The organism is Klebsiella sp. AqSCr, from assembly GCF_008452795.1.
GTDB classification, from domain to species: domain Bacteria; phylum Pseudomonadota; class Gammaproteobacteria; order Enterobacterales; family Enterobacteriaceae; genus Klebsiella; species Klebsiella pneumoniae.
The window spans coordinates 114,335-229,677 of the sequence record NZ_MJDM01000001.1 but is presented as its reverse complement, the minus strand read 5'-3'; the positions used below and the strand labels follow the sequence as shown (position 1 = coordinate 229,677).

Sequence of the window (115,343 nt, the reverse complement as noted above, 5' to 3'; positions counted from 1 at the left end):
CGGGCATGTACGCCCGCCGCTTTTACCAGTCCGCCGTTGACGAAGGTCGGATCCAGCCCGGCCTCGGCGTAAATGCTGGATACCATCGCGGTGGTGGTGGTTTTGCCGTGGGTCCCGGCAATGGCGATCCCGTGGCGAAAGCGCATCAGCTCCGCCAGCATTTCGGCACGACGGATCACCGGGATACGCGCCTCATGCGCGGCAACGATTTCCGGGTTATCTGCCGAAATCGCGCTGGAAACGACAACCACGCTGGCATCACGCACGTTTTCCGGGCGATGGTTGAAATAAATGGTGGCGCCAAGCTGCGACAGCTGCTGGGTCACCGGATTCGGCGCCAGGTCGGAGCCGCTGATCTGGTAACCTTCGTTAGCCAACACTTCGGCAATACCGCCCATACCGGCACCGCCGATGCCGACAAAGTGAATGTGCCGAACGCGACGCATCTCGGGCACTATGGAACGCAGTTTTGCCAAATCTTGTGTATTCATTCTTTACGCCATCAACTTCTGTATTCGGGCGGTGAAAATCACCGCAATTAGCGCGCCAAAGCTACGGCGCTGACCTCTTCTGCTACCCGCTCGGTAGCGTCCGGAATCGAAGCGCCACGCGCTCGTTCCGCCATATCCAGCAAGGTTTCCCGATCCCAGCTCGCCAGGGTAGAGGCAACCGCCTCTACCGTGAACTCAGGCTGTTCAAGAATTTTCGCCGCGCCGGCTTTCTCCAGCGGCAGCGCATTCCAGTACTGCTGACGATCTTTGTGCTGGAACGGGACAAACAGCGCTGGTAAACCTGCGGCCGCGATTTCGCTAACCGTCAGCGCGCCGGAACGGCAAACCACAACATCTGCCCAGGCATACGCCGCGGCCATGTCATCAATAAATTCCGTCACTTTATGCTGCGGCTGTCCGGCGGCGGCATAGGCCTGCTGCACGGTTTGCTGGCCGCCTTTGCCGCTTTGATGCCAGATGGTCACCGTAGCGCCGAGCTTCGCCGCCACCTGCGGCATCGTCTGGTTCAGGACGCGCGCGCCCTGAGAGCCACCGACCACCAGCACGCGAATCGGCCCCTGACGGCCAACCAGACGCTGACCTGGCAGCGGCAACGCCAGTACATCGGTGCGCACCGGGTTCCCAACGACGTCCGCATGCGGGAACGCGCCGGGAAACGCCTGCATCACTTTCTTCGCAATCTTCGCCAGCCACTTGTTAGTCAGGCCGGCAATGCCGTTTTGCTCGTGGAGGACCACCGGGATCCCCAGCGACCACGCCGCCAGACCGCCAGGCCCGGAAACATAGCCGCCCATACCCAGCACCACGTCCGGCTGGAAACGCTTCATGATCGCCCGCGCCTGACGCCAGGCGTTAAAGATACGCACCGGCGCCAGTAGCTGCGCTTTGATACCTTTGCCACGCAGGCCGGAGATGCGGATAAAATCAATTTCGATGCCGTTTTTCGGCACTAAATCCGCTTCCATACGATCGGCGGTACCCAGCCAGCGAACCTGCCAGCCCTGGTCCATTAAATGGTGCGCGACCGCCAGTCCCGGGAACACATGCCCGCCGGTACCGCCCGCCATCACCATCAACCGCTTTTCCTGACCGCTCATCGCACACCCCGTGTAAACGCCTGGGCTTTTTCCAGACGCGTTTCATAATCAATTCGCAACAACAACATAATGGCCGTCGACATAATCAACAGACTGGAACCACCATAACTGATCAGCGGCAGCGTCAGACCTTTCGTCGGCAGCATCCCCGCCGCCGCGCCGACGTTAACTAACGCCTGGAAGCTAAACCAGATACCAATCGCACAGGCGAGGAAGCCGGAAAAGCGATGATCGATCTCCAGCGCTTTACGGCCAATCGACATGGCGCGGAAAGCGACGAAGAATACCATTAAAAGCGCCAGTACCACACCGATATAACCGAGTTCTTCGCCGATAATGGCGAAGATAAAGTCAGTGTGCGCTTCCGGTAAATACTCCAGTTTTTGCACCGAGTTGCCGAGGCCCTGCCCCCACATCTCGCCGCGGCCGAAAGCCATCAGCGACTGGGTCAGCTGGTAGCCGCTGCCGAACGGGTCTTCCCACGGGTTCCAGAAGGAGGTCACGCGGCGAATACGGTATGGTTCGGCGAGGATCAGCAGGACCACCGCCGAAATACCCATGCCGATAATGGCGATGAACTGCCACAGCTTCGCGCCAGCGAGAAACAGCATCGCCAGCGTGGTGACGAACAGGACCACCACGGTACCGAGGTCAGGCTGCGCCAGCAGCAGGATGGCCAGTACGAAAATCACGCCCATCGGTTTTAAGAAGCCGCGCAGGTTGTTACGCACTTCGTCGGCTTTACGCACCAGATAGTTGGCGATGTAGCAGAACAGCGACAGCTTGGTGAACTCCGCCGGCTGAATACGCAGCGGACCAAGGGCTATCCAGCGCGATGCGCCGTTTACCGAGCTGCCTACTACCAGTACGATCAGCAGCATGACGATCGAGGCGATCAGCATCGCGGTACTGTGGCGCTGCCAGAAATCCATCGGCAGACGTAGCGTAATCATCGCCAGCGCGAAGGCCAGCACAATGTACAGGCCGTCACGCTTGGCGAAGAGGAAAGGATCGTTCGCCAGGCGCTGTCCGACCGGCATCGACGCCGAGGTCACCATAATAAAGCCGATCGCCGCCAGGCCGAAGGTCAGCCATAGCAGCATCCGGTCATACATCACCAGACTGTCGTTATCTTTCGGGCGCGAGCCCATCACCCAGCCTTTCAGCGCAGCGAATAGCCAGGCGAAAATAAACATCCCCGGCAGTCGCGGCAGTCTCAGCCGAGGCAGGCTCAGCTGCGGCATTCTCAGGCGTGGGAGAGAGAAACGCATCAACCTAACTCCTTCGCCAGACGGGCAAACATCTCGCCCCGTTGTTCAAAGTTCTTAAACTGATCCAGGCTAGCGCAGGCCGGCGACAGGAGCACCATGTCCCCCGCTTTCACCAGGGGAGCAATCTGACGCATCGCCTGTTCCATAGTCTCAGTTTGTACCGCCACCTCAGGACGCAGCTCAGCGAGCTCGGCGCCATCGCGACCAAAGCAGTACAGGCGAATACGATCGCCGCCAAGGTAGCGCTTCAGCGGGGTAAAATCAGCGGACTTGCCGTCGCCGCCCAGCAGCAGATAGAGCGTGCCGTCCAGCTGCAGGCCGTTCAGCGCCGCCTCGGTGCTGCCGACGTTGGTCGCCTTCGAGTCGTTAATCCAGCGTACGCCGTTGTGATCCAGCACCAGCTGGAAACGGTGCGCCAGACCGGTAAAGGTGGTCAGCGCCTTCAGGCTGCTGGCCCGCGGCAGACCCGCGGCATCGGCCAGCGCCAGCGCCGCCAGGGCGTTGCTGTAGTTATGCTGACCGGTGAGAGGCATCTCTTTCACATTGAGGACTTTCTCACCTTTAACGCGCAGCCAGGTTTCGCCCTGCTGGCGGTTAAGGTGGTAGTCACCGACATCGACGCCAAAGCTAATGCAGCGTTCGTCCGCCCCGCGTACCGGCATGGTGAGCGCATCGTCCGCGTTCACCACGCAGGTCTTCGCATTCTCGTAAATCCGCAGCTTCGCCGCGCGATACTGCTGCAGCCCCAGCGGGTAGCGGTCCATATGGTCCTCAGTCACGTTGAGGATGGTTGCCGCCACCGCCTGCAGGCTGGAGGTGGTTTCCAGCTGGAAGCTGGAGAGCTCCAGCACATACAGCTCTCGATCGGTGTCCAGCAGCATCAGCGCCGGCAGGCCGATATTGCCGCCCACGCCGACGTTAACTCCAGCGGCTTTCGCCATCTCGCCCACCAGGGTAGTAACAGTGCTTTTGCCGTTAGAACCGGTAATGGCGATAATCGGCGCCTGCGCTTCGCGGCAGAACAGTTCGATATCGCCAACGATCTCTACGCCAGCGTCGGCCGCTGCGCTGAGCGAAGGATGGGCCAGCGCAATTCCCGGACTGGCGACAATCAGGTCCGCCGCCAGCAGCCAGGTATCATTGAGTCCGCCCACATGGCATTCGACCGCTTCGGGTAATTTATCCAGCCCCGGAGGCGCGACGCGGGTGTCCATCACGCGCGGGGTTACGCCGCGCGCCATGAAAAAGTCCACGCATGACAGGCCGGTCATACCCAGCCCAATAATGACGACTTTTTTACCCTGATAATCTGCCATGATTAACGTACCTTCAGCGTCGCCAGGCCAATCAGCACCAGCATCAGCGAAATAATCCAGAAGCGCACGATAACGCGCGGCTCCGGCCAGCCTTTCAGTTCATAGTGGTGGTGGATCGGCGCCATGCGGAAGATGCGCTGACCGCGCAGCTTAAAGGAGCCGACCTGCAGAATAACCGACAGCGTTTCCACCACGAAAACCCCGCCCATGATCACCAGCAGGAACTCCTGACGCAGCAGCACGGCGATAATGCCCAACGCGCCGCCGAGCGCCAGTGAACCGACGTCGCCCATAAAGACTTGCGCCGGGTAGGTGTTGAACCACAGGAAGCCCAGCCCCGCCCCGACAATCGCCGTACAGACGATCACCAGCTCGCCGGCGTGGCGCAGATACGGGATATGCAGGTAGTTGGCAAAATTCATGTTGCCGGTGGCCCATGCCACCAGCGCAAAGCCTGCCGCGACGAAAACGGTCGGCATAATCGCCAGGCCGTCGAGGCCGTCGGTCAGGTTGACGGCGTTGCCGGTACCGACGATAACGAAGTAGGCCAGCAAGATATAGAACAGCCCCAGCTGCGGCATTACGTCTTTAAAGAACGGCACCACCAGCTCGGTTGCCGGGGTATCTTTCCCCGCCAGATACAGCGCGAAGGCCACGCCCAGGGCGATCACCGACATCCAGAAATACTTCCAGCGGGCGATCAGGCCTTTGGTATCTTTGCGCACGACTTTACGGTAATCATCAACGAAACCGATGATGCCGTAGCCGATTAATACCGTCAGTACGCACCAGACGTACGGGTTAGATGGATAGGCCCACAGCAGAACGGAAACGGTGATCGCGGTGAGGATCATGATCCCGCCCATGGTCGGAGTACCGCGTTTACTGAAATGAGACTCCGGGCCGTCGTTACGTACGACCTGGCCAAAGGCGAGTTTTTGCAGACGGGCGATCATGCGCGGGCCCATCCACAACGAGATGAACAGCGCGGTCAGCAGGCTGACGATGGCGCGAAACGTCAGATATGAAAAGACGTTAAAGCCGGAATAATATTTGACCAAGTGTTCGGCCAGCCATACTAACATGTCCCAGTCTCCTGTAATGCGCGTACTACCTCTTCCATGGCGGCACTACGTGAACCCTTCACTAAAATGGTCATTATTTTGTGCTCCGCCAGCAGCTCGCGCAGGCGAGCCACCACGGCGGCTTTATCGTTAAAATGTTCGCCCACGCCGCTGGCGCGGCTGATATCCGCGCTCAAGGCGCCGACGCTGAGGACGCAATCCAGACCCGCCGCTTTCGCCGCTTCGCCGACTTCGCGATGGCAGGCCGCGCTCTCCGCGCCAAGCTCTGCCATATCGCCGACCACCATCGTGCGAAAGCCGGGCATCTCTGACAGCACCTGCACCGCCGCGGTCATCGAACCAACGTTAGCGTTATAGGAATCATCCAGCAGCAGCTGGCTCTCGGTCAGCCGGATCGGGAACAGACGTCCCGGAACGGCCTGCAGCTGCGCCAGTCCGGCTTTCACCGCCGCCAAATCGGCGCCTACCGCCATCGCCAGCGAAGTGGCGGCCAGCGCATTAGCGATGTTGTGGCGTCCCGGCAGCGGCAGCAGTACGTCAACGTTGCCGGTTGGGGTCTGCAGCGTAAATTCGGTGCCGTGGCTGGTGATCTGCACGTTGGTCGCCGTGAAATCGCTGTTCGCCGCGTTCGGCGAGAAGCGCCACACTTTGCGATCGCCAATCACCGCCTGCCAGTTCAGCCAGTCGTTATTGTCGGCATTGAGGATGGCGATGCCATTTTCCGGCAGACCGGTATAGATTTCGCCCTTCGCCTTCGCCACGCCCGCCAGCGAACCGAAACCTTCCAGGTGCGCCGCAGCAAGGTTGTTGACCAGCGCCGCTTCCGGACGCGTCAGGCTGACGGTCCAGGCGATTTCGCCCTGGTGGTTGGCGCCGAGTTCGATCACCGCGTACTGATGCTCTTTGGTCAGCCGCAGCAGCGTCATCGGGACGCCGATATCGTTGTTCAGGTTGCCGGCGGTATACAGCGTGTTGCCGCACTGGCTGAGGATCGCCGCGGTCATCTCTTTAACCGAGGTTTTACCGGACGAGCCGGTCAAGGCGACGACGCGAGTCGGCACCTGCTGACGCACCCAGGCGGCTAACTCACCGAAAGCCTGCCGGGTATCGTTCACAATCACCTGCGGGAGATCGCAGGCCAGCGGACGACTCACCAGCAGCGCGCCGGCGCCCGCCGCTTTCGCCTGTTCGGCAAAATCATGGGCGTCGAAACGCTCCCCTTTCAGCGCCACAAACAGGCAGCCCGCCGTCACTTTACGGGTATCGGTGGTCACCTCGTCGATAGCGACATCGCTACCCTGCCGTTCGCCATGGGCGATCGCGGCAAGTTGACTTAACGTAAAGCGAATCATGCTACCGCTCCCAGCAGACGCGCGACGGTCACGCGGTCGGAATAATCCAGACGGCGGTTGCCGACGATCTGGTAATCTTCATGGCCTTTACCCGCCACCAGCACCACGTCGTTCTCTTTCGCCTGCATCACGGCGTTGGTCACCGCTTCCGCGCGGCCTTCCATCACCTTCGCCTGACCTGCATCGAGCATGCCGGCCAGAATATCGTTGATAATCGCCCGCGGCTCTTCGGTGCGCGGGTTATCGTCAGTAACGACCACGATGTCGGCAAATTCTTCCGCGATAGCGCCCATCAACGGACGTTTACCTTTGTCGCGGTCGCCGCCGCAGCCGAAGACGCACCACAGCTTGCCGCTGCAGTGCAGGCGTGCCGCCTGCAGCGCTTTTTCCAGCGCGTCAGGCGTATGGGCATAATCTACCACCACGGCAGGTTTACCCGGCGCGCTGAACACTTCCATACGGCCGCACACCGGCTGTAAACGCGCTGCGGTCTTCAGCAGATCGGCCAGCGGATAGCCCAGCGCCAGCAGCGTGGCCAGCGCCAGCAGCAGGTTGCTGACGTTAAATGCGCCCATCAGGCGGCTTTCGATTTCGCCCTTGCCCCAGCTGGAGTCAAACTGGATGGTCGCCCCGCTGTCGTGATAGTTCACCGCGGTGGCCTTTAGCCAGCGGCCGTGGCAATTCGGGTTGATATGATCTTCCATCGATACCGCCACCGCGTCCGGCAGTTTTGCCAGCCAGCGACGACCGACTTCATCGTCAGCATTGACGATGGCCTGACCGCAATGATGGGTGGAGTACAGCAGCCATTTCGCCGCTTCGTAGTGCTCCATGTCGCCATGGTAGTCGAGATGATCGCGGCTGAGATTGGTAAACACCGAGGCGGCAAACTGCAGGGCCGCTACGCGGTGCTGTACCAGACCGTGGGAGGAGACTTCCATCGCGCCGAAGGTAGCCCCCTGCCCGACCAGACTGGAGAGCACATGTTGAACGTCCACCGCGGAACCGGTGGTGTTTTCAGTTGGAACGACTTTATCCAGCAGACCGTTACCGACGGTCCCCATCACCGCGCTGGTTTCGCCGAGCAGCTTTGCCCACTGCGCCAGCAGCTGAGTGGTGGTGGTTTTCCCGTTGGTGCCGGTGACGCCCACCAGACGCAGCTGCTGCGACGGCTGATGATAAAAACGCCCGGCCAGCGCCGATAGGCGTTCGTTAAGCTGGCTCAGGTAGATAACCGGCACGCCGTGCATTTCACGGATCTCACCGTCTTTAGCTTCGCCCTGCGCTTCAGCAATAATGGCAGCCACACCTTGCGCTATCGCCTGCGGGATATAACGACGCCCGTCCGCCTGATGACCCTGTACCGCGATAAAGAGATCGCCGGAAGCAGCCACCCGGCTGTCCAGCGTCATCTCTCGCAGAATGCGCTCCGGTGCGTTTGGCACCCATGGAGCGAGTAGGTCGCGCAAATTACGATCTGCCACCTGTTCCCTCGCCTTGATTAATTACAAATTCACTTTTTTCGCCCGTTGCCAGCGCATCCGGCTCGATGTTCATGGTGCGCAATACGCCGCCCATGATGGCACCGAAGACCGGCGCGGAAACGGCGCCACCGTAGTATTTACCTGCCTGCGGGTCGTTGATCACCACCACCAGCGCGAAGCGCGGATGGCTGGCGGGCGCAACGCCTGCGGTGTAAGCAATATATTTGTTGATATAGCGGCCATCCGGCCCCACTTTTTTCGCCGTACCGGTTTTAATCGCGATGCGATAGCCTTTGATCGCCGCTTTCACACCGCCGCCGCCGGGCAGCGCCACGCTTTCCATCATATGAACGACGGTACGAACGAGTGATTCCGGGAAGACGCGCTCGCCCGGAACCGGAGGATCAACCTTGGTAATCGACAACGGGCGATAGATGCCATAGCTGCCAATCGTTGCGTAGACTCGCGCTAACTGTAACGGGGTTACCATTAGCCCATAGCCGAAAGAAAAGGTGGCCCTCTCTATGTCAGACCACCGTTGTTTTTGAGGATATAAGCCACTGCGTTCTCCGACCAACCCCAAATTGGTCGCCTTTCCAAGCCCAAAACGTGAGTAAGTATCTACTAACGCTGAGGACGGCATCGCTAACGCCAGCTTAGAAACACCGACGTTACTCGACTTCTGTAGCACCCCGGTCAGGGTCAATTCGCTGTAGCGCGCCACGTCTTTGATTTCGTGGCCGTTAATTCGATAAGGCACGGTATTGAGCACGGTATTTTCGTTGACGATACCGCGCTGCAGCGCCGTCATGACCACCATCGGTTTCACCGTCGAACCCGGCTCAAACACGTCGGTAATCGCACGGTTACGCATGGTGTCTTTTGCCGTACCGGCGAAGTTGTTCGGGTTATAGGATGGGCTGTTGGCCATCGCCAGCACTTCACCGGTGTTAACATCCACTAACACGGCGCTGCCCGACTCGGCTTTGTTAAAGGCCACGGCGTTGTTTAGCTCGCGATAGACCAGGGCCTGCAGGCGTTCGTCGATACTCAGCGCCAGGTTGTGCGCTGCCTGGCTATCGGTAGAAGAGATGTCTTCAATTACCCGGCCATAGCGGTCTTTACGTACGATACGCTCGCCCGGCTGGCCGGTAAGCCATTTATCAAAGCTTTTCTCAACCCCTTCAATCCCCTGGCTATCGACGTTGGTAAAGCCGATGAGGTGAGCGGTTACTTCCCCGGAAGGGTAGTACCGACGGGATTCTTCGCGCAGATGAATGCCCGGCAGCTTCAGCTTCTTGATGTAATCGGCCATGTCAGGGTTAACCTGACGCGCCAGATAGATAAACCGCATCCGCGGATTGGTATTGATGCGCGTCGCCAGCTGATCCAGCGGCATATTGAGGGCATCCGCCAGCGCCTTCCAGCGTGTATCCAGGGTAACCCCGCCGGCGTCATGGAGCTCTTTCGGGTCGGCCCAGATAGCCTTCACCGGCACGCTGACCGCCAGCGGACGTCCGGAGCGATCGGTTATCATCCCGCGCGCGGTGGACACTTCCTGTACGCGCAGAGAACGCATATCGCCCTGGCGCACCAGCATATCGGGGCTGATCACCTGTAGCCAGGCGACGCGACCCAGCAGAAAAGCCAGCGCCAGCAGAATACAGCCGCACAGCAACGCAAAACGCCAACTGATAAAGTTGGCCTGTTCTTCCTGACGTTTTGCTTTAGGCGTTTTTGGCGCTGCTTTCATCCGTCGCAATAATCCTTATTTCTGTACAACGATATTTTCTTGTGATGGATCGACGTGTTGCATCTGTAACTTCTCGGTCGCGATCCGCTCAACCCGACTGTGATCGCCGAGCGCGTTCTCTTCGAGGATCAGGTTGCGCCACTCAATATCCAGGGCGTCGCGCTCCAGAACCAGCTGTTCACGCTGCGCGGTCAACAGGCGCGTGTGATGCGCAGTGGTGACCACGGTAATCGCCGTAATAATGATGCAAATGAACAGGCAGAGTGGCAGTTTCCCAAACCGCAGAAGGTCGTCCCCGATCACGCCAGGCAAAGCATGGCGCTCGTTGCTTCCAATCGACCCTTTAACCTTGCTTAAGGCCTCTGTCACTCTGCCGATCATGCGTTCGTCCTCTCTGCGATACGCAGCACTGAACTACGGGCGCGTGGATTCTCTGCCACCTCTTCTTCGCCCGGCATCAACTTGCCTAGTGCTCGCAACTCACGGCCGCCCAGTTTTTTGAGCTGCGCTTCGGTCATCGGTATTCCCGCCGGAACCTGCGGACCGCGGCTTTGCTCACGCATAAAGCGCTTCACAATGCGATCTTCCAGCGAATGAAAACTAATGATCGACAGCCGCCCGCCCGGGGCCAGCACGCTGAGCGAGCTTTTTAGCGCCTGCTCTATCTCCTCCAGTTCACTGTTTACCCATATGCGCACCGCCTGGAAGGTACGGGTCGCGGGATGTTTGTGCTTATCTTTTACCGGCATCGCCGCGGCGATGACTTCCGCCAGCTCTTTGGTGCGGGTCATCGGCTGAATGCGATTACGTTCGACGATCGCGCGGGCGATACGTTTGCCGAAACGCTCTTCGCCAAAGGTTTTAATCACCCAGGCGATATCGTCTTCTTCAGCCGTCTGCAGCCATTCGGCCGCGGACTGACCGCGCGTCGGATCCATGCGCATATCCAGCGGCCCGTCACGCATAAAGGAAAAGCCGCGTTCCGCATCGTCAAGCTGCGGGGAAGAGACGCCGAGATCGAGCAGAATGCCGTCGATCTTACCGGTAAGATTGCGCTCGCCGACGTACTCAGCGAGTTGTGAAAAGGGACCATGTACGATGGAAAAGCGGGGGTCATCGATGGTTTGCGCGACGGCAATCGCCTGCGGGTCGCGATCGATGGCCAGCAAGCGTCCTTCCGCACCCAGCCGGGAGAGGATCAGGCGCGAGTGACCGCCGCGGCCAAAAGTACCATCAATATAGATACCGTCTGGACGAATATTGAGGCCGTTGACGGCTTCATCCAGAAGTACCGTAGTATGTTTATAATTTTCCATCATTTTTATAAGGACAAATCCTGCAGGCGCTCCGACAGTTCACCGGTCGCGGACTGCTCAGCGTCGATATCTTCCTTGACCCGTTGATACCAGGTCGTTTCATCCCACAGTTCAAATTTATTAAACTGCCCGACCAGCATCACTTCTTTTGTCAGCCCGGCATGCTGCCGTAACACCGGCGCAATCAGCAAGCGGCCGGCATTATCCATCTGACATTCGCTGGCATGACCCAAAAGCAAACGCTGTACGCGCCGCTCAACGGGATTCATGCTCGATAAACGCGACAATTTCTGCTCGATGACTTCCCATTCAGGCAATGGATAAAGCAGCAGGCACGGGTGATGAATGTCAATGGTGCATACCAATTGACCGGCAGCGTCCTCGATCAGCCCTTCGCGATAGCGCGTTGGCACGGCCAGGCGGCCTTTGCTGTCGAGATTGACTAACGTTGCTCCACGGAACATGCCAGCCTCACCCCTTTTCGCCACTTTACCCCACAAATTCCCACCAGAAGGAGTTTACGGAGCGGAGGAAAAGCTTGTCAAGCCAGCACGGATGCCAACGGAGCTCAAAAACCCATTATTTACAGCCGACATTAGCCCTGATGAAAAAGTCATCAACAGGCGAGGCAAATTAACGTTATGAATACGAGTAAGAAAATAACCAACAAACTCGTAACAGTTATAAACAACAGAATATCTTCGGCGGGAAAATATAAAGTGTCAGTTTGCGACGCGAGCGGCATTTTAGGCCATTATGCCGGCCGTTAACAGTACCTGTTGCTGGCAGAGGGACTGGCCAGGCGCGGGATATGACGGGGAAGAAAGCGTGGCGCGTACAAAATGAGTGTTAATTCAGCAATTAACCTGATGAATGTAACAAAATAATACAATTAAAGTCCGCGCAGTCATTTTTTGTACCCCATTTGGAGTCACAAAACGATGGTCAGTGAATAAAATAAAATAACGCGTAAAGAAGTTTAGGGATTTGTCTGAAATATATTCAGTTTTGCATTTTGCACGTCAATTGCCTGATTTATCGCCAGCGGCCTGCTTACGGTCAGGCCTGCCAGGTTTATACCTGGGCGCTGGCGATATGGCGCCCTTAGCGGCGATTCAGGCTACCGCGACGATAGAGATTACGGCGAATGCGGCTAAGACCCGGCTTCGGCTTGCGAGGTTCGTCGAGGCTGGCGAGGACGATCTCCAGCACCCGCTCAGCGACATCGCGATGACGCTGGGCCACGGCCAGTACCGGACACTGCAGAAAATCGAGCAGCTCATTATCACCGAAGGTGGCGATCGCCAGCTCGGAGGGCAGTTTACCCTCGCGACGCAAGGTCACATCCATTACGCCCTGCAGCAGCGGGAAAGAGGTGGTAAACAGCGCCTGTGGCATCGGATGGGTTTCAAGCCATTTCTCAAACAGCTGGGCCGCCGCTTCGCGCTCATAGCTGTTGGCATAGAGATAATGCACCTCACGCGGATCGTCCTGCCAGGCTTTACGGAAGCCCTGTTCACGCAGGAAGCTCACCGACAGCTCCGGCAGCGCGCCGAGATAGAGCACCGTTTCGCCAGGAAACGTCCGCAGCTCAGCTGCGAGCATCTCGGCGTCATCCTGGTCAGCGCCAACCACGCTGGTGAAGTGCTCGCGATCGAGGGCGCGGTCGAGGGCGACAATCGGAAACGGGTCGTTAGCCCAGCGCTGATAAAATGGATGCTCCGGCGGCAGCGAAGTAGAGACAATGATAGCGTCCACCTGGCGCTGCAGCAGATGCTCGATGCAGCGCATCTCGTTATCGGGCTGATCCTCCGAGCAGGCAATCAGCAGCTGATAGCCGCGCTGACGCGCCTGACGTTCGAGATAATTTGCAATCCGGGTATAGCTGGTGTTTTCCAGATCCGGGATCACCAGACCGATAGAGCGTGTGCGTCCTGCACGCAGGCCAGCAGCGACCGCATTTGGGTGATAGTTGTGCTCTCGCACCACAGCCATCACTTTTTCGACCGTTTTATCGCTTACGCGGTACTGCTTCGCTTTGCCATTAATCACATAGCTCGCGGTGGTTCTTGAAACACCGGCCAGCCGGGCGATTTCATCCAGTTTCACAATTGCCCCTTGGGTAAGAAGTGCCAAACATAACCATTATTCAGGTATGGAATCCTTTTTATAACATCTAAGCGCAGAATAGTTAGCGCAGCAACCGCTTTCGCTTACAGTTCCTACTGATTTCGCAAAAAAAAAGCCCGACAGTCTCTGCCGGGCTATTTTTACAGCAGTTCCCGATCCTTAGCGCATGATTTTATCACCGCGAGACAGGCCGACCACGCCGGAGCGAGCCACTTCCACAATCCGAGCGACATCGCGCAGCGAGGCCAGAAATGCATCCAGCTTATCGCTGGTGCCGGCGAGCTGGACGGTATAGATAGAAGGCGTCACGTCGATAATCTGTCCGCGGAAGATTTCGGTGTTGCGCTTCACTTCTTCACGGCCATAGCCGCTGGCCTGAACCTTCACCAGCATAATTTCGCGTTCAACATGAGCCCCCTGCCCCAGCTCGCTGACCCGCAGGACATCCACCAGCTTGTGCAGTTGCTTTTCAATCTGCTCAATCGCTTTTTCATCGCCCACGGTCTGAATGGTCATTCTGGAGAGAGTGGGATCGTCCGTCGGCGCGACAGTCAGGCTTTCTATATTATAGCCACGCTGGGAGAAGAGGCCGATAACGCGGGACAATGCACCCGATTCGTTTTCCAGTAATACCGATAATATCCGGCGCATAATCAGGTCCTCTCCGTTTTGCTCAACCACATTTCATCCATGCCGCCGCCGCGGATCTGCATGGGGTACACATGCTCACTGCCGTCGACGGTCACATCGACAAACACCAGCCGACGCTGGCGCACCTGCTCCAGAGCTTCAGCAAGCTTCGTCTCCAGCTCCTGCGGCTCGCTGATGCGGATCCCGACGTGGCCATAGGCTTCCGCCAGACGGACAAAGTCCGGTAGCGATTCCATATAGGACTGCGAGTGACGCCCGGAATAGAGCATATCCTGCCACTGCTTCACCATCCCGAGATAGCGGTTGTTGAGGTTAAGCACCAGGACCGGCAGCTCATACTGCAGCGCAGTGGAGAGTTCCTGAATGTTCATCTGGATACTGCCGTCACCGGTCACGCAGACCACCATTTCGTCCGGCAGAGCCATTTTGACCCCCAGCGCAGCCGGTAGGCCAAAGCCCATGGTGCCGAGACCACCGGAGTTAATCCAGCGCCGCGGTTTATCGAAGGGGTAATACAGGGCGGCGAACATCTGATGCTGACCCACATCGGAAGTGACGTAGGCATCGCCCTGGGTCAGCCGCCAGATAGTTTCAATTACCGCCTGCGGTTTGATTTTATCGCTCTGGTCGTCGTAGCGCAGACAATGACGGGCACGCCACTGCTCGATCTGTTGCCACCAGTCGCGAATGTCGTCCAGCGGCTGCTGCGCTTCCTCCTGCTCCAGCAGCTCCAGCATCTGCTCCAGCACCAGCCGGGCATCGCCGACGATCGGCACATCTGCCGGCACGGTTTTCGAGATTGAAGTCGGATCGATATCAATATGCAGTACCGTCGCGTTAGGACAATACTTGGCCAGGTTATTGGTGGTCCGGTCGTCAAAGCGAACGCCGACGGCAAAAATCACGTCCGAGTGGTGCATGGTCATGTTGGCTTCATAGGTGCCGTGCATCCCCAGCATCCCCAGCGCCTGCGAGTGTGTCGCCGGGAAAGCGCCAAGTCCCATCAAGGATGAGGCCACCGGCAGCTTCAGTTTTTCCACCAGCTCGCGCAGCTGAGGTTCGCAATGCGCATTGATCGCCCCGCCGCCGACGTAGACGACCGGCTTACTTGCGGCCACCAGAGTCTGTAGCGCGCGTTTAATCTGCCCTTTATGGCCACTGGTGGTTGGGTTATACGAGCGCATGCTCACCGCGTCCGGCCAGACGTAAGGCAGCTTCTTCGCCGGATTGAGAATATCCTTCGGCAGATCGACCACTACCGGACCGGGGCGACCGCTGGCCGCCAGCCAGAAGGCTTTCTTCAGCACGCCGGGAATATCTTCGGTCTGCTTCACCAGGAAACTGTGCTTCACCACCGGACGGGAAATCCCCACCATGTCGCACTCCTGGAAGGCATCGTAGCCGATAAGCGAGGTGGCTACCTGCCCCGAGAGGATCACCAACGGAATAGAGTCCATATAGGCTGTCGCAATGCCAGTGATGGCGTTCGTCGCCCCAGGCCCAGAGGTCACCAGCACCACGCCGACCTCCCCGGTCGCCCGCGCCAGGCCATCCGCCATATGCACCGCCGCCTGCTCGTGACGAACCAGCACATGATCGATACCGCCAAGGGTATGTAACGCATCATAGATATCGAGGACTGCGCCTCCGGGATAGCCGAATACTTGCTTGACGCCCTGATCGACAAGCGATTGGACGACCATCTCGGCTCCTGACAACATCTCCATGGTTTGCCTCCAGGCTTATTGTTTTACGACAGCGGAACTCAATTTCCGCGCGCTCGCACGATGCGAAGGAGTGGTCCTCCGCATTGAGGTGAATGTACTGCATGCCACTACCATAACTGCTCGCCAGCAGGCAGGCAATTCGCCGCAGCTGAGGCCTTATTTCTTGAATAAGAAGAAAAGAAAGCGGTGAGGGGAAAATATGGTGAATTGCTTCAGAGATAAGAAAAGAGAATGGTAAATACTCGGCGAAAAAGGGTGATAACAGGAATAGATCCATTTTTCACGAACACAACGAACCCCTCGCGCAAGGTAAACAGAATAAAATTCTGCTTTATTTGATTTATGTCATATAAAAAAAGGAGCCGAAGCTCCTTTGCTATCTATCGTCGTTGGGTCAGCGCTTGCAAATGTCCACCAACAGCTCTTCCATCCACTGGTGGCCTTTATCACGACCAGCGGCTTCGTGCCAGGAGAGATAGCAGGTCCGACTGTTGACCTTCAACGGCAAAGGTAATATTTGCAGGGCAAGCTTGTCAGCAAATTCATCTGCCAGCCAGCGCGGGGCAATGGCCACCATCTGGGTTTGCGATACTACGTTTAATACGCTGACCATCGCATTACCCTGATAGGCGATACGCGCTTGTTTATCGGCCGTGTCATACCACGGCAAACTAAATGAGGCATACCGGTCGAGAGCAACGGCGGCATGCTCCTCGCGATAAATATCCGCCTCCATCATCGGCCCGGAAATACGCGGATGGTTGCGACTGGCGACCAGGACCATTTCGTCTTTAAATAACGGAACGCAGGCAAACTCAGGGCGACGGAACTCTTCATAACCGATTACGAATTCTGTTTCCTGATAACGTAGCTGATGTTCCGTATTTTGATTCAGCGCAGACTTAAAGACTAAATGAATATTGGGTGCTATCTCTGCAACTTTATTAAAAATAACCGACGTCAGGATGTTATCCAGCGGGCTGCAGACGCACAGATGGAACACGCGCTCACTGCTCAGCGGTTCAAAACCGGAGCCTGGCAATTCGTTTTGGACCAGCTGCAGCGCCTGGCGTACCGAGCCAAACAGCTGATAGGCGCGCGCCGTCGGCTGAATACCGCGGCCATAGCGCACAAAAAGCTCGTCATTAAACATCACTTTCAGTCGTGAAACCGCATTGCTCACCGCGGGTTGTGACATGCCGAGCGTATGGGCGGCACGAGTAATATTCTGCTCTTGCATAACCGCATCAAAAACGGTAAGCAGATTGAGATCAACCATCCGTAGTTGAGGTTTAACGACTTCCTGTCCGGGGGCTGATTTATATTCTGGAGTTTCAATTAACATATCTAATTCCGCCGTCACGATGAATTCCCTTCACTAAACCGCTATAATTAGCGCCGAAAATATCATTTACCATGCAAATGACATTTACAAAATAGCAAAAGAAATTTTTAGGAATATATCAAGGCTATGAGTGGCAGTGAAGAAACGGTCCTGATCAAAAAATTGAGCCGCTCAAACCATACTGATTACTTAATGATGATAAGTGTAACCATAATCCATAAAAATAAAAACAGCACCACGAGTTAACTGTAACTTAAGCAATAATAAAGTATTTTATTTTTCCCTCCATAAAATTAACAAATCCTTATCATTGAAAAATAATCCGCTAGCGTTCGAATACATTCACAGGAAAAATAAATTTAATATTTTCATCCAGATACCGTTTTTTGTCCCTTCATTGGCGACACCTGTTCGACGATGCCTTGAATGCAAAGCACTTTTTCAAATGAAACAAATGGGGATAAACCGCCTTCGGTCCAAAATAGGATCTTCGGCAAAATGGGGCTTACATCAGCACATTTTGCTAATTCATTTAGTCAGCCCAAAACGCTTTTTCCATGCCAGGGGTTGACTTTAAAACAGCTATCCAGTAACTCTAAAAGCATAACGATTTCATCTGGAGTTTGACGCAATGATTCGCACCGCTCGTATCACCAGCCTACTACTACTAAACGCATGCCATTTGCGCGGTAGGCTGTTGGGCGACGTTCAGCGTTAAGTCATCTTCCAGCAAGACTATAAAACCCGCGCCTTGGCGCGGGTTTTTTTATGCTCGTCAACAAGGCGCCAGGACACAGACTAAGGATCCAAACCATGAGCCAGCAAGTCATTATTTTCGATACGACCTTACGTGATGGCGAACAAGCGTTACAGGCAAGCCTGAGTGTCAAAGAGAAGCTGCAGATCGCACTGGCCCTTGAGCGAATGGGGGTCGACGTAATGGAAGTCGGTTTCCCGGTATCCTCGCCGGGCGATTTTGAATCGGTGCAAACCATCGCGCGCACCATTAAAAACAGCCGCGTGTGCGCCCTGGCGCGCTGTGTTGAGAAAGATATCGACGTGGCGGCGGAATCGTTAAAAGTGGCCGAGGCTTTCCGTATTCATACCTTTATTGCCACCTCGCCGATGCATATCGCCACCAAACTGCGCAGTACGCTGGATGAGGTTATTGAGCGCGCGATCTATATGGTGAAGCGGGCACGCAACTACACTGACGACGTTGAGTTCTCCTGTGAAGATGCCGGCCGTACGCCGATTGCCGATCTGGCTCGCGTCGTGGAAGCGGCGATCAACGCCGGCGCCACCACCATTAATATCCCGGATACCGTCGGCTATACCATGCCGTTCGAATATGCCAACATCATCAGCGGCCTGTATGATCGCGTGCCGAATATCGACAAAGCAATTATTTCCGTCCACACCCATGATGATCTGGGCATCGCTGTCGGTAACGCCCTCGCCGCGGTCCACGCCGGTGCGCGCCAGGTAGAAGGTGCGATGAACGGTATCGGCGAACGCGCCGGCAACTGCGCGCTGGAAGAAGTGATCATGGCGATCAAAGTGCGCAAAGACATCATGAACGTGCACACCAACATTAATCATCATGAAATCTGGCGCACCAGCCAGACCGTCAGCCAGATCTGCAATATGCCGATCCCGGCGAACAAGGCCATCGTCGGCACCGGCGCCTTCGCCCACTCCTCCGGCATTCACCAGGACGGCGTGCTGAAGAACCGCGAAAACTACGAGATCATGACCCCGGAATCTATCGGCCTGAACCAGGTGCAACTGAACCTGACTTCCCGCTCCGGCCGCGCGGCGGTGAAACACCGGATGGAAGAGATGGGCTACCAGGAGAGCGATTACAACCTGGATCATCTGTACGACGCATTCCTGAAGCTGGCGGACAAAAAAGGCCAGGTCTTCGATTACGATCTGGAAGCGCTGGCCTTTATCAACAAGCAGCAGGAAGAGCCAGAGCATTTCCGCCTGGATTACTTCAACGTCCAATCCGGATCCAGCGATATCGCCACCGCCTCGATCAAACTGGTCTGCGGGGATGAGATCAAAACCGAAGCCGCCAACGGCAACGGTCCGGTCGATGCTATCTACCAGGCGATTAATCGCGTCACCGACTACAACATTGAATTAGTGAAGTATGGCTTAAGCGCGAAAGGCCACGGCAAAGACGCCCTGGGCCAGGTGGATATCGTCGTTGACTACAATTGCCGCCGCTTCCATGGCGTTGGTCTGGCAACGGATATCGTAGAGTCGTCAGCCAAAGCGATGGTTCACGTGCTGAACAACATCTGGCGCGCCGCCGAAGTCGAAAAAGAATTGCAACGCAAAGCTCAGAATAAAGAGAACAATAAGGAAACCGTGTAATGTCGAAGAATTACCATATTGCCGTTTTGCCGGGTGATGGCATTGGCCCGGAAGTGATGAACCAGGCGATGAAAGTACTGGAAGCCGTGCGCCAACGTTTTGCCATGCACATTACCACCAGCCAGTATGACGTTGGCGGGGCGGCCATCGACCGTCAGGGAACTCCCCTGCCGCAGGCGACCGTCGCCGGATGCGAGCAGGCGGATGCGATCCTGTTCGGCTCCGTCGGCGGTCCGAAATGGGAGCACCTGCCGCCGGCGGAACAACCAGAGCGTGGCGCGCTGCTGCCGCTGCGTAAACACTTTAAACTGTTCAGCAACCTGCGCCCGGCCAAACTGTATCAGGGGCTGGAAGAGTTCTGCCCGCTGCGCGCCGACATCGCTGCTAACGGCTTCGACATTCTCTGTGTACGCGAACTGACCGGCGGCATCTACTTCGGCCAGCCGAAAGGCCGCGAAGGCAGCGGTCAGCATGAGAAAGCCTTTGATACCGAGGTGTATCACCGCTTTGAGATCGAGCGTATCGCGCGCATCGCTTTTGAATCCGCCCGCAAGCGTCGTCACAAAGTGACTTCCATCGATAAGGCCAACGTTCTGCAGTCCTCCATCCTGTGGCGCGAAATCGTCAGCGAGATCGGCAAGGAGTATCCGGACGTTGAGCTGGCGCATATGTATATCGATAACGCCACCATGCAGCTGATTAAAGATCCGTCCCAGTTCGACGTGCTGCTGTGCTCCAACCTGTTTGGCGACATCCTCTCCGACGAGTGCGCGATGATCACCGGCTCGATGGGTATGCTGCCGTCCGCCAGCCTCAATGAACAAGGTTTTGGCCTGTACGAGCCGGCGGGCGGTTCCGCACCGGATATCGCCGGCAAAAATATCGCCAACCCGATCGCGCAGATCCTCTCTCTGGCTCTGCTGCTGCGCTACAGCCTCGACGCTGACGAAGCGGCGACCGCCATTGAAAACGCGATCAACCGCGCCTTAGAAGAAGGGGTTCGAACCGGCGACTTAGCGCGCGGCACGGCGGCGGTCAGCACTGATGAAATGGGCGATATTATTGCCCGCTATGTCGCAGAAGGGGTGTAATCATGGCGAAGACGTTATACGAAAAATTATTTGATGCGCACGTAGTGTATGAGGCGCAGAACGAAACCCCGCTGCTGTATATCGACCGCCATCTGGTGCACGAAGTCACCTCTCCGCAGGCGTTTGACGGCCTGCGCGCCCATGGCCGCCAGGTGCGCCAGCCGGGTAAAACCTTCGCTACCATGGATCATAACGTCTCGACGCAGACCAAAGACATTAACGCGTCCGGTGAGATGGCCCGCATTCAGATGCAGGAGCTGATTAAGAACTGTAAAGAGTTCGGCGTTGAACTGTACGACCTGAACCACCCGTATCAGGGCATCGTCCACGTCATGGGCCCGGAACAAGGGGTTACCCTGCCGGGGATGACGATCGTGTGCGGTGACTCCCATACCGCCACCCACGGCGCGTTCGGTGCGCTGGCGTTCGGTATCGGCACCTCCGAAGTGGAGCATGTGCTGGCGACCCAGACCCTGAAACAGGGCCGCGCGAAGACCATGAAAATCGAAGTCCAGGGCAAAGCGGCGCCGGGCATTACCGCCAAAGATATCGTGCTGGCCATCATTGGTAAAACCGGTAGCGCCGGCGGCACCGGCCATGTGGTTGAGTTCTGCGGCGAAGCGATCCGCGATCTGAGCATGGAAGGGCGTATGACCCTGTGCAACATGGCGATCGAGATGGGCGCCAAAGCGGGCCTGGTCGCGCCGGACGAAACCACCTTCAATTACGTACGCGGCCGTCTGCATGCGCCGAAAGGCAAAGATTTTGACGATGCCGTAGCGTACTGGAAAACCCTGAAAACCGACGACGGCGCGACGTTTGATACCGTGGTGACGCTGCAGGCGGCGGAAATTGCCCCGCAGGTGACCTGGGGCACCAACCCGGGCCAGGTGATCTCGGTGACGGATAACATCCCCGATCCAGCGTCGTTCAGCGATCCGGTGGAACGCGCCAGCGCCGAAAAAGCGCTGGCCTATATGGGGCTGAAATCCGGGATCCCGCTGACGGAAGTCGCTATCGATAAAGTGTTTATCGGCTCCTGCACCAACTCGCGCATCGAAGATTTACGCGCCGCGGCGGAAATCGCTAAAGGGCGTAAAGTGGCGCCGGGCGTCCAGGCGCTGGTGGTGCCGGGTTCTGGTCCGGTGAAAGCGCAGGCGGAAGCGGAAGGTCTGGATAAGATCTTTATCGAAGCCGGCTTTGAGTGGCGCTTACCTGGTTGCTCTATGTGTCTGGCAATGAATAATGACCGCCTGAATCCGGGCGAACGCTGTGCCTCAACCAGCAACCGTAACTTTGAAGGCCGTCAGGGCCGCGGCGGACGCACGCACCTGGTGAGCCCGGCAATGGCCGCGGCGGCAGCCGTTACCGGCCATTTCGCCGATATCCGTAATCTGAAGTAAGGAGACCATCATGGCAGAGAAATTTACCCAACATACCGGCCTGGTGGTTCCGCTGGATGCTGCAAACGTCGATACCGACGCGATCATCCCTAAGCAATTTTTGCAGAAGGTCACCCGCACCGGCTTTGGCGCGCACCTGTTTAACGACTGGCGCTTTCTCGACGATAAAGGTCAACAGCCGAACCCGGAGTTCGTGCTGAATTTTCCTGAGTACCAGGGGGCATCGATACTGCTGGCGCGGGAAAACTTCGGCTGCGGCTCCTCGCGCGAGCACGCGCCGTGGGCGCTGACCGATTACGGCTTTAAGGTCGTTATCGCCCCGAGCTTTGCCGATATCTTTTACGGCAACAGCTTCAATAACCAGCTGCTGCCGGTGACCCTGAGCGACGAGCAGGTCGACGAGCTGTTCAAGCTGGTGCAGGCCAACCCGGGCATTACGTTTGAAGTGGATCTGGAAGCGCAAGTGGTTAAAGCCGGGGATAAAACCTACAGCTTTAAGATCGACGATTTCCGCCGCCACTGCATGCTCAACGGCCTGGATAGCATCGGCCTGACGCTGCAGCATGAAGCGGCGATCTCCGACTATGAACGCAAGCTGCCGGCATTTATGAATTAACCTTTGGGCCCGGTCATTTGATCGGGCTTTTTATTTTATTGCGGAGAAAATTGCGATCTCACGCACAAAAACCAATTTTAATGTGCTGATTGTCAGACCTTACCGCCACCCTGCCCTACCGCCTAAAGAAGAATTATTCCGCTTTCCTCCCCTTCTCCAGCACTGTTTATGTATTTTCCCTGCACTGCAAGTAAAAATAAGGCACGAGTGTTTAATATAAAAATATAAGAATGTGAAGAAAGCGTTAATCTCATAGAGAACCCCTATGGCTATGCACAAAAAAAAGCATTATTTTTCGATTTTTCCCCTCGTTATCTTTTGCCACAGAGAAATATTAACTAAGGACACGCCTGGGCCCCGCATATCGGCCTCCCGGCCTCCTGTGGAGAGAAGAGATGAGCCACTATCCGCACCTTTTCAGTCCGTTGACCATCAACGGTATGACGTTAAAAAACCGCATTATTATGCCCCCTATGGGCACCAATATGGCCACGCTCAATGGCGAGGTGTCGCAGGAACAGCTGGAATACTACGAACTGCGGGCCAAAGGCGGCACCGGGCTTATCACCATCGAAAATATTTGTATTGATTTCTCCTTCGCCTCCAACGGCACCACCCAACTGCGCATCGATAACGATCAATATATTCCACGGCTGTTTAAATTAACCGAGACCCTGCATAAACATGGCGCCTGCGTATCCATTCAGTTAAATCATGCCGGCGCTTCCGCTTATGCCTACCGACTGGAAGGCCAGACGCCGCTCTCCTCTTCTACAACGCCGTCGAAGAAGCACGGTAATATTCCGCGTCCGATGACCCATGAGGAAATTTATCATGCGGTAGAGAAATTTGGTGACGCCGCGGAGCGCGTTCGGCGCGCAGGTTTTGACTGCGTCGAAATTCATGCCGGTCACTCCTATTTAATTAGCCAGTTTTTATCGCCGCTGTTTAATAAGCGCACTGATGAATTTGGCGGCAGCGTCGAAAATCGCACTCGGATACTGAGTCTGATTGTCGATAAGGTTCGCGCCTGCGTGGGGCCGCGTTTTCCGGTCAGTCTGCGCATCAGCGCCGACGACTTCCTCAAGGGCGGCAATACCCTCGAAGATTCCCTGCGTATTCTTGAGCTCTGCCAGGAGAAGGTCGATATCATCAACGTCTCTGCGGCGCAGAACGACAACCTGAATCTGCAAATCGATCAGATGTCGCTGGAGGATGGCTGGAAGCGCTATCTCTCCCGCGCGGTGCGCGATAAATTCCATAAACCCACGGTCATCGCCGGCAATATTCGCACTCCACAGGTAGCCGAAGATATCCTCGCCAGCGGCGATGCCGATCTTATCGCCATTGGCCGCGGTCTGATTGCCGAGCCGGAGTGGGTGCAGAAAGTGCAAGGCGGAAAAGAGCGACTGATGCGCAAATGTATCTCCTGCAACATCGGCTGCGCCGACCATCGCATCGCCCGCTCGCGCCCGCTGCGCTGTTCGATTAACCCGGATATTATTCACGGTGACGCCTATAAAATGCGGCGCGTGAATCGCGACACTAACGTGGTGGTCATCGGCGCCGGCACCGCCGGGATGGAAGCCGCCTGCACCGCGGCGGAAGTTGGTTGCCATACCTGGCTGCTGGAAGCGAAAAACCACGTCGGCGGCCTCGCCAGCGAAATCTCCCGCCTGCCGGAGAAAAAACGCATCGCTGATTTCCCGCAGTTTATGAAAAATCGTATCGCCTCGCTGGACAACCTGATGCTGCAGATCGGCAAGCGGGCCGACGTGGCTTCAGTTTCCGCCCTGCGTCCGCATCTGATTGTCAACGCCACCGGCTCAACGCCGCTGCTGCCGCCCATTGAAGGCTTGCGGGAAAACATTGACGTCGAGAACGGCAAGATCTTTTCCATTACCGGCATGATCGACAATCTGGCGAAATTTACCGATATCAAGGGCAAACGCATCGCCGTAGTCGGCGCCGGCGCCGTTGGCCTTGACGTTATCGAATACTTTACCGCTCGCGGCGCACAGGCGGTGCTAATCGAGATGCAGGACGCCGCCGGTCGCGATCTCGACATCATTACCAAAAATGCCATGTTGACCATGCTCGACGAGCACCAGGTCGAACAGCACATGAATACCCAACTGATGGCGGTCGCTGCCGACCATTTCCAGGTGAAAAATACACAGCAAACCTTCGATATTCCCTTCGACTACGGCTTTGTCTGTCTGGGGATGCGCGCCAACCGGACGGGTCTCGACGAGATCGAGCGCTGGGCCAATGCCAATAACGTCAAAATCATGAACATCGGCGACAGCGTGATGGCGCGACGCATTATCGATGGCGTCCGCGAAGGCCGCAACGTACTGGATGCACTGGAAGACATGGGTGCGCTGGGCAGCCGCGAAGCACAACGAATTCCCTTTCTAACTTATTGAGGATTTTTGTCATGGCAGAACGTATTACTGGACACACTGAGCTGATTGGCCTGATCGCCACCCCGATTCGTCACAGCATGTCGCCCACCATGCACAACGAGGCTTTCGCCCATCTCGGGCTGGACTACGTCTATCTCGCTTTTGAAGTCGGTAACCAGGAGCTAAAAGACGTGGTGCAGGGCTTCCGGGCGATGAAGCTGCGCGGCTTTAACGTCTCTATGCCGAACAAAACCGAGATTTGCCAGTATCTCGATAAACTGTCGCCGGCGGCACAGCTGGTCGGGGCGGTCAATACCGTGGTCAACGACGACGGCGTACTGACCGGACATATCACCGATGGCACCGGCTACATGCGCGCCCTTAGCGAAGCCGGTATCGATATCATCGGCAAGAAGATGACCGTACTCGGCGCCGGCGGCGCGGCAACGGCGCTCTGCGTCCAGGCAGCACTGGATGGTGTGAAGGCGATCTCCATCTTTAACCGTCGCGATAAATTCTTCGCTAACGCAGAAGAAACCGTGGCCAAGATCCGCCACAACACCGACTGCGAGATCCATCTGTTCGATCTCGACGATCATGACAAACTGCGCGCCGAAATTGACAGCAGCGTGATCCTGACCAATGCCACCGGGGTCGGCATGAAGCCGTTCGAAGGCCAGATGCTGCTACCTGACGACAGCTTCCTGCGTCCGGACCTGATCGTCTCCGACGTCGTCTACAACCCGCGCAAAACCCACCTGCTGGAAGTGGCCGAGAAAAAAGGCTGCCGCACGCTGAACGGCCTGGGGATGATGCTGTGGCAAGGCGCGCGCGCGTTCGAAATCTGGACGGGCAAACAGATGCCGGTTGATTACATCAAGAGCATTCTGTTCTAAGAGGCGAATGATGAAAAATAAATACATCCCTACTGCGGCAGGGCTGTATCTCAACTACCTGATCCACGGTATGGGGGTGCTGTTAATCACCCTCAACATGGCCCATCTTCAGGAACAGTGGGGAACAGACAAAGCCGGCGTATCGATCGTTATATCTTCGTTAGGTATTGGTAAGTTAGCGACCATCGTGACCGGATTTCTCTCGGATCGCTTCGGTCGCAAGCCCTTTATCTATCTTGGGATCCTGAGTTACCTGATCTTTTTCGTCGGCATCCTGCTGACCAAAAATATCTATCTGGCTTACGTGTTCGGCATTATGGCGGGCCTGGCGAACAGCTTCCTCGACTCCGGTACCTATCCGGCGCTGATGGAATCTTTCCCGCACTCTGCCAGCCGGGCCAACGTGCTGATCAAAGCCTTCGTCTCTGCAGGGCAGTTCCTGTTGCCGTTCATTATCAGCTTCCTGATATGGGCAAATCTGTGGTTCGGCTGGTCGTTCGTGATTGCGGCAGCGCTCTTTGTACTGAGCGGGATTTATCTGCTTAAAATGCCGTTCCCTGACAGCCAGGCGGCGAAAAAAGAGGAAGCCCCTACGGCACAGGCGGAAACAGCCGTCCAGCCACAGGCTAATAAGCTGGATATGGTGATCTTCACCCTGTACGGTTATATCGGCATGGCGACCTTCTATCTGGTCAGCCAATGGCTGGCGCAGTACGGCCAGTTCGTCGTCGGCCTGCCCTATGCCTCGGCGATTAAACTGCTTAGCATCTATACCGTCGGCTCGCTGGTCTGCGTCTTTGTAACTGCCGCCTTCGTCAAAGAGGTGTTTAGCTCGGCCATTGCGATGATTATTTATACTGGCCTGTCGATGATTTCGCTGCTGTTGGTGTGCCTGTTCCCGACGCCGATGATGGTGACCGGCTTTGCTTTTGTCATCGGCTTTGCCGCCGCTGGCGGAGTGCTGCAGCTGGGTGCGACAATCATGGCGATGAGCTTCCCGAACGGAAAAGGCAAAGCAACCGGCATCTTCTACACTGCCGGCAGTATCGCCAGCTTCACGATCCCGTTAATCACCGCAAAGCTTTCGCAGATCAGTATTGCCAGCATTATGTGGTTTGATTTTCTGATCGCCGTTATCGGCTTTGTGATCGCCCTGTACATCGGCTATCGTCAACTGCAGGCTCGGGCGGCGCAAAAAGTGTCACGCACCGCAGTCATCGCCTGAAGTACAACGCGAAAAATAATGGATACCTACATGACAAATGCAGTAACCGTAAAGAACATCACCTTTCAGGAAGGGGAAACCCTCATTTGTGTACCGCTGATCGGTAAAACCCTGGATGAGATACTGGGTAACGCCCACGGCCTGGTCGATGCCGGCGCTGATATTATCGAATGGCGCGTTGACCACTTTGCCCAGGTCAGAGAGATGGCCCAGGTGATGGCCGCGCTGGCGGAAATCCGTGGCGCGCTGAAAGCGCTTCCGCTGCTGTTTACCTTCCGCAGTAAGAAAGAAGGTGGCGAAACCGAGCTCAGCGACGAAGCCTATTTTGCGCTCAACCGCGAGGCCGCACGCAGTGGACTGGTTGATGTTATCGATATCGAACTGTTCAATGATGAAGCGCAGATCCGCGCGCTGGTTGACGATGCGCATGCCGCGGGCGTCAAGGTGATCATGAGTAATCATGATTTCCATAAGACTCCCGCTCAGGAAGATATTATCTATCGCCTGCGCCGCATGCAGGATCTGGGGGCCGATCTGCCGAAGATCGCGGTGATGCCGCAGTCGCCGCAGGACGTACTCACCTTGCTCGCCGCCACGCTGACCATGAAAGAGAAGTATGCGACGCGTCCGCTGATCACCATGTCGATGGGCAAATCCGGTGGCGTTAGCCGGGTCACCGGGCGCTTGTTCGGTTCGGCGATGACCTTCGGTACCGTTGGTCAGGCCTCCGCGCCTGGGCAGATCGCCATCGCTAAGCTGCGTGAAGTGATGGATATTCTCTCCTGATATCCGGATGGCCCGGAGGTCACATCCGGGCCATCCGTTAACAGATCTTCTGGCTATCGTGGATAACCACATTTTTAAATGACTCCAGCGCCGGAGAGAGCCCCTTGTCTTTCATGGTCGCCAGATAGATATAGCGGGGGGGGATGGTGTTTTTAATCTTCAGGATATGGACGTTGTAATAGGAGAGCGCGGTAATGCGCGGCATAATCGCGATCCCGTAGTCAATACTCACCAGCCCGGCCATCGCCGTATCCTCATCCACATAGCAGGCGATCTCCGGCACCAGCTTTTGCTGCATAAATACATTATCGATAAACGGACGTAAGCCGCTATTTTCTGAAAAATAGATATACGGATAATGAATCGTCTCCACCAGATCGACTTCATGTTCATATAGCCGGGCCAGCGGATGATCCTTTGCCGTGACCACCACCAGTTCCTGCTGGATCACCGGAATAAAATCGATATCGGGTTCATCGGCAATATAAGAGCAGATCGCCAGATCGACTTTTCCGGCCTTCAGCTCCTGCAACAGCGTCAGCGATGTCCCTTGAGTAAAAGAAAAAGTCACATTGTGACATTCAGGTGAAAGAGAATATTTATTAATTAACTGTGGAACAACATACTCCCCCATCGTGTAAATAAAGGCGATGCGAATATTCTCTTTATTCTCAGCGCCATTTTTTTGCAATATCATGCGTCCGTTCTCCAGCGAGGCCAGCGCATCTTCAACATACGGCAAAAAACGCTTGCCGTTTTGGGTAATTTTTACGTTCCGCCCCTGTCTGGCGAATAGCGCGACCCCTAACTCCTTCTCCAGCTCCGATATCGCGTGGCTTAGCGAGGGCTGGGTGATGCACAGACTGGAGGCGGCTTCGGTGTAATGCTCAGTTTCAGACAGACGTTTAAAATAATAAAGTTGCTTTAGGTTCATTATTTTTACCCGTATAATATAAGAATAAATGCACTGACGCTAATATACCATGCAAGCCACCAATAATGCGCATGAACGGGTAAATATCGGCGTTACATCAAATATTATTTGACGAAGGGCCTGAATGTGCCACAAGGCATTGCCATTCATAGATACTACCTATAGCTCCTTGAGATATTTTTGCATATTAGAATATATGCAAAAATATTTTAAACTTTAAAGGAACTCGCTATGAGTATGTCAAACTCTCAGGAAGTCCTCACTTCCACATCGGGGGCGAAAAAAAGAAGCCGCGTACGGATAGTTATTCTGCTGCTACTCTCCGTCGGAACGATGATCAATTATCTCGACCGTACCATCCTGGGTATTGTAGCGCCACAGTTAAGCAAAGAAATCCATATCGATCCGGCGATGATGGGCATCATCTTCTCCGCCTTCGCCTGGACTTATGCGCTGGCGCAGATCCCCGGCGGGATGTTTTTAGACCGCTTTGGCAACAAACTGACCTATGCCCTGTCAATTTTCTTCTGGTCGCTGTTTACCCTGCTGCAAAGTTTCACCCTCGGCCTAAAATCCCTGCTGCTTCTGCGCCTGGGACTCGGCGTCAGCGAAGCGCCCTGCTTTCCGGCCAACAGCCGCATCGTCAGCACCTGGTTCCCTCAGCATGAGCGCGCGCGGGCAACGGCAACATATACAGTTGGTGAATATATAGGGCTGGCCGCTTTCTCGCCGCTGTTATTTTTAATTCTCGAACATCATGGCTGGAGAACGCTTTTTTTCCTCACCGGCGGATTAGGTATTTTATTTACTTTAGTGTGGTGGCGTTTTTATCATGAACCGCATGAATCGCACACGGCTAATCAAGCGGAGCTGGAGTATATCGGCGCAAACAGCATTAACAATAAAATCCAGAACGTTCCATTTAACTGGCGTGACGCCAGACGCCTGCTGGGCTGTCGCCAGATCCTCGGCGCCAGCCTGGGTCAGTTCGCCGGCAACACCACACTGGTCTTTTTCCTGACGTGGTTTCCCAGCTACCTCGCCAACGAGCGCCATCTTCCATGGCTGCACGTCGGCTTCTTCGCCACCTGGCCCTTCCTTGCCGCCGCGATTGGCATCCTCTTCGGCGGCTGGATCTCCGACCGGTTGTTGAAGCGAACCGGCTCCGTCAACATCAGTCGAAAGTTACCAATAATTTCCGGTTTATTGCTGTCCAGCTGTATTATCGCGGCGAATTGGGTAAGCGCCAATAGCACCGTAATTATTATCATGTCGGTGGCTTTTTTTGGCCAGGGGATGGTCGGTCTGGGCTGGACCTTAATTTCGGATATTGCCCCGGAAAATATGGCAGGCCTCACCGGCGGCATATTTAATTTCTGTGCCAATATGGCCTCGATTATCGCACCACTGATAATTGGTGTGATTATTTCCGCCACGGGTAATTTCTTTTACGCGCTGATCTACGTCGGCCTGACGGCGCTGATTGGGGTGATTGCCTACATTTTTATCATCGGCGACATTAAGCGTATCGAACTCAAGTAGGCCTGGTCGCCCCGGCGATGCCGGGGCGAGTAGTCAGATATCCTTCACCTTGCTGGTCAAAAACAGCGTCACCAGCGAAATGGCCGCGATCGTCCAGTAGACGCTGGCGTGACCATAGCTCTGGGACAGCGCCCCCTGCATAACGCCGGCAAGGATCACGCCGGTGGAAATACTGTTGGTGAACAGGGTGGTCGCCGCTCCCGCCCGTCCCGGCATTAAATCCTGGAACCACAGCATGCCTATCCCGGCGATAATGCCGATAAAGATGGCATTGAACAGCTGCAGAGCCAGCAGCGCCGTGCGACCATGAAACAGGATCAGTCCGGCATAAAACAGCACGCCGGCGGCCACCGCCGCCACCATCATTTTACGTTTGCCAAAGCGCTTTACGTAGTAGCCGGCGAGGATCATCGCCGGTATCTCCAGCCCGGCGGCAGTGCCCATCAGGATCCCGGCCAGGCTGTCGGGAAGCCCGAGATCGCTGCTGATCCACAGCGGCATATCAATGATGTACATGGTGTTGCAGGTCCACATCAGGGTTGAGGCTATAAACAGCATACGCACGTTCTTGTCCTGCCAGCCGCCGGCCTGCGCTAGCGCCGCCGCCTCCTCCGAGGGCTGTTCCACACGCGGAACCGAAGGCAGTTTGATGGCAATCAGAGCGAGGCTAATGACAAAAATGCCCGCCGCAATGAAGAACATGGTGGTGAAGCCATAGTTGAGCGCCAGCATAAAGGCCAGCGGCGGGCCAATCACCCAAGCCAGCGACAGCTGGGCGCGCATGACCGAGCTGAACATCACCACTTCCCGCGCCGAGCTGTCGGCGTACTCCCGCGCCAGCGCGAAGAGCTGCGGCATGGCGGCGTTGGCAATGGATGCCAGCATCACGCCGCAGGTGATCAGCGTCAGATAGTGGCGGTTGAAGGCAAACAGCAGCGCATTACCCACCGCCATCAGACAGCAGAACATAATCAACCGCCGCCGGTCGCCGCGGCTATCGGAGCGCTTGGCCAGCCACAGGCTAACCAGGATCCCGGCGATGGCGTTTACGGTATAGAACAGGCCCACCCAGAACGGTTGCGCCCCCACTTCGCGGCTGAGAAACAAACTCAACGTCGGCGCCTGCAACGCGCCCGCCACGCCCATCATAAAAGCAACCAGCATAAAGGCGGCATAGACGCCGTTAAGCCGTCGTCCCAACGTCATCAACCACAGCATGGAATGTCCTTAACACACGCGAAGAAAACGAAAAAAGCCAGCAGAGGCTTTCTGCTGGCGGGTGATTCTATACTCTATGGATTTCATGCTGCAGGACAAAACGGTTAACCATTTTGCGCCGCGCTCGCGCTGGCCCTGAAAAGGTGAGTCCCGTAGAGGCGAATCACGCAGCCCGAACATACGGCCCAGGAAGCATCGACAGCGCACCTGCAGTTTGAAAAACGACGAGTATAACACCAATACTCAGTCACACATGATGTCTGCAAGTCAATGATCAGAGGTCGTTGACGTCACTCCCCACTGCATCAGTTCCCCCAGAATTTCCTGCTGTCGTCCTGCCATCAGGCGGGCCAGCCAGGACGCTTCCTGCGTCGCAGAAAAGTAGCGTTGGTAGAACGATTTTGCGGTAGACCTCATCATATTCACCTCCTCGCTTCATCGGGATTCATTATTGGCTTAATATAGGAAGTAATAAATTGCTGAGTTTTGCGCAGGAGTTCCCCTTTTATGTCTTCCGGCCGTCTGCAACAACAGTTCATTCGCCTATGGCAGTGCTGCGACGGCAAGTCGCAGGAGACCACCCTTAACGAGCTGGCGGAAATGCTGAGCTGCTCGCGCCGCCATATGCGCACCCTGCTCAATATGATGGAGTCCCGCGGCTGGCTGACCTGGGAAGCGGAGGCAGGCCGCGGCAAGCGTTCGCGGCTAACCTTTCTCTATACCGGCCTCGCCCTGCAGCAGCAACGTGCCGAAGATCTCCTTGAGCAGGATCGCATCGATCAGCTGGTGCAGTTGGTCGGCGATAAGGCTGCCGTCCGCCAGATGCTGGTCTCGCATCTCGGCCGCAGCTTCCGCCAGGGGCGGCACATCCTGCGCGTGCTCTACTATCGTCCGATGAAGAATTTGCTGCCCGGTAGCGCGCTGCGGCGTTCGGAAACGCATATTGCCCGGCAAATATTCAGCGCCTTGACGCGGGTAAATGAGGAAAATGGGGAACTGGAAGCCGATATTGCCCACCACTGGCAGCAGCTGACCCCCACCCACTGGCGCTTTTTCCTCCGTCCCGGCATCCATTTTCACCATGGCCGTGAGCTGGAGATGGCGGATGTGATCGCCTCTCTGCAGCGCAGCAATGCCCTGCCGCTCTATTCACATATCGAACGCATCGAATCGCCCACCGCCTGGACCCTGGATATTCATCTGCGCCAGCCCGACCGCTGGCTGCCCTGGCTGCTGGGGCAGGTGCCGGCGATGGTGCTGCCTCAGGAGTGGCAGACCATGAACCACTTTTCCTCCATGCCGGTCGGCACCGGCCCCTATGCCGTGGTGCGTAACAACCAGAATCAGCTCAAGATCCATGCCTTTGAGGACTATTTTGGCTACCGGGCGCTGATCGATGAGGTGAACGTCTGGGTGCTGCCGGAGATTAGCGAAGAGCCCAACGGCGGCCTGACGCTGCAGGGCAATACCGAAAGCGAAAAAGCGGTAGAGAGTCGCCTGGAAGAGGGCTGCTATTACCTGCTGTTCGACTCGCGAAGCCCGCTGGGGGCCAACGACGCGGTGCGCCGCTGGCTAAGTTATCTGTTTCAGCCCGCCAACCTGCTCTACCATGCGGGCGAACACTACCAGGGCAACTGGTTTCCCGCCTACGGCCTGCTGCCGCGCTGGCATCACGCCAGCAACCACGCCTGCGAGAAGCCGGCGGGGTTGGAGACAGTCACCCTTACCTACTACCGCGATCACGTCGAACATCGGGTGATCGGCGGGATCATGCGCGACCTGCTGGCGGCGCATCAGGTAAAGCTGGAGATCCAGGAGCTGGAGTACGATGCCTGGCATCGCGGCGAGGTGGTCAGCGATATCTGGCTCAACAGCGTGAACTTCACCTTACCGATCGAATTTTCGCTCTTCGCCTATCTGTACGAAGTCCCGCTGATTCAGCGCTGCATTCCCATTGACTGGCAGGCAGACGCCTGCCGCTGGCGAGCAGGAGAGTTTAATCCGGCCACCTGGAGCCAGCGGCTGCTGGCCGGGCAACATATCGTGCCGCTGATCCACCACTGGCTGATGATTCAGGGTCAGCGCAGTATGCGCGGCGTGAGGATGAATACCCTCGGCTGGTTCGATTTTAAATCCGCATGGTTTGCGCCGCCGGAGCCGTAAGCGCTTTCCGTCATCTGACAAAATCATTACACTAAGGCCGTTCTCAACGGGGTGCTAATAAACATACGCAATATCATTCAAGTTGCATCAAGGCAGCAAGCGGGTGAATCCCCTGGAGCATAGATAACTATGTGACTGGGGTGAACGCGCGAAGCTAACGCAGATGCGGCTTGAAGGATGAAGCGTATGGGCTGAGAAAATACCCGTCGAACCTGATCCGGATAACGCCGGCGAAGGGATTTGAGGCTCACTCAAAATCCTTTGCCACCCCTTTTTTCTGAGGTGCAAAGTGTTGAAAAAATTACTCCCGCTGCTGGCGCTGGTCGCCATGCCCGCTTTGGCTAAGCCTGTTCTTACCGTCTATACCTATGACTCCTTCTCTGCCGACTGGGGCCCCGGCCCGGCGGTCAAAAAAGCCTTTGAAGCGGAGTGCGGCTGCGAGCTGAAGTTCGTCGCGCTGGAAGATGGCGTTTCGCTACTGAATCGCCTGCGCATGGAAGGCAAAAACAGCAAGGCCGACGTCGTGCTTGGCCTTGATAACAACCTGCTGGAAGCCGCGGCGCAGAGTAAACTGTTTGCCAAAAGCAACGTACCCGCCAGCGCGGTCAGCGTGCCGGGCGGCTGGGATAATGACACCTTTGTTCCCTACGACTATGGCTATTTCGCCTTCGTCTATGACAAAAACAAACTGGCTAATCCACCGAAGAGCCTGAAAGAGCTGGTCGAGGGGCCGCAAAAATGGCGGGTCATCTATGAAGATCCGCGTACCAGCACCCCGGGACTGGGCCTGCTGCTGTGGATGCAAAAGGTCTATGGCGATCAAGCGCCCGAGGCCTGGCAGAAGCTGGCCGCGAAAACCGTTACCGTCACCAAAGGCTGGAGCGAAGCCTATGGCCTGTTCCTGAAAGGGGAAAGCGACCTGGTGTTGAGCTATACCACCTCGCCGGCCTACCACATGATTGAAGAGAAGAAAGACAACTATGCGGCGGCGAACTTCGCCGAGGGCCACTATCTGCAGGTCGAAGTTGCCGCGCGTACCGCCGCCAGCAAGCAGCCGGAACTGGCGGAAAAATTCCTCAAATTTATGGTATCTCCTGGCTTCCAGAACGCCATCCCTACCGGCAACTGGATGTATCCGGTGACCCAGGTCACCCTGCCGGCCGGGTTTGATACCTTGGTGAAGCCGCAGACCACCCTGTCCTTCACCCCGCAGCAAGTCGCCAGCGAGCGTCAAACCTGGATTAGCGCATGGCAACGCGCCGTCAGCCGCTAAATCTTCGCGGGCTGATGCCGGGCCTGTTCGCCGCTACGCTGCTGTGCGCTGTCGCGCTGGCGGCGTTTCTGGCGCTGTGGTTTAGCGCCCCCGGCGCGGGCTGGCAATCGGTCTTCAGCGATAGCTACCTGTGGCATGTGGTCCGCTTCTCCTTCTGGCAGGCGTCGCTGTCAGCGCTGATCTCGGTGGGACCAGCCATCTTTCTCGCCCGCGCGCTTTATCGGCGTCGCTTCCCGGGCCGTACGCTGCTGCTGCGCCTGTGCGCGATGACCCTGATCCTGCCGGTGCTGGTGGCGGTGTTCGGTATCCTCAGCGTCTATGGCCGCCAGGGCTGGCTGGCCTCACTATTTCACGCGCTCGGCTGGCAATGGGAGTTCTCGCCCTACGGTCTGCAGGGCATCCTGCTGGCGCACGTCTTTTTCAATATGCCGATGGCGACCCGCCTGCTGCTGCAGGCGCTGGAGAACATTCCCGGCGAGCAGCGGCAAATTGCCGCCCAGCTTGGCATGCGCGGCTATGCCTTCTTCCGCCTCGTCGAATGGCCGTGGCTGCGCCGGCACATTCCCGCCGTCGCCGCGCTGATTTTTATGCTCTGCTTCGCCAGCTTCGCCACCGTGCTCTCGCTGGGCGGCGGCCCGAAAGCCACCACGATCGAGCTGGCTATCTACCAGGCGCTGAGCTTTGACTACGATCCGGCGCGAGCGGCAATGCTGGCGCTGATCCAGATGCTCTGCTGCCTTGGGCTGGTGCTGCTTAGCCAGCGTCTGAGTAAAGCCGTCGCCATCGGCGTCAGCCATGTGCGCGGCTGGCGCGACCCTGACGATCGCCTGCATAGCCGCCTGAGCGACGGGTTGCTGATCGGCGCCGCCCTGCTGCTGCTGCTCCCGCCGCTGCTGGCGGTCATCGTCGACGGGATCAACCGTAATATGCTGGACGTGCTGGCGCAGCCAGCGCTCTGGCAGGCATTGAGCACCTCTCTACGCATCGCCATCGCCGCCGGGCTATTGAGCGTGACCCTGACGATGATGCTGTTATGGAGCAGCCGGGAGCTGCGCGCTCGCCAGCGGCCGTTGGCCGGGCAGGCAATGGAGCTGAGCGGCATGCTGATCCTTGCGATGCCGGGAATTGTGCTGGCGACCGGCTTCTTCCTGCTGCTCAATAACACTATCGGCCTGCCGGAGTCCGCCGACGGCATCGTCATCTTCACTAATGCCCTGATGGCGATCCCCTATGCGCTGAAAGTACTGGAAAACCCGATGCGCGACATTGCCGCCCGCTACAGCATGCTGTGCCAGTCGCTGGGTATTGAAGGCTTTGCCCGGCTGCGGGTGGTCGAGCTTCGCGCTCTCCGGCGCCCGCTGGCCCAGGCGCTCGCCTTCGCCTGCGTACTGTCGATTGGCGATTTCGGCGTGGTGGCGCTGTTCGGCAACGAGGCGTTCCGCACCCTGCCTTTCTATCTGTACCAGCAGATAGGCGCCTACCGCAGCCAGGACGGGGCCGTCACCGCCCTGCTCCTGCTGCTGCTCTGTTTCTTGTTGTTTACGCTGATTGAAAAACTTCCGGGGCGTGATGCTAAAACTCAATGATGTGACCTGGCTATACCAGCATCTGCCGATGCGCTTCACCCTCGACGTCGCGCGCGGGGAGCGCATCGCGGTGCTCGGTCCCAGCGGCGCCGGAAAGAGCACCCTGCTGAATCTAATCGCCGGGTTTCTGCCGCCCGCCAGCGGCAGCCTGCTGATTAACGGCGAGGCGCATAACGCGACGCCGCCGGCGCAGCGTCCGGTCTCGATGTTGTTTCAGGAGAATAACCTGTTTAACCATCTGACCATTCGACAAAATATCAGCCTCGGGATCCATCCAGGCCTTAAACTGAGCCGCGAGCAGCAGGCGCAGGTCACGGCGATAGCTGGACAGATGGGAATTGATGCGCTGCTGGAACGTCTGCCCGGCGAGCTCTCCGGCGGTCAGCGGCAGCGCGCGGCGCTGGCCCGCTGTCTGGTGCGCCAGCAGCCGGTGCTGCTGCTGGATGAACCCTTCTCGGCGCTCGATCCGGCGCTGCGCCAGGAGATGCTGTCCCTGGTCGCCGATGTCTGCGAGCAGCAGCAGCTCACCCTGCTGATGGTCTCCCACAGCGTAGAGGACGCCTCGCGCATCGCGCCGCGCTCGATGGTGGTCGCCGAAGGGCGCATTGTCTGGGATGGCGCCACCGCCGAGCTGTTAAGCGGCCACAGCAGCGCCTCGCATTTGATGGGGATCAGCGCGCGATGACTTTGTGCAGGATCGCCAGATAGACCGGCATCAGCGGATGGCGGAAGACAAATGTTAACGCTGTAGCCGCCAGCGCGACCATCAGCGGCGACAGCCACAGCAGTCGGCCGCGCGGCAGCCAGCGGGTCAGCCGATCGCCTGAGGTTTTCGCGCTCCGCCACAGCCGCCAGCACAGCCATCCCGCCAGCCAGGCCAGCAGCGCCGCCCCCAATAGCAGCCATTTAAAGCTGGCGCTGTTTTCATCAGCCGGAATATCAATCGCCGCCCCGGCGAGGATGCCCGGAAGGAAATAGAGCGGCGGCCAGAGCAGGCAGCCGATAATATTCGGTAGCACGAACTTGGCCACCGGCAGGTCGAGCATCCCGGCGACCATTGGCACCAGCGGACGCGTCGGTCCGACAAAGCGGCCAATCAGAATGGTGATCATGCTGTGCTGATGCAGCGCATGCTCGGTTTTCTCCAGCAGGGCGCGGTTTTTCTTCATAAACGACCAGCGGTGCAACGGCTTCTTAAAGCGCCAGCCGAGCCAGAATGAGATCCAGTCGCCCAGCAGGCAGCCGACAATCCCCGCCAGCCACGCCTGCCAGAAGTTAACTTCGCCGCCGCCGATGAGCGCCCCAAGGCCAGCCATCATCACCGTGCCGGGTAAGATAAGCCCCACCAGCGCCAGCGACTCGAGAAAGGCCACCAGCATCACGGCTAACAATGAGTAGACCGTGGATTGGGTAATAAAGTGTTCGAGCAATGCTTGCATAATGTACCCGGTTAAAAAACGAAGCCCGGATTCTCCGAAGCCATCGCGCCGTCGTCAAGCCATCAATTGTCTTAATAGTTTACTGGCTGTGACATTTAAGCGGGTCATCATTTCACTTTCTTTACTTTTTATTCACAACCCGCGCGGAATTCGCTCGGGCTGGCCCCGGTGCATTTTTTAAACACGCGGGAAAAATAGAGCTGATCTTCGAAGCCGACGTTGCGCCCAACGGTGGCGATCGGCATCCGCGTGGTGCTGAGCAACAGTTTGGCCTGGCTGATGCGCTGATCCTCCCGCCAGCCGAGGACGCTGACCCCCAGCTGCTGGCGGAACAGGTGCGACAGACGCGAGGGCGACAGGCAAACGTGTTGGGCGACGCTGGCGATATCAAAATGGCTGTCCGCCAGATGGTCGCTGATGTACTGGCAGGCGTCGCGCACCCGGTTGTCCAGCGGGGGATGCAGCGATTCGTTGATCGCCTCCATCCGCCGCAGCAGCAGCTGTTCCAGCAGGTTTATCGCCAACAGTTCGGAATAGCGCCCCGCCCCCTGCCCGGCATCAACGATCTGGCCGAACAGCTCGCCAAAGCGCGCCTGCCACTGTTCATCCGGACGGAAAAAGCCGGTCTGGGCAAAAATCGTTGGCCAGTTGAGCCACTCGTGCCAGTAGGCGCGCGGGCGGAAGTAGACCCACTGGTGATACCACTCGCTGGCGTCGGGATGGCGGCCATAGTGATGAATTTCCCCGGGCGGGAACAGCAGCATATCGCCCGGCCGGCAGACAAACTGTTCGCCGTGGTTGTTGATCACCCCCTCGCCGCGAATCGTCAGATTGAGAATATAGCCTTTCATACCCAGCGGGCGGTCGATAAAGAAATCCAGGTATCCCTGCGCCTCAATCGGCGTCAGGCCGGTAACCAGATGAGCGTTAAAAGAGTAGCCCGGCAGCAGCGGATCGTTTTGCGTTTCGGCCATACGCGTGGTTCTCCCCGAAGGTATCAGTGGCACCAATTGTCCATATTCATCATTTTATCGCTCTCGGCCCTGTCGCGACTGCGACGGCGGTGGGAATTTGGCGAAAAACCCGCACAGCAAGCGAAAAAAGCGCCAGTAGCGTGCATTCCACCGTGATATGCCGGGTAACAAAAGTGTCTATAAATACGGCAAAAAAGTCCACATCGAATATTTGCACGGCGTCACACTTTGCAAGGTAACAGCAAAATAATCCATAAGATTAGCGAATCCGGCCTGACGGATTTTGCCGGGGATATCTACTGTTGCTGCATGAATGATTTCTGCATGGAGTAACAAGATGGCAATTGCGATTGGCCTCGACTTTGGTAGTGACTCAGTCCGCGCTCTGGCGGTGGAATGCGCGTCCGGCGCAGAGCTGGCGACCAGCGTGGAGTGGTATCCGCGCTGGCGGGAAGGACAGTATTGCGATGGCGCTAACAACCGCTTCCGCCATCACCCGCGAGATTACATCGAGTCCATGGAAGCGGCGCTGAAAAGCGTGCTCGCTTCGCTGAGCGCCGAACAACGCGCCGACGTCGTGGGTATTGGCGTCGACAGCACCGGCTCAACTCCGGCTCCCGTCGATGCCGAGGGCAACGTGCTGGCGCTGCGCGAAGAATTCGCTGACAACCCTAACGCCATGTTTGTCCTGTGGAAGGATCACACCGCGGTCGAGGAAGCCGAGGCGATCACCCGCCTGTGTCATCAGCCGGGCAAAGAGGATTACTCGCGCTATATCGGCGGGATCTACTCCAGCGAATGGTTCTGGGCCAAAATCCTTCACGTCACCCGCGAAGATAGCGCCGTCGCCCAGGCAGCCGCCTCGTGGGTAGAGCTTTGCGACTGGGTGCCCGCCCTGCTCTCCGGTACTACGCGTCCGCAGGATCTGCGCCGCGGCCGCTGCAGCGCCGGACATAAATCGCTGTGGCATGAGAGCTGGGGCGGTCTGCCGCCGGCCAGCTTCTTCGATGAGCTTGATCCCATCATCAACCAGCATCTGGCCTGGCCGCTGTTCACCGATACCTGGACGGCCGATGTGCCGGTCGGCACGCTGAGCGCAGAGTGGGCCCAGCGCCTGGGTCTGTCGCAGAGTGTGGCCATCTCCGGCGGCGCCTTCGACTGCCACATGGGCGCCGTTGGCGCCGGCGCGCAGCCTAACGCGCTGGTGAAAGTCATCGGCACCTCCACCTGCGACATTCTGATCGCCGATAAAGAGAACGTCGGCGAGCGCACGGTCAAAGGCATCTGCGGCCAGGTCGACGGCAGCGTGGTTCCACACTTTATCGGCATGGAGGCAGGCCAGTCCGCCTTCGGCGATATTTACGCCTGGTTTGGCCGCATTCTCGGCTGGCCGCTGGAACAACTGGCTCAGCAGCAGCCGGCGTTGCGCGAGCAAATCAAAGCCAGTCAAAAACAGTTACTGCCGGCGCTCACCGAAGCCTGGGCCAACAATCCATCGCTGGAGCATCTGCCGGTGGTGCTCGACTGGTTCAACGGCCGCCGCACGCCGAATGCCAACCAGCGCCTGAAAGGGGTGATCACCGACCTTAACCTGGCCACCGACGCGCCGGCGCTGTTCGGCGGTCTGATCGCCGCCACCGCCTTCGGCGCTCGCGCCATTATGGAGTGCTTCACCGAGCAGGGGATCCCGGTTAACAACGTCATGGCGCTTGGCGGTATCGCGCGGAAAAACCAGGTCATCATGCAGGCCTGCTGCGACGTGCTGAACCGTCCGCTGCAGATTGTCGCCTCCGATCAGTGCTGCGCGCTGGGGGCGGCTATCTTCGCCGCCGTCGCCGCCGGCGTCTATGAGGATATTCCAGCCGCCCAACAGCGGATGGCAAGCCAGGTGGAAACTACCCTGCAGCCGCGTCCGGCGCAGGCACAGCGTTTCGAACAACTCTATCAGCGCTACCAGCAGTGGTCGGTCAGCGCGGAACAACACTATCTCCCTTCGGCTGCAAAGGCGGAAAAAGCCCCGCAATCTCAGGCAGCGCTCACCCATTAAGGATACGAAAATGACGATTTTTGATAACTATGAAGTATGGTTCGTTATTGGCAGCCAACATCTGTACGGCCCGGAAGCCCTGCGCCAGGTGACGAAGCATGCCGAACATGTGGTGAACAGCCTGAATGCGGAAGCCAAACTGCCGTGCAAACTGGTCCTTAAGCCGCTGGGCACCACCCCGGACGAGATCACCCATATCTGCCGCGACGCCAACTACGATGACAAATGCGCCGGGTTAGTGGTCTGGCTGCATACCTTCTCGCCGGCAAAAATGTGGATCAACGGCCTGACCATCCTCAATAAGCCGCTGCTGCAGTTCCATACTCAGTACAACGCCGCGCTGCCGTGGGACAGCATCGATATGGACTTTATGAACCTGAACCAGACCGCGCACGGCGGCCGCGAGTTCGGCTTCATCGGCGCCCGCATGCGCCAGCAACACAGCGTGGTCACCGGCCACTGGCAGGATAAAGAGGCCCACCAGCGTATCGGCGGCTGGATGCGTCAGGCGGTCTCCAAACAGGATACCCGTCATCTGAAAGTGTGCCGTTTCGGCGATAACATGCGCGAAGTGGCGGTGACCGACGGCGATAAAGTCGCGGCGCAGATTAAGTTTGGCTTCTCGGTGAACACCTGGGCGGTCGGCGATCTGGTGCAGGTGGTGAACAGCATCAGCGACGGCGATATCAGCGCCCTGGTCGATGAATATGAGAGCAGCTACCGTCTGACCCCGGCAGCGCAGGTTCACGGCGAGAAGCGCCAGAACGTGCTGGACGCCGCGCGCATTGAGCTGGGGATGAAACGCTTCCTCGAACAGGGCGGTTTCCACGCCTTTACCACCACCTTTGAAGATCTCCACGGCCTGAAACAGCTCCCGGGTCTCGCCGTACAGCGCCTGATGCAGCAGGGCTACGGCTTTGCCGGCGAGGGCGACTGGAAAACCGCCGCTCTGCTTCGCATCATGAAGGTGATGTCAACTGGTCTGCAGGGCGGCACCTCCTTTATGGAGGATTACACCTACCACTTCGACAATGGTAACGATCTGGTGCTCGGCTCGCACATGCTGGAAGTGTGCCCGACGATCGCCACCGCCGAGAAACCGATCCTCGACGTTCAGCCGCTGGGCATCGGCGGCAAAGCGGATCCAGCGCGCCTGATCTTCAATACTCAAACCGGCCCGGCGATCGTCGCCAGCCTGATCGACCTGGGAGACCGCTTCCGTCTGCTGGTCAATACCATCGAAACCGTCCCAACGCCGCACGATCTGCCGAAGCTGCCGGTGGCCAACGCCCTGTGGAAAGCGCAGCCGGATCTGCGTACCGCGTCGGAAGCCTGGATCATCGCCGGCGGCGCGCACCATACCGTCTTCAGCCATGCGCTGAACCTCGACGATATGCGCCAGTTCGCCGAGCTGCATGATATCGAGCTGACCGTCATCGACAACGATACCCGTCTGCCGTCCTTCAAGGACGCGCTGCGCTGGAATGAAGTGTATTACGGTTCAAAACGCTAAGAGGCCGTCCCCTCACCCTTCCCCTCCCCCCGTTGGGGAGAGGGGACCGACCGGGCGCCATGCCGCCTTTCTCCCTCTCCCGCCGGGAGAGGGTCGGGGTGAGGGATACCCGACTCGCCTGCTATTCGGAGCACACTATGTTAGAAGATCTTAAACGCCAGGTGCTGGAAGCTAACCTGGCTCTGCCAAAGCATAATCTGGTGACCTTAACCTGGGGCAACGTCAGCGCCGTCGACCGCGAGAAAGGGGTGTTCGTGATCAAACCCTCCGGCGTGGATTACCGCGTGATGACCGCCGACGATATGGTGGTGGTCAGTCTGGAGAGCGGCGAAGTGGTAGAGGGTAATAAAAAGCCCTCGTCGGATACCCCGACCCATCGCCTGCTGTATCAGGCTTTCCCGACGCTGGGCGGCATTGTGCATACCCATTCGCGCCACGCCACCATCTGGGCGCAGGCCGGGCAATCTATTCCCGCGACCGGCACTACCCATGCCGACTACTTTTATGGCCCGGTGCCCTGCACCCGGTTAATGACTGATGCGGAGATCAACGGCGACTATGAGTGGGAAACCGGCAACGTGATTGTCGAAACCTTCCGCCAGCAGCGAATCGACCCGGCGCAGATGCCCGGCGTGCTGGTCCATTCCCACGGCCCGTTCGCCTGGGGCAAGAACGCCGAAGACGCGGTGCATAACGCCATCGTGCTGGAAGAGATCGCCTATATGGGGATTTTCTGCCGCCAGCTGGCGCCGCAGCTGCCGGCTATGCAGCAGACCCTGCTGGATAAGCACTATCTGCGTAAGCATGGGGCCAAAGCCTACTACGGCCAATAATCACCCTGCTCGCGCTGCGCTTAGCAGGGCCAGGGCTCTGCGCCATCTGGTAGCCTGGATAAGGCGCAAGCCGCAATCCGGGGCAACATTAGCGCCGAACACCTGTATAAAACCCCAGCGCCCCTCATGAAACCAGGCTATAATCAGGCCTGGTTTTTTATCGGCGAGAATACCCGTGACCCAGCCACGAGCAGGATTTTTACTCACCCGTCACTGGCGGGACACTCCGCAGGGCACCGAGCTCTCCTTCTGGCTGGCCACCGACGACGGTCCGCTGCAGGTCACCCTCCCGCCGCAGGAGTCCGTCGCCTTTATTCCCGAAGCGCAGCGGGCGCAGGCTGAACGGCTGCTGCAGGGGGAGAAAGGGCTCCGCTTCGCCCCGCTGGCCCTGAAAGATTTCCACCGTCAGCCGATTGTTGGACTCTACTGCCGCGCCCATCGCCAGTTGATGCGTCTGGAGAAGATGCTCAGCGACAGCGGCGTCACCGTTTACGAAGGCGATATCCGCCCGCCGGAGCGCTATCTGATGGAGCGCTTTATCACCGCCCCGGTGTGGGTGGAAGGCGAAACGCGCGGCTCGCAGCTGGTCAACGCGCGCATGAAGCCGAACCCTGACTATCGTCCGCCGCTGAAATGGGTGTCGCTGGATATCGAAACCAGCCGCCACGGCGAGCTGTACTGCATCGGTCTGGAAGGCTGCGGCCAGCGGGTGGTCTACATGCTGGGCCCCGAACCGGAAACGCCGCCAGATGTCGACTTCGAGCTGGTCTTCATCGCCAGCCGTCCCCTGCTGCTGGAAAAGCTTAACGCCTGGTTTGCCGAACACGACCCCGACGTGCTGATCGGCTGGAACGTAGTGCAGTTCGATCTGCGCGTTCTGCAAAAGCACGCCGAACGCTATCGTATCCCGCTGCGGCTCGGCCGCGGCAACAGCGAGCTGGAGTGGCGTGAGCACGGCTTTAAGAACGGCGTCTTTTTCGCCCAGGCCAACGGGCGGCTGATTATCGACGGCATCGACGCGCTAAAATCGGCGTTCTGGAATTTCTCCTCCTTTTCGCTGGAGGCGGTGGCCCGCGAGCTGCTGGGAGAAGGCAAAGCCATCGACAACCCATGGGATCGGATGGATGAGATCGAGCGCCGGTTTCATGAAGACAAACCGGCGCTGGCCATCTATAACCTGCAGGATTGCGAGCTGGTGACGCGGATCTTCCACAAAACGGAGATCATGCCGTTTTTGCTCGAACGAGCGACGGTCAACGGTCTGCCCGCCGACCGCCACGGCGGCTCGGTCGCCGCCTTCAGCCATCTCTATTTCCCGCGCATGCACCGCCTGGGCTACGTGGCGCCGAATCTCGGCGACGTACCGCCGCAGGCGAGCCCCGGCGGCTACGTGATGGACTCCCGCCCCGGCCTGTATGACTCGGTGCTGGTGCTGGACTATAAAAGCCTGTATCCGTCGATTATTCGTACCTTTTTAATCGATCCGGTCGGCCTGGTTGAAGGGCTGGCGCAACCCGATGATCAGCACAGTATCGAGGGCTTCCTCGGCGCCCGCTTCTCGCGAGATAAGCACTGCCTGCCGGGGATTGTCAGCCAGATCTGGCACGGCCGGGATGAAGCCAAACGCCAGCACAATAAGCCGCTCTCCCAGGCGCTGAAGATCATTATGAACGCCTTTTACGGCGTGCTGGGGACCAGCGCCTGCCGCTTCTTCGACCCGCGTCTCGCCTCGTCGATCACCATGCGCGGCCATGCGATCATGCGCCAGACTAAAGCGTTAATTGAAGCCAAAGGCTATGACGTTATCTACGGCGATACCGACTCCACCTTCGTCTGGCTTAAGCGCCCGCACAGCGAAGCCCAGGCGGCGGAGATCGGCCGCGAGCTGGTCAGCGATGTCAACGCCTGGTGGGCGCAGGAGCTTAGCAAAAGCCAGCTTACCAGCGCCCTGGAGCTGGAGTATGAAACCCACTTCTGCCGCTTTTTAATGCCGACGATCCGCGGCGCCGATACCGGCAGCAAGAAGCGCTATGCCGGGATGATTCAGGAGGGCGATGCCCAGCGCATGGTGTTTAAGGGGCTGGAAACGGTGCGTACCGACTGGACGCCGCTGGCCCAGCAGTTTCAACAAGAGTTATACCTGCGCATCTTCCGCAACCAGCCGTATCAGGATTATGTGCGGGAGACTATCGCCAGGCTGATGAACGGCGAGCTCGACGAACAGCTGGTTTATCGCAAACGCCTGCGCCGGCCGCTGGCGGAGTATCAGCGCAACGTACCGCCGCACGTGCGCGCCGCCCGGCTTGCCGATGAACACAACCTGAAGCTTGGGCGGGCGCAGCAGTATCAGCAGCGCGGCACCATCAAATACGTCTGGACCACCAGCGGCCCGGAGCCGGTGGATTACCAGCAGTCGCCGCTCGATTACGATCACTATTTAACAAAGCAGTTGCAGCCGGTGGCGGAAGGGATCCTGCCCTTCGTCAACGATGACTTTGCTACAATAGTGACAGGACAGTTGGGGCTATTTTGATTTTTTGTCACCCATTCCACGGGCACGAAAGCCTAAAAATGAAGCGTGAGGAGAACGTGACGAACGTTCTGCCATCCAGTAATATAGCGCCCTTTCCATTCCTGGCCCCAATTTTGACGCATCTCCGATTGTTCATGGAGATGATCAACTATTGCCTGCAATTAAAGAACTAAAGAGCCGAACATATATGCCTTTTACACTTGGTCAACGCTGGATTAGCGACACAGAGAGCGAACTAGGATTAGGGACGGTGGTAGCGCTGGATGCGCGCATGGTCACTCTCCTTTTCCCCGCCATCGGCGAAAACCGTCTGTACTCTCGCAACGATTCCCCGATCACCCGCGTAATGTTTAACCCGGGCGACACCATCACCAGCCATGAAGGCTGGCAGCTCCACGTTGACAAAGTGAATGAAGAGAACGGGCTGCTGTCCTACACTGGCACCCGCCTGGACACCCAGGAAGCGAACGTCACCCTGCGTGAAGTGCTGCTCGACAGCAAACTGGTATTCAGCAAACCGCAGGACCGCCTGTTCGCCGGCCAAATCGACCGCATGGATCGCTTTGCCCTACGCTACCGCGCGCGCAAGTTCCAGAGCGAACAGTACCGCATGCCGTGGAGCGGCCTGCGCGGCCAGCGCACCAGCCTGATCCCGCACCAGCTGCATATTGCCCACGATGTGGGCCGTCGTCACGCGCCGCGCGTCCTGCTGGCCGATGAAGTGGGCTTAGGTAAAACCATTGAAGCCGGGATGATCCTGCACCAGCAGCTGCTCTCCGGCGCCGCAGAGCGCGTGCTGATCGTGGTCCCGGAAACCCTCCAGCACCAGTGGCTGGTGGAGATGCTGCGCCGTTTCAACCTGCGTTTCTCGCTGTTCGACGACGAGCGCTACGCCGAAGCGCAGCACGATGCCTACAATCCGTTCGAAACCGAACAACTGGTGATCTGCTCTTTAGACTTCGTGCGTCGCAGCAAGCAGCGCCTGGAGCATCTGTGCGACGCCGAGTGGGACCTGATGGTGGTCGACGAAGCGCACCACCTGGTGTGGAGCGAAGAGGCGCCGAGCCGTGAATATCAGGCTATTGAACAGCTGGCTGAGCGCGTGCCGGGTATCCTGCTGCTCACCGCGACGCCGGAACAGCTGGGAATGGAGAGCCATTTTGCGCGCCTGCGTCTGTTGGATCCGAACCGCTTCCACGATTTTGAACAGTTTGTCGAAGAACAGCAGAACTACCGTCCGGTGGCCGACGCCGTCGCGCTGCTGCTGGCGGGCAACAAGCTGAGCGATAGCGAACTCAATACCCTGGGCGATCTGATCGGCGAGCAGGATATCGAGCCGCTGCTGCAGGCCGCCAACAGCGATCGCGAAGATGCCCAGGCCGCGCGCCAGGAGCTGATCTCGATGCTGATGGACCGCCACGGCACCAGCCGCGTGCTGTTCCGTAATACCCGTAACGGCGTCAAAGGTTTCCCGAAACGCGAGCTGCACACCATTCGTCTGCCGCTGCCGACCCAGTACCAGACGGCCATCAAAGTGTCCGGCATTATGGGCGCGCGCAAAACCGCGGAAGAGCGCGCGCGCGACATGCTCTATCCGGAGCAGATCTATCAGGAATTTGAAGGTGATACCGGTACCTGGTGGAACTTCGACCCGCGCGTCGAGTGGCTGATGGGCTACCTGACCAGCCATCGCTCGCAGAAGGTGCTGGTAATCTGCGCTAAGGCCGCCACCGCCCTGCAGCTGGAACAGGTGCTGCGCGAGCGCGAAGGCATCCGCGCCGCGGTGTTCCATGAAGGGATGTCGATTATCGAACGCGACCGCGCCGCGGCGTGGTTTGCTGAAGAAGACACCGGCGCCCAGGTGCTGCTGTGCTCCGAGATCGGCTCCGAAGGACGCAACTTCCAGTTCGCCAGCAACCTGGTGATGTTCGACCTGCCGTTTAACCCGGATCTGCTGGAGCAGCGTATCGGTCGTCTCGACCGTATCGGCCAGGCGCACGATATCCAGATCCACGTTCCGTACCTGGAAAAAACCGCGCAGTCGGTGCTGGTGCGCTGGTATCACGAAGGGCTCGACGCCTTCGAACATACCTGCCCGACCGGTCGCACCGTCTACGACAGCGTGCACGATGAACTGATCAACTATCTTGCGGCGCCGGAATCCACCGACGGCTTTGACGATCTGATCAAATCCTGCCGCCAACAGCATGATGCCCTGAAGGCGCAGCTGGAGCAGGGCCGCGACCGTCTGCTGGAGATCCACTCCAACGGCGGCGAGAAAGCCCAGGCCCTGGCGGAGAGCATCGAAGAGCAGGATGACGACACCAGCCTGATCGCTTTCTCGATGAACCTGTTCGATATCGTCGGCATCAACCAGGACGACCGCGGTGAAAACCTGATCGTCCTCACCCCTTCCGACCATATGCTGGTGCCGGATTTCCCGGGCCTGCCGGAAGACGGTTGCACCATCACCTTCGAACGTGACGTGGCGCTGTCGCGTGAAGATGCGCAATTTATTACCTGGGAACACCCGCTGATACGCAACGGTCTGGACCTGATCCTTTCCGGCGATACCGGCAGCAGCACCATTTCGCTGCTGAAGAACAAGGCGCTGCCGGTCGGCACCCTGCTGCTGGAGCTGATCTATGTCGTCGAAGCGCAGGCGCCGAAGCAGCTGCAGCTCAACCGCTTCCTGCCGGCGACCCCGGTTCGCATGCTGCTGGATAAAAACGGCAACAACCTCGCCGCGCAGGTGGAGTTCGAAAGCTTCAACCGCCAGCTGAGCGCGGTCAACCGCCATACCGGTAGCAAGCTGGTCAATGCGGTGCAGCAGGACGTTCATGCGATTCTGCAGCAGGGTGAAGCGCAGATCGCCAAAGCGGCGCAGGGGCTGATCGACGCGGCGCGTAACGAAGCCGATGAAAAGCTGACGGCGGAGCTGTCGCGTCTGGAAGCGCTGAAGGCGGTGAACCCGAACATCCGTGACGACGAACTGGCGGCGATCGAAAGCAACCGTCAGCAGGTGATGGATGCGCTGGCGCAGGCCGGATGGCGTCTGGACGCGCTGCGTCTGATCGTCGTTACTCACCAGTAACGGAACGCGAACATGGCGATGGAAAACTACAATCCGCCGCAGGATCCCTGGCTGGTGATCCTGTATCAGGATGAGCACATCATGGTGGTCAACAAGCCGAGCGGCTTGTTGTCCGTCCCCGGTCGTCTTGAGGAGCATAAAGACAGCGTGATGACGCGCATTCAGCGCGACTTCCCGCAGGCCGAATCGGTGCATCGCCTGGATATGGCCACCAGCGGCGTGATTGTGGTGGCGCTGAATAAAGCCGCCGAGCGTGAACTGAAGCGTCAGTTCCGCGAGCGCGAGCCGAAGAAGCAGTACGTCGCCCTCGTCTGGGGCCATCCGCAGCCGGCGGAAGGCCTCGTGGATTTACCGCTGATTTGCGACTGGCCGAACCGGCCAATGCAGAAGGTGTGCTATGAAACCGGCAAAGCGGCGCAAACCGAATATGAGGTGCTGGAGTACGCAGAGGATAACACCGCCCGCGTGCGCCTGAAGCCGATTACCGGACGGTCGCACCAGCTGCGCGTGCATATGCTGGCGCTGGGGCATCCGATCCTTGGCGACCGCTTCTATGCCACGCCGGAGGCGCTGGCGATGGCCCCGCGCCTGCTGCTGCACGCCGAGACGCTCACCATCACCCATCCTGCCTACGGCAACGCGATGACCTTTCGCGCGCCGATCGACTTTTAACGCTCATACTTCGAGTTGCGTGCGGGTTGGCTGCGTGCAACTCGGATTAGTGAGGATACAGAAAACAATCCCGATTAATCGCGGGCGAACCACGCGTCAATCATCTGCTCAACGCGGGCGACGACGAGATCGGTGTCGTGACGACGGCTGCGCGCACAGGCGTGCGCCGGCTCATCGCACAGCAGGCAGCGGCGCTGCGATTCGCCCAGCGACTGGCGTCCCACCAGCCCGTTCTGCGGACAGATTACATCGATATCCCACAGGCGTCCCAGCGGATGGCTCTGCTCCAGCGTACTGCACATCGCTTTGATTTCGCTGGCCGGATGCGCTACGCACCACAGCGCTTCTGGCCCGGTCGGCAGCCATAGCACCTGACGATCCAGCGTTTGCCAGCGGTGCTTCCACAGCAGCTGATCGCAGGCCTGGAGGGCAACGCCCATCATATTGCGATAGCGAATGCTGTCCTTCACCGCCCCCGGGGTCACCAGGGTCAGGGAAATAACAGGCTGCTGATAATGGGCCAACCAGTCGGCCTGGCGGGCTGCACGCTGCTCTTTCGCCGCCAGCAATGCGTCGATGCTGACGCCCGCCTGGGCGGGAGTATCCACTGACATTAATTCCTCTCCTACATATGATAAATACGACAGCGCCTGGACTGTCATGATGATGGTTGCGATAGCCGATCGCGCGCTGATTGTAACGCTAAATGCGGAGCATTTAGGATACAGAACGCAGATATTTTCGGCGTTCCGTAGCGGAAAATAGCAGATTTATCGCTGAGCGTAGCGTTATATCACGCCAGATAGTGGCTGAGGAACAGCAACCCCAGCGAGACATTTATCGCCCCGCCGATGCGGGTAGCGATCTGCGCGAACGGCATCAGGCTCATGCGGTTGCCGGCGGTCAGGATCGCCACATCGCCGGTGCCGCCCTGCCCGCTCTGGCAACAGGAAACAATCGCCACATCGATCGGGTGCATCCCTATCTTTTTACCAACCAGGAAACCGGTCGCCACCAGCGCGGAGACGGTACTGACGATCACCAGCAGGTTGGTTAAAGTGAAGGCGTTTACCAGTTCCTGCCACGGGGTGATCGCCACGCCGACGGCAAAGAGGATCGGGTAGGTGACTGCGGTGCGGAAGAATTTATACACCATCTGCGACCCCTCCTGCAGACGCGGAGACACCACGTTAGCCAGCTTTAACAGCACCGCGAGGAACAGCATGCCTACCGGCGCCGGCAGACCAATCAGTTTGTGGCCGAGCATCCCCATCATATACAGCAGTACCGCCAGCAGCGCGCCGGAGGCGAGGGTCCCAACGTCGGTCTTACCGCTCACGCCTTCGCTCTCGCTGAGGCTGCGGGTTTCATGGCTGCGGTTCGGCATCAGTTGCCCTTCGCCGGTCAGATGCGGGAAGCGCTTGCCGAGCTGGTTGAGGCAGCCGGAGATGACGATCGCCGTCAGGCTGCCAAGCATCACCATCGGCAATACCCGGCCCAGGGCCACGCCCTGCTCCATATGCATCAGCGCGGCATAACCCATTGACAGCGGAATCGCCCCCTCTCCCACGCCGCCGGCCATAATCGGCAGCACGATAAAGAAGAATACCTGGAACGGCTCCATGCCCAGCAGCGTGCCGACGCCGATGCCCACCAGCATGCCGACCACTTCGCCGCACAGCATCGGGAAGAAGATCTTCAGAAAGCCCTGAATCAGCGTGGTGCGGTTCATACTCATGATGCTGCCGACAATGATGCAGCAGATATAGAGATAGAGGATGTTAGTGGATTTATAGAATTTGGTCGTGGATTCAATAACCACGTCAGGCAGCAGACCATAGTGGACCAGCGCGGAAGGAATAAAGGTGGCGCAGATCGCCGCCGCACCGAGTTTCCCCAGCACCGGGAGGCGTTTACCAAACTCGCCGCAGGCGAAGCCAAAGAAAGCCAGGGTGGCCACCATCACCACGATATCGCTCGGCAGTTTGCCGCCAAGGCAGTCGAGGGCAATCAGTCCTCCGGCCAGCAGAAACAGCGGCAGCGGGACGATCCCCACCTTCCAGTTATCCATAATATGCCACCAGCGCTGCTTGAGCGTGGTTTTCGGCGTATCGATCGGTTCAAGGGTTGCAGAGAATGCATTGTCTGTGGTGCTCATAAATTCAGCCCTGTCGTTATTATTCATTTTCAGCGTAAAGGGACAGCGGCGTCGTTAATGTGAAGCTTCCCAGATTAAAAAAGAAGTTTTAATGGTCACTATGGTTTTTATGGTTTTTATTCGCTGAACTGCCCGGGAGTGATATATCTCTGATTTATGACTGTGGTTTTTATGGTTTTTATTTCCCGCCGGCCGCCTATTTCCGCCGCGACCGCTGGCGGCAGCCCGCGCCTGCGCCGCTGATCACAACTTTCCCTTAACATTTACGTCACGTGACAGAAAAATGATAGAGTGCCGCTATGGTTAATACGTCGTCCGGGGCCTATGAAATTATCTTTTCAATATAAGCTGTTTATTTCTCTGGTCGCTTTTTTCTCGGTCCTTTTTATCGCACTGGGCATTTATTATTATTTTGACGCCAGCCGCCAGCTTTATCAGGAGATGAGCGCCCGGGCCAAAATACAGGCCGAAGAGATAGCCCTGATGCCGAATTTACGTCAACAGGTCAGCCGGCACGACCCACAGGCGATTCAGGCGTTTATGCAGCAAATCGCCGCCCATAGCGACGCCAGCTTTATCGTCATCGGCGACCGTCAGGGAGTTCATCTGTTTCATTCCGTCCATCCGGAGTGGGTTGGCACCCGACTGGTCGGCGGCGACAACCAGGCGGTACTGGAAGGGAAATCCATCACCACCATTCGCAAAGGCGGCCTCGGGGTCTCGCTGCGCAGCAAAACGCCCATCGTTGATGACGCAGGGCGAGTGATCGGTATTGTCTCCGTCGGCTACCTCACCAGCTATCTCGACAGCATTACTCTGACTAAAGTGATCAATATTTTTATCGCCGCCGTCCTGCTGCTCATCGCCCTGTTTATCTTCTCCTGGTACTTTACCCGCAGCATCAAGAAGCAGATTTTTTCGCTCGAGCCGCGGGAAATTGGCCTGCTGGTTCGCCAGCAAAAGGCGATGATGGAGTCGATCTTTGAGGGGGTGATCGTCATCGATCGCCAGCGGCGTATTGAGGTGATAAACCATGCCGCCCGCAGCCTGCTGGAGCTCAGCCAGCCCGCCCGCCAGCTGCGCGGTCAGTCGATCGACAGCGTCATTTCGCCGCAGCCCTTTTTCGCCAGCGGCGACATGCTCGAACGCGATACCCACGATGAGCTATGCCGCTTCAACCAGTTGACCGTGCTCGCCAGTCGGGTGCGCATTATGCTGGAGAATACCCTGCAGGGCTGGGTGATCACATTCCGTGACCGCAATGAAATCAATGCCCTCACCGCCCAGCTGAGCCAGGTGAAGCGCTATGTCGACAATCTGCGCATCATGCGCCACGAGCAGCTCAACCGGATGACTACCCTCTCCGGCCTGCTGCATATGGGCCATTATGACGAAGCGATCCGCTATATTCAGGCCCAGTCGGAACATGCTCAGGAGCTACTGGACTTTATCTCCTCGCACTTCCACTCGCCGACGCTATGCGGTCTGCTGCTCGGCAAAGCCACCCGCGCCCGCGAAAAAGGCGTGGCGCTGAGCTTCGACCCGGCCTGCCGTATCGACCGCCCCCTGCCGTCGCTAATGGAATCCGAGCTGATCTCCATCATCGGCAACCTGCTGGATAACGCCATCGAAGCCACGCAGCGTGCCGAGCTGCCGCATGAGCCGGTGGAAGTCCTGATCCAGCTCAACGCCCGGGAGTTGATTATCGAAGTGGCCGACCGCGGCGTCGGCATCCGCCCCGATATCCGCGAGCGCATTTTTGAACGCGGCGTCACCACCAAAACCCGTGGCGATCACGGCATTGGTCTGTATCTTATTGAACATTATGTCACTCAGGCGGGCGGCACCATCGAAGTCGCCGATAACGCGCCGCGGGGAACGATCTTCACCCTATTTATCCCGGCCGACGCGCACGCCTGTCCGCAACCGGAGGTCCACGATGCATCATGACCTGGTCGATGTGCTAATCATTGAAGATGAGAGCGAACTGGCGCGCCTGCACGCCGAGCTTGTGCAAAAACACCCGCGACTGCGGCTGGCAGGCATGGCGGCCTCCCTCGCCCAGGCGCGGCAGCTGCTTCACGCCACGCCGCCGCAGCTGGTGCTGCTGGATAACTATTTACCGGACGGCAAAGGCGTCACGCTGATGACCGACCCGGCGCTGGCGACCAGCCAATGCTCGGTGATCTTTATCACCGCCGCCAGCGATATGGAAACCTGCAGCCAGGCCATCCGCAACGGCGCCTTCGACTATATCCTTAAGCCGGTATCATGGAAGCGGCTGAGCCAGTCGCTGGAGCGCTTTATCCAGTTCTACGATCAGCAACGGGAGTGGAAAATCGTCGATCAGCAAAACGTCGATTCCCTCTATCAACTGCAGGCGAAGAACTATCGCGTGGATAGCGGCAGCAAGGGGATTGAAGAGAAAACGCTGGCGCTGGTGCAGGGACTGTTTAGCGACCGGGAAGCGCACTGTTTTTCCGTTGATGAAGTGGTCAGCGCCGCCGGGCTTAGCAAAACCACCGCCCGTCGCTATCTGGAGCATGGCGTTGAGACCGGTTTTCTGGAAGTGGAGATGCTGTACGGAAAAATTGGCCATCCGCGGCGGCTGTATCGCCGCGCTAAGGTCAAAAGTTAAAACCCCTCGCCGGACGGGAGGGGCTGGAAACGTCAGAAGCCGCGCTGCTCTTTGATCAGCTCCCAGGCCTTCTGGATCTCCTGGGCCTTCTGTTTGGCCATCTCCATCATCTCCGGCGGCAGACCTTTCGCTACCAGCTTGTCCGGATGATGTTCGTTCATCAGCTTGCGATAGGCGCGCTTCACCGTCGCCGCATCGTCGGTCGGTTTTACTCCCAGCACATTGCAGGCATCTTCGAGGGTCGGCCCACGCTGCGCCTGCTGCCAGCCGGCGTTGCCGCCATGCTGGCCATAAGAGCGCTGCTGCGAACCGCCGCCAAACTGGGCGCCGCCCTGCATCATCCGCAGGAATTGATCGAACTGGGCGCGGGAGATGCCGAGCTCGTCGGCAATGACGAACAGCACTTCACGTTCGTTAGGATGCAGTTCGCCATCAGCGAACGCCGCCTGCAGCTGAATTTCCAGAAACATCCGAATCAGATCGAAACGGCCAAAGCAGACGCTGCGCAGCTGACGCATTTTCTCGCGCAGGGGATAGTTGTCGGCCTTACCGTCGCGAAACGCCTGCTGCGCCGCGGTGCGCGAGGCGCCATGCAGGTTCATGCGATCCATTAGCACATTGGCGACATGAATATCCGCTTCGGTAACGCGGCCCTTGGATTTGGTCAGGTGCCCCATCACTTCGAAGGTGGTGGAAAAGAAGAGCGACTGACGCTCCTGCTGATTGGCGAAGAGATTTAACCGGCGGCTGCGCGCCCGGTCAAACATATGGCCGACCAGAAAGCCAAGCACCACGCCCCAGAACCCACCACCCATCAGCAAAGCCACTGCCACGCCAATCACTTTACCCAAATACTGCATAGACTCCCCAACTGTTTATCGCCGTTAAGCTCGAATATGACCGCACGTTACCCGGCACTCGCGCCTCGGTCAATTGTGGGACATAGCCTATAATTTGCTTTATCATACTCGTCATTCAACAGGGTGCCTAACGCTCGGGCTCGAAACGGGCAGGATTAACACTAGCGTGATAATGTTGAGTAAGTTAGGCTCTGACCGTTTGCAAGCCGCTGTCACAAGATGATGGAACAATAAATACAACGTATGAAAAAACGTATTCCCAGCCTCCTGGCTACGATGATTGCCAGCGCCTTGTATAGCCAACAAGGCCTCGCTGCCGATCTCGCAACGCAATGTATGCTTGGCGTGCCAAGCTATGATCGTCCGCTCGTGGAAGGTCGTCCTGGCGATCTGCCGGTGACGATTAACGCCGATCATGCGAAGGGCAACTACCCGGACAACGCCGTCTTTACCGGCAACGTCGATATTAACCAGGGGAATAGTCGCCTCCGCGCCGACGAAGTTCAGCTGCATCAGCAGCAGGCCGCGGGCCAGGCGCAGCCGGTGCGCACGGTGGACGCGCTGGGCAACGTGCATTACGACGATAACCAGGTGATCCTCAAAGGGCCAAAAGCCTGGTCGAATCTGAATACCAAAGATACCAACGTCTGGCAGGGCGATTATCAAATGGTCGGACGCCAGGGACGCGGCACCGCCGACCTGATGAAACAGCGCGGTGAAAACCGCTATACCATTCTCGAAAACGGCAGCTTTACCTCCTGTCTGCCGGGCTCCGACACCTGGAGCGTCGTCGGCAGCGAAGTTATCCACGATCGCGAAGAGCAGGTTGCCGAGATCTGGAACGCCCGCTTCAAGCTTGGCTCTGTGCCGATTTTCTATAGCCCCTACCTGCAGCTGCCGGTGGGCGATAAGCGTCGTTCAGGCTTCCTGATCCCGAACGCGAAATACAGCACCAAAAACGGCGTGGAATTCTCCCTGCCGTACTACTGGAACATCGCGCCAAACTTCGATGCCACCATTACTCCGCACTATATGAACAAACGCGGCGGCGTGATGTGGGAAAACGAGTTCCGCTATCTGACCCAGCTCGGCAGCGGCTTAACTGAATTCGACTACCTGCCGTCGGATAAAGTCTACGAAGACGACCACTCGAGCGACAGCAACAGCCGCCGCTGGCTGTTCTACTGGAACCACTCAGGGGTTATCGATCAGGTATGGCGTCTGAACGCTGACTACACCAAGGTCAGCGATCCTGACTACTTCAACGACTTCAGCTCGAAATATGGTTCCAGTACCGACGGCTATGCGACGCAGAAATTCAGCGCCGGTTACGTCAACCAGAACTTTGACGCCACGGTATCGACCAAACAGTTCCAGGTCTTTGACCGCGAATCGAGCAACTCCTATTCGGCTGAGCCGCAGCTCGACGTCAACTACTACCAGAATGATGTCGGTCCGTTCGATACCCATCTCTATGGACAGGTTGCCCATTTTGTTAACTCGAATAACAACATGCCGGAAGCGACCCGCGTTCACTTCGAACCGACGATCAACCTGCCGCTGTCCAACGGTTGGGGCAGTCTGAATACCGAAGCCAAGCTGCTGGCGACTCACTACCAGCAGAGCAACCTCGATAAGTACAATGCCGCCAACGGCACTGACTATAAAGAGTCCGTCAGCCGCGTAATGCCGCAGTTTAAAGTCGACGGCAAAATGGTCTTTGAACGCGACCTGCAGGAGGGATTCACCCAAACGCTGGAACCGCGCGTGCAGTATCTGTACGTGCCGTACCGCGATCAGAGTGAAATCGGCAACTACGACTCCACGCTGTTGCAGTCGGATTACACCGGTCTGTTCCGCGACCGTACCTATAGCGGTCTGGACCGCATCGCGTCGGCTAATCAGGTCACCACCGGGCTCACCTCGCGCGTGTACGATGCCGCCGCGGTGGAACGTTTTAATATTTCCGTTGGTCAAATCTACTATTTCACCGAGTCACGCACCGGTGATGACAACATCAACTGGGAGAACAACGATACCACGGGTTCACTGGTCTGGGCCGGCGATACCTACTGGCGCATTGCCGATGAATGGGGTCTGCGCGGGGGGATCCAGTACGATACGCGTCTGGATAACGTTGCCACTGGTAACGGCACCATTGAATACCGTCGCGATGAGAACCGCTTAGTCCAGCTTAACTATCGTTACGCCAGCCCGGAATATATTCAGGCCACGCTGCCGTCATATTCCACCGCGGCACAATATAAACAGGGTATTTCGCAGGTGGGGATGACCGCCAGTTGGCCGATTGTCGATCGCTGGTCCGTGGTCGGGGCCTACTACTACGATACTAATACCCGGAAAGCAGCAAACCAGATGTTGGGTGTGCAGTATAACTCCTGCTGCTACGCCATCCGTCTTGGCTACGAACGTAAAGTCAACGGCTGGAACAGCAACGACAACGGCGGCGAGAGCAAATACGATAACACCTTCGGAATCAATATCGAATTGCGCGGTCTGAGCTCTAACTACGGCCTCGGCACCCAGCAGATGCTGCGCTCGAACATTTTACCGTACCAGAGCTCCCTGTGATGCGGCTGGTTTACAACATCATCCGCATTTGCGGTTAATCGAAATGGAAAAAGTATGAAGAACTGGAAAACGCTGCTTCTCGGTATCGCCATGATCGCGAATACCAGTTTCGCTGCCCCCCAGGTGGTCGATAAAGTAGCGGCCGTCGTCAATAATGGCGTCGTGCTGGAAAGCGACGTCGATGGTTTGATGCAATCGGTTAAGCTCAATGCTGGTCAGGCTGGCCAACAGCTGCCGGATGACGCCACCCTGCGCCATCAAATCCTCGAAAGACTGATCATGGACCAGATCGTGTTACAGATGGGGCAGAAGATGGGCGTGAAGATCTCTGACGACCAGCTCGATCAGGCTATCGCCAACATCGCCAAACAAAATAATATGACCTTGGATCAGATGCGCAGCCGTCTGGCCTATGAAGGCATCAACTACAACACCTACCGTAACCAGATCCGTAAAGAGATGCTGATTTCGGAAGTGCGTAACAATGAAGTGCGTCGTCGCATCACCGTGCTGCCGCAGGAAGTGGAAGCGCTGGCGAAACAGATCGGCGACCAGAACGACGCCAGCACCGAGCTCAACCTGAGCCACATCCTGATCCCGCTGCCGGAGAACCCGACCTCTGATGAAGTCGCCGCGGCCCAGGAGCAAGCAAACTCCATCGTTGAGCAGGCGCGCAACGGCGCCAACTTCGGCAAACTGGCGATCACCTACTCCGCTGACCAACAGGCGCTGAAGGGTGGCCAGATGGGCTGGGGCCGTATCCAGGAGCTGCCGGGCATTTTCGCTCAGGCGTTAAGCACCGCGAAGAAAGGGGATATCGTCGGTCCGATTCGTTCCGGCGTTGGTTTCCACATTCTGAAAGTCAACGACCTGCGCGGTGGTACCCAGAATATCTCCGTTACCGAGGTTCACGCCCGTCATATTCTGCTGAAACCGTCGCCGATCATGAACGACGCCCAGGCTCAGGCTAAGCTGGAACAGATCGCAGCCGAGATTAAGAGCGGGAAAATCACGTTTGCTCAAGCGGCGAAAACCTATTCGGAAGATCCGGGCTCGGCAAACCAGGGCGGTGATTTAGGCTGGGCCACGCCGGACATCTTTGACCCGGCGTTCCGCGATGCGCTGATGCGTCTGAACAAAGGGCAGACCAGCGGACCGGTGCACTCTTCCTTTGGCTGGCACCTGATCGAACTGCTGGATAGCCGTCAGGTCGACAGAACCGACGCCGCGCAGAAAGATCGTGCTTACCGCATGCTGATGAACCGCAAATTCTCTGAAGAAGCGGCAACCTGGATGCAGGAACAGCGCGCCAGTGCGTATGTTAAAATTCTGAGCAACTAATATCGATGCCTGAAACCCGTAAAGTTGTTATCACTCCCGGCGAACCCGCCGGGATTGGCCCTGACCTGGTCGTGCAGCTTGCCCAGCGCGACTGGCCAGTTGAGCTGGTGATTTGCGCCGATGGCGCCCTGTTAACTGACCGAGCCAAGCGGCTCGGTCTTCCTTTATCTCTCCTCCCTTACGATCCCGCGCAACCTCCTGTTCCTCAGCGCGCCGGTACCCTGACGCTGCTGAACGTGCCGCTAAACGTCCCGGCGGAGCCCGGCGTGCTGAATGTGCAAAACGGCGCCTACGTAGTGGAGACGCTGGCGCGCGCCTGCGACGGTTGCCTTAGCGGCGAGTTTGCGGCGTTAGTGACCGGCCCGGTGCATAAAGGCAACATCAACGACGCCGGTATCGCCTTTACCGGTCATACCGAGTTCTTTGAAGAGCGCGCGAAGGCCAGCAAAGTGGTGATGATGTTGGCGACCGAGGAGCTGCGGGTGGCGCTGGTCACCACCCATCTGCCGTTGAAAGCCATCAGCGAAGCGATTACCCCCGAGCTACTGCGCGAGATCATCACCATTCTCGATCTCGACCTGCGCACGAAATTTGGCATTGCCCAGCCGCATGTGCTGGTTTGCGGGCTTAACCCGCACGCTGGCGAAGGCGGCCATATGGGAACAGAAGAGATAGACACCATCATTCCGGTGCTGGAAGAGATGCGCGCAAAGGGGATGAACCTCAGCGGTCCGCTGCCGGCAGACACCCTCTTTCAGCCGAAATATCTTGATCATGCCGATGCGGTACTCGCGATGTACCACGATCAGGGCCTGCCCGTGCTAAAATACCAGGGCTTTGGCCGCGGCGTGAACATTACGCTCGGTTTACCTTTTATTCGTACCTCCGTCGACCACGGCACCGCACTGGAATTAGCGGGCCAGGGAAAAGCGGACGTCGGCAGTTTTATCACGGCGCTTAATCTCGCCATCAAAATGATTGTTAATACCCAATGAATAATCGAGTCCATCAGGGCCATTTAGCCCGTAAACGCTTCGGGCAGAACTTCCTCAACGATCAGTTTGTGATCGACAGCATCGTCTCGGCGATTAACCCGCAGAAAGGCCAGGCGATGGTTGAAATCGGCCCCGGCCTGGCGGCCCTGACCGAGCCGGTCGGCGAACGCCTTGACCAGCTGACCGTCATCGAACTGGACCGCGATCTGGCGGCTCGCCTGCAGACGCATCCGTTCCTCGGTCCAAAGCTGACCATCTATCAGCAGGATGCGATGACCATGAACTTTGGCGAACTGGCGGAGAAAATGGGCCAGCCGCTGCGCGTCTTCGGCAACCTGCCGTACAATATCTCAACCCCGCTGATGTTCCATCTGTTCAGCTATACTGATGCCATTGCCGATATGCACTTTATGCTGCAGAAGGAAGTAGTGAATCGTCTGGTTGCCGGACCGAACAGTAAGGCGTATGGTCGGTTAAGCGTGATGGCGCAATATTATTGCCAGGTGATCCCGGTACTCGAAGTGCCGCCGAGCGCGTTTACCCCGCCGCCTAAGGTCGACTCCGCGGTGGTACGCCTGGTGCCGCACAGCACCATGCCGTATCCGGTCAAAGAGATCCGGGTGCTGAGCCGCATCACCACCGAAGCGTTCAACCAGCGCCGCAAGACTATCCGCAACAGTCTCGGCAATCTGTTCAGCGTGGAAGTGCTGACCGAGCTGGGCATCGACCCGGCCATGCGCGCCGAAAATATTTCCGTGGCGCAGTACTGCCTGATGGCCAACTGGCTGTCTGACAATCTGCCAACGAAGGAGAGCTAACCATGATTCATTCGCCCCGGGTGTGTGTCCAGGTACAGAGCGTCTATATCGAATCGCAGTCTTCCCCGGAAGAAGAGCGCTACGTCTTCGCTTACACCGTCACCATTCGCAACCTGGGGCGGAGTCAGGTTCAGCTGCTTGGCCGCTACTGGCTCATCACTAACGGCCACGGTCGTGAGACTGAAGTTCAGGGTGAAGGGGTGGTCGGCGAGCAACCGCATATTCCCGCCGGCGGTGAATATCAATATACCAGCGGCGCAGTGATTGAAACGCCGCTGGGAACCATGCAGGGTCATTATGAGATGATCGATATCGACGGCGCGCCGTTCCGTATTGAGATCCCTGTTTTCCGTCTCGCAGTTCCAACGCTCATTCATTAAAACAATGTCAACATACCTTATTGGCGACGTTCACGGTTGCTACGATGAACTGATCGCATTATTAGCGCAGGTTGAATTCGATCCGCGGAGAGATACGCTGTGGCTGACCGGCGATCTGGTGGCCCGAGGCCCGGGATCGCTGGAGGTCCTGCGCTATGTCAAATCTCTGGGCGACAGCGTACGACTGGTGCTGGGCAACCATGACTTACACCTGCTGGCGGTCTTTGCCGGTATCAGCCGCAACAAGCCGAAGGATCGTCTGAAATCACTGCTGGAAGCGCCGGATGCCGATGAGCTGCTCAACTGGCTGCGTCGCCAGCCGCTGCTGCAGGTGGATGAAGAGAAAAAGCTGGTGATGGCCCACGCCGGCATTACCCCGCAGTGGGATCTGGAGACCGCCCAGCAGTGCGCGCGCGATGTTGAAGCAGTGCTCTCCAGCGACTCCTATCCTTTCTTCCTCGATGCCATGTACGGCGACATGCCGAACCACTGGAGCAACGAGCTGAGCGGCCTGGCGCGCCTGCGCTTTATCTCTAACGCCTTTACCCGCATGCGCTACTGTTTCCCGAACGGCCAGCTGGATATGTATTCGAAGGAAGCGCCCGAGGACGCCCCGGCGCCGCTGAAGCCGTGGTTTGCCATTCCCGGCCCGGTCAGCAATGCCTACAGCATTGCCTTTGGCCACTGGGCTTCGCTGGAGGGACGCGGCACGCCGGAGGGGATTTACGCCCTGGATACCGGCTGCTGCTGGGGCGGGGAACTTACCTGCCTGCGCTGGGAAGATAAGCAGTACTTCACCCAGCCGTCAAACCGGCAGAAAAGCCTCGACGAAGGCGAAGCCGTCGCGTCCTGACTCTTCCCGGATAGCGGCGCGTTGCGCCTTATCCGGGCTACCTGCGGCGTCGTTTTGTCGGGTGGTGGCTAACGCCTTACCCGACCTACGTTTATGTGCTATTTGTCGCTCCGGGGAGCGCTTCAGAAAGAAGACGAAGCCCGCGATGGGAAACACGACGCAGTCCCGTAGGCCCGCGCAAGCGCAGCGCCGCCGGGCAAGAACTGCGGGCGCGGAGCCACTTTTGTGTCGGGTGGCGGCTAACGCCTTACCCGACCTACGTTTAAGTGCTATTTGTCGCCCCGGGGAGCGCTTCAGAAAGAAGACGAAGCCCGCGACGGGAAACATGACGAGATACTGAGTGCGCCATCGTCGCGCAATTCATGCAAAAGAAAACCCCGGTCACGCCAGACGCGACCGGGGTTTTTTTATCGCTATCCTGCCCGCTTAACGGCGTTCGAGGATCTCAAAGCAGTAGCTATGGGAGTTCTGCGCGTCGGCGTCATGAAACTCGCTGAACACCGACTCCCATTCGTCCGGATCGTAATCCGGGAAATGGGTATCGCCTTCCACTTCCGCATCAATATGGGTCAAGTAGAGCTTCTGCGCTTTCGGCAGGAACTGCTCATACACCCGGCCGCCGCCGATCACCATAATCTCTTCCACATCGCCGCAGGCGGCAATTGCTTCTTCTACGGAGGAGACCCACTGCACGCGATCGTCGCTGCCGGGTTTGCTGCTGATCACGATATTTTTACGCCCCGGCAATGGGCGCCCAATGGATTCCCAGGTCAGACGCCCCATCACCACCGGCTTATTTAACGTGTTGCGTTTGAACCAGGCGAGATCGGCAGGCAGGTTCCATGGCATGGCGTTTTCCATACCAATGACGCGATCTACCGCTAACGCCGCAATCAGACTGATCATTCATTCATTCCCGAGTGCAAAAAATTGTCGCCACTATACGGAAAGCGTACAACTTCGTCGACTGGCCGGAGGGTAAAGAATAAGAAAATTTTCTGATTTGCTGGCAAGCCCACGTTCACACCGTGGGCCGCCAGAAGAGGATCCAAACGAAAACAAAATGTTACTGGTCAGCCTCAGGCTGAGGGCTTATTTTCCGGCTCATCGGCGATATCCCCGGTGTGCCTGCCCTCTTCCGTACCCTGCCAGCCATGACGCTGCACCAGCGACAGATGATGACGATCTTCGTTGATGATGCCGGTCAGCATATCGCTGGTCCGCTTGAAGACCGCCACCCGCGACGCGGCATCGTTTTCCGCCATCGCCACCATCTCTTCGACCATCTGCAGGTTGAATCGTCGAAACAGATCGGCCCGCTCGCGCGCTTCATAGGCGCCGAGCCCCAGCGCCTCCAGCGTCATTCGGCCGGACTTCAGCGCCGCCTCGAAGGTTTCACGCTCCGGGGCCTCGACGCCAGCCTGGCGCAGCTGAATGTAATGATCGACATCGCGGGCGCGAGAGATGATCTGCAGATGCGGAAAATGCTCTTTTACCCTCGCCACCAGCTCCAGGCTGACGTGCGGATCGTCAATGGCATTGATCAGCACTTCCGCCTTTTCGGCCCCGGCCGACTCCAGCAGATCGACCCGGGTGGCATCGCCGTAGAAAACCTTCATATCAAATTTGCGCAGGGTATCGACATGGTCCGGGTCATGATCGAGGATCACCATCTTCACCCCGCTCGAGAGCAGCAATCGCCCGGCAATCTGCCCGAAGCGGCCAAAGCCGGCGACAATCACCCGCGGCTGCTCTTCATCAATCTCGTCAGCATCACGCGCCTGGCCGCTGGACGATTTCTCCAGACGGGTCAGCAGCACCAGCAGAATGGGGGTTGCCGCCATCGACAGGGCCACCGCCAGGGTCAACGCTTTTGCCCATTCGCCGTCCAGTACATCCGCCATCCGCGCGGCGCCAAACACCACAAACGCGAACTCACTCCCCTGCCCCAGCAGCACCGCAAACCAGCGGCGCTGGGCGCGCGGTACGCCAAGCGGCCTGGCGATAAGCCACAGCATCAGCATTTTTATCGCCAGGAAACCGACCAGCAAAATCACAATACGCAGCGGATGGGTGACCAGGGTGCCGAAATCAATCGACATGCCGACGCCGATAAAGAACAGCCCCAACAGCAGTCCTTTAAACGGCTCAATATCACTCTCCAGCGCATGACGATATTCGGAACTGGCCAGCAGCACCCCGGCGAGAAACACCCCCCTTCGCCATCGACAGCCCCACCTCTTCCAGCAATAAGCCAAAGCCGAAGACCAGGAACAGGGCCACGGCGCTGAACACTTCGCGCAGGCCGGAACGGGCGACAAAGCGCAGCAGCGGGCGGGTCAGATAGCGCCCAAGGACCACCACCAGCGCCAGCGCTGCGGCCACTTTCAGCGCGGAGAGGGCAAAAGCCATCAGCGAAGTGGCGCCGCCGCTGGCCGCCAGCAGCGGGATCATCGCCACCAGCGGGATCGCGGCGATATCCTGGAACAGCAGCACCGCAAAGGCGCTGCGCCCCATCTGCGACACCGTCAGATTGCGCTCATTCATCGCCTGCATAGCAATGGCTGTGGAAGAAAGCGCCAGAGTCATACCAATCAGCTCGGCCACCTGCCAGCGCAGGCCCAGCAGCATGCAGAACAGGCCGATCAACACCCCGCACGCCACCATCTGCAGTGCGCCGCCGCCAAACACCGAGGCGCGCAGCTTCCATAAGCGCTGCGGATCGAGCTCCAGACCAATGACGAACAACATCAGCACCACGCCAATCTCGGCAAAGTGCAGAATCGCCTCGGCATCGGTCACCAGCCGCAGCGCCCACGGGCCGATAATACAGCCGGCGATGAGATAGCCCAGCACTGACCCCAGCCCCAGACGGACGGCGATGGGCACAATCAGCGCCGCGGCGCCGAGGTAAATCAACGCCTGTATCAGCGTATGGCTATCCATTCTGGTGTGCCTCCTGCCAGTCGATTAAGCGTTGACGATAGCGGCGGGCCTGCGCCTGCAGCGTTTCATCATCGCAGATAAAGGTGCAGTGCATAGCGAACGGCGGCAGCCATTTCATCCCGCAGTAAAGCGCGGTTGCCTGCAGAGGCTGCGCCAGCACCGGGAAACCGGGAAACGAACCGATATCAAAGTGGCTTTCACCGCCGCCGGTAGTGACCGCCCACATCAGCGATTTACCGCGCAGGGCAATACCGTTATGGCCATAGGCCCAACCGTGCGACAGCACCTTGTCCATCCACAGCTTGAGCAGCGGCGGTACGCTATACCATTGCATAGGGTGCTGCCAGATAACCAGATCGGCACGGGCCAGCGCCGCCTGCTCGGCGGCAACATCGATATTAAAGTCGGGATAGAGTTGATAGAGGGAGCGTATCTCTACGCCTTCAAGCGTCCCTGCCTGTTCAAGCATTCGCTTATTCGCATGAGAATGCTGCGGATAAGGATGCGCATAAATTATCAGAATCATTGATTGGCCTGCGTTTGCTCTTGTCGTAATCAGCAAGAGTGTAGACAGTTAAGCGAACCGCTTACAATGATAACTGTGATTTATGTCGCGATGGCTTACGCAACGCGCGCCCTGAGGGTTAACGTCAGGCCTTAGTTATCCAGCTCGTCCATGGACTTCACCTGGTCGCGGTTAATCTGCTCCACGCGGCCGGTTTCGGCATTTTTGTATGAGACGAGGCCGGTGTCATCATCCACCTGCGGTTTGCCGCTGGTAACAATGGTCTTGCCGTCGGTGGTTTTGATCGACTGATTCGATGAGCAGCCGGCCACGAACATGATTGCCGTCGCTGCCAGTGCGGATGCCACCAGAATATTGTTCCGCATTGTATCCTCCTGTCTTTTCATCAATAGGTATCGTTATGGTGCTAACTATAGTTAGCCTGACCCGACAGGGGGTTAAAAGCAGAACTCTCTGAAGATGGCTGCGGCCAAAAAAATAGGCTGACGATGTCATCAGCCCAGGATTGTTGCTATCCGGCCAGGCCGGGAAGCTTATTTAGTGATTTGCGCGTGCATTTCCTGAACCGAAATCACCTTCTCGGTGGCGTCAGCGTTCAGCGCCATCGCGGTGGCAAAGCCGCCGTTCAGGGTGGTGTCGTAATGCACTTTGTACTGCAGCGCGCTGCGGCGAATCAGCTTGGAGTCTTCAATCGCCTGGCGACCTGCGGTGGTGTTGATGATGTAGGTATATTCGCCATTCTTGATGCGGTCCTGAATGTGCGGACGACCTTCATGCACCTTGTTCACCAGACGCGGGTTAATGCCCGCTTCACCCAGCACAATCGCCGTACCGTGAGTCGCATCCAGCTCGAAGCCAAACTTCAGCAGCTTCGCCGCCAGGTCAACCACGCGCTCTTTATCGCCTTCGCGGACGGAGAGCAGCGCACGACCCTGTTTCTTCATGGTCGAGTTGCTGCCCAGCTGCGCTTTGGCGAACGCTTCGGCAAAGGTGCGGCCGACGCCCATCACTTCCCCGGTGGAGCGCATTTCTGGCCCTAACAGCGGGTCAACGCCCGGGAATTTATTGAACGGCAGGACCACCTCTTTCACCGAGTAGTACGGCGGGATGATCTCTTTGGTCACGCCCTGCTGCGCCAGCGTCTTACCGGCCATCACGCGCGCCGCCACTTTCGCCAGCGGGACGCCGGTGGCTTTGGAGACGAACGGTACGGTACGCGCCGCACGCGGGTTGACCTCAATCAGATAAACTTCGTTATCTTTCACCGCGAACTGGACGTTCATCAGGCCGCGAACCTGCAGCTCGAAGGCCAGCTTCTGCACCTGCTCGCGCATCACATCCTGAATCTCTTTGCTCAGGGTGTAGGCCGGCAGGGAACAGGCGGAGTCGCCGGAGTGGACGCCTGCCTGCTCGATATGCTCCATGATGCCGCCAATCAGCACCATTTCGCCATCGCAGATGGCATCGACATCCACTTCAATCGCATCGTCGAGGAAGCGATCCAGCAGCACCGGCGCGTCGTTGGAGACGCTGACCGCGGTCTGGAAGTAGCGGCGCAGATCCTGCTCGTCATAGACGATCTCCATCGCCCGGCCGCCGAGCACATAAGACGGACGCACCACCAGCGGGTAGCCAATCTCTTTCGCTTTCTCTACCGCCTGCTCAATGGCGGTGACGGTGGCGTTCGCCGGCTGCTTCAGCTTCAGACGGTCAACCGCGTGCTGGAAGCGCTCACGGTCTTCCGCCCGGTCGATAGCGTCCGGACTGGTACCGATAACCGGCACGCCGGCAGCTTCCAGGGCACGAGCCAGTTTCAGCGGGGTCTGGCCGCCGTACTGGACGATAACGCCTTTTGGCTTCTCGATGCGCACGATTTCCAGCACGTCTTCCAGGGTCACCGGCTCAAAATACAGACGGTCGGAGGTGTCGTAGTCGGTAGAGACGGTTTCCGGGTTACAGTTGACCATGATGGTCTCGTAACCGTCCTCGCGCAGCGCCAGCGAGGCGTGTACGCAGCAGTAGTCGAATTCGATACCCTGACCGATACGGTTCGGGCCGCCGCCGAGGACCATGATTTTATCGCGGTCAACGGACGGGTTGGACTCACACTCTTCTTCATAAGTGGAGTACATGTAGGCGGTATCGGTAGCAAATTCCGCAGCGCAGGTGTCCACGCGCTTGTAGACCGGGTGCAGGTCATACTGGTCGCGCAGCTTGCGGATTTCCGCTTCCCGCACGCCCGCCAGCTTCGCCAGACGCGCATCGGCAAAGCCTTTACGCTTCAGGGTGCGCAGGAAGTCAGCGTCGAGGCCGTTGATGCCCACTTCCGCCACTTTCTCTTCCAGACGGACCAGCTCTTCAATCTGTACCAGGAACCAGCGGTCGATGTTGGTCAGGTTGAAGACGCCGTCAACCGAGAGGCCCGCGCGGAACGCGTCAGCGATATACCAGATACGCTCAGCGCCGGCATCTTTCAGCTCGCGGCGGATTTTGGTCAGCGCTTCCGGGTCGTCGAGGCTCACTTTCGGGTCGAAGCCGGTAGCGCCCACTTCCAGACCGCGCAGCGCTTTCTGCAAGGATTCCTGCTGGGTACGGCCAATCGCCATCACTTCGCCGACAGACTTCATCTGGGTGGTCAGACGGTCGTTGGCGCCGGCGAATTTTTCAAAGTTAAAGCGTGGGATTTTAGTGACCACGTAGTCGATGGACGGTTCAAAGGAAGCCGGGGTGCGGCCGCCGGTGATGTCGTTCATCAGCTCGTCAAGGGTATAACCTACCGCCAGCTTGGCTGCCACTTTAGCAATCGGGAAGCCGGTGGCCTTAGAGGCCAGCGCCGAGGAGCGGGAGACGCGCGGGTTCATTTCGATAACGATCAGGCGACCGTTTTTCGGGTTGACCGCGAACTGCACGTTAGAGCCGCCGGTTTCGACGCCGATTTCACGCAGCACCGCCATCGAGGCGTTACGCATGATCTGGTACTCTTTGTCGGTCAGGGTCTGCGCCGGGGCAACGGTGATGGAGTCACCGGTGTGGATCCCCATGGCGTCGAAGTTTTCGATGGAGCAGACGATGATGCAGTTGTCGTTCTTATCGCGCACCACTTCCATCTCGTACTCTTTCCAGCCGATCAGCGATTCATCGATCAGCAGTTCGTTGGTCGGAGAGAGATCCAGGCCGCGTTCGCAGATTTCTTCGAACTCTTCGCGGTTATAGGCGATACCGCCGCCGGTGCCGCCCATGGTGAAGGACGGACGGATGATGCACGGGAAACCAACGTCGGCGGCAACCGCCAGCGCCTCTTCCATCGTGTGGGCGATACCAGAGCGCGCGGTGTCGAGGCCGATTTTTTTCATTGCGATATCGAAACGGCGACGGTCTTCGGCTTTATCAATCGCATCGGCGGTGGCGCCAATCATGGTCACGCCGAATTCAGCCAGGACCCCCTGACGCTCCAGCTCGAGCGCGCAGTTCAGCGCCGTCTGGCCGCCCATGGTCGGCAGCACCGCATCCGGGCGCTCTTTTTCGATGATTTTACGCACCACTTCCCAGTGAATCGGCTCGATGTAGGTGGCATCGGCCATTTCCGGGTCGGTCATGATGGTCGCCGGGTTAGAGTTCACCAGGATAACGCGGTAGCCCTCTTCGCGCAGCGCTTTACAGGCCTGGGCGCCGGAGTAGTCAAACTCACACGCCTGACCGATAACAATCGGGCCCGCGCCCAGAATCAGGATACTTTTTATGTCTGTACGTTTTGGCATTGCTCTTTTACTCCTGATTATTTCGCGGACTGACGGTATTGCTCAATTAACTCGATAAAGTGGTCGAACAGCGGCGCGGCATCGTGCGGCCCCGGGCTCGCTTCAGGGTGCCCCTGGAAGCTGAACGCCGGTTTGTCGGTACGATGGATCCCCTGCAGGGTGCCGTCGAACAGCGACTTATGGGTCACGCGCAGGTTGGCCGGCAGCGTCGCCTCATCTACAGCGAAACCGTGGTTCTGGGCAGTGATCATCACCACGTTGTTATCAATATCTTTTACCGGGTGGTTGCCGCCGTGGTGGCCGAACTTCATCTTAATGGTCTTGGCACCGCTCGCCAGCGCCAGTAGCTGATGGCCAAGGCAGATGCCGAATACCGGAATATCGGTCTCAAGGAATTTTTCAATCGCTTCGATAGCGTAATCGCACGGCGCCGGGTCGCCAGGGCCGTTGGAGAGGAAGATACCGTCCGGATTGAGCGCCAGCACGTCCGCGGCGGAGGTCTTCGCCGGCACCACCGTCAGGCGGCAGCCGCGGTCAACCAGCATGCGCAGGATGTTGCGTTTCGCGCCGAAGTCATATGCCACAACGTGGAACGGCAGCTCGCTTTCCGCTTTCGCTTCCGGCAGGTCGCCCGCCAGGGTCCAGCTGCCTTGCGTCCAGCTATAGGTTTCTGCGGTGGTCACTTCCTTCGCCAAATCCATGCCGTTCAGGCCTGGGAACGCTTTCGCTTTTTCCAGCGCCAGCTGGGCATCCGGGCTGTCGCCCGCGATGATGCAGCCGTTTTGCGCCCCTTTCTCACGCAGCAGACGCGTCAGCTTGCGGGTATCGATATCGGCAATCGCCACGATGTTATGGCGCTTCAGATAAGAAGAGAGGTCTTCAGTACTGCGGAAGTTGCTGGCAATCAGCGGCAGGTCGCGAATAACCAGACCCTGCGCATGTACCTGAGAAGATTCTTCATCGGCGGCGTTGGTGCCGACATTACCAATATGAGGATAAGTAAGAGTGACGATTTGGCGGGAATAGGAAGGATCAGTGAGGATTTCTTGATAACCGGTCATTGAAGTATTGAAAACGACTTCCCCAACCGCCGTGCCGGTTGCCCCGATGGCCCGACCGTGAAACTGGGTTCCGTCTTCCAGAACCAATAGCGCTGACTTAATCAAAACATCCTCCAGAGAATATCCACTCACTTTATTTGCATATTAATTCATAAACACGATCTGAATCAATGCAAATCTGTTGCCCGCAGATTTTTGGCAAACGGCGGCATTCTGGAGAGATGTCGGATAAAAGTCAACTTAAAGCGGAGATTTTTAATGTCATTTTACGCCACTGGTGCGTAACACGTGATTTTTACGCCAAAAAGATCAACAAACCTGGCTGAGAAAACGCTTGCGGATGTGGAAGAGTGTAAAACAGAGCGATGATCGACAAAAAAGTGGACCAGATGGTCAAAATTTACATTTCATTCACTAAAAAACACGCCAATACTGTATTTTTTACGCATTAGACTTAAAACATACACCGTAACTCGCAAAAATAAAAAAGGGCAACAAAATATTGCCCTCTGCATCAATAACTTATTGATAGCAATAACCACATCACGATGGGTAATAATCGTTATAAACTATTCAGATCCAGCACATCACGCATATCAAACAGGCCATTTTTCTTGCCTTTCAGCCATAATGCTGAACGAACAGCGCCATTTGCAAAGGTCATGCGGCTGGACGCTTTATGGGTGATTTCAATACGCTCACCGATGTCAGCAAACATTGCCGTATGCTCCCCGACGATATCGCCCGCGCGAACGGTCGCGAAGCCGATGGTGCCCGGGACGCGTTCGCCAGTGTAGCCTTCACGACTGTAGACCGCGCAGTCCTTAAGATCTTTGTTCAATGCCCCGGCGATCGCTTCGCCCATCGCCAGCGCGGTGCCTGACGGCGCATCCACTTTATGCCGGTGGTGCGCTTCGATAATTTCGATGTCGGTATAGTCGCCCATCACCTTCGCCGCCTTCTCCAGCAGCTTCAACAGGACATTGACGCCAACGCTAAAGTTAGCGGCGAAGACAATGGCAATGTCCTGCGCGGCATCGCGAATCGCCTGTTTGCCAGCGTCGTCAAAACCGGTGGTGCCGATGACCATCCCTTTGCCGTGCTCGCGGCAAAACGCCAGATGGTTCAGCGTGCCTTCCGGGCGGGTAAAATCGATCAACACGTCGAAATCATCTTTTACCGCCGCCAGGCTGCTCTGCACCGCGACGCCCGCTTTGCCGGCGCCCGCCAGCTCGCCGGCGTCGCTGCCCACCAGGCTTGACCCTTCGCGCTCCAGCGCCGCGCCCAGCGCCACGCCTTCCATCTGCAATGCAGCCTGAATTAACTGGCGTCCCATCCGGCCGCCCGCGCCGGCGATGGCCACGCGGATTTGTGCATCATGCATAGCTATTCTCTTTTGTTAACATTACGTAAATTGTTTTCAGAGTAACCAGCCCGTCAGCGGGCCGCTACTCAAAAACGCCGATAATTAGAAATTTATGACAAACGGCGGACGATATCAGTAAAAACTATACGATTGTGCCGCGATTCCGTGTTTACCGGATGACAACCGGGAAGGCTAATGATGGCGCCCTCGCCCGTACAGTGCGGGCGAAGGCGGTATTGCAGTGGGTTACAGCGGGAAAAGCGCGCCGGCGGGAAACGCGGATAAAAACCAGGTCACCGCCAACAGATCGGCGCTGCCGCCAGGGCTGAGATGGCGGGCAATCAGCTCATCGTCAAACTGTCGCAGCGCCTCCAGGCCGCCGTCCGCCAGCACGCCGCCCTGCCACAGCAGTCGCTGCGCCTCCTGCTGGACAAAGTTCAGCCCGGCAAGCCCGCCGCGCGAGACCAGGTTGGTGTCATCATTCCACGCCATCAGATGCAGCAGGGTTTGCAGTAGCGCCAGATTACTGTCGCCGGTCTCTTCCATCATGCGGGTAAAGACTGGCATGGCCTGGGTACGCACCGTCAGGAAACCGCTCTCCGCCTCGCCGCGGGCCCCGGAGAGACCATAGCGCAGAAAATGAGCCTCGCCTTTACTGAGCCGTTCCCCGCCAGCAGAAGACAACTCCTGCATAACCATGCCGCGACAGAAACGCGCCACCTGGTCGCAAAGCCGGTGCTGCTCTATCGGCTCACCTTTCGACACCAGCCTGCCCGCCGCCGCGCTGAGCAGGCCAAAAGCGAAGATCGCCCCGCGATGGGTATTCACCCCGCCGGTGGCCTCCAGCATATCGTTCTCACAGGCCATCCCTACCGGGCGCAGCATCATCAATACCTGCTCCGGCGCGACCGCCGCAGTATCGTGGCCCATGATGAAAAATTTCTCCATCCACGGAGCCACCACCGCGGTGCTGGCCTCAAACGAGGCCAGATCCATATCCCAGTGCGCGCCAGCGTTACGAATATCCACCAACCCGGGCTTTGGGGTCAGGCGAACTTCGGTCAACAGCGCGCGCTCTACCGCGCTGACCACCTCTTCGGCACTCAGTGGCTTCACGCGCCGCACACGCGCAGGATTAATTAACACGTCGCTCATGGCCTTTCCCCTCTGTGTTTAGTCGCTGTTTTTCACCTGACGAATCACATCGATGACCGAACCGTCGCGATAGCGCACCACCGCCACCACCCGATCGGTGAATTCGATCGGCTGCGGCTTGCCAGTCAACAGCTCAGCACGCTGCTGCAGTTCCTCAATGGTCATCAGCGGAATGCCTGCGCTGCGCAAATTGTCGATCAGGTCCTGACGTGCCGGATTGACCGCAATGCCGTGGTCAGTGACCAGCACATCCACGCTGGCCCCCGGCGTGACGCGGGTCAGCACCTTTTCCACGACGCAGGGAATACGGCCGCGAACTAACGGCGCGGTAATAATGGTCAAATCCGCACCGGCGGCGGTATCGCTATGGCCACCGGACGCCCCGCGCAGCACACCGTTAGAACCGGTCATCACGTTAACGTTAAAGTCGATATCAATTTCCAGCGCGCTGAGCATCACCACGTTTAAGCGCTCGCAGGAGGCGCCTTTGGAGCCCGGGCTGGCATACTGATTGGTGGAGATCTCGACATGGTTCGGGTTCTGCGCCAGCGAACGCGCCGCGTCGCCATCGAAGGACTGGGTATCGAGCAGCGTTTTGATCAACCCTTTTTCGTGCAAATCGACCATCGTCCCGGTGATACCGCCGAGGCCGAAGCTGGCGGTAATGCCGTTACGGCGCATTTTATCTTCAAGGAAGCGAGTTACTGCCAGCGAGGCGCCGCCGGTACCGGTCTGCAGCGAGAAACCCTCTTTAAAGTAACCGGAGTGCTCAACGACTTTCGCCGCCTGGCGGGCGATCAGCAGCTCGCGCGGGTTGCTGGTCAGACGGATGGCACCCGCGGTAATTTTTTGCGGATCGCCGACTTCATCTACCTGGACTATCAGATCCACCTGATCCTGGGCAATACTGGCCGGATAGTTAGGATAATCCACCCACTCTTCGGTCAGCAGCACCACGCATTTAGCGTCCTCGGCATCGACGCGCGCGTAGCCCAGAGAACCGCAGCGTGATTTACCGCTAAAGCCGTTGGCGTTGCCAAACTCATCGCAGCAAGGAACGCCGAGAAACGCGACATCAATCGACAGCTCGCCGCTTTGAATCAGCTGTACGCGACCGCCGTGGGAGTGGATCTGCACCGGGTTTTCCATTAAACCGGCGGAGATCTCCTCGCCCAACTTGCCGCGCAGGCCGGAGGTGTAGATCTGGCGGATCACACCATTTTTAATATGCTCGATCAGCGGCCAGTGGGCGTCGATCAGCGAACTGGATGCCAGGGTGAGATCGCGAAAACCCATTTCCGCCAGCTTCGCCACTACCATATTGACGACTTTGTCACCGCCGCGAAACGCGTGGTGGAACGAAATGGTCATGCCGTTTTGCAGGCCGGAACGACGAATCGCCGTTTCCAGCGAATCGCAGATTTTACGCTGACGTTTTTCGCTTTCGCTGGCTAACCACGGGCTTTTCGCCGTTACGCCGGCATAAGGTGTCAGTCCATTCGGCATCACGTACTGCTGATTAAGCATTGCTACTGTCTCTTTCATCTTATTCCCCTTAATCACGAATACCGGAAGCCGAGAGCGCCACCACTTTGCGAGCATGGTCGATAATCGGTCCATCGATCATCTTGCCGTTCAGCGATACCACACCCAGACCTCGCGTTTCGGCTTCTTCCGCCGCGGCAATCACTTCCAGCGCGTGATCGACCTCTTTGCGCGTCGGGGCATAGACCTGATGCAGGAGTTCAATTTGTCGTGGGTTAACCAACGATTTGCCGTTAAAACCGAGGTTTTTGGCCAGATTCGCTTCCGCCAGGAAGCCCTCTTCGTTATTGATATCCGACCACACCACGTCATAGGCGGCGATGCCGGCAACGCGCGCGGCATGCAGTACAGCGCAGCGGGCGTAGAACAGTTCAGTACCGTCGCCGCGGGAGGTGCCCATATCCATCACGTAATCGAAGGCCGCCAGCGCGATCGCCGCCAGACGCGGGCTGGCACGGGCGATTTCCACCGCGTTCACCACGCCCAGCGCCGACTCGATCGCCGCCATTAACTTGGTGCTGCCCACTTCCCGGCCGCACTCGCGTTCAATCCGCTCAACATGCGCTTCCAGCTCATGGATATCTTCTTTGCTGTCGGTTTTCGGCAGACGCACCATATCCACGCCCGCGCGGACTACCGCTTCAAGGTCGGCAAGACCGAACGGCGTATTAAGCGGGTTAATGCGCACCACGGTTTCGATATCCTGATACAGTGGATGCTGCAGCGCCTGATACACCAGCAGACGAGCGGTATCTTTCTCGCGCAGCGAAACGGCATCTTCCAGGTCGAACATCACCGCATCGGCGCCGTAGACGAATGACGTGCTTAACATGGCGGCATTGGCGCCAGGGATGAACAACATACTGCGACGTGGTTTCATAGCTGGCTCCATTGTAATTGGGTCTGTTGCGCCGCGCGCAGCGCCGCGGCCTGTACGCGAGCTCGCAAAACACATTCCAGCGCGCCTTTATCATCGACCACCACGTTGGCCTGTTTCACGCCAAGCTGAGCCAGCGTTTCTCTCACTACCTGCTCAATCGCAGCGCCAAACTGTTGTTTCACAATGCTGTCGATTTCCAGCTGAATGCCCGGCTGCGCCGCGGGTCCAATCCTGACCATCACATCGCTGGACTCCAGCGTGCCGGCCAGGGCGTCAATCTTCATTTCCATAGGGGAAAATCCTTAGTTAGGGCGTATAAATCAGGCGGTTTGATGTTCGCTTTCCGCCAGTTGCATCAGAAAAGAGAGGGTTCCCGGCGGTACCAGCGCCGCGACCGCCTGCCAGTTGCGCTGTCGATAGAGGTCGCGCACTCGGGAGGCCGACACGGGTCCACCATTTTTTTCGATTCGCGCAAGCTCAACTACTTCAATGGGCGGCGCGTCGCCTGGCGCTTCCAGTAGTGACTTCATGCGCTGGTTGTAATTACGGGTCAGGGGACACAGCGGCTCGGTGCCGACAAAGCGATGGGTAATCTGCAGCGCCGGGGCCAGGCGCTCGCGGAAGAGCTGCAGGTCAATCTGGCTGTGGCAGTCATCAACCACCCCCTGCTCTTTCAGGAAATAGCCGGGGAACGTCGCCCGCGAGATCAGATACGCCGAACCGGGATGCAGCGTCACCTTATCGATGCCGGTAATCCCCTGTTCAATGAGCTTGAAGCGATCGTGATAGGAAAAGCAGGACGCATCTTCTTTGACCACAAACAGATGCAGCCAGTCGCACTGGCTGGCCGCCTGTTCTACCAACCAGCGGTGGCCGAGGGTGAAGGGATTGGCATTCATCACGATAGCGCCGATTTTTCTTCCCGGCTGACGGTACATCGCCAGCTGTCGACAGTAACGAGTCAGCCGTTCGCGGCTATTTTCCATTAGCACGGCGCGGTCGCCCGCCTGGGCTATCGGCCAGAAGCCGGCGCCGGAAAATAACGCGGCATTGCAAGGTTTAGTGAACAAAAACAGTTCGCTGCGCCCCAGCTCATAGGCCAGCGTCAGGAGCTCGGTCAGTAATTTAAGGCTCAGCCCCTCCCCCTGCAGCGAGGGATCGATGGCGATGCATTTCAGCACATTGCCGGCGATAGCACCGCAGCCGACCAGCCGCTGCTGATACTCGGCGATAATCGCCATTTCGCAGTCGGCCTCTAACGACAGTTGATGCTGGCGGAGAAACCGATCGATCGCCTCTCGCCGCGGTTTATCTTTTGATAGCTGAACGCGTTTTAATATCAGTGTCATTTTTTAGCGCTTCGTCATTTCAAAACGAACTGTATTTCGCCAGCGTTCGGCTATGGATTCTTGTATTTAAGTCACAGTTTTTCTCGTGGCTTAATTGGCTTTATGGTTTTTATGTTGTTAATTAATTCAGAATCATAAAAACAATTAAATTAATAAAAAACACGAGTATTCAGTGAAGATAATCACACCTTACCCCTGGGTCTATTTATTACTATGCGCCGGTCTTACTACTCCATCAATAAACAGGATAACGTTTATGACTAACATGAGTCAGGCTCCGGCGACGGAGAAAAAGGGCGTTAGCGATCTGCTGGGATTTAAAATCTTCGGCATGCCGCTCCCCCTTTACGCATTTGCGTTAATTACACTATTACTTTCACATTTTTATAACGCATTACCCACCGATATCGTCGGCGGCTTTGCCATCATGTTTATTATCGGCGCTATATTCGGGGAAATTGGCAAGCGCCTGCCAATATTCAACAAATATATCGGTGGCGCTCCGGTGATGATTTTCCTGGTGGCGGCTTATTTTGTCTACGCAGGTATTTTTACGCAGAAAGAAATCGATGCTATCAGCAACGTTATGGATAAGAGTAACTTCCTTAACTTATTCATCGCGGTATTAATTACCGGAGCAATTCTGTCGGTAAACCGCCGCCTGCTGCTGAAATCACTGCTCGGCTATATTCCAACTATCCTGATGGGCATTGTCGGCGCGTCTATTTTTGGCATCGCTATCGGCCTGGTGTTCGGTATTCCAGTGGATCGCATCATGATGCTGTACGTCCTGCCGATCATGGGTGGCGGCAACGGCGCGGGCGCGGTCCCCCTGTCGGAGATTTACCACTCCGTCACCGGTCGTTCTCGCGAAGAGTATTACTCAACCGCTATCGCTATTCTGACCATCGCTAACATCTTCGCCATCGTCTTTGCCGCCGTCCTCGATATCATCGGCAAAAAACACACCTGGCTGAGCGGCGAAGGGGAACTGGTGCGTAAAGCCTCGTTCAAAGTGGAAGAAGATGAGAAAGCGGGACAAATCACCCATCGCGAAACCGCCGTCGGTCTGGTGCTGTCCACTACCTGCTTCCTGCTGGCCTACGTCGTGGCGAAGAAAATTCTGCCCAGCATTGGCGGTGTGGCTATTCACTATTTCGCGTGGATGGTGCTGATCGTCGCCGCGCTGAACGCCTCCGGGCTGTGCTCACCGGAAATCAAAGCCGGTGCTAAACGCTTGTCTGATTTCTTCTCCAAACAGCTGCTGTGGGTGCTGATGGTCGGGGTCGGCGTCTGCTACACCGACCTACAGGAAATTATCAACGCCATCACCTTCGCTAACGTTGTTATCGCCGCCATTATCGTTATCGGTGCGGTGCTCGGCGCGGCGATCGGTGGCTGGCTGATGGGCTTCTTCCCAATAGAATCGGCCATCACTGCAGGCCTGTGTATGGCCAACCGCGGCGGCTCCGGCGACCTGGAAGTTCTCTCTGCCTGTAACCGTATGAACCTTATCTCTTATGCGCAAATCTCCTCCCGTTTGGGCGGCGGTATTGTGCTGGTCATCGCCAGCATCGTGTTCGGCATGATGATTTAACCCATACGCACGATGGCACGTTGAACTGACAGGTGAAGAACGAATCAGGGTCCCATGCCGGGAGCGGCAGAGGGAAATCCACCCTGCTCCTTAGCCAGAAACCTTGTCAGACAGCGCGTCATCGTGCCCCTATTTGAGATGTATAAATGACTGACAATGCCGTCCTGTTAGGCGAAGGCTTCACCCTGATGTGTCTCGGCATGGGCTTTGTGCTGGTGTTCCTGCTGCTGCTCATTTTCGCCATCCGGGGAATGTCCCTCGCCGTCAACCGCCTGTTTCCTGAGCCGCCTGCCGCCCCCAAACCGGCGCCGGCCGCCGTCGCGCCCGCCGACGATTTCGCCCGCCTGAAGCCGGCGATTGTCGCCGCCATTCACCACCATCGCCGTCTTCACCCTTAATTCACGGAGGAATTCATGACCGTTGCCATTACCGATGTCGTCCTGCGCGACGCCCACCAGTCCCTGTTCGCCACCCGTCTGCGTCTCGACGATATGCTGCCCGTTGCCGCTCAGCTGGACGACGTCGGCTACCGCTCGCTGGAGTGCTGGGGCGGCGCCACCTTTGACGCCTGCATCCGCTTCCTCGGCGAGGACCCGTGGGTCCGCCTGCGCGAGCTGAAAAAGGCGATGCCCAAGACCCCGCTGCAGATGCTGCTCCGCGGCCAGAACCTGCTCGGCTACCGCCACTACGCCGACGACGTGGTGGAGCGCTTCGTCGAGCGCGCCGTCAAAAACGGCATGGACGTCTTCCGCGTCTTCGATGCCATGAACGACCCGCGCAACATGCAGGCCGCCCTGCAGGCGGTCCGCCGCCACGGCGCCCACGCCCAGGGTACGCTTTCGTACACCACCAGCCCGGCCCACACCCTGCAGACCTGGCTCGACCTCACCGAACAGCTGCTGGAGACCGGCGTTGACTCCGTCGCCATCAAGGACATGTCCGGCATTCTGACGCCGCATGCCGCCTTTGAGCTGGTCAGCGAAATCAAGAAGCGCTATGACGTCACCCTGCACCTGCACTGCCATGCCACCACCGGGATGGCGGAGATGGCGCTGCTGAAGGCCATTGAAGCCGGGGTCGACGGCGTGGATACGGCGATTTCGTCCATGAGCGCCACCTACGGCCACCCGGCCACCGAGGCGCTGGTCGCCACCCTCGCCGGCACGCCGTACGACACCGGGCTGGATATCCACAAGCTGGAGAGCATCGCCGCGTACTTCCGCGAGGTGCGCAAAAAATACCACGCCTTCGAAGGCCAGCTGAAGGGCACCGACAGCCGTATCCTCGTCGCCCAGGTGCCGGGCGGGATGCTCACCAATCTCGAAGGCCAGCTGAAGCAGCAGAGCGCCGCCCACCGTCTGGATGAAGTGCTGGCGGAAATCCCCCGCGTGCGCGAGGACCTCGGCTTCATCCCGCTGGTGACCCCGACCTCGCAGATTGTCGGCACCCAGGCGGTGCTCAACGTCCTGACCGGCGAGCGCTACAAAACCATCGCGAAGGAGACCGCCGGTATCCTGAAGGGCGAGTACGGCCGCACCCCGGCCCCGGTGAACGCCGCCCTGCAGGCGCGGGTGCTCGACGGCGCCGACCCGGTGACCTGCCGCCCGGCGGATTTACTCAAGCCGGAGCTGGCGCAGCTGGAAGCGGATGTCAGACGCCAGGCACAGGAGAAGGGCATCACGCTTGCCGAAAACGCCATCGACGACGTGCTCACCGTGGCGCTGTTCCCGCAGCCCGGCCTGAAATTCCTCGAAAACCGCCACAACCCGGCGGCCTTTGAGCCGGTACCGCAGGCGGAAGCCGCGCAGCCAGTGGCAAAAGCAGAAAAACCTGCCGCCTCCGGCGTCTACACCGTGGAGGTGGAAGGCAAAGCCTTTGTGGTCAAAGTCAGCGACGGCGGTGACGTCAGCCAGCTGACGGCGGCTGCTCCTGCCTCTGCACCCGCCGCTGCCGCCCCGGCCGGCGCCGGTACCCCGGTGACCGCCCCGCTGGCGGGCACTATCTGGAAGGTGCTGGCCAGCGAAGGCCAGACGGTGGCCGCAGGCGAGGTGCTGCTGATTCTGGAAGCCATGAAGATGGAGACCGAAATCCGCGCCGCGCAGGCCGGGACCGTGCGCGGTATCGCGGTGAAAGCCGGCGACGCGGTGGCGGTCGGCGACACCCTGATGACCCTGGCGTAAGGAAAAGGAACGGAAATGGAAAGTCTGAACGCCCTGATTCAGGGCATGGGGCTGATGCACCTCGGCGCCGGCCAGGCCATCATGCTGCTGGTCAGCCTGCTGCTGCTCTGGCTGGCGATTGCGAAGAAGTTCGAGCCGTTACTGCTGCTGCCGATTGGCTTCGGCGGCCTGCTCTCCAATATCCCGGAGGCCGGGCTGGCGCTCACCGCCCTGGAGAGCCTGCTGGCTCACCACGACCCGGCGCAGCTGGCGGTGATTGCCGCGAAGCTCCACTGCGCGCCGGACGTCCACGCCATCAAAGAGGCACTGGCGCTGGCCCTGCCGTCGGTACAGGGGCAGATGGAGAGCCTCGCGGTGGACATGGGCTACTCCGCCGGGGTGCTGGCCATCTTCTATAAGGTGGCGATTGGCTCGGGCATCGCGCCGCTGGTCATCTTTATGGGCGTCGGGGCGATGACCGATTTCGGCCCGCTGCTGGCTAACCCGCGCACCCTGCTGCTGGGGGCGGCGGCGCAGTTCGGGATCTTCGCCACCGTGCTCGGGGCGCTGACGCTGAACTACTTCGGCATCATCAGCTTCACCCTGCCGCAGGCGGCGGCCATCGGCATCATCGGCGGCGCCGACGGCCCGACGGCGATTTACCTGTCGGGCAAGCTGGCGCCGGAGCTGCTGGGGGCCATCGCGGTGGCGGCGTACTCCTATATGGCGCTGGTGCCGCTGATCCAGCCGCCGATCATGAAGGCGCTGACCACGGATAAGGAGCGGAAGATCCGCATGGTGCAGCTGCGCACGGTGAGTAAGCGGGAGAAGATCCTCTTCCCGGCGGTGCTGTTGCTGCTGGTGGCGCTCCTGCTGCCGGACGCCGCGCCGCTGCTGGGGATGTTCTGCTTCGGCAACCTGATGCGCGAGAGCGGCGTGGTGGAGCGGCTGAGCGATACGGTGCAGAACGCGGTGATCAACATCGTCACCATCTTCCTCGGGCTGTCGGTGGGGGCCAAGCTGGTGGCGGACAAGTTCCTGCAGCCGCAGACGCTGGGGATCCTGGTGCTGGGGGTGATCGCCTTCTGCGTGGGGACCGCAGCCGGGGTGCTGATGGCGAAGCTGATGAACGTGTTCAGCCGGCACAAAATCAACCCGCTGATTGGTTCCGCGGGGGTGTCGGCGGTGCCGATGGCGGCGCGGGTGTCGAACAAGGTGGGTCTGGAAGCGGACGGGCAGAACTTCCTGCTGATGCACGCCATGGGTCCGAACGTGGCGGGGGTGATCGGCTCGGCGATCGCCGCCGGGGTGATGCTCAAGTACGTGCTGGCGATGTAGGCCGGCATCCTTCCCGGAGGTGTGGCTGTCGCCCCACCTCCGGGCTGATTTGATACCCACTCTTGGCATGACGGGGCCGGGCACATGTCTGAAATTTTCTGTTCTGTGCTCCACCTGTCGGCGCCGGGGGCGCAAAACGGGGAGAATAACAATTTAATGTCTATCTACCCAATGTATACCCGAAAAATCACCCACTGGTTTGCCAGGCGATCGTTTCAGAATCGCATCTTCCTGCTGATCTTATTCACCTCGACGATCGTCATGCTGGCGATGTCATGGTATCTGACAGACATTACCGAGGAGCGTCTGCATTATCAGGTCGGGCAACGGGCGCTGATTCAGGCGATGCAGATTTCGGCGATGCCGGAGCTGGTGGAGGCAGTGCAGAAACGCGATCTCGCCAGAATCAAAGCCCTTATCGACCCCATGCGTTCGTTCTCCGACGCCACCTACATCACCGTCGGTGATGCCAGCGGCCAGCGCCTCTATCACGTCAATCCTGATGAAATCGGCAAATCGATGGAAGGCGGCGATAGCGATGAGGCGTTGATAAACGCTAAAAGCTACGTGTCAGTGCGCAAAGGCTCGCTGGGATCGTCGCTGCGCGGTAAATCGCCGATTCAGGACGCAACCGGCAAGGTGATCGGCATTGTGTCGGTAGGCTATACCATTGAGCAACTGGAAAACTGGCTCAGCCTGCAGATAAGTTCGCTGCTGATCCCGATGGCCATCATGTTACTGCTTCTGCTCTTTTGCGCCCGCCGCTTCTCACTGCATATCAAAAAACAGATGCTCAATATGGAACCCCAGCAGCTGTCACAGCTGTTGATCCAGCAAAGCGTGCTGTTTGAATCGGTGTTCGAAGGGCTTATCGCCATCGACTCCGATTATAAAATCACTGCGATTAATCAGACTGCGCGTCGCCTGCTCAATTTGAGTCAGCCGGAACCGACGCTTATCGGCAAACGGATCAGCAGCGTTATCTCGCAGGAGGTCTTCTTCTACGATGCGCCACAGACCAATAAAAAAGACGAGATCGTTACCTTCAATCAGATCAAAGTGATCGCCAGCCGGATGGCGGTGATCTTAAACAATGAGCCACAGGGCTGGGTGATCAGCTTTCGCAGCAAAGACGATATCAACACCCTTAGCCTGCAGCTTAGCCAGGTACAACAATATGCCGATAACCTGCGCGCCGTACAGCATGAGCATCGCAATCTGATCTCCACTATCGCCGGTCTGCTGTTTCTTAAACGCTATAACCAAGCGCTGGAACTGATCCAACAGCAGTCGGAAAGTCACCAGAAGGTGATCGATTTTATTGCACGCAATTTCCAGGACAACCACCTGGCCGGGCTGTTGATCGGCAAATATTACCGGGCCAAAGAGCTTGGACTTGAGCTGATTTTCGATCCGGCCTGCTTCGTTGATAGATTACCTACCGCCCTTTCGCACAACGAATGGATCTCGATCGTGGGGAATCTACTTGATAACGCCTACAATGCCAGCCTGCGTCAACCGCAGGGTTCAAAACAGATCGAATGCCTGATCAACAGTGATGGCCAGGAGGTGATCATTGAGATCGCCGACCAGGGATGCGGCATTGACGAGGCGCTGCGCGATCGGATCTTCGAGCGCGGCGTCACCAGCAGCGCCAGCAAAGATCATGGTATCGGACTCTGGCTGGTACGCAGCTACGTGGAACAAGCAGGCGGCAGTATCGTCGTCGAAAATAATATTCCTTTTGGCACCATTTTTACGCTTTATATCCCCCTGACCCGAGATGAACATCATGGATAGCATCACTACTCTTATTGTTGAAGACGAACCTATGCTGGCGGAGATCCTGGTGGATAACATTAAACAGTTTCCCCAGTTCGACGTCATTGGTATTGCGGATAAGCTTGAGAGCGCCAGGAAACAGCTCAGACTGTATCAACCGCAGCTGATCCTGCTGGATAATTTTTTACCCGACGGCAAAGGTATCGATCTGATCCGCCATGCAGTCAGTACACATTACAAGGGACGGATTATCTTTATTACTGCGGATAATCACATGGAAACCATCAGCGAAGCGCTGCGTCTTGGGGTGTTTGATTACCTGATAAAGCCGGTGCACTATCAGCGCCTGCAGCACACGCTGGAGCGCTTTGCCCGCTATCGTAGCTCGCTGCGCTCCAGTGAACAGGCCAGCCAGCTCCATGTCGACGCGCTGTTTAATATTCAGGCCCGGGAACAAACGGAACCCGCCAGCGCACCACTGCGCGGGATCGATGAAAGCACCTTTCAGCGCGTGCTCCAGCTGTTTGCCGACCCGACGGTGGTGCATACCGCCGACTCGCTGGCCCGTATCCTCGGCAGCAGCAAAACCACCGCTCGCCGTTATCTGGAACAAGGAGTGAAGAACGACTTTCTGGAAGCGGAAATCAGCTACGGCAAGGTTGGCCGACCTGAGCGTATCTATCACGGCAAGCAGACCTATCCTGAGCAGAGATAAAACGCTTACGCCAGGGTGTAGCTGACCACCAGCTGCCCCTTCTTCATCTTAATCTGACTAATGACAATGTCGCCCAGCTCCGCCAGACGGGCGACGTGGGTGCCTCCGCAGGGATAGGCTGGCAGCTCGCCGAATCCCACCTTGCGCATGCCATCAGCGAACGTCACCTGACGCGGTAAGTCCTGCGCCTGCCATGCCTTTACTAACGCCAGTAGCGCACTGGCGTCCGGCAGCGCGGCGCTATTCCTGCTGGTAAAGGTTATCCGCCCTTCGCCGGGCCAGTGGTGCGCTTTCACCGGTTGCCAGCCAAGCTGTTCGCCCGCCAGGCCAAGCAGGTGGCCGACAGAATGCAGACGAGCATGCAGCTGTCTCGCGGAGGCATCAATTTTCATCTCCACTTCACCGAGGGGAAGGGGTTGCGACAGAATATGCAGCACCCTTTCGCCGCGCACAGCCACCGTCTCAACCACCTGCCCGGCAATCCATCCACGGTCCGCCGGTTGACCGCCCCCTTGCGGGTGAAACAGCGTCCGATCCAGTTCGATGGCGTAACGGCCATCCGCTTCTGCAGTGCAGGCGATGATCTGGGCGCGCCCGTCGGTAGCATCGCTGGTGTAATAAACCCGTTCAGTCATAGTGATTCTCCTCTCTGTCCGGCCAGTATATTATTAATGCCGACAGCGATAATCCCACCACCAGCCAATGCACTCTTGCTCCGGGAGCACAAATGAATCTGAACCTCCTGCCCGACCTCGCTCTTTTCGTTCAGATAGTCGACCAGGGCAGCTTCTCCGCCGTCGCCCGCCAGAACGGCATTACCCCTTCAGCCGTTAGCCGCAGCGTGTCACGGCTGGAGCGAGAGATGGGCTGCAAACTGCTGCAGCGTACCACCCGCAAGCTGCGTCTTAGCGATGCCGGGGAAACGATATATCAGCATGCCCAGCAGATGCTGGAAGCGGCGCGACAGGCAATGGATTCCGCAGGCAGTCGCCAAACGGTCGCCCAGGGAAAGCTGACGCTCAGCGTCCCGAAAGCCGTCGGCCGCTTTGTGATCCACCCGCTGATGATGGCGTTTTTCCACCGCTACCCGCAGGTGGACGTCTGCCTGCGGCTGGAAGATCGCCCTCTCGATTTTATCGATGACGGTATTGATCTGGCGCTACGCATCACCGATACCCCCTCCCCCGGCCTGCATGGCAAACCGCTGATGCCAATCAGGCACGTTATCTGCGCCACTGAGGCCTATTTACAGCAGCACGGTACGCCGTACACCCCGCAGGATCTGCGCGCGCATAGCTGCATTAGCCTTGGCGAAACGCCCGCCGATGCGCGCTGGAAGTTCCGTCGGGAAGGCAAAACAGAAACGGTGCCAACCTACGGGCGGTACGCCGCCAACCATACCGCCGTACGCCTCGACGCGGTCAGACAGCATTTAGGGATCGGCAGCCTGCCGCTGTTCACCGCCCGTGAGGCGCTGGCGAAGGGCGATATCGTGCAGGTGCTGCCCGAGTGGGAATTCATCAGCAGTTACTCCGGCGACCTGTGGCTGCTGTGGGCGGGAGATAAACATATGCCCGCCAGGATGCGGGCGATGATCGATTATCTCAGCGAGACGGTGCCGGCGCTGAACGCAGGCAGCACAGAGCCAGCGAAATAATTGCAAACCACGGAATGATAACTCCCAACACAAACCAGATCCCGGAGCGGCCGATATCATGCATTCGCCGGCAGCCAACAGCCAGCAAGGGGAGCGCCATCAGCAGCAGCCAGAGCGCGGCAAAGGGAATGACAACAAAACTGAGGATCCCGTAGTGAGGGTCAACAAGGGTGACCAGACTCCAGGCGGCCACTGGCGCGGCGGCGATCAGCACATTGATAAGAAAAAACGTCCAAAACTGCCGCCGACTGGCGCGGCCACTAAAGTTAAAGGTCTCTTTCCAGCCGCTCAAATACGCCTGTCCATAGGTCATTGCTTCTCTCCTTGAAAATCGAGTGATATATCACGGCGCCAGGGCAATCACCTCCGCCGCCCAGCGTTGAAACCCTTCGACGTTGATATCCAGCGCCACCTGGGCGTTCGCCGGCTGGCCCAGTCGCCCTTCGATATCCACCACCGTGGTGCCGGCGGTCCAGGTCCCCTGCGTCTCCACCGCCACAAAGCACTGCTGGAGAGTGAACAGTTCCGGGCGGGCCAGCCACGCAATAGCGCACAAGTCGTGCATGCGCAGACCACTGCTCATGCTGCCGCTGCGATAGTGGCTAAACAGCGCATGGAGCATTTTACCGGTCTGGTTCAGCGTCGGCAGCGTCGCCAGATAATCCGCCGCCAGCAGCGCCCGGTTGGTGACGTCCAGCCCGCACATCACAATCTCCAGCCCACTATGGAACACTTTCGCGGCGGCTTCCGGGTCGATAGCGATATTGAATTCCGCATTCGGCGTGAAGTTGCCGCGGCCCGCCGAGCCGCCCATGATCACCAGCCGGCGAATATTAAACACGCATTCCGGGTACTGGGTCAGCAGCAGCGCTATATTGGTCAGCGGGCCAATCGCCACCAGGGTGATCGGCTCGGCAGCATGCATAAGCGCATCACGGATAGCCTGGAAGGCCGGCTTCGCCAACGGTTGACGTTGATGCTCAACAAAGTCATACCCCTCCATGCCGGATTCGCCATGCACCGAGGCGGCGTCGCGCAACGGACGCACCAGCGGCATCGACGCCCCCTGCGCCAGCGGTACATCGGCATTCCAGAAATGCAGCAATTGCAGCGCGTTACGGGTCGTCTTCTCCACCGAGACATTGCCCGCTACGGTGGTCATCAACTGCAGATCCAGCTCAGGCGCGAACAGCGCCGCGGCAATGGCGGCGGCATCGTCGATGCCCGGATCGGTATCAAGAATGATTGGTAAGCGCATGGTTTCTCCCTAAAAAAATGCCAGACGTTAAGTCTGGCATCTTCTCATACTGCTGGAGGAAAGAACTTACTCTACTTCACGGACATCCACACGCAGCTCTTTCGGCACTTCAAAGACGATATTCTCTTCCCGGCCTTCCAGCGGCACGGCTTCGCCGCCGCCCAGCTCCTGCAGGCGGGTAATGACGTTCTGCACCAGAATATCCGGCGCCGACGCGCCCGCCGTCACGCCGACGCAGGCCGCATCCTTGACCCACGCTTCCTGAATATCGGAGGCGTCGTCAATCAGGTAAGCCGCTTTGCCCATCCGCTGCGCCAGCTCTGCGAGGCGGTTAGAGTTGGAGGAGTTTTTCGACCCGACCACCAGCACTACGTCAGCCTGCTCCGCCAGCGCGCGCACGGCTTCCTGACGGTTAGTGGTGGCATAGCAAATGTCGTCTTTGCGCGGGCCGACGATTTTCGGAAAACGCGCGCGCAGGGCGTCAATCACATCCGAGGTATCGTCGACGGAGAGCGTGGTCTGGGTCATAAACGACAGCCGGGCGTCATTTTTCACTTCCAGCTTCAGCACGTCTTCCGGCGACTCGACCAGGTACATCCCCCCTTGCGGGTTGTTGTACTGTCCCATGGTGCCTTCGACTTCCGGGTGGCCGGCATGGCCAATCAGAATCGACTCTTCGCCGCGGCGGCTGGCGCGGGCGACTTCCATATGGACTTTGGTCACCAGCGGACAGGTGGCATCGAACACCGTAAGGTCGCGGCTCTTCGCTTCGTTGCGTACCGCCTGCGACACGCCGTGGGCGGAGAAAATCAGGATCGCGCCGTCCGGCACTTCGCTGATCTGTTCGATAAAAATGGCGCCACGCTTGCGCAGGCTATCCACCACATAGCGGTTGTGCACCACTTCATGACGAACATAGATCGGTGCGCCATACAGCGTCAGCGCGTTTTCTACAATGCTGATAGCGCGGTCAACGCCAGCGCAAAAACCGCGCGGGTTAGCCAACAGGATCTGCATGTTACTCCTCCAGCGCCGGATCGATCTCCAGCACTTCAATATCAAAATGAACAGTGCGCCCGGCCAGCGGATGGTTGAAGTCAACGGTGATGGAATCGCCGTTCACTTCGCGGATCACGCCAGGCATTTCGCTGCCATCCATTGCGGTAAAGAGCATAATCGCGCCGATCTCCGGCTCGCCAGCGTCGATAAACTCGCGGCGAGAGAAATACTGAATCAGGTCCGGGCTGGGTACGCCAAAGGCGGCGTCAGGCTCCAGCGAAAAGGCCTTTTTCTCCCCCTCTTTCAAACCGAGAAGCTGTTGCTCCAGCCCTTCAGACAAAGAGGTGTCGCCGAGGCGAAACAGCGCCGGTTTGCCGTTGCTGCGGGTGGACTCGGCAGTGGAGCCGTCGTCCAGTTTCAGAGTGAAGTGCACCAGTACCGCGCTGTTGCTCTGTACGGATTTAGACATGCAAATTGCTCGCTTGTTTAGGTCACCCGGTGCCCGGCGGCATTACGCTTACCGGGCCTACGGGGGCCAAAAATTCTGTAGGCCGGGTAAGCGTCACGTCACCCGGCATTGAGATTTACGCCTGCTCTTTCACAGTCGGTTTCGGCAGGAAGCCTTCCAGCACAATCAGCGCTGCGCCGATGCAGATCGCGCTATCGGCGAGGTTGAAGGTGGCAAAATGCCAGTCGCCGACGTAGAAGTCGATCATATCGACCACAAAGCCATGCCACAGGCGATCGAACAAGTTGCCCAGCGCGCCGCCGATAATCAGCGCGTAGGCAATATTGTTCAGCTTTTGCGTCGCCTTCGAACGGTACATCAGCACCGTCAGCACCACGCAAATGCCGATCGCGATCCCGGAAAAGAACCAGCGCTGCCAGCCGCCGCTGTCGGCGAGAAAGCTAAAGGCCGCGCCATAGTTGCGGGCATAATGCAGATTAAGCGACGGGAACAGCGGAACCGTCTCCCCCAGAGCGAAGTTCTGGAGGATCAGGAATTTGCTGCCCAGATCGATAATCAGCACGGCTACGACCACCCACAGCCAGCGTAGCCCCGTTGAACAGATCGATTTACTCATCAGGCGAATTTACGTTGCTCGCCGTCACCGGCGACGTTGCTCACACAGCGTCCGCAGATTTCCGCGTGTTCCGCCACCTTGCCGATATCGGTGGTGTAATGCCAGCAGCGCGGGCATTTCTCACCTTCAGCTTTACTCAATGCGACTTTCAACCCTTTGAGCAGTTCGCTTTGCTGCGCATCAGCGGACGCGCTCGCATAGTCTGCGACGTTCGCCCCGGAGGTCAACAGGACAAATCGCAATTCATCGCCCAGCGCATTGAGCTTAGCCGCCAGATCGGCATCAGCATACAGCGTGACTGCCGCTTCCAGCGAGCCGCCGACTTTCTTATCCGCACGCGCCTGCTCGATCACCTTGTTGACTTCGCCACGCACCTTCAGCAGCTCATCCCAGAAATCGTCGTTCATCGCTTCGTCGTCGGCCAGGCCGAACAGACCTTCATACCACTCGCCGGTGAAGACATATTTCTCACGCTCGCCCGGCAGATAGCCCCAGATTTCATCTGCGGTGAAGGACATGATCGGCGCCATCCAGCGCACCAGCGCTTCCACGATATGGAACAGCGCGGTCTGGCAGCTGCGACGCGCCACGCTGTCCGCCTTGGCGGTGTACTGGCGGTCTTTGATGATGTCGAGGTAGAACGAGCCCATCTCGATGGAGCAGAAGCGCATCAGGCGCTGCACCACTTCATGGAAGTCGTAGGATTCGTAGGCTTTCAGGATATCTTCCTGTGCCGCCTGCGCGCAGCCGACCGCCCAGCGGTCCAGCACCACCATCTCTTCCGGTTTAACCATGTCTTTCGCCGGATCGAAACCGTTAAGGTTCGCCAGCAGGAAGCGCGCGGTATTACGGATACGACGATAGCTGTCGGCGGCGCGTTTGAGGATCTCGTCAGAGACCGCCATTTCGCCGGTGTAGTCGGTGGAAGCCACCCACAGGCGCAGGATATCGGCGCCGAGCTTGTTCATCACGTCCTGCGGGCTAACGGTGTTGCCGATAGACTTGGACATTTTGCGGCCCTGGCCGTCGACGGTGAAGCCGTGGGTCAGTACCTGACGATATGGCGCTTTGCCTTTCATCGCCGTGGAAATCATCAGCGAGGACATGAACCAGCCGCGATGCTGGTCAGAACCTTCCAGATACATATCGGCGGCGTGACCGGCGAATTCCGGACGCACGTCAACCACGGAAGAGTGGGTCGACCCGGAGTCAAACCAGACGTCGAGGGTATCCGGCACTTTCTCATAGCTGTCGGCGTCATCGCCAAGAATGTCGCGGGAATCGAGATCCCACCACGCCTGGATGCCGTCAACTTCAACGCGTTTTGCCACTTCTTCCATCAGTTCAAGGGTACGCGGGTGCAGTTCATGGGTTTCTTTATGCACGAACAGCGACATCGGCACGCCCCAGGTGCGCTGACGGGAGATACACCAGTCAGGGCGGTTAGCGACCATCGATTCGATACGCGCCTGGCCCCAGTCCGGGATCCACTGCACGCCTTTGATCTCTTTCAGCGACTGCGCGCGCAGGCCTTTCTGATCCATGCTCACGAACCACTGCGGAGTGGCGCGGAAGATGATCGGCGACTTGTGGCGCCAGCAGCATGGATAGCTGTGCTGCAGTTTCTCAACGTGTAACAGCGCGCCACGCTCACGCAGCATCTCAACGATGATGTCATTGGCTTTGAAAACATTAATGCCGTCCAGAGACGGCCAGGTGCCAGGCAGGTAAGCGCCGTCCGGGCCAACCGGGTTGGCGATTTCCAGACCGTATTTCTGGCTGATGGTGTAGTCGTCCGGACCGTGGCCGCCAGCGGTATGCACCGCACCGGTACCGGCGTCCAGCGTCACGTGGTCGCCAAGGATCGCCGGCACGTCGAAATCGAGGAACGGATGCTTAAAGCGCATCAGCTCAAGCTCAGAACCTTGTACCGCCGCCAGAATAGTGTAGTCCGTCGCGCCAACGCGCTTCATTACGCTCTCAACCAGGTCTTTCGCCAGGATCAGCGCCTGGCCGTCAACCTGCACCAGCGCATAGTCGAACTCAGGAGACAGAGAGATAGCGCGGTTGGCCGGCAGGGTCCACGGCGTGGTGGTCCAGATAACCAGCGACACCGGACCGTTGACGTCGGCTACGCCGAATTTCGCCAGTACCGCGGCTTTGTCTACCGCGTGGAACGCGACATCGATAGACGGAGAGGTTTTGTCGTAATACTCCACTTCCGCTTCCGCCAGCGCGGAACGGCAGTCTACGCACCAGTGCACCGGTTTGGCGCCTTTATGCAGGTGGCCATTACCGATGATTTTGCCCAGCGCGCGGATGATGTTGGCTTCGGTTTTGAAGTCCATGGTCAGGTACGGATGCGACCAGTCGCCCAGCACGCCGAGACGGATAAAGTCTTTACGCTGGCCATCGATCTGCTCGGCGGCATATTCGCGGCACTTAGCGCGGAATTCGGCAGCGGTAAATTTCTCACCCGGCTTGCCGTATTCCTGCTCCACTTTCAGCTCGATCGGCAGACCGTGGCAGTCCCAGCCCGGAACGTAAGGCGAGTCATAGCCCGTCAGTCCTTTGGACTTAACGATAATGTCTTTCAGAATCTTGTTTACCGAGTGACCAATATGAATGCTGCCATTCGCATAAGGAGGGCCATCATGCAGAATGAAGGTTTTTTTGCCTTTTTTGGCTGCACGAATGATGCCGTACAGGTCATCATCGGTCCAACGCGCCAGCATTCCCGGTTCGCGTTTGGCGAGGTCGCCACGCATAGGGAACCCTGTTTCCGGCAAATTCAGGGTCGATTTATAGTCACTCATCAGATTCTCGGTTCCGTATTTCGGTTTGATAAACACCAGTGGCTCAGGCCTGGCTGGTCAGCCCAAATAATTCGCGGGCCGTTAACTCATCACGTGCGATTTGCGCCTTCAGCTCGTCCAGCGACGCAAACCGCTGCTCGTTACGTATCTTTTTACGCAGTATTACATTGATATGGCGACCGTAGAGGTCCATTACAACGTCCAACAGATGTACTTCGAGCTGCTGACGCACGCCCGCAACCGTTGGACGGGTGCCAATATTGGCGACGCCCGCTATCGGTTTGTCACCCAGCCCTGTCACTTCTACCGCATAGACCCCTTTAACCGGGGAAACCTGACGACGCAGCGGTAAGTTCGCCGTCGGAAAACCTATGGTTCGGCCTAGTTCATCACCATGCACGACGCGTCCGGAGATGCTAAACGGATGGCCGAGCAGCGTCTCCGCCAGCAGGAGATCGTCATCGGCCAGCGCCTGGCGTACCGCCGTGCTGCTGATTCGCACCCCGCCTTCGCAGAAGGTTTGGGTACTGGTGACGTCGAAGCCATATTCCGCCCCCGCCTTTTGTAATAACAAGAAATCCCCCTGGCGACCAGCGCCAAAGCGGAAATCGTCACCAACGGCGAGGAACTGCACGCCCAGGCGACGCACCAGCAGTTCACTGATAAAATCCTGCGCGGTTAGCGCGGCGAACCGGCGGTCAAAGCGAACGCACAATACATAGTCAACCCCGCTTTCAGCCAGATAGCCCAGCTTTTCACGCAGGCGGGTCAATCGCGCCGGGGCTTTATCAGCGGCAAAGAGCTCCAGCGGCTGGGGTTCAAAAATCATCACCACGACCGGTAAACCGCGCTGGCGGCCCTCTTCGCGCAACCGCTGCAGCAGCGCCTGATGCCCACGATGCACGCCGTCGAAATTACCAATGGTCAGCACGCACCCGTGCGGGGCCTGACTGAGATTATGTATGCCGCGTATCAGCTTCATGTCTGGCTCAAAACAGTGAAAATCGTCCGAGTATACCTTGTACAACTGTCAACGTTAACCAGCGATTGCACCTCGGCAACGAAAGTTCTCAGGAATTCATTCACTCAGCGCGAGAAAGCGTGAAAACTGGCCGCGCCCGGCGATTTTTATGGTGGAAAAGCTGTATTCGCCTGCAACAAGCTGGTAGAATCTTGCGCCATCACTACGTAATGAAGCGCTGTGGTGTTAAACGGCGCTTATTTGCACAAATCCATTGACAAAAGAAGGCTAAACGGGCATATTCCTCGGCCTTTGAATTGTCCATATAGAACACATTTGGGAGTTGGACCTTGGCTAATATCAAATCAGCTAAGAAGCGCGCCGTTCAGTCTGAAAAGGCTCGCAAGCACAACGCAAGCCGTCGCTCTATGATGCGTACTTTCATCAAGAAAGTATACGCAGCTATCGAAGCTGGCGACAAAGCTGCTGCACAGAAAGCATTTAACGAAATGCAACCGATCGTGGACCGTCAGGCTGCTAAAGGTCTGATCCACAAAAACAAAGCTGCGCGTCATAAAGCAAACCTGACTGCACAGATCAACAAACTGGCTTAATCGCCTGCTTGCTGAACTTTGTTAAAGAAACCCGCGAAAGCGGGTTTTTTTATGCCTATCATCTTCCCCCGGTAGCGCACGCTGGCGCGATCTGAGCCACGCCAGCCCACGCCTTCCGGCTATCGGGGTTCGGTGAACAGCGACGAATAATCGCGATTACAGATACGCTGTACCGCCGGGTGCTGAATCATTCGTTCAGCGAAAATAGCGTGATATTCCTCCATCACGCTATCCATACGGCCAATTTCGACAATCGATTCATCATGGTAGAAATCATGCGCGTAGAGCGTCGGCGCGACAAATATCGCATTATGTGCGGCGCCGAAGGCTTTCATGAGCGCCGCGTCGTCAAACTCGCCGAGGATCTCCACCTTCAGGCCCTGCACGTTAATCCAGTTCAGCAGCTTACGTCCCAGCATCGATCGCCGGCCGGGGATCAGCAGCCGCCGCTCTTCGAGGCAGGCCGGGAACGGCTTCGTCGGCGCCGGATTCATGCACCAGAAGCTGACGCTGCACTCGCCGATCTTCACCGAAAATAGCCCTTCCTGCTGCGTCGAGTCGATCGGGCAGTCAGAGATAATCATGTCGAGCTTATGCTGGCTCAGCTGCTCCAGCAGCAGCTCATGAGTGGATTCAAAACAGCGCAGATGAATCTGCTCGCTCTCAACGACGGCGGCATCCAGCACGCCGCTGACCAGCCGTTTCGAGAGCGCATCGGCCACGCCGACGTCAAACAGCAGGTTCGACTCTTTGCGATAGTTGACGATGTCGAGCATCTCCTGGCTGAGGGTAAACATCCGGTCGGCATAGCGAAAAACCAGCTCCCCCAGCTCGCTCGGCTCAAGCCCCCTTCCCTTTCGCTTAAATAATTTCCCCTGCAGGCGCTCCTCCAGGGCTTTGATCTGCCCGGTAATGGTCTGCGGCGTCAGAAACAGCGCCTCCGCCGCGCCCACGACGGACCCTTCTTTATACACGTGCCAGAAGTAGTACAGATGATTGTAGTTAATATGTGACATGCTTCTCTCCCTGATAATGTCCAGGAGAGCCTGGCGGGCTCTCCTGCAGAAAGGTTATACCGCGAGGCGAGTATCCGTCACGCGCTGACGCAGTATGAGGTAGCCGACGACCGCTGATAGCACTGAGCCGATCAGGATGCCAAGCTTGGCCCAGTTGATCAACGCGGGATCCACGCTGCCAAAGGCCAGGGTGGCGATGAAAATCGACATCGTAAAGCCAATCCCGCACAGGATCCCCACCGCCATAATTTGCTTGCAGGTGGTTCCCTCCGGCAGCGAAGCCCACTTCAGCTTCAGGGCCAGCCAGCAGAACAGGCTAATCCCCAGCGGCTTACCGATAAACAGGCCAGCCATAATGCCCAGCGGCAGGAGCGACGTCAGCCCGGCAAGGGTGACCCCCTGCAGTGAGACCCCCGCGTTCGCGAAGGCAAACAGCGGCAGGATCATAAACGCCACCCACGGGTGCAGGACATGCTCAAGCGCTTTGGCCGGCGACTTGCCATGCTTTTCTTCGAGCGGGATCATAAAGCCGACAATCACCCCGGCAAGGGTCGCGTGAACGCCAGACTTCAGCACCGCCGTCCACAGCACCGCGCCAACCAGAATATAGATCCCGGTACGCCGCACGCCGCTCAGATTCAGGGCCACCAGCACCGCGATCGCCGCCGCCGCCACGCCCAGCGAGAGCATGGACAGGTCGTGGGTATAAAACAGCGCGATAATCACGATAGCCCCGAGGTCATCAATAATCGCCAGCGCCATCAGGAAAATCTTCAGCGCCGTCGGGACCCGGCTACCTAACAGCGCCAGCACGCCGAGGGCAAAGGCAATATCCGTCGCCGCCGGGATCGCCCATCCCTCTCTGGCGACAGGATCCTGGGCGTTAAAGGCCAGGTAGACCAGCGCCGGGACGATCATGCCGCCCAGCGCGGCTATCACCGGGAAGACCGCCTGACGGCGGCTCGCCAGCGACCCCTGAATCAGCTCACGCTTGACCTCCAGGCCAATCAGCAAAAAGAACACCGCCATCAGGGCATCATTGATCCATAACAGCATGTTCTTGTTGATCTCCAGCGCGCCCACACGCAGCTGTACTGGCGTCTCAAGGAAGGAGTGATACAGACCGCTGGTCACGCTGGTATTGGCCATCACCATCGCCAGCGCGGCGGCGATAATTAAGACAATGCCGCCGGAAGCATCGCTACTAAAGAATCGTTGCAGATGTTTCACTTTTACTTTCATCCTGTTGGTGAATAACTCGATAAAAGCATAATACACATACTGATAACTCGAAAAAATCAGATTTAAGTTGCGCTAATATTCGCTTTTTACGAATTAAAGGGGAGTGATAAGGCGAAAAAAAGCCCGGGCAGCAAAGGCCCGGGCCGGATATCAACAAAGGCGGAATTAGCGGGTCAGGTCGTCGAAGAACTTCTTCACGCCGTCAAAGAAGCTTTTCGAACGCGGGCTGTTGTTTTCCCCGGTCGGACCGCCGAAGCTCTCCTGCAGCTCTTTCAGCAGCTGCTTCTGCTTCTCATTCAGCCCCACCGGCGTCTCCACCACCACGCGGCACAGCAGATCGCCCTGCGCGCCGCCGCGAACGGATTTCACGCCTTTTCCACGCATGCGGAACAGCTTGCCGGTCTGGGTTTCACCTGGAATTTTCAGGTTCACGCGGCCGTCGAGCGTTGGGACCTCGATCTCACCGCCCAGCGCCGCCATGGTGAAGTTGATCGGAACTTCGCAGTACAGGTTATTGCCTTCACGCTCAAAGATAGCGTGCTGCTTCACCTGAACCTGAACGTACAGATCGCCTGCCGGCGCGCCATGTTCGCCGGCCTCGCCTTCGCCCGCCAGACGGATCCGGTCACCGGTATCCACGCCCGCCGGAATTTTAACCGACAGGGTTTTAGTCTTTTCTACGCGGCCATGGCCATGACATTTATTGCACGGATCTTTAATCAGCGTACCGCGTCCCTGGCAGTGCGGACAGGTCTGCTGTACCGCAAAAAAGCCCTGGCGCATCTGCACCTGGCCTGCGCCATGACAGGTCGGACAGGTCTGCGGTTTGCTGCCGGCCTTGGCGCCGCTGCCGTGGCAGACGTCGCACTCTTCCAGCGTCGGAATACGGATCTCTTTAGTGACGCCGCGCACCGCTTCTTCCAGCGTCAGCTCCATGTTGTAACGGAGATCGGCGCCGCGTGCCGCGCGCTGACGACCACGCCCGCCGCCAAAGATATCGCCGAAAACATCGCCAAAGATATCGCTGAAGTCCGCACCGCCGCCAAAACCGCCGCCGCCGCCCATGCCGCCCTGTTCGAAGGCCGCGTGGCCGTACTGATCGTAGGCCGCACGCTTCTGGGCATCAGTCAGGATTTCATACGCTTCTTTGATTTCTTTAAATTTGGCTTCAGCCTCTTTATCACCCTGGTTGCGGTCCGGGTGATATTTCATGGCCAGGCGCTTATAAGCCTTTTTGATTTCACGCTCTTCCGCTGTTTTGGAAACGCCTAAAATCTCGTAGTAATCTTGCTTTGCCATCGGTGTTTTTCAGCCCCTTAACATGCGTGCACGGGCGGAGAGGAAACCTCTTCGCCCGTGCCAGTGTTTTACCCGTTCAAAGGGCGATTATTTTTTATCTTTCACTTCTTCGAACTCAGCGTCGACAACATCGTCGTCTTTCGCGTTGCTCGCCTGAGCGTCAGCGGAACCCGCCTGCTGCTGAGCGTGCTGCTGCTGAGCGATTTCCATCAGCTTCTGAGAAGCCTGCGCCAGCGCCTGCATTTTCGCTTCGATATCCGCTTTGTCTTCGCCTTTCAGAGAAGATTCCAGCGCGGTCAGCGCAGACTCAATGGCAGTTTTGTCGTCAGCCGGCAGTTTATCGCCTGCTTCTTCAACCTGCTTACGAGTGCTGTGCAGCAGATGGTCGCCCTGGTTGCGGGTCTGTACCAGCTCTTCGAACTTACGGTCAGATTCGGCGTTAGCTTCTGCTTCGCGAACCATTTTCTGAATTTCTTCTTCATTCAGACCGGAAGACGCTTTGATGGTGATCTTCTGCTCTTTACCGCTGTTTTTGTCTTTCGCGGAGACGTGCAGGATACCGTCAGCATCGATGTCGAAGGTCACTTCGATCTGCGGCATGCCGCGCGGCGCCGGGTTAATACCATCCAGGTTGAACTGACCCAGAGATTTGTTATCAGACGCGCGTTTACGCTCACCCTGCAGCACATGGATGGTTACCGCAGACTGGTTGTCTTCAGCGGTAGAGAACACCTGGCTGTGCTTGGTCGGGATGGTGGTGTTTTTGCTGATAAGCGCAGTCATCACGCCGCCCATGGTTTCGATACCCAGCGACAGCGGGGTTACGTCGAGCAGCAGAACGTCTTTCACATCGCCAGTCAGTACACCGCCCTGAACGGCAGCACCGATCGCCACGGCTTCATCCGGGTTAACGTCTTTACGCGGTTCTTTACCAAAGAACTCGGCCACTTTCTTCTGCACCATCGGCATACGAGTCTGACCACCAACGAGGATCACGTCGTTGATATCGGAAACGGACAGACCGGCATCCTGCAGAGCGACTTTCAGCGGCTCGATGGAACGGTTAACCAGGTCTTCTACCAGGCTTTCCAGTTTCGCGCGAGTCACTTTGATGTTCATGTGTTTCGGACCGGTCGCGTCTGCAGTGATGTACGGCAGGTTAACGTCGGTCTGCTGAGCAGAAGACAGTTCAATCTTCGCTTTCTCAGCGGCTTCTTTCAGGCGCTGCATGGCCAGCGGGTCGTTGCGCAGGTCAATGCCCTGATCTTTCTTGAACTCATCAACGAGGTAGTTGATCAGACGAGTATCGAAGTCTTCGCCGCCCAGGTGGGTATCACCGTTGGTCGCCAGAACTTCAAAGGTTTTTTCGCCATCAACTTCGTCGATTTCGATAATCGAGATATCGAAAGTACCACCACCGAGGTCGTAAACCGCGATAGTACGGTTGCCCACTTCTTTATCCAGACCGTAAGCCAGCGCGGCCGCGGTTGGTTCGTTGATGATACGTTTGACTTCCAGACCGGCGATACGGCCGGCATCTTTTGTTGCCTGACGCTGCGCATCGTTGAAGTAAGCCGGTACGGTGATAACCGCTTCAGTTACCGGTTCACCCAGGTAATCTTCAGCCGTTTTCTTCATTTTCTTCAGCACTTCAGCAGAGATCTGCGGCGGTGCAGTTTTGGTGCCTTTCACATCCAGCCATGCGTCGCCATTGTCTGCGGCAACAATTTTGTATGGCATGATAGAAACGTCACGCTGAACTTCTTCGTCCTGGAAGCGGCGGCCAATCAGGCGTTTAATCGCAAACAGGGTGTTTTGCGGGTTTGTCACTGCCTGACGTTTAGCCGGCTGACCAACCAGAGTTTCACCATCCTGGGTATAGGCAATGATAGAAGGCGTGGTGCGATCGCCTTCGGCGTTCTCCAGCACGCGTGCAGTAGTGCCATCCATAATCGCTACACAAGAGTTGGTAGTACCCAGGTCGATACCAATAATTTTACCCATCTAAACGTCTCCACTAAAAATTCGATCAACATGTGGTTGTGAACCTGTAATAAGGGCGAAACGTGCGGTTTCAACTGCCCAGACATCATTTTTTTTCAGGTTCTTCACTGCGGTTGACTACAAGATGGGGTCGCCCACTCCGGCATCAAGGGGCAAGCATAAAAATTTTTTGCCTCGGATTCGCCCAAGGTTACGGATGACTTGCCGAACAAGGTTGTTGGATGGCAAAAACGACGGCGAAATACACATACAAAAAACGGATTAAAATAGGAAATACATTCATAATATCATTGACATAACCCGCAATACTTGCGCGCTAAAAGCCCCGTTTTCGCAGTGATAAACTTCCCCGCCATCGCACTTCGCTTATTCAGGGGACAAATTAATGAAATCGCTATACCGGCTTTCCGTAGGGCTTATCCTCGGCGTGTCATTTATCACCTCGGCGGCCGCTAACGACCATAAAATTCTCGGCGTGATAGCTATGCCGCGCAATGAAACCAACGACCTGACGCTGACGCTCCCCGTCTGCCGGGTGGTCAAACGCATTCAGCTCAGCGCCGACCGCGGCGATGTACAACTCTCCGGGGCGACGGTCTACTTTAAGGCCAGCCGCGGCGCCAGCCACACGCTGAACGTCCCCGCCGGGATCAAAGAGGGCTGCACCACCGGCTGGATCAACATCAATAGCGATAACGACAACAAACGTTGCGTGAAGAAGATCGCCTTCTCCGGCCACACGGTGCACTCCTCAGATATGGCATCACTGAAAATTATCGGCGATGACTAATGTCGCCCCTGCCCGAGAGAAAACGTTATGCATATTAATTACCTGGAGGATGACGATCTCGCCTTTCTGCCTGAGTGCAGCGAGGCGCATCTGGAAGCCTTTACCCGCATTCTGACCCACGGGGAAAATGGCAAACCCCGTCTCTCCAGCACGCTCCTGCGCAACGAGACATTTTTAGCGATGGAGGGGCACCCGGAGCGTTATCGCCGCAACTGGCAGCTAATCGCCGGTGAGCTACAGCATTTTGGCGGCGATAGCATCGCCAACACGCTGCGCCGCCATGGCAAATTTTATCGCGCGATCCTGCTGGATGTATGTAAACGACTGAAAGCGAAGGTCGACAAACAGCTGTCGACGCCGCAGATCGAGCAGCAGTTGCTGGCGCATTTTCTGCAGCACAGCTGGAATAAACTGAACGCGGAGCAAAAAGCGCAGTTTCTCGCCGCGGTGGAGTGCCGGAGCCATGAGCTGGACAGCCTGATGGCTCATCTGCTGAGGCATCGCAAGCTAAGCGAAGGCGTCACTTTGTTGCTGGACGAACGCTTAACCGCCATCCTGCGCACGCACGCCGCGGTGAGCGTCATCGGTCATGGCCTGGTGCGCGGCGCCGGGCTGGGCGGACCGCTCGGCGCCGCGCTGAACAGCGTTAAAGCGGTGAGCGGCAGCGCCTACCGGGTCACCATCCCCGCGGTCCTGCATATTGCCTGTTTACGGCAAATGCTCCAGCCGCCGTCAGACACCGCGGAAATTGGTGAAAAATACCCCGCCAGATCATAGACAGCCCTTCAGCGCCTCATTATTATGCCGCGCCCCGCCGCCAAGTCGCGGGGTAATGCTTCCCTTTTAATGATAATTTTGAGGAATTATGGGCAACACTAAGTTGGCTAATCCGGCACCGCTGGGCCTTATGGGCTTCGGCATGACCACTATTCTGCTTAACCTGGCGAATAGCGGCCTGTTCGCATTCGATGTAGCTATCCTGGCGATGGGCATTTTTTACGGCGGCATTGCGCAAATTTTTGCCGGCCTGCTGGAATACAAAAAAGGCAACACTTTTGGCTTAACCGCTTTTACCTCCTACGGCAGCTTCTGGCTGACGCTGGTGGCGATTCTTCTGATGCCGAAAATGGGCCTGGCAGACGCGCCAAACGCGCACTTCCTCGGTATGTACCTCGGCCTGTGGGGCGTCTTTACCCTGTTTATGTTCTTTGGCACCCTGAAGGCAGCCCGCATGCTGCAGTTTGTCTTCCTGAGCCTGACCGTACTGTTCGCGCTGCTGGCGATTGGCCATTTGGTCGATAACGAAGGCATTGTGAAGGTAGCCGGCTGGGTCGGCCTGATTTGTGGCGCCAGCGCTATTTACCTGGCGATGGGTGAAGTGCTGAACGAACAGTTCGGCCGCACCGTGCTGCCGATCGGCGAACCGCGCTAATCTTCCGCCGCCGTCCGGTCACAGGGCGGCGGCAGGTCATTATCAGCATCAGCTAGCCATCGTTAACGCTGCAGCTCCCCTTCCGGCATCCCCGTCGGCGCCGTCAGCTCCTGACGCAGCCAGATACCTAATCCTAGCCCCATCAGCGACAGGGCCAGCACATACCAGGCCGGCGCCATCGGCGACACCCCCATCAGCATGGTGACCGCAATCGGCGTCAGGCCGCCAAAGATCGCGTACGACAGGTTGTAGGAGAAAGAGATGCCGGTGAAGCGTACTTCCGCCGGGAAGGCCCGCACCATCACATAGGGCACCGCCCCCACCACGCCGACGCAAAGCCCCACCGTACCGTAGAGCAGAAACAGCCGCTGCGGGCTGGCGCCGGCAAGATGGTAAAATGCCCAGCTGGCAACCGCCAGCAGCAGGCTGCCGACGATAAAAGTGCGGCTGGCGCCGAAGCGGTCCGCCGCCAGCCCGGCGAGCAGACAGCCGATGCACAACATAATGGTGGCGATGCTGTTGGCCTGCAGGGTAATGGCCGGCGCAAAACCATAGTGCTTCTGCAGCCAGACCGGCGACATCAGGATCACCACCACCACGCCAGCCGACAGCAGCCAGGTCAGCAGCATAGAGATCACCACCGCCTTCTGGTGCTTGAGCGCCACCGCTTTTACCGGCAGCTCCTGCGCCAGCGCTTTGCGCTGCTGCATCTCAAGAAAAATCGGCGTCTCCTGCAGCCAGCGGCGCAGATACATCGCTATCAGACCAAATACGCCGCCCAGCAGGAAGGGGATCCGCCAGCCGCCGTCGTGGATCCCCTGCGGCGTCAGACTGGTATTGATAAGCGTGGCCACCACCGACCCCAGCAGAATGCCAACCGTCAGGCCGGCCGTCAGCGTGCCGCAGGCGATACCAATGCGTTTTTCCGGGACATGCTCAGCGACAAACACCCAGGCGCCTGGAACTTCACCGCCGATCGCCGCTCCCTGCAGAATACGCATCAGCAGCAATAGCAGCGGGGCGATGATACCTACCGAGCTATAGGTCGGTAGCAGACCGATCGCCAGGGTTGGCAGCGCCATCAGCAGGATGCTGAGGGTGAACATTTTCTTGCGCCCCACCAGATCGCCAAAGTGGGCCATGATGATGCCCCCCAGCGGACGCGCCAGGTAACCGGCGGCGAAAATGCCAAAAGTTTGCACCTGGCGCAGCCATTCGGGAATATCCGCAGGGAAGAAGAGCTCGCCGACGACAGCGGCGAAGAAAACGAAAATGATAAAGTCATAAAACTCCAGCGCGCCGCCCAGGGCGGCCAGCGTCAGCGTTTTATAATCCTGGCGGTTGAGCGGTCGGTTTACATATGACATAACGCAATTTCATCCTGAGGTGTGCAGCGTGTTTTATAGTGTGTAAAGTAAAAATCACTATATCGTAAATAAAACGGCACACCATTAGCGATGCAGGTTATATCAAAAATGCATCAAATTCAGGATAAAGTTTCGCGTCTGGCGCTCTTGGGACGAAAAGCTTCTACTACACGGCCATCGGTTTCCACATAAGGCCCTTCAAGCAACTGTACACAATAAGGTACACTTGCGAAAATACCGTGCACCAGCACGTTGCCGTCAGCATCTTTCACCCCTTCCAGAGTCTCCTGAATTGCTTTCGGTTGCCCGGGAAGGTTGAGGATCAGCGCCTGCTTGCGGATCACACCGACCTGCCGGGAAAGGATAGCCGTCGGCACAAAGTGTAGGCTAACCTGGCGCATTTGCTCGCCGAAGCCCGGCATCTCGCGATCGGCGATCGCCAGCGTTGCGTCGGGCGTCACATCGCGACGCGCAGGGCCGGTTCCGCCGGTGGTCAGCACCAGATGGCACCCCATTTCGTCAACCAGTTCGCACAGCGTTTGCTCAATGATGGCCTGCTCATCCGGAATCAGACGCGTTTGCAGCTCGAAAGGGGTGGTCAGGGCGCGTGCCAGCCACTCTTCCAGTGCCGGGATGCCTTTATCCTGATAGACGCCGCTGGAGGCGCGATCGGAAATGGAAACTAAGCCGATTCGTAAGGTATTCATGGTTATTCCGTTCAAACTGTGGCGTTAAACGAAATGATACACTGCCGGAGGCGGGACAGACAGTGTAATGTGGCCGACGGGCGTCGGCCACCTGCGGGATTACAGCAGTTCGTCGATCATTTTTTCCAGTTTTTCCTGGTCGATCGCAAACTTACGGATACCTTCCGCCAGTTTGTCTACCGCCATCGGATCCTGGTTATGCTGCCACAGGAACTCAGATTCGGTAATACGCTCCGGACGCGCTTTCACTTCACCGGTATATACCAGCTTACGCTCAACAGCGCCTTCGCTTTCGGACAGCTCTTTCAGCAGCGCCGGAGCGATGGTCAGGCGGTCACAGCCAGCCAGTTCCAGAATTTCGCCAACGTTACGGAAGCTTGCGCCCATCACGACGGTTTCATAGCCGTGCTGCTTGTAATACTCGTAGATTTCGCTGACGGAAACCACGCCCGGATCTTCTGCCGGTGCGTACTCTTTCTTGTCGGTGTTGGCTTTGTACCAGTCGAGGATACGGCCAACGAACGGCGAAATCAGGAAGACGCCCGCTTCGGCGCAAGCGCGAGCCTGAGCGAAGGAGAACAGCAGCGTCAGGTTACAGTTAATGCCTTCTTTTTCCAGCTGTTCAGCGGCGCGAATGCCCTGCCAGGTGGAGGCCAGTTTGATCAGAATGCGATCGTTGCTGATGCCCGCGTCGTTGTACAGCTTGATGATGCGCTTGGCTTTCGCGATAGACGCTTCGGTGTCATAGGAGAGACGTGCGTCCACTTCGGTAGAGATACGGCCCGGGATCAGTTTCAGAATTTCGAGACCGATGTTCACCGCCAGCTTATCGGAAGCATCGAGGATCTGCTGCGCGCGATCGCTGCTCTGGCTACGAGCCCAGGCGACAGCGTCGTCAATCAGCTTACGGTACTCAGGGATCTGAGCCGCGCCGAGAATCAGGGAAGGGTTAGTGGTGGCATCCTGAGGCTGATACAGCTTCATTGCCGCAATATCTCCGGTGTCAGCGACGACAGTGGTGTACTGACGCAGAGAAGTTAATTTATCCGTCATGATATATTTCTCTTAAACAGCAGTTAAGGGGATGTAACCGGTCTGCCCAGATGATAACACGCTGCCGGGTCAGCGCAACCGCCGACGAGAGAAGAGCGCAGAGTGTGATAAACTATGCAGATTAATTTGCTGAAAGCGAAAGGATTGTCACTTAATTGGTAACGCTTACACTGGCGTACCGGCATGGACAAGAGGATGTTTAATGCCTGATTTTCTCTCATTTATCAATGAAATACTCTGGGGCTCAGTAATGATTTATCTGCTACTGGGCGCCGGTATCTGGTTTAGCTGGCAAACCCGGGGTATTCAGTTTCGTTACGTGCGCAAATTCGGCCGCAGTCTAAAAAAAAGCCTGCACCCGCAGCCGGGTGGTTTAACGTCCTTTCAGGCGCTCTGTACCAGCCTTGCCGCCCGGGTCGGCAGCGGCAATCTTGCCGGGGTGACGCTGGCGATCGCCGCCGGTGGGCCCGGCGCCGTATTCTGGATGTGGGTTTCCGCCCTGCTCGGCATGGCCAGCAGCTTTGCTGAATGTTCCCTTGCTCAGCTGTATAAAGAACGCGATAGCCGCGGACAGTTTCGCGGTGGCCCTGCCTGGTACATGGCGCGCGGGCTCGGCATGCGTTGGATGGGCGTCCTGTTTTCGATCCTCCTCCTGCTGGCCTATGGCTTTATCTTCAATACCGTACAGGCTAACTCCGTGGCCCATGCCTTGCGCTATGCGTTCGATCTGCCGGCGGCGGTCAGCGGCGGCGTGCTGGCCGTTGTCGTTTTGCTGGCGATCCTCCGTGGTTTACGCGGCGTGGCGCGTCTGATGCAATGGATCGTTCCCTTTATGGCGCTGTTGTGGATCGCCACCAGCCTGCTCATCGGCCTGTGGCACATCACCGCCCTGCCGACGATTTTCGCCACCATCTTTCGCTGCGCCTTCGGCTGGCAGGAGGCCGCCGCCGGCGCGGTGGGCTACACCATCAGCCAGGCGCTGACCAGCGGCTTCCAGCGCGGCATGTTCTCCAATGAAGCAGGGATGGGCTCTTCGCCTAACGCCGCCGCGGCCGCCGCCTCCTGGCCGCCGCACCCGGCGGCGCAGGGGATCGTGCAGATGATTGGCGTGTTTATCGATACTATCGTGATCTGTACCGCCAGCGCGATTATCGTCATGCTGGCGCCGCGGCCCGACAATGAATATACGCTCAACGGTATTCAGGACTTGCAACACGCGATGAGCGTGCTGGTCGGCGGCTGGGGAGCGGGTTTCATCGCCCTCATCGTGCTGCTGTTCGCCTTTAGCTCTATCGTAGCCAATTACGTGTACGCGGAAAATAATCTGGTCTTCCTGCGCCTGGATAAGCCGCGCTATATCTGGGGGCTGCGAATACTCACCGTCCTGATGGTGCTGTTGGGGACCATGGTTAGCCTGCCTGTCGTCTGGCAGAGCGCGGATATCATCATGGCGCTGATGGCGATGACCAACCTGACGGCCATTCTGTTGCTCTCCCCGACGGTGCGGATTATCGCCAGCGATTATCTGCGTCAGCGGCGGCTGGGTATCCAGCCGACTTTCGATGCCACTCGTTACCCGGATATTGACCAACAGCTGGCCCCGGGCGCCTGGAATGAATTGCCGCGCGAATAGCGCGGCAATTGCAGCTATCGATCCCACCATGCACTTTTTTTGTTAAAATTCGTCGAAATTACCTGCAAGGACTGGATATGCTGATTCTGATTTCACCTGCTAAAACGCTCGATTATCAAAGCCCGCTGGCAACGACTCGCTATACCCAGCCCGAACTCCTCGAGTATTCTCAGCAGCTTATCGGCATAGCCCGTAAGCTGACCGCGCCGCAAATCGGCAAGCTGATGAGCATTAGCGACAAGCTGGCGGATCTAAACGCCACCCGCTTCCACGACTGGCACCCTGACTTTACGCCGCAAAATGCCCGCCAGGCGATCCTCGCCTTTAAAGGCGATGTCTACACTGGCCTGCAGGCAGAGACACTCACCGAGGACGACTTTGACTTCGCCCAGCAACACCTGCGCATGCTCTCCGGGCTGTATGGCGTGCTGCGCCCGTTAGACCTGATGCAGCCCTACCGCCTGGAGATGGGGATCCGTCTGGAAAATCCGCGCGGCAAAGATCTGTACCAGTTCTGGGGGGATACCATTACCGAGAAGCTGAATCAGGCGCTGCGCGACCAGGGCGACGATATCGTCATCAACCTGGCTTCCGATGAATATTTTAAATCGGTGAAAACGCCAAAATTGCAGGGTCAGCTGATCAAGCCGGTATTCCTCGATGAGAAGAACGGCAAATTCAAAGTGATCAGTTTTTATGCGAAGAAAGCCCGCGGCCTGATGAGTCGCTACATTATTGAAAACCGCTTAACCCAGCCGGAGCAGCTCAAAGCCTTTAATAGCGAAGGCTATTTCTTTGATGCGGATGCCTCAGAGAAAGGCGAACTGGTGTTTAAACGCCACGAGCAGTAACACGTTACGGTAATAAAAAAGGGGAGTTATTCCCCTTTTCAATATAATTAAGCAGATTATTACTTATTTTAACGCACCCAGTTTTCCACCACGCCTTTTTCATCGAAGAAAATCATCAGCGAGTTCGAATCTTTTTGGCTGGACTTATCGACCGCATCGGCAGCTTGCGATGCCCCGGTTACCGGGATCATGGAACCCGCGAGGCTGACCAGGTTGATCCCTTTATCTACTGAATAATACCAGCTCTCTTTACCCGACGCCGTCACCGTCGTATGACCAGAATCCGGGGCACCAAAATACTGACGAACCTCGGCCTTGGTGGTTTTTCCGACAATGAGATGTTGTTTCAGATAGGCTGGCGTTAATTTATCTTCATTACCGCCAATCGTTGTCCCGGAGCAGCCTGTTAAAGCGAACACCACCAAAAAAAGAGATAAAATACGCATGTTTCCTCCTTGAAAACCTTGTGCATTAACAATGCATCTATATCAAATGATATCTATAGCTGCTTCATAATAAAATCAGCAGCATAAATATAAGCAGCATGAAATAATAAATAAAAAAGATAATCCAGTGGAATTATCCGGCAAAGATGACAATCCGTAAAAGAGTTTGCAATAAAAGCAGTGCGCTGACAATAAAACAGTGTGGGGAATTTTATGGAGAAAAATTTTACTGATATGGAAAAGTGCGTTAAATATAAAAACCGGGCAATAGCTGCCCGGTTTGGTCGATCATGTTGCCGATATTATTGCCTGGCTTAGCCCATCATCAGCTTACGCAGCGCGGCGAAATCCGCCGGCAGGTTGTGAGACAGCAGCGGCAGGTCGGCGCGGTCGGCCAGCTCCTTCGGCAGCGGCAGAGTCTCCTGCAGGATCTCCTCCACGCTCTCTTTGAACTTCGCCGGATGGGCGGTGCCGAGGAACAGGCCGTACTCTCCCGGCTGCAGCTGATCGCGCAGCGCGCGCCAGGCAATCGCCGCATGCGGTTCAGAGATGTAGCCGATGGCCTTCAGCTCGCGCATCGCTGCTTTGGTGGTCTCATCATCGACCGCGGCATAGCCCAGCTCGCTGAGACGCCAGATTTTACGGCGGAACAGCTCTTCAACGCGCGGCCAGTTGTTCGGCTGGCTGACGTCCATGGCGTTGGACAGCGTCGCCTGGGTGGCTTTTGGCGCCCACTCACCGCCCTGCAGATAGCGCGGAACGGTGTCGTTGGCGTTGGTGGCGGCGATAAAGCGCTTGATCGGCAGCCCCAGCGACTTGGCCAGCAGACCGGCGGTCAGATCGCCGAAGTTGCCGCTCGGCACGGAAATCACCAGCTGATTGCGGGCTTCCTGCGGCAGCTGCGCCGCCGCTTCGAAGTAGTAACAGATCTGCGCCAGCAGGCGGCTGATGTTGATGGAGTTAGCCGAGTTGAGACCCAGCGTCGCCTTCAGCTCTTCATCGTCAAACGCCTGCTTCACCAGCGCCTGGCAGGCATCAAAGTCGCCATCAATCGCCACGGTTTCAATATTGCCGCCGAGGGTACAGAACAGCTTCTCCTGCAGCGGACTGATCTTGCCGCGCGGATAGAGGATCACTACCTTGACGTTCGGCAGGCCGTAGAAAGCATGCGCCACCGCCGCCCCGGTGTCGCCAGAGGTCGCGGTGAGGATGGTGACCGGCTTATCGCCTGCGATGTGGGTCAGCATCTGCGCCATAAAGCGGCCGCCGAAATCCTTGAACGCCAGCGTAGGGCCATGGAACAGCTCCAGACAGCCGACATCTTCCTGAACCTTGCTTACCGGCGCCGGAAACGCAAACGCCGCGCGCACCCGCTGCTGCAGGACATCCTGCGGGATCTCATCGCCGATAAAGGCGGATAGAATTTTGGCGCTACGGGTGACAAAGTCCTGCGCCAGCATGTCGTCGATTTCAGTCAGGCTGAATTCCGGCAGATCGTGCGGAAAGAACAGGCCCTGATGCTTGCCAAGTCCCTGGGTGACGGCCTGCGCAAAGCTGACCTGCTCGTTATGATCTTTTAAGTTATACAGTTTCATTGGTTATCCCACTACGCGTGCGCCCGCCGTGTCCAGCCGGCAAATATGAACAAAGCCTTCCTGATTCTGCAGATAGTGCGCGCCAAGCCAGTCGGCGACGCGCTGCGCGGTATCCGGTTTATCACACAACGCGAACAGCGTTGGGCCAGAGCCGGAGATGCCGCAAGCCTGGGCGCCCATCTCCATGGCCGCCTGACGCGCTTCGCTAAAGCCCGGCAGCAGTTTGGTTCGGTACGGTTCGGCAATCACATCTTTCATCAATTTTGCCGCCAGCTGCGGCTGGCGGGTGTAGCAGGCGTGAATAAAGCCCGCGAGGTGGCGACCATGGGCGATACAATCCTGGCGGCGATACTGCGCCGGCAGAATCGCCCGCGCTTCAGCAGTAGAGACTTTAATCCCCGGATAGGCCAGCACCCACAGCCACTCATCAAACCCGGGCACCTGCTGACTGATAATCCCATTCTCTTCGATCATCAACTGCATGCCGCCAAGATAGCACGGCGCCACGTTGTCGTAGTGAATGCTGCCGGAGATACACCCTTCCATCTCTCCCATCAGCGCCAGCATGCGCGTCTCGTTCAGCGGCTTGCCGCAGAACTCGTTCATGGCCACCAGCGCAGCGACCACCGAGCAGGCGCTGGAACCCAGCCCGGAGCCAATCGGCATGTTTTTTTCCAGCGTCATCGCCACCGGCACCGTCTTGCCGATCTCCCGGCAAAAGCTTTCCCAGCACTGGTAAACAATGTTCTCCTGCGGCGCCGTCGGCAGTTTGCTGGCGAAGCGTCCAAGATTCTGCAGGCTAAATTGCTCCGCCGCTTCGACAGTGACGTTGTCGCCAAGCAGCGTGCCATCGACCGGCGTGACCGCCGCGCCCAACACATCAAACCCGACGCTCATATTGGCACTGGAAGCCGGGGCATATACTTTGACCATCTTAAACTCCTAACTTCCAGGACAGGGTGCGCAGCAGGTCGGCGAATACGCCGGCCGCCGTGACGTCGTTCCCGGCGCCATAGCCGCGCAGCACCAGCGGCAATGGCTGATAATAATGGCTATAAAAAGCCAGCGCGTTCTCACCATTCTTAACTTTGAACAGCGGATCGTTGCCGTCAACCGCGGCTATTTTTACCCGGCAGGTACCATCCTCTTCGATGTTACCGACGTAGCGCAAGACTTTACCTTCATCGCGCGCCTTAGCAACCCGCGAGGCAAAACCATCGTCCAGCGACGGCAGGCGGGCCATAAAGGTCTCGACATCGCCGCTGGCGTCGAAGTCCGGCGGCAGCGCCGACTCGACGATAATGTCCGCCAGCTCCAGTTCACGCCCGGTCTCGCGGGCCAGAATCAGCAGTTTACGCGCCACATCCACCCCGGATAAATCGTCGCGCGGATCCGGCTCGGTATACCCCATCTCACGGGCCATCGCCGTCGCCGCGGAGAAACTCACCCCCTCGTCCAGCTTGCCGAAGATAAACGACAGGGAGCCGGACAGGATCCCGGAGAAATGGCGCAGCTCATCGCCGGCGTTGAGCAGGTTCTGCAGGTTCTCAATCACCGGCAGGCCCGCGCCAACGTTAGTGTCATAGAGGAACTTACGCCGCGAGCTGCTGGCCGCATGGCGCAGCTGGTGATAGTAATCCAGCGAAGAGGTATTGGCCTTTTTGTTCGGCGTCACCACATGGAAACCTTCGCGCAGGAAGTCGGCATACTGATCGGCGACCGCCTGGCTGGAGGTACAGTCGACGATCACCGGATTGAGCAGGTGGTACTCTTTCACCAGGCGGATCAGGCGGCCAAGATTAAACGGCTCTTTCGCCTCCGCCAGTTCCGCACTCCAGTTTTCCAGATTCAGGCCATGCACGCTGGTCAGCAGCGCCTGAGAATTGGCTACACCGCAGACGCGCAGATCGATATGTTTGTTCTTCAGCCACCCCTGCTGGCGCTTGATCTGCTCTAGCAGCGCGCCGCCGACGCCGCCGACGCCGATGACAAACACTTCAATCACCTGGTCGGTGTTGAACAGCATCTGATGGGTCACGCGCACGCCGGTGGTGGCGTCGTCATTGCTGACCACTACCGAAATTGAGCGCTCGGAAGAGCCCTGGGCAATCGCCACGATATTGATATTGGCGCGGGCCAGTGCCGCAAAGAATTTCGCCGAGATACCGCGCAGGGTACGCATTCCGTCGCCCACCACGGAGATGATCGCCAGACGCTCCATAATCGCCAGCGGCTCCAGCAGCCCCTCTTTCAGCTCCAGATAAAACTCATCTTCCATCGCCCGTTTGGCACGTGCGCAGTCGCTCTGCGGCACGCAGAAACTGATGCTGTACTCCGAAGAAGATTGAGTGATCAACACCACCGAGATGCCGGCGCGGGACATGGTGGCGAAGACGCGGGCCGCCATGCCGACCATCCCTTTCATCCCCGGCCCGGAGACGTTGAACATCGCCATGTTGTTGAGGTTAGAGATGCCTTTCACCGGCAAATCGTCTTCGTCGCGGCTGGCGCCGATAAGCGTTCCCGGCGCCTGTGGGTTGCCGGTATTTTTAATCAGGCATGGGATTTGGAACTGGGCGATAGGGGCGATAGTGCGCGGGTGCAGCACTTTCGCGCCAAAGTAGGAGAGCTCCATCGCCTCCTGATAAGACATCGATTTCAGCAGGCGCGCATCCGGCACCTGACGCGGATCGCAGGTGTACACTCCGTCGACATCGGTCCAGATTTCGCAGCAGTCAGCGCGCAGGCAGGCGGCCAGTACCGCAGCCGAGTAGTCGGAGCCGTTACGCCCCAGCACCACCAGCTCGCCTTTCTCATTGCCGGCGGTAAACCCGGCCATCAGGATCATATGGTCTGCCGGGATCTGGCTGGCGGCAATGCGGCGGGTGGATTCGGCGATATCGACGGTGGATTCCAGATAGTGACCCACGGCGAGCAGTTTTTCGACCGGGTTAATGACACTGACTTTATGTCCACGGGCTTCCAGCAGACCCGCCATGATGGCGATGGAGAGCTTTTCGCCGCGGCAGATCAGCGCGGCATTGACGCTGTCCGGGCACTGACCCAGCAGGCTGATGCCGTGCAGAACATGCTTAATCTGAGCAAATTCCTGCTCCACGAAGGCTTTTAACTGGGCAAGCGGGAAAGCGGGCTGGGCGTCGGCAAGGCCCTGAAGAAGTTCGGCAAAAATGCGTTCGGCGTCGGCAATATTGGGGAGGGCATCCTGGCCGCCAATGGTCTTTTCAATCATCGCTACCAGGTGGTTAGTGATCTTCGCCGGGGCAGACAGGACCGTCGCTACCTGCCCCTGCCTGGCATTACTCTCCAGAATATCGGCAACCCGCAGAAACCGTTCCGCATTTGCCACTGATGTACCGCCGAACTTCAACACTCGCATGGTTCTTACCCCTTGATCTCTTGTCAAAAAAAAAGCCCGCACTGTTCAGGTGCGGGCTTTTTTCTGTGTTTCCTGTACGCGTCAGCCCGCACCGTTACCTGTGGTAATGGTGGTGGTGATAATGGTGGTAATCATGCCGATGCGATTCATGGATGTTGTGTACTCTGTATTTTTATCTGTCTGTATGTCCTGCCTATATTGGTTAAAGTATCTGCCGTCTTAAGTCAATGAATTTCTCAATTTGCCCCATTTCAGCAGGCTTACGTATTTTCCCGCTGCCGTGAGAAAAAACATCCAGATCGGCGGAAAACCAGCGCATAGAACAGCATACACATCCATAAATAAAAAATATGACAGAGTTTTATTCTGGCAGGTTTTTTTCAATATCATGCAGCAAACGATGCAACATTGCCGTGTCGCGCTGCTGCAGCAGGCCCAGCCGTTGCGACAACCAGTCGGCCAGTTTGGCATCATCCTCCACGCCCAAACGCGAAAGTAACGCCAGAGTACGAGTACGTAAGGCCTGCAGCTGATGATGGTCTGCCGCAGCGGCGGCGGGCGCCGTTTGTTGCATTAGCGATGCTAATTGATAACAGTAGACCATCACCGACTGGCCGAGATTCAGCGACGGATAATCCGCAGCCATCGGCACACCGGTCAACACATCAGCCAGCGCCAGCTCCTCATTGCTCAACCCGGAGTCTTCACGGCCAAAAACCAGCGCCGCGTGCGTCATCCACTGCGCCTTCTCCTCCAGCAGTGGCAACAGCTGCTGCGGCGTGGCGTAATAGTGAAAACGCGCGCGGCTGCGGGCGGTGGTGGCGACGGTAAAATCAACGTCATGCAGCGCCTCGGCAAGGGTGGGATAGGTGGTGATACCATCGAGGATGTCGCCTGAGCCATGCGCCACCCAGCGTGCCGGCGGCGCCAGGTGGGCTTCGCTATCGACGATCCGTAGTTCGCGAAATCCCATGGTTTTCATCGCCCTGGCGGCAGCGCCGACGTTCTCGGCCCGGGCAGGACCGACTAAAATAATCGTTAAACGCATTGCGGTTTCTTTCTCTCTCTCAGGCGTTATCGAGGCGCAGCGCCCCCCATTTTACGCGGTGAAAATTTACAAATTTGCAACAAAAATCACTAAAATTGCGTTTTCTTACCCATAAAAAAATCTAAACTGTTCTCAGGAGGCCGTGACAAGGAGTATGTTAACAGAACCCATTTATCCATATGATGGGCAATGCAATTTCATCTGATGCATCGTTTCAGGCTTTGGATTCACTGTATTTATTAATTTATCCACGCAACTAGTTGAGCCGGGTAAAGATTGTGACTATAAAGAGCATGGCGATGCAATGATTTCACAAGACTGTTAACGTGCTACAATTGAACTTGATATATGTCAACGAAGCGTAGTTTTATTGGGTGTTCGGCCTCTCTTAGCCTGTTATGTTGCTGTTAAAATGGTTAGGATGTCAGCCGTTTTTGACACCGTCGGGTCCAGAGGGAAAGTACCCACGACCAAGCTAATGATGTTGTTGACGTTGATGGAAAGTGCATCAAGAACGCAATTACGTACTTTAGTCATGTTACGCCGCGCATGTTAATTTGCGACATGCAGCAGGCAGGTCAGGGACTTTGGTACTTCCTGTTTCGATTTAGTTGGCAATTTAGGTAGCAAACATGCAGACCCCGCACATTCTTATCGTTGAAGACGAGTTGGTAACACGCAACACGTTAAAAAGTATTTTCGAAGCAGAAGGTTACGATGTATTCGAAGCGACCGATGGCGCGGAAATGCATCAGATCCTGTCTGAAAATGATATCAACCTGGTGATCATGGATATCAACCTGCCGGGTAAAAATGGTCTTCTGCTGGCGCGCGAGCTACGCGAGCAGGCTGACGTCGCGCTGATGTTCTTAACCGGCCGCGACAACGAAGTGGATAAGATCCTTGGCCTCGAAATCGGCGCTGACGACTATATCACTAAACCGTTTAACCCGCGTGAACTGACTATCCGCGCGCGCAACCTGCTCTCCCGTACCATGAACCTCGGTACCGTGAGCGAAGAGCGTCGCAGCGTGGAAAGCTACAAGTTCAACGGCTGGGAACTCGATATCAACAGCCGTTCCCTGGTTAGCCCGAACGGCGAACAGTACAAGCTGCCGCGCAGTGAATTCCGCGCGATGCTGCATTTCTGCGAAAACCCGGGCAAAATTCAGTCTCGTGCCGAGCTGCTGAAGAAAATGACCGGTCGCGAGCTGAAGCCGCATGACCGTACCGTTGACGTGACCATTCGTCGGATTCGTAAACACTTCGAATCCACTCCGGATACTCCGGAAATCATCGCTACCATTCACGGTGAAGGCTACCGTTTCTGTGGCGATCTGCAGGAATAATACGATTTATTCCGCAGCCATGATGCGAAAACGGCGCCCCAGGGGCGCCGTTTTTTATGCCGTCACTCTTTCCAGAGACGCAGCTTATCGTCATCGGCAGCCGGTGTCGGAGGCACTGTGCCTTTCGGCAGCGATAATGCATACCAGTCCACGCGACGGGTCAAAAACATCAGGACGCTCAGCGCCAGCGCCAGCACCCCGGTACCCAGCAGCAGCGCGCTATCCTCAGAATGCAACAGAAA

99 protein-coding genes, 2 pseudogenes, 1 riboswitch and 1 other annotated feature (2 of these 103 running past the window's edge) are annotated in these 115,343 nt (G+C 57.6%); of the genes and pseudogenes, 42 read left to right on the top strand and 59 right to left on the bottom strand.

The genetic code is table 11. The features are described from left to right. The 15 genes from murC to leuO all read right to left on the bottom strand — a co-directional run. Positions 1 to 491: the 5' end (the start) of a UDP-N-acetylmuramate--L-alanine ligase gene (murC, locus tag BHE81_RS01080; protein ID WP_004145947.1), read on the bottom strand. It extends 985 nt beyond the left edge of the window; only the first 491 of its 1,476 coding nucleotides appear in the window; the start codon lies at positions 489 to 491; its stop codon lies beyond the left edge, outside the window. A 47-nt stretch (positions 492 to 538) separates the two neighbouring features. Continuing rightward, a complete protein-coding gene (murG, locus tag BHE81_RS01075; protein ID WP_002888566.1) occupies positions 539 to 1,609 on the bottom strand; it encodes an undecaprenyldiphospho-muramoylpentapeptide beta-N-acetylglucosaminyltransferase in 1,071 nt (356 codons plus the stop codon). Next, the gene (gene ftsW / locus BHE81_RS01070) at positions 1,606 to 2,880 is read right to left on the bottom strand and encodes a cell division protein FtsW (protein WP_002888565.1); all 1,275 of its coding nucleotides are present in this window, start codon (positions 2,878 to 2,880) and stop codon (positions 1,606 to 1,608) included. The genes murG and ftsW overlap by 4 nt, the downstream gene beginning before the upstream one ends. Continuing rightward, positions 2,880 to 4,196 (bottom strand): UDP-N-acetylmuramoyl-L-alanine--D-glutamate ligase, encoded by a 1,317-nt coding sequence (murD, locus tag BHE81_RS01065; RefSeq protein ID WP_020802810.1) that lies wholly within the window; start codon positions 4,194 to 4,196, stop codon positions 2,880 to 2,882. Before murD ends, ftsW begins: the two co-directional genes overlap by 1 nt. 2 nt (positions 4,197 to 4,198) lie before the next feature. Further along, positions 4,199 to 5,281: a phospho-N-acetylmuramoyl-pentapeptide-transferase gene (gene mraY / locus BHE81_RS01060; RefSeq protein WP_002888562.1), complete on the bottom strand. Its 1,083-nt coding sequence runs from the start codon at positions 5,279 to 5,281 to the stop codon at positions 4,199 to 4,201. Beyond that, complete coding sequence (gene murF, locus BHE81_RS01055; protein ID WP_004177411.1) at positions 5,275 to 6,633, bottom strand: UDP-N-acetylmuramoyl-tripeptide--D-alanyl-D-alanine ligase; 1,359 nt, start codon at positions 6,631 to 6,633, stop codon at positions 5,275 to 5,277. Before murF ends, mraY begins: the two co-directional genes overlap by 7 nt. After that, on the bottom strand, positions 6,630 to 8,117 hold the full coding sequence (gene murE, locus BHE81_RS01050) for a UDP-N-acetylmuramoyl-L-alanyl-D-glutamate--2,6-diaminopimelate ligase (RefSeq protein WP_004182923.1): 1,488 nt from the start codon (positions 8,115 to 8,117) through the stop codon (positions 6,630 to 6,632). The genes murF and murE overlap by 4 nt, the downstream gene beginning before the upstream one ends. Further along, on the bottom strand, positions 8,104 to 9,870 hold the full coding sequence (locus BHE81_RS01045; RefSeq protein ID WP_002888559.1) for a peptidoglycan glycosyltransferase FtsI: 1,767 nt from the start codon (positions 9,868 to 9,870) through the stop codon (positions 8,104 to 8,106). Before BHE81_RS01045 ends, murE begins: the two co-directional genes overlap by 14 nt. 15 nt (positions 9,871 to 9,885) lie before the next feature. Further along, a complete protein-coding gene (gene ftsL, locus BHE81_RS01040; RefSeq protein ID WP_002888550.1) occupies positions 9,886 to 10,251 on the bottom strand; it encodes a cell division protein FtsL in 366 nt (121 codons plus the stop codon). After that, positions 10,248 to 11,189, bottom strand: coding sequence for a 16S rRNA (cytosine(1402)-N(4))-methyltransferase RsmH (rsmH, locus tag BHE81_RS01035; RefSeq protein ID WP_002888547.1), 942 nt, complete (start codon positions 11,187 to 11,189; stop codon positions 10,248 to 10,250). The genes ftsL and rsmH overlap by 4 nt, the downstream gene beginning before the upstream one ends. Before the next feature lie 2 nt (positions 11,190 to 11,191). Further along, a complete protein-coding gene (gene mraZ / locus BHE81_RS01030) occupies positions 11,192 to 11,650 on the bottom strand; it encodes a division/cell wall cluster transcriptional repressor MraZ (protein WP_002888541.1) in 459 nt (152 codons plus the stop codon). Between the two features lie 640 nt (positions 11,651 to 12,290). Further along, entirely contained in the window at positions 12,291 to 13,295 is a 1,005-nt protein-coding gene (gene cra / locus BHE81_RS01025) for a catabolite repressor/activator (protein ID WP_004145952.1), read from the bottom strand. A 180-nt stretch (positions 13,296 to 13,475) separates the two neighbouring features. Next, positions 13,476 to 13,967: an acetolactate synthase small subunit gene (gene ilvN / locus BHE81_RS01020; protein ID WP_002888536.1), complete on the bottom strand. Its 492-nt coding sequence runs from the start codon at positions 13,965 to 13,967 to the stop codon at positions 13,476 to 13,478. Positions 13,968 to 13,969: 2 nt separating this feature from the next. Further along, complete coding sequence (gene ilvI, locus BHE81_RS01015) at positions 13,970 to 15,694, bottom strand: acetolactate synthase 3 large subunit (RefSeq protein ID WP_002888534.1); 1,725 nt, start codon at positions 15,692 to 15,694, stop codon at positions 13,970 to 13,972. 394 nt (positions 15,695 to 16,088) lie between these two features. Next, positions 16,089 to 17,057 carry a transcriptional regulator LeuO gene (gene leuO, locus BHE81_RS01005; RefSeq protein WP_004192013.1) on the bottom strand — a complete coding sequence of 323 codons (969 nt, stop codon included), beginning with the start codon at positions 17,055 to 17,057 and terminating at the stop codon, positions 16,089 to 16,091. Positions 17,058 to 17,670: 613 nt separating this feature from the next. On the opposite strand from leuO, the gene leuL reads away from it, so the two are divergent. From leuL to aroD, 9 genes are all read left to right on the top strand, one after another. After that, the gene (gene leuL, locus BHE81_RS01000) at positions 17,671 to 17,757 is read left to right on the top strand and encodes a leu operon leader peptide (protein ID WP_004222662.1); all 87 of its coding nucleotides are present in this window, start codon (positions 17,671 to 17,673) and stop codon (positions 17,755 to 17,757) included. A gap of 95 nt (positions 17,758 to 17,852) precedes the next feature. Continuing rightward, positions 17,853 to 19,424 (top strand): 2-isopropylmalate synthase, encoded by a 1,572-nt coding sequence (gene leuA / locus BHE81_RS00995; protein ID WP_023342994.1) that lies wholly within the window; start codon positions 17,853 to 17,855, stop codon positions 19,422 to 19,424. Continuing rightward, positions 19,424 to 20,515: a 3-isopropylmalate dehydrogenase gene (gene leuB, locus BHE81_RS00990; protein WP_002888487.1), complete on the top strand. Its 1,092-nt coding sequence runs from the start codon at positions 19,424 to 19,426 to the stop codon at positions 20,513 to 20,515. The genes leuA and leuB overlap by 1 nt, the downstream gene beginning before the upstream one ends. A 2-nt stretch (positions 20,516 to 20,517) precedes the next feature. Continuing rightward, positions 20,518 to 21,918, top strand: a complete 1,401-nt coding sequence (leuC, locus tag BHE81_RS00985) for a 3-isopropylmalate dehydratase large subunit (protein WP_004177417.1) — start codon at positions 20,518 to 20,520, stop codon at positions 21,916 to 21,918. A gap of 10 nt (positions 21,919 to 21,928) precedes the next feature. After that, complete coding sequence (gene leuD, locus BHE81_RS00980; protein ID WP_002888481.1) at positions 21,929 to 22,534, top strand: 3-isopropylmalate dehydratase small subunit; 606 nt, start codon at positions 21,929 to 21,931, stop codon at positions 22,532 to 22,534. A gap of 395 nt (positions 22,535 to 22,929) precedes the next feature. Beyond that, complete coding sequence (locus tag BHE81_RS00975) at positions 22,930 to 24,963, top strand: FAD-dependent oxidoreductase (protein WP_032738430.1); 2,034 nt, start codon at positions 22,930 to 22,932, stop codon at positions 24,961 to 24,963. Between the two features lie 11 nt (positions 24,964 to 24,974). Then, positions 24,975 to 25,838: a shikimate dehydrogenase gene (locus tag BHE81_RS00970; RefSeq protein WP_002888460.1), complete on the top strand. Its 864-nt coding sequence runs from the start codon at positions 24,975 to 24,977 to the stop codon at positions 25,836 to 25,838. A 10-nt stretch (positions 25,839 to 25,848) separates the two neighbouring features. Next, on the top strand, positions 25,849 to 27,063 hold the full coding sequence (locus tag BHE81_RS00965) for an MFS transporter (RefSeq protein WP_073545777.1): 1,215 nt from the start codon (positions 25,849 to 25,851) through the stop codon (positions 27,061 to 27,063). A 30-nt stretch (positions 27,064 to 27,093) separates the two neighbouring features. Beyond that, on the top strand, positions 27,094 to 27,849 hold the full coding sequence (aroD, locus tag BHE81_RS00960) for a type I 3-dehydroquinate dehydratase (protein ID WP_004177420.1): 756 nt from the start codon (positions 27,094 to 27,096) through the stop codon (positions 27,847 to 27,849). Positions 27,850 to 27,886: 37 nt separating this feature from the next. Here the strand turns inward: aroD and BHE81_RS00955 are convergent, their stop codons facing one another. Continuing rightward, positions 27,887 to 28,783, bottom strand: coding sequence for a LysR family transcriptional regulator (locus BHE81_RS00955; RefSeq protein WP_002888455.1), 897 nt, complete (start codon positions 28,781 to 28,783; stop codon positions 27,887 to 27,889). 231 nt (positions 28,784 to 29,014) lie between these two features. Here BHE81_RS00955 and BHE81_RS00950 point away from each other — a divergent pair, with 231 nt between their 5' ends. Continuing rightward, the gene (locus BHE81_RS00950; RefSeq protein ID WP_023279289.1) at positions 29,015 to 30,325 is read left to right on the top strand and encodes an MFS transporter; all 1,311 of its coding nucleotides are present in this window, start codon (positions 29,015 to 29,017) and stop codon (positions 30,323 to 30,325) included. A gap of 33 nt (positions 30,326 to 30,358) precedes the next feature. Here BHE81_RS00950 and BHE81_RS00945 read toward each other — a convergent pair whose 3' ends face one another. Beyond that, positions 30,359 to 31,543: a sugar efflux transporter gene (locus BHE81_RS00945; protein WP_023342995.1), complete on the bottom strand. Its 1,185-nt coding sequence runs from the start codon at positions 31,541 to 31,543 to the stop codon at positions 30,359 to 30,361. A gap of 267 nt (positions 31,544 to 31,810) precedes the next feature. Then, positions 31,811 to 31,963 carry a glucose uptake inhibitor SgrT gene (gene sgrT / locus BHE81_RS00940; protein WP_002888448.1) on the bottom strand — a complete coding sequence of 51 codons (153 nt, stop codon included), beginning with the start codon at positions 31,961 to 31,963 and terminating at the stop codon, positions 31,811 to 31,813. Between the two features lie 87 nt (positions 31,964 to 32,050). Here sgrT and sgrR point away from each other — a divergent pair, with 87 nt between their 5' ends. The 4 genes from sgrR to thiQ all read left to right on the top strand — a co-directional run bounded on the left by sgrR (position 32,051) and on the right by thiQ (position 37,250). Continuing rightward, positions 32,051 to 33,706: an HTH-type transcriptional regulator SgrR gene (sgrR, locus tag BHE81_RS00935; protein WP_004145968.1), complete on the top strand. Its 1,656-nt coding sequence runs from the start codon at positions 32,051 to 32,053 to the stop codon at positions 33,704 to 33,706. A 37-nt stretch (positions 33,707 to 33,743) separates the two neighbouring features. After that, a riboswitch (TPP riboswitch) is annotated at positions 33,744 to 33,963 on the top strand. Positions 33,964 to 33,995: 32 nt separating this feature from the next. Further along, a complete protein-coding gene (gene thiB, locus BHE81_RS00930) occupies positions 33,996 to 34,979 on the top strand; it encodes a thiamine ABC transporter substrate binding subunit (RefSeq protein WP_004147041.1) in 984 nt (327 codons plus the stop codon). Continuing rightward, positions 34,955 to 36,565 (top strand): thiamine/thiamine pyrophosphate ABC transporter permease ThiP, encoded by a 1,611-nt coding sequence (thiP, locus tag BHE81_RS00925; protein ID WP_004147039.1) that lies wholly within the window; start codon positions 34,955 to 34,957, stop codon positions 36,563 to 36,565. Before thiB ends, thiP begins: the two co-directional genes overlap by 25 nt. Next, entirely contained in the window at positions 36,549 to 37,250 is a 702-nt protein-coding gene (thiQ, locus tag BHE81_RS00920) for a thiamine ABC transporter ATP-binding protein ThiQ (protein WP_023342997.1), read from the top strand. The genes thiP and thiQ overlap by 17 nt, the downstream gene beginning before the upstream one ends. Here the strand turns inward: thiQ and BHE81_RS00915 are convergent. After that, positions 37,237 to 38,004 carry a DedA family protein gene (locus tag BHE81_RS00915; protein ID WP_002888373.1) on the bottom strand — a complete coding sequence of 256 codons (768 nt, stop codon included), beginning with the start codon at positions 38,002 to 38,004 and terminating at the stop codon, positions 37,237 to 37,239. The two genes, thiQ and BHE81_RS00915, sit on opposite strands and share 14 nt — an antisense overlap. Positions 38,005 to 38,132: 128 nt before the next feature. Beyond that, entirely contained in the window at positions 38,133 to 38,978 is an 846-nt protein-coding gene (araC, locus tag BHE81_RS00910; protein ID WP_004145972.1) for an arabinose operon transcriptional regulator AraC, read from the bottom strand. A gap of 337 nt (positions 38,979 to 39,315) precedes the next feature. Between araC and araB the strand changes: the two genes are divergently transcribed. The 6 genes from araB to rluA all read left to right on the top strand — a co-directional run bounded on the left by araB (position 39,316) and on the right by rluA (position 49,670). After that, positions 39,316 to 41,025, top strand: a complete 1,710-nt coding sequence (araB, locus tag BHE81_RS00905) for a ribulokinase (protein ID WP_023342998.1) — start codon at positions 39,316 to 39,318, stop codon at positions 41,023 to 41,025. A 10-nt stretch (positions 41,026 to 41,035) separates the two neighbouring features. Continuing rightward, entirely contained in the window at positions 41,036 to 42,538 is a 1,503-nt protein-coding gene (araA, locus tag BHE81_RS00900) for an L-arabinose isomerase (RefSeq protein WP_004177424.1), read from the top strand. Between the two features lie 137 nt (positions 42,539 to 42,675). Next, the gene (gene araD, locus BHE81_RS00895) at positions 42,676 to 43,371 is read left to right on the top strand and encodes an L-ribulose-5-phosphate 4-epimerase (protein ID WP_016531719.1); all 696 of its coding nucleotides are present in this window, start codon (positions 42,676 to 42,678) and stop codon (positions 43,369 to 43,371) included. Between the two features lie 175 nt (positions 43,372 to 43,546). Further along, positions 43,547 to 45,904: a DNA polymerase II gene (polB, locus tag BHE81_RS00890; protein WP_023342999.1), complete on the top strand. Its 2,358-nt coding sequence runs from the start codon at positions 43,547 to 43,549 to the stop codon at positions 45,902 to 45,904. Positions 45,905 to 46,091: 187 nt separating this feature from the next. Then, positions 46,092 to 48,998: an RNA polymerase-associated protein RapA gene (rapA, locus tag BHE81_RS00885; RefSeq protein WP_004178574.1), complete on the top strand. Its 2,907-nt coding sequence runs from the start codon at positions 46,092 to 46,094 to the stop codon at positions 48,996 to 48,998. A 12-nt stretch (positions 48,999 to 49,010) separates the two neighbouring features. Then, complete coding sequence (rluA, locus tag BHE81_RS00880; RefSeq protein ID WP_004177427.1) at positions 49,011 to 49,670, top strand: bifunctional tRNA pseudouridine(32) synthase/23S rRNA pseudouridine(746) synthase RluA; 660 nt, start codon at positions 49,011 to 49,013, stop codon at positions 49,668 to 49,670. Between the two features lie 74 nt (positions 49,671 to 49,744). On the opposite strand, the gene citX is transcribed toward rluA, so the two are convergent. Both citX and BHE81_RS00870 read right to left on the bottom strand, forming a co-directional pair. After that, entirely contained in the window at positions 49,745 to 50,284 is a 540-nt protein-coding gene (gene citX, locus BHE81_RS00875; protein ID WP_002888347.1) for a citrate lyase holo-[acyl-carrier protein] synthase, read from the bottom strand. Between the two features lie 179 nt (positions 50,285 to 50,463). Beyond that, complete coding sequence (locus BHE81_RS00870; RefSeq protein WP_002888345.1) at positions 50,464 to 51,828, bottom strand: 2-hydroxycarboxylate transporter family protein; 1,365 nt, start codon at positions 51,826 to 51,828, stop codon at positions 50,464 to 50,466. Between the two features lie 324 nt (positions 51,829 to 52,152). Between BHE81_RS00870 and BHE81_RS00865 the strand changes: the two genes are divergently transcribed. Together BHE81_RS00865 and BHE81_RS00860 are read left to right on the top strand one after the other, a co-directional pair. Beyond that, entirely contained in the window at positions 52,153 to 53,778 is a 1,626-nt protein-coding gene (locus tag BHE81_RS00865) for an ATP-binding protein (protein ID WP_023302315.1), read from the top strand. Then, positions 53,768 to 54,466 carry a response regulator gene (locus BHE81_RS00860; protein WP_002888337.1) on the top strand — a complete coding sequence of 233 codons (699 nt, stop codon included), beginning with the start codon at positions 53,768 to 53,770 and terminating at the stop codon, positions 54,464 to 54,466. Before BHE81_RS00865 ends, BHE81_RS00860 begins: the two co-directional genes overlap by 11 nt. Before the next feature lie 32 nt (positions 54,467 to 54,498). Here BHE81_RS00860 and djlA read toward each other — a convergent pair whose 3' ends face one another. Continuing rightward, the gene (gene djlA, locus BHE81_RS00855) at positions 54,499 to 55,326 is read right to left on the bottom strand and encodes a co-chaperone DjlA (protein ID WP_002888332.1); all 828 of its coding nucleotides are present in this window, start codon (positions 55,324 to 55,326) and stop codon (positions 54,499 to 54,501) included. Between the two features lie 243 nt (positions 55,327 to 55,569). On the opposite strand from djlA, the gene lptD reads away from it, so the two are divergent. The 6 genes from lptD to apaH are packed head-to-tail and all read left to right on the top strand — an operon-like array spanning position 55,570 to position 62,305. After that, positions 55,570 to 57,918, top strand: a complete 2,349-nt coding sequence (gene lptD, locus BHE81_RS00850) for an LPS assembly protein LptD (RefSeq protein ID WP_004147026.1) — start codon at positions 55,570 to 55,572, stop codon at positions 57,916 to 57,918. 54 nt (positions 57,919 to 57,972) lie between these two features. After that, a complete protein-coding gene (gene surA / locus BHE81_RS00845; RefSeq protein WP_002888329.1) occupies positions 57,973 to 59,259 on the top strand; it encodes a peptidylprolyl isomerase SurA in 1,287 nt (428 codons plus the stop codon). 5 nt (positions 59,260 to 59,264) lie between these two features. Further along, a complete protein-coding gene (gene pdxA, locus BHE81_RS00840) occupies positions 59,265 to 60,254 on the top strand; it encodes a 4-hydroxythreonine-4-phosphate dehydrogenase PdxA (protein WP_023343000.1) in 990 nt (329 codons plus the stop codon). Continuing rightward, positions 60,251 to 61,072, top strand: a complete 822-nt coding sequence (gene rsmA / locus BHE81_RS00835) for a 16S rRNA (adenine(1518)-N(6)/adenine(1519)-N(6))-dimethyltransferase RsmA (protein ID WP_002888324.1) — start codon at positions 60,251 to 60,253, stop codon at positions 61,070 to 61,072. The genes pdxA and rsmA overlap by 4 nt, the downstream gene beginning before the upstream one ends. A 2-nt stretch (positions 61,073 to 61,074) precedes the next feature. Then, positions 61,075 to 61,452: a Co2+/Mg2+ efflux protein ApaG gene (apaG, locus tag BHE81_RS00830; RefSeq protein ID WP_002888323.1), complete on the top strand. Its 378-nt coding sequence runs from the start codon at positions 61,075 to 61,077 to the stop codon at positions 61,450 to 61,452. Positions 61,453 to 61,456: 4 nt separating this feature from the next. After that, on the top strand, positions 61,457 to 62,305 hold the full coding sequence (apaH, locus tag BHE81_RS00825) for a bis(5'-nucleosyl)-tetraphosphatase (symmetrical) ApaH (protein WP_004177431.1): 849 nt from the start codon (positions 61,457 to 61,459) through the stop codon (positions 62,303 to 62,305). A gap of 426 nt (positions 62,306 to 62,731) precedes the next feature. Here the strand turns inward: apaH and folA are convergent, their stop codons facing one another. The 12 genes and pseudogenes from folA to citC form a co-directional block, all read right to left on the bottom strand. After that, a complete protein-coding gene (folA, locus tag BHE81_RS00820) occupies positions 62,732 to 63,211 on the bottom strand; it encodes a type 3 dihydrofolate reductase (RefSeq protein ID WP_002888320.1) in 480 nt (159 codons plus the stop codon). A 173-nt stretch (positions 63,212 to 63,384) separates the two neighbouring features. Then, a pseudogene (kefC, locus tag BHE81_RS00815) lies at positions 63,385 to 65,251 on the bottom strand (glutathione-regulated potassium-efflux system protein KefC). After that, positions 65,244 to 65,777, bottom strand: a complete 534-nt coding sequence (gene kefF / locus BHE81_RS00810; protein ID WP_002888068.1) for a glutathione-regulated potassium-efflux system oxidoreductase KefF — start codon at positions 65,775 to 65,777, stop codon at positions 65,244 to 65,246. Before kefF ends, kefC begins: the two are co-directional and overlap by 8 nt. A gap of 131 nt (positions 65,778 to 65,908) precedes the next feature. Continuing rightward, positions 65,909 to 66,142 (bottom strand): YgdI/YgdR family lipoprotein, encoded by a 234-nt coding sequence (locus tag BHE81_RS00805; protein ID WP_002888059.1) that lies wholly within the window; start codon positions 66,140 to 66,142, stop codon positions 65,909 to 65,911. Between the two features lie 168 nt (positions 66,143 to 66,310). Beyond that, positions 66,311 to 69,535 (bottom strand): carbamoyl-phosphate synthase large subunit, encoded by a 3,225-nt coding sequence (carB, locus tag BHE81_RS00800; protein WP_002888056.1) that lies wholly within the window; start codon positions 69,533 to 69,535, stop codon positions 66,311 to 66,313. A 17-nt stretch (positions 69,536 to 69,552) separates the two neighbouring features. Next, positions 69,553 to 70,701 carry a glutamine-hydrolyzing carbamoyl-phosphate synthase small subunit gene (gene carA / locus BHE81_RS00795; protein ID WP_004212571.1) on the bottom strand — a complete coding sequence of 383 codons (1,149 nt, stop codon included), beginning with the start codon at positions 70,699 to 70,701 and terminating at the stop codon, positions 69,553 to 69,555. A gap of 457 nt (positions 70,702 to 71,158) precedes the next feature. Beyond that, positions 71,159 to 71,980, bottom strand: a complete 822-nt coding sequence (gene dapB, locus BHE81_RS00790; protein ID WP_004151369.1) for a 4-hydroxy-tetrahydrodipicolinate reductase — start codon at positions 71,978 to 71,980, stop codon at positions 71,159 to 71,161. 228 nt (positions 71,981 to 72,208) lie between these two features. Then, a complete protein-coding gene (citG, locus tag BHE81_RS00785; RefSeq protein WP_004222628.1) occupies positions 72,209 to 73,117 on the bottom strand; it encodes a triphosphoribosyl-dephospho-CoA synthase CitG in 909 nt (302 codons plus the stop codon). Positions 73,118 to 73,135: 18 nt separating this feature from the next. Beyond that, positions 73,136 to 74,662 carry a citrate lyase subunit alpha gene (gene citF / locus BHE81_RS00780; protein WP_023343003.1) on the bottom strand — a complete coding sequence of 509 codons (1,527 nt, stop codon included), beginning with the start codon at positions 74,660 to 74,662 and terminating at the stop codon, positions 73,136 to 73,138. 10 nt (positions 74,663 to 74,672) lie between these two features. Continuing rightward, positions 74,673 to 75,542: a citrate (pro-3S)-lyase subunit beta gene (gene citE, locus BHE81_RS00775; protein WP_004151372.1), complete on the bottom strand. Its 870-nt coding sequence runs from the start codon at positions 75,540 to 75,542 to the stop codon at positions 74,673 to 74,675. Then, entirely contained in the window at positions 75,539 to 75,832 is a 294-nt protein-coding gene (gene citD, locus BHE81_RS00770) for a citrate lyase acyl carrier protein (protein WP_004151373.1), read from the bottom strand. Before citD ends, citE begins: the two co-directional genes overlap by 4 nt. 30 nt (positions 75,833 to 75,862) lie before the next feature. Continuing rightward, on the bottom strand, positions 75,863 to 76,891 hold the full coding sequence (gene citC, locus BHE81_RS00765; protein WP_032428213.1) for a [citrate (pro-3S)-lyase] ligase: 1,029 nt from the start codon (positions 76,889 to 76,891) through the stop codon (positions 75,863 to 75,865). A gap of 256 nt (positions 76,892 to 77,147) precedes the next feature. Between citC and citS the strand changes: the two genes are divergently transcribed. The 6 genes from citS to BHE81_RS00735 all read left to right on the top strand — a co-directional run bounded on the left by citS (position 77,148) and on the right by BHE81_RS00735 (position 84,482). Next, the gene (citS, locus tag BHE81_RS00760; protein ID WP_004151375.1) at positions 77,148 to 78,488 is read left to right on the top strand and encodes a citrate/sodium symporter CitS; all 1,341 of its coding nucleotides are present in this window, start codon (positions 77,148 to 77,150) and stop codon (positions 78,486 to 78,488) included. A 146-nt stretch (positions 78,489 to 78,634) separates the two neighbouring features. Beyond that, on the top strand, positions 78,635 to 78,886 hold the full coding sequence (locus BHE81_RS00755; protein ID WP_004151376.1) for an oxaloacetate decarboxylase subunit gamma: 252 nt from the start codon (positions 78,635 to 78,637) through the stop codon (positions 78,884 to 78,886). A 15-nt stretch (positions 78,887 to 78,901) separates the two neighbouring features. Continuing rightward, positions 78,902 to 80,668: a sodium-extruding oxaloacetate decarboxylase subunit alpha gene (gene oadA / locus BHE81_RS00750; protein WP_020802797.1), complete on the top strand. Its 1,767-nt coding sequence runs from the start codon at positions 78,902 to 78,904 to the stop codon at positions 80,666 to 80,668. A 15-nt stretch (positions 80,669 to 80,683) separates the two neighbouring features. Continuing rightward, positions 80,684 to 81,985, top strand: coding sequence for an oxalacetate decarboxylase subunit beta (locus BHE81_RS00745; RefSeq protein ID WP_110246427.1), 1,302 nt, complete (start codon positions 80,684 to 80,686; stop codon positions 81,983 to 81,985). 171 nt (positions 81,986 to 82,156) lie between these two features. After that, positions 82,157 to 83,785, top strand: coding sequence for an ATP-binding protein (locus BHE81_RS00740; protein ID WP_004151379.1), 1,629 nt, complete (start codon positions 82,157 to 82,159; stop codon positions 83,783 to 83,785). Continuing rightward, positions 83,778 to 84,482 (top strand): response regulator, encoded by a 705-nt coding sequence (locus BHE81_RS00735; protein WP_004222618.1) that lies wholly within the window; start codon positions 83,778 to 83,780, stop codon positions 84,480 to 84,482. Before BHE81_RS00740 ends, BHE81_RS00735 begins: the two co-directional genes overlap by 8 nt. Before the next feature lie 5 nt (positions 84,483 to 84,487). Here BHE81_RS00735 and BHE81_RS00730 read toward each other — a convergent pair whose 3' ends face one another. Then, the gene (locus BHE81_RS00730; protein WP_012737385.1) at positions 84,488 to 85,117 is read right to left on the bottom strand and encodes a hypothetical protein; all 630 of its coding nucleotides are present in this window, start codon (positions 85,115 to 85,117) and stop codon (positions 84,488 to 84,490) included. Between the two features lie 92 nt (positions 85,118 to 85,209). Here BHE81_RS00730 and BHE81_RS00725 point away from each other — a divergent pair, with 92 nt between their 5' ends. After that, positions 85,210 to 86,139, top strand: coding sequence for a LysR family transcriptional regulator (locus BHE81_RS00725; RefSeq protein WP_004182899.1), 930 nt, complete (start codon positions 85,210 to 85,212; stop codon positions 86,137 to 86,139). On the opposite strand, the gene BHE81_RS00720 is transcribed toward BHE81_RS00725, so the two are convergent. The 8 genes and pseudogenes from BHE81_RS00720 to BHE81_RS28525 all read right to left on the bottom strand — a co-directional run. After that, entirely contained in the window at positions 86,087 to 86,452 is a 366-nt protein-coding gene (locus tag BHE81_RS00720; protein WP_004182898.1) for a DUF805 domain-containing protein, read from the bottom strand. The two genes, BHE81_RS00725 and BHE81_RS00720, sit on opposite strands and share 53 nt — an antisense overlap. 30 nt (positions 86,453 to 86,482) lie before the next feature. Further along, on the bottom strand, positions 86,483 to 87,397 hold the full coding sequence (rihC, locus tag BHE81_RS00715) for a ribonucleoside hydrolase RihC (RefSeq protein ID WP_004212577.1): 915 nt from the start codon (positions 87,395 to 87,397) through the stop codon (positions 86,483 to 86,485). A gap of 66 nt (positions 87,398 to 87,463) precedes the next feature. Further along, positions 87,464 to 88,414 carry a 4-hydroxy-3-methylbut-2-enyl diphosphate reductase gene (gene ispH / locus BHE81_RS00710; protein WP_002887979.1) on the bottom strand — a complete coding sequence of 317 codons (951 nt, stop codon included), beginning with the start codon at positions 88,412 to 88,414 and terminating at the stop codon, positions 87,464 to 87,466. A gap of 1 nt (position 88,415) precedes the next feature. Next, positions 88,416 to 88,865: an FKBP-type peptidyl-prolyl cis-trans isomerase gene (gene fkpB / locus BHE81_RS00705; protein ID WP_002887976.1), complete on the bottom strand. Its 450-nt coding sequence runs from the start codon at positions 88,863 to 88,865 to the stop codon at positions 88,416 to 88,418. A 115-nt stretch (positions 88,866 to 88,980) separates the two neighbouring features. Continuing rightward, entirely contained in the window at positions 88,981 to 89,481 is a 501-nt protein-coding gene (lspA, locus tag BHE81_RS00700) for a signal peptidase II (RefSeq protein ID WP_002887973.1), read from the bottom strand. Then, positions 89,481 to 92,297, bottom strand: coding sequence for an isoleucine--tRNA ligase (gene ileS, locus BHE81_RS00695; protein ID WP_004212580.1), 2,817 nt, complete (start codon positions 92,295 to 92,297; stop codon positions 89,481 to 89,483). Before ileS ends, lspA begins: the two co-directional genes overlap by 1 nt. A gap of 43 nt (positions 92,298 to 92,340) precedes the next feature. Beyond that, positions 92,341 to 93,279 (bottom strand): bifunctional riboflavin kinase/FAD synthetase, encoded by a 939-nt coding sequence (gene ribF, locus BHE81_RS00690; RefSeq protein WP_002887969.1) that lies wholly within the window; start codon positions 93,277 to 93,279, stop codon positions 92,341 to 92,343. Positions 93,280 to 93,286: 7 nt separating this feature from the next. Next, positions 93,287 to 93,492 (bottom strand): annotated as a pseudogene (locus BHE81_RS28525) (DUF2575 domain-containing protein); the annotation flags it as partial. Between the two features lie 116 nt (positions 93,493 to 93,608). Here BHE81_RS28525 and rpsT point away from each other — a divergent pair. Next, positions 93,609 to 93,872 (top strand): 30S ribosomal protein S20, encoded by a 264-nt coding sequence (rpsT, locus tag BHE81_RS00680; RefSeq protein WP_002887965.1) that lies wholly within the window; start codon positions 93,609 to 93,611, stop codon positions 93,870 to 93,872. A 119-nt stretch (positions 93,873 to 93,991) separates the two neighbouring features. Here the strand turns inward: rpsT and nhaR are convergent, their stop codons facing one another. The 4 genes from nhaR to dnaK form a co-directional block, all read right to left on the bottom strand. After that, on the bottom strand, positions 93,992 to 94,888 hold the full coding sequence (gene nhaR / locus BHE81_RS00675; RefSeq protein ID WP_002887961.1) for a transcriptional activator NhaR: 897 nt from the start codon (positions 94,886 to 94,888) through the stop codon (positions 93,992 to 93,994). Positions 94,889 to 94,942: 54 nt separating this feature from the next. Beyond that, positions 94,943 to 96,118 (bottom strand): Na+/H+ antiporter NhaA, encoded by a 1,176-nt coding sequence (gene nhaA, locus BHE81_RS00670; protein WP_004192071.1) that lies wholly within the window; start codon positions 96,116 to 96,118, stop codon positions 94,943 to 94,945. 177 nt (positions 96,119 to 96,295) lie between these two features. Beyond that, positions 96,296 to 97,429 carry a molecular chaperone DnaJ gene (gene dnaJ, locus BHE81_RS00665; RefSeq protein WP_002887955.1) on the bottom strand — a complete coding sequence of 378 codons (1,134 nt, stop codon included), beginning with the start codon at positions 97,427 to 97,429 and terminating at the stop codon, positions 96,296 to 96,298. A gap of 87 nt (positions 97,430 to 97,516) precedes the next feature. Continuing rightward, a complete protein-coding gene (dnaK, locus tag BHE81_RS00660) occupies positions 97,517 to 99,433 on the bottom strand; it encodes a molecular chaperone DnaK (protein WP_004146997.1) in 1,917 nt (638 codons plus the stop codon). A gap of 385 nt (positions 99,434 to 99,818) precedes the next feature. Here dnaK and BHE81_RS00655 point away from each other — a divergent pair, with 385 nt between their 5' ends. From BHE81_RS00655 to satP, 3 genes are all read left to right on the top strand, one after another. After that, positions 99,819 to 100,223 (top strand): DUF2541 family protein, encoded by a 405-nt coding sequence (locus tag BHE81_RS00655; RefSeq protein WP_023343005.1) that lies wholly within the window; start codon positions 99,819 to 99,821, stop codon positions 100,221 to 100,223. Positions 100,224 to 100,250: 27 nt separating this feature from the next. Then, positions 100,251 to 101,000, top strand: a complete 750-nt coding sequence (gene msyB, locus BHE81_RS00650) for an acidic protein MsyB (RefSeq protein ID WP_004146011.1) — start codon at positions 100,251 to 100,253, stop codon at positions 100,998 to 101,000. Positions 101,001 to 101,088: 88 nt separating this feature from the next. Next, the gene (gene satP, locus BHE81_RS00645) at positions 101,089 to 101,655 is read left to right on the top strand and encodes an acetate uptake transporter (RefSeq protein WP_004177461.1); all 567 of its coding nucleotides are present in this window, start codon (positions 101,089 to 101,091) and stop codon (positions 101,653 to 101,655) included. A 62-nt stretch (positions 101,656 to 101,717) separates the two neighbouring features. On the opposite strand, the gene BHE81_RS00640 is transcribed toward satP, so the two are convergent. The 3 genes from BHE81_RS00640 to tal all read right to left on the bottom strand — a co-directional run bounded on the left by BHE81_RS00640 (position 101,718) and on the right by tal (position 104,782). Then, the gene (locus BHE81_RS00640; protein ID WP_002887901.1) at positions 101,718 to 103,022 is read right to left on the bottom strand and encodes an MFS transporter; all 1,305 of its coding nucleotides are present in this window, start codon (positions 103,020 to 103,022) and stop codon (positions 101,718 to 101,720) included. Between the two features lie 119 nt (positions 103,023 to 103,141). Continuing rightward, positions 103,142 to 103,729, bottom strand: a complete 588-nt coding sequence (gene mog, locus BHE81_RS00635) for a molybdopterin adenylyltransferase (protein WP_002887898.1) — start codon at positions 103,727 to 103,729, stop codon at positions 103,142 to 103,144. A 99-nt stretch (positions 103,730 to 103,828) separates the two neighbouring features. Continuing rightward, on the bottom strand, positions 103,829 to 104,782 hold the full coding sequence (gene tal / locus BHE81_RS00630; RefSeq protein WP_002887897.1) for a transaldolase: 954 nt from the start codon (positions 104,780 to 104,782) through the stop codon (positions 103,829 to 103,831). Between the two features lie 202 nt (positions 104,783 to 104,984). Here tal and BHE81_RS00625 point away from each other — a divergent pair, with 202 nt between their 5' ends. Both BHE81_RS00625 and yaaA read left to right on the top strand, forming a co-directional pair. Continuing rightward, the gene (locus tag BHE81_RS00625) at positions 104,985 to 106,415 is read left to right on the top strand and encodes an alanine/glycine:cation symporter family protein (protein ID WP_002887871.1); all 1,431 of its coding nucleotides are present in this window, start codon (positions 104,985 to 104,987) and stop codon (positions 106,413 to 106,415) included. Between the two features lie 77 nt (positions 106,416 to 106,492). Further along, positions 106,493 to 107,266 (top strand): peroxide stress protein YaaA, encoded by a 774-nt coding sequence (gene yaaA / locus BHE81_RS00620; RefSeq protein ID WP_004178561.1) that lies wholly within the window; start codon positions 106,493 to 106,495, stop codon positions 107,264 to 107,266. A 68-nt stretch (positions 107,267 to 107,334) separates the two neighbouring features. Here yaaA and BHE81_RS00615 read toward each other — a convergent pair whose 3' ends face one another. The 7 genes from BHE81_RS00615 to yjjY form a co-directional block, all read right to left on the bottom strand. Continuing rightward, positions 107,335 to 107,712 (bottom strand): hypothetical protein, encoded by a 378-nt coding sequence (locus BHE81_RS00615; RefSeq protein WP_002887866.1) that lies wholly within the window; start codon positions 107,710 to 107,712, stop codon positions 107,335 to 107,337. Between the two features lie 314 nt (positions 107,713 to 108,026). Further along, a complete protein-coding gene (gene thrC / locus BHE81_RS00610) occupies positions 108,027 to 109,307 on the bottom strand; it encodes a threonine synthase (protein ID WP_002887863.1) in 1,281 nt (426 codons plus the stop codon). A 3-nt stretch (positions 109,308 to 109,310) separates the two neighbouring features. After that, positions 109,311 to 110,240 carry a homoserine kinase gene (thrB, locus tag BHE81_RS00605; protein ID WP_023343007.1) on the bottom strand — a complete coding sequence of 310 codons (930 nt, stop codon included), beginning with the start codon at positions 110,238 to 110,240 and terminating at the stop codon, positions 109,311 to 109,313. 1 nt (position 110,241) lies between these two features. Beyond that, positions 110,242 to 112,704 carry a bifunctional aspartate kinase/homoserine dehydrogenase I gene (gene thrA, locus BHE81_RS00600; protein ID WP_002887848.1) on the bottom strand — a complete coding sequence of 821 codons (2,463 nt, stop codon included), beginning with the start codon at positions 112,702 to 112,704 and terminating at the stop codon, positions 110,242 to 110,244. A gap of 25 nt (positions 112,705 to 112,729) precedes the next feature. Beyond that, positions 112,730 to 112,847, bottom strand: a sequence feature (Thr leader region). Next, positions 112,786 to 112,854 carry a thr operon leader peptide gene (gene thrL / locus BHE81_RS00595; RefSeq protein ID WP_004222578.1) on the bottom strand — a complete coding sequence of 23 codons (69 nt, stop codon included), beginning with the start codon at positions 112,852 to 112,854 and terminating at the stop codon, positions 112,786 to 112,788. (Overlaps the previous feature by 62 nt.) Positions 112,855 to 113,065: 211 nt before the next feature. Beyond that, entirely contained in the window at positions 113,066 to 113,752 is a 687-nt protein-coding gene (locus tag BHE81_RS00590) for a tRNA/rRNA methyltransferase (RefSeq protein ID WP_004182880.1), read from the bottom strand. Positions 113,753 to 114,148: 396 nt separating this feature from the next. Further along, entirely contained in the window at positions 114,149 to 114,289 is a 141-nt protein-coding gene (gene yjjY / locus BHE81_RS00585) for a protein YjjY (protein ID WP_004146984.1), read from the bottom strand. Between the two features lie 95 nt (positions 114,290 to 114,384). On the opposite strand from yjjY, the gene arcA reads away from it, so the two are divergent. Continuing rightward, positions 114,385 to 115,101 carry a two-component system response regulator ArcA gene (arcA, locus tag BHE81_RS00580; protein WP_002887843.1) on the top strand — a complete coding sequence of 239 codons (717 nt, stop codon included), beginning with the start codon at positions 114,385 to 114,387 and terminating at the stop codon, positions 115,099 to 115,101. A 62-nt stretch (positions 115,102 to 115,163) separates the two neighbouring features. Here the strand turns inward: arcA and creD are convergent, their stop codons facing one another. Beyond that, positions 115,164 to 115,343: the final stretch of a cell envelope integrity protein CreD gene (creD, locus tag BHE81_RS00575; RefSeq protein WP_004214415.1), read on the bottom strand. Its footprint extends 1,179 nt past the window's final position; 180 of the gene's 1,359 nt are visible here — the last part of the coding sequence; the start codon falls outside the window, past its right edge; it ends in the stop codon at positions 115,164 to 115,166.

What these genes read in the sequence shown, in the direction of transcription:
- murG (WP_002888566.1), bottom strand. Translation starts at nt 1,609, where the DNA reads ATGAGCGGTCAGGAAAAGCGGTTGATGGTGATGGCGGGCGGTACCGGC.
- ftsW (WP_002888565.1), bottom strand. Translation starts at nt 2,880, where the DNA reads ATGCGTTTCTCTCTCCCACGCCTGAGAATGCCGCAGCTGAGCCTGCCT.
- murD (WP_020802810.1), bottom strand. Translation starts at nt 4,196, where the DNA reads ATGGCAGATTATCAGGGTAAAAAAGTCGTCATTATTGGGCTGGGTATG.
- mraY (WP_002888562.1), bottom strand. Translation starts at nt 5,281, where the DNA reads ATGTTAGTATGGCTGGCCGAACACTTGGTCAAATATTATTCCGGCTTT.
- murF (WP_004177411.1), bottom strand. Translation starts at nt 6,633, where the DNA reads ATGATTCGCTTTACGTTAAGTCAACTTGCCGCGATCGCCCATGGCGAA.
- BHE81_RS01045 (WP_002888559.1), bottom strand. Translation starts at nt 9,870, where the DNA reads ATGAAAGCAGCGCCAAAAACGCCTAAAGCAAAACGTCAGGAAGAACAG.
- ftsL (WP_002888550.1), bottom strand. Translation starts at nt 10,251, where the DNA reads ATGATCGGCAGAGTGACAGAGGCCTTAAGCAAGGTTAAAGGGTCGATT.
- rsmH (WP_002888547.1), bottom strand. Translation starts at nt 11,189, where the DNA reads ATGATGGAAAATTATAAACATACTACGGTACTTCTGGATGAAGCCGTC.
- mraZ (WP_002888541.1), bottom strand. Translation starts at nt 11,650, where the DNA reads ATGTTCCGTGGAGCAACGTTAGTCAATCTCGACAGCAAAGGCCGCCTG.
- ilvN (WP_002888536.1), bottom strand. Translation starts at nt 13,967, where the DNA reads ATGCGCCGGATATTATCGGTATTACTGGAAAACGAATCGGGTGCATTG.
- ilvI (WP_002888534.1), bottom strand. Translation starts at nt 15,694, where the DNA reads ATGGAGATGTTGTCAGGAGCCGAGATGGTCGTCCAATCGCTTGTCGAT.
- leuL (WP_004222662.1), top strand. Translation starts at nt 17,671, where the DNA reads ATGATTCGCACCGCTCGTATCACCAGCCTACTACTACTAAACGCATGC.
- leuA (WP_023342994.1), top strand. Translation starts at nt 17,853, where the DNA reads ATGAGCCAGCAAGTCATTATTTTCGATACGACCTTACGTGATGGCGAA.
- leuB (WP_002888487.1), top strand. Translation starts at nt 19,424, where the DNA reads ATGTCGAAGAATTACCATATTGCCGTTTTGCCGGGTGATGGCATTGGC.
- leuC (WP_004177417.1), top strand. Translation starts at nt 20,518, where the DNA reads ATGGCGAAGACGTTATACGAAAAATTATTTGATGCGCACGTAGTGTAT.
- leuD (WP_002888481.1), top strand. Translation starts at nt 21,929, where the DNA reads ATGGCAGAGAAATTTACCCAACATACCGGCCTGGTGGTTCCGCTGGAT.
- BHE81_RS00975 (WP_032738430.1), top strand. Translation starts at nt 22,930, where the DNA reads ATGAGCCACTATCCGCACCTTTTCAGTCCGTTGACCATCAACGGTATG.
- BHE81_RS00970 (WP_002888460.1), top strand. Translation starts at nt 24,975, where the DNA reads ATGGCAGAACGTATTACTGGACACACTGAGCTGATTGGCCTGATCGCC.
- BHE81_RS00965 (WP_073545777.1), top strand. Translation starts at nt 25,849, where the DNA reads ATGAAAAATAAATACATCCCTACTGCGGCAGGGCTGTATCTCAACTAC.
- aroD (WP_004177420.1), top strand. Translation starts at nt 27,094, where the DNA reads ATGACAAATGCAGTAACCGTAAAGAACATCACCTTTCAGGAAGGGGAA.
- BHE81_RS00955 (WP_002888455.1), bottom strand. Translation starts at nt 28,783, where the DNA reads ATGAACCTAAAGCAACTTTATTATTTTAAACGTCTGTCTGAAACTGAG.
- BHE81_RS00950 (WP_023279289.1), top strand. Translation starts at nt 29,015, where the DNA reads ATGAGTATGTCAAACTCTCAGGAAGTCCTCACTTCCACATCGGGGGCG.
- BHE81_RS00945 (WP_023342995.1), bottom strand. Translation starts at nt 31,543, where the DNA reads ATGCTGTGGTTGATGACGTTGGGACGACGGCTTAACGGCGTCTATGCC.
- sgrT (WP_002888448.1), bottom strand. Translation starts at nt 31,963, where the DNA reads ATGATGAGGTCTACCGCAAAATCGTTCTACCAACGCTACTTTTCTGCG.
- sgrR (WP_004145968.1), top strand. Translation starts at nt 32,051, where the DNA reads ATGTCTTCCGGCCGTCTGCAACAACAGTTCATTCGCCTATGGCAGTGC.
- thiP (WP_004147039.1), top strand. Translation starts at nt 34,955, where the DNA reads ATGGCAACGCGCCGTCAGCCGCTAAATCTTCGCGGGCTGATGCCGGGC.
- thiQ (WP_023342997.1), top strand. Translation starts at nt 36,549, where the DNA reads ATGCTAAAACTCAATGATGTGACCTGGCTATACCAGCATCTGCCGATG.
- BHE81_RS00915 (WP_002888373.1), bottom strand. Translation starts at nt 38,004, where the DNA reads ATGCAAGCATTGCTCGAACACTTTATTACCCAATCCACGGTCTACTCA.
- araC (WP_004145972.1), bottom strand. Translation starts at nt 38,978, where the DNA reads ATGGCCGAAACGCAAAACGATCCGCTGCTGCCGGGCTACTCTTTTAAC.
- araB (WP_023342998.1), top strand. Translation starts at nt 39,316, where the DNA reads ATGGCAATTGCGATTGGCCTCGACTTTGGTAGTGACTCAGTCCGCGCT.
- araA (WP_004177424.1), top strand. Translation starts at nt 41,036, where the DNA reads ATGACGATTTTTGATAACTATGAAGTATGGTTCGTTATTGGCAGCCAA.
- araD (WP_016531719.1), top strand. Translation starts at nt 42,676, where the DNA reads ATGTTAGAAGATCTTAAACGCCAGGTGCTGGAAGCTAACCTGGCTCTG.
- rapA (WP_004178574.1), top strand. Translation starts at nt 46,092, where the DNA reads ATGCCTTTTACACTTGGTCAACGCTGGATTAGCGACACAGAGAGCGAA.
- rluA (WP_004177427.1), top strand. Translation starts at nt 49,011, where the DNA reads ATGGCGATGGAAAACTACAATCCGCCGCAGGATCCCTGGCTGGTGATC.
- citX (WP_002888347.1), bottom strand. Translation starts at nt 50,284, where the DNA reads ATGTCAGTGGATACTCCCGCCCAGGCGGGCGTCAGCATCGACGCATTG.
- BHE81_RS00870 (WP_002888345.1), bottom strand. Translation starts at nt 51,828, where the DNA reads ATGAGCACCACAGACAATGCATTCTCTGCAACCCTTGAACCGATCGAT.
- BHE81_RS00865 (WP_023302315.1), top strand. Translation starts at nt 52,153, where the DNA reads ATGAAATTATCTTTTCAATATAAGCTGTTTATTTCTCTGGTCGCTTTT.
- BHE81_RS00860 (WP_002888337.1), top strand. Translation starts at nt 53,768, where the DNA reads ATGCATCATGACCTGGTCGATGTGCTAATCATTGAAGATGAGAGCGAA.
- djlA (WP_002888332.1), bottom strand. Translation starts at nt 55,326, where the DNA reads ATGCAGTATTTGGGTAAAGTGATTGGCGTGGCAGTGGCTTTGCTGATG.
- lptD (WP_004147026.1), top strand. Translation starts at nt 55,570, where the DNA reads ATGAAAAAACGTATTCCCAGCCTCCTGGCTACGATGATTGCCAGCGCC.
- surA (WP_002888329.1), top strand. Translation starts at nt 57,973, where the DNA reads ATGAAGAACTGGAAAACGCTGCTTCTCGGTATCGCCATGATCGCGAAT.
- pdxA (WP_023343000.1), top strand. Translation starts at nt 59,265, where the DNA reads ATGCCTGAAACCCGTAAAGTTGTTATCACTCCCGGCGAACCCGCCGGG.
- rsmA (WP_002888324.1), top strand. Translation starts at nt 60,251, where the DNA reads ATGAATAATCGAGTCCATCAGGGCCATTTAGCCCGTAAACGCTTCGGG.
- apaG (WP_002888323.1), top strand. Translation starts at nt 61,075, where the DNA reads ATGATTCATTCGCCCCGGGTGTGTGTCCAGGTACAGAGCGTCTATATC.
- apaH (WP_004177431.1), top strand. Translation starts at nt 61,457, where the DNA reads ATGTCAACATACCTTATTGGCGACGTTCACGGTTGCTACGATGAACTG.
- folA (WP_002888320.1), bottom strand. Translation starts at nt 63,211, where the DNA reads ATGATCAGTCTGATTGCGGCGTTAGCGGTAGATCGCGTCATTGGTATG.
- kefF (WP_002888068.1), bottom strand. Translation starts at nt 65,777, where the DNA reads ATGATTCTGATAATTTATGCGCATCCTTATCCGCAGCATTCTCATGCG.
- BHE81_RS00805 (WP_002888059.1), bottom strand. Translation starts at nt 66,142, where the DNA reads ATGCGGAACAATATTCTGGTGGCATCCGCACTGGCAGCGACGGCAATC.
- carB (WP_002888056.1), bottom strand. Translation starts at nt 69,535, where the DNA reads ATGCCAAAACGTACAGACATAAAAAGTATCCTGATTCTGGGCGCGGGC.
- dapB (WP_004151369.1), bottom strand. Translation starts at nt 71,980, where the DNA reads ATGCATGATGCACAAATCCGCGTGGCCATCGCCGGCGCGGGCGGCCGG.
- citG (WP_004222628.1), bottom strand. Translation starts at nt 73,117, where the DNA reads ATGAGCGACGTGTTAATTAATCCTGCGCGTGTGCGGCGCGTGAAGCCA.
- citF (WP_023343003.1), bottom strand. Translation starts at nt 74,662, where the DNA reads ATGAAAGAGACAGTAGCAATGCTTAATCAGCAGTACGTGATGCCGAAT.
- citE (WP_004151372.1), bottom strand. Translation starts at nt 75,542, where the DNA reads ATGAAACCACGTCGCAGTATGTTGTTCATCCCTGGCGCCAATGCCGCC.
- citD (WP_004151373.1), bottom strand. Translation starts at nt 75,832, where the DNA reads ATGGAAATGAAGATTGACGCCCTGGCCGGCACGCTGGAGTCCAGCGAT.
- citC (WP_032428213.1), bottom strand. Translation starts at nt 76,891, where the DNA reads ATGACACTGATATTAAAACGCGTTCAGCTATCAAAAGATAAACCGCGG.
- citS (WP_004151375.1), top strand. Translation starts at nt 77,148, where the DNA reads ATGACTAACATGAGTCAGGCTCCGGCGACGGAGAAAAAGGGCGTTAGC.
- BHE81_RS00755 (WP_004151376.1), top strand. Translation starts at nt 78,635, where the DNA reads ATGACTGACAATGCCGTCCTGTTAGGCGAAGGCTTCACCCTGATGTGT.
- oadA (WP_020802797.1), top strand. Translation starts at nt 78,902, where the DNA reads ATGACCGTTGCCATTACCGATGTCGTCCTGCGCGACGCCCACCAGTCC.
- BHE81_RS00745 (WP_110246427.1), top strand. Translation starts at nt 80,684, where the DNA reads ATGGAAAGTCTGAACGCCCTGATTCAGGGCATGGGGCTGATGCACCTC.
- BHE81_RS00740 (WP_004151379.1), top strand. Translation starts at nt 82,157, where the DNA reads ATGTATACCCGAAAAATCACCCACTGGTTTGCCAGGCGATCGTTTCAG.
- BHE81_RS00735 (WP_004222618.1), top strand. Translation starts at nt 83,778, where the DNA reads ATGGATAGCATCACTACTCTTATTGTTGAAGACGAACCTATGCTGGCG.
- BHE81_RS00730 (WP_012737385.1), bottom strand. Translation starts at nt 85,117, where the DNA reads ATGACTGAACGGGTTTATTACACCAGCGATGCTACCGACGGGCGCGCC.
- BHE81_RS00725 (WP_004182899.1), top strand. Translation starts at nt 85,210, where the DNA reads ATGAATCTGAACCTCCTGCCCGACCTCGCTCTTTTCGTTCAGATAGTC.
- BHE81_RS00720 (WP_004182898.1), bottom strand. Translation starts at nt 86,452, where the DNA reads ATGACCTATGGACAGGCGTATTTGAGCGGCTGGAAAGAGACCTTTAAC.
- rihC (WP_004212577.1), bottom strand. Translation starts at nt 87,397, where the DNA reads ATGCGCTTACCAATCATTCTTGATACCGATCCGGGCATCGACGATGCC.
- ispH (WP_002887979.1), bottom strand. Translation starts at nt 88,414, where the DNA reads ATGCAGATCCTGTTGGCTAACCCGCGCGGTTTTTGCGCTGGCGTTGAC.
- fkpB (WP_002887976.1), bottom strand. Translation starts at nt 88,865, where the DNA reads ATGTCTAAATCCGTACAGAGCAACAGCGCGGTACTGGTGCACTTCACT.
- lspA (WP_002887973.1), bottom strand. Translation starts at nt 89,481, where the DNA reads ATGAGTAAATCGATCTGTTCAACGGGGCTACGCTGGCTGTGGGTGGTC.
- ileS (WP_004212580.1), bottom strand. Translation starts at nt 92,297, where the DNA reads ATGAGTGACTATAAATCGACCCTGAATTTGCCGGAAACAGGGTTCCCT.
- ribF (WP_002887969.1), bottom strand. Translation starts at nt 93,279, where the DNA reads ATGAAGCTGATACGCGGCATACATAATCTCAGTCAGGCCCCGCACGGG.
- nhaR (WP_002887961.1), bottom strand. Translation starts at nt 94,888, where the DNA reads ATGTCACATATTAACTACAATCATCTGTACTACTTCTGGCACGTGTAT.
- dnaJ (WP_002887955.1), bottom strand. Translation starts at nt 97,429, where the DNA reads ATGGCAAAGCAAGATTACTACGAGATTTTAGGCGTTTCCAAAACAGCG.
- dnaK (WP_004146997.1), bottom strand. Translation starts at nt 99,433, where the DNA reads ATGGGTAAAATTATTGGTATCGACCTGGGTACTACCAACTCTTGTGTA.
- BHE81_RS00655 (WP_023343005.1), top strand. Translation starts at nt 99,819, where the DNA reads ATGAAATCGCTATACCGGCTTTCCGTAGGGCTTATCCTCGGCGTGTCA.
- msyB (WP_004146011.1), top strand. Translation starts at nt 100,251, where the DNA reads ATGCATATTAATTACCTGGAGGATGACGATCTCGCCTTTCTGCCTGAG.
- satP (WP_004177461.1), top strand. Translation starts at nt 101,089, where the DNA reads ATGGGCAACACTAAGTTGGCTAATCCGGCACCGCTGGGCCTTATGGGC.
- BHE81_RS00640 (WP_002887901.1), bottom strand. Translation starts at nt 103,022, where the DNA reads ATGTCATATGTAAACCGACCGCTCAACCGCCAGGATTATAAAACGCTG.
- mog (WP_002887898.1), bottom strand. Translation starts at nt 103,729, where the DNA reads ATGAATACCTTACGAATCGGCTTAGTTTCCATTTCCGATCGCGCCTCC.
- tal (WP_002887897.1), bottom strand. Translation starts at nt 104,782, where the DNA reads ATGACGGATAAATTAACTTCTCTGCGTCAGTACACCACTGTCGTCGCT.
- BHE81_RS00625 (WP_002887871.1), top strand. Translation starts at nt 104,985, where the DNA reads ATGCCTGATTTTCTCTCATTTATCAATGAAATACTCTGGGGCTCAGTA.
- yaaA (WP_004178561.1), top strand. Translation starts at nt 106,493, where the DNA reads ATGCTGATTCTGATTTCACCTGCTAAAACGCTCGATTATCAAAGCCCG.
- BHE81_RS00615 (WP_002887866.1), bottom strand. Translation starts at nt 107,712, where the DNA reads ATGCGTATTTTATCTCTTTTTTTGGTGGTGTTCGCTTTAACAGGCTGC.
- thrC (WP_002887863.1), bottom strand. Translation starts at nt 109,307, where the DNA reads ATGAAACTGTATAACTTAAAAGATCATAACGAGCAGGTCAGCTTTGCG.
- thrB (WP_023343007.1), bottom strand. Translation starts at nt 110,240, where the DNA reads ATGGTCAAAGTATATGCCCCGGCTTCCAGTGCCAATATGAGCGTCGGG.
- thrA (WP_002887848.1), bottom strand. Translation starts at nt 112,704, where the DNA reads ATGCGAGTGTTGAAGTTCGGCGGTACATCAGTGGCAAATGCGGAACGG.
- BHE81_RS00590 (WP_004182880.1), bottom strand. Translation starts at nt 113,752, where the DNA reads ATGCGTTTAACGATTATTTTAGTCGGTCCTGCCCGGGCCGAGAACGTC.
- yjjY (WP_004146984.1), bottom strand. Translation starts at nt 114,289, where the DNA reads ATGACTAAAGTACGTAATTGCGTTCTTGATGCACTTTCCATCAACGTC.
- arcA (WP_002887843.1), top strand. Translation starts at nt 114,385, where the DNA reads ATGCAGACCCCGCACATTCTTATCGTTGAAGACGAGTTGGTAACACGC.